We start from the raw sequence: 113603 nt of genomic DNA, 5'->3' as shown, positions 1-113603 counted from the left end.
CTGGTAAACACAGCCGGTGCCTATTTCAAGAAGTTTCTCGCCACGGTGCACATTCAATAACTGTGTTTGATAGGCAACGGTATAAGGCTGGGAAATAGTTTGCTCCGCCGCTATGGGAAACGCCCTGTCTTCATAAGCAATCTTATCAAAAGCAGAATCTAAAAAGAAATGCCGTGGCACATTATACATAGCCTCCAGCACTATTTCTGATGTTATGCCTTTTGTGCGTAAAGTGTCAATCAGCTTTTTTCTTAATCCTTTATGCTGGTATGTATCTTCCAGTTTTCTCATTGCTGCAAACCTAAAAAGCTTGCGTTAACTTTCAATAGATGTTGAAGGATTTATTATGATGTCTGATTATCAACATCTGCGCATTATATATCATCTGCCTTAACTTTAAGGAAAATCTACACTTATGAAGAACGCATTAATTGCAGTGATAATCATTATATGTGCTGCCTGCCTGTATGGCTGCAAATCGTCATCTAAAGCAACTCAAAATAATAACATACCGGCAACCGGGGACAACAGTATGAATGCGCTGGACTGGGATGGAATTTACCGCGGCGTTTTACCATGTGCAGACTGCCCCGGCATAGAAACCATTATTTATTTAAACAGAGACCTTACTTATCATATTAAAACCAGGTATCTCAGCAAGCCTGATAATTTGCAGGAAGATTCAGGCAAATTTGTTTGGAACAATGCGGGCAATACTATTACGCTACAAGGTTTAAGCGGAAGGCCCTCCAATTATTTTGTGGGTGAAAATACCTTAACGCAGTTAGATATGGGTGGCAATAAAATAACCGGCGTGCTTGCTGATAAATATATTTTAAGCAAACAGCAATATGCCATTCTTGAAAAATACTGGAAGCTGGTGGAACTGAATGGCAAGCCTGTTATGGTTAACAACGCTATGAGCAAAGAACCTCATATCATATTTAAAATGGATAGCAGCCGCGTTATTGGCAATGGCGGATGCAATAATTTTTTTGGGACATATACACTCGAGGGTGCGAATAAAATAACTATCAAACAGGTTGGCAGTACATTAATGGCCTGCCCAAACAATATGCAAACAGAATCTGAATTTCTTAAAGCCCTGCAGGCTGCGGATAATTATTATATCAATGGCGATGAACTTATTTTAAATAAAACCCGCATGGCGCAACTGGCAAAGTTTAAAACAGTTTATATGCAATGGGATTGAAAGGATTGGGTTTAATATTGATGCTGTATAGTTTTTCCTTGCCATTTTTCTACAGTTACCATTATAGGTTCTTTCTCCATTTTTATGGTTTGTTGGTAATATTGTCTATAATAATCTTTGGTCATTAAGTTAACCTGGTAATTGTAATCTTTGTCTTTCTTTGCATTTGCATAAAGTTTACTTATGAATACATGATCAAAATCTTTGTTAACATAGTTGCTAAGTATACCGTTATCCACTTTTTTTTCATCTATCCAAACACCGTATTGTTTGGGATCTTTAAAAGCCTCAAACTGTTTTACGGTTGGGATAACTTTTGAAAAAGGTTTTGGCGAAGCAAGGAAACCAACAATCTGTTTCCGCTGCTGCTCATCATTCATTTGCTTAAAAATATTTATCAATCTTTGTTTATCTACGGCAGTAATATTGTCACCCAAATACCTTAACCAATTTTTATCCTCTGTTTTATATTTATTAATAATAGCATTATATTCATCCAGTAATTGATTTGATGTGCCTTCCTTGGTTGAACCAATTGTTTTGCCAAAAATATGAGGGCTGGAAGTATCCTGTTTTATTTGCTTACCATCTTGAATATCATCCAACTGCACATCCACAATTTTCATGTTAGCTGTGTCTTTATATTTGATATGAGTTACTGAATCTCTATATTGTAAATCCTCCAATAGAACATCTACAATTTGCATTTTATTTATTTTTTGCGCATAAACTTTTTGGCTGAAGAAAAATACAGCAACCCCAACTACCAGTATCACTGTAATTTGTCTGCATACAGCAGCAACTTTATTTGACGTTGATTTTGTAAGCATGATCAATCGTTTTTTAGTTAATGTATAATTGAAATGATTTGCAATTAAAAAGTTTGCTGTTCCTGTCGATCTGTTTAAAAGCAATAACTGGTATGCTTTTTTATTGTTGCAATATTTTACGGCAGTTTCGTCGGCAAGAAATTCATGGTTAAGCTGAATGGCTTTTTTATAGAAGTATAACACGGGATTAAACCACGCAAACACGAGTAACCATTCAATAAATAAAACATCATATGAATGTTTTTGTTTTACATGTGCAAACTCATGCTGCAGTATCTCATCTTCAACTTTACCGTTTTCAAAATCATTTTTATTAAGAAAGATGTATTTAAAAAAACTGGATGGCGCTGTTTCATTGCCCATCAGCACGAGTATTGCATGATCGCAGGATTGTTTAATGCTCAGTTTTATAATACGGATAATGTCAATAAGATTTTTAAGAAACCTGAATAAAAGAAAACAGGTTATAATTATATATAACAATAGCACCCAGTTATAAAATTGAAAACCTTCTTTTACCAATATTTCCTGATGTGATAATGCATTGCCGGCATTGCCGGAAGAAGATGTATTTGCCGGGTATACAACATTTATTACAGACGTATTATCAGTATAAATTTTAAAAGTAAGCGCCGGTATTATAAATGATAATACAATAGTAACCAGGAGATAAAACCGCTTAAATTGATGAAAGGTTTCTTTTTCCAGCAATACATAATAAATCGTCAGGAAAAGTGTGCCGCAAAGTGCAGTTTTCAAAATGTAGATGATCATTTTTTCTTTTTTTGAATTTGAGCATCAATGATTTTCTTTAACTCCTGTAATTCTTCGGCAGACATATTACCAGATGTTGTAAAGAAGGAAGCAAACTGAAGGGCTGAGTTGCCGAAATAGTTTTTGATAATTCCTTTAACATGCTTTGAGAAATAATCTGATTTTTTTATCAAAGGATAATATTGTCTTGAATTACCAAAAAGTACATAACCAATAATTGCTTTATCCTGCATACGCTTCAAAAGTGTGGCAATAGTTGTTGCAGCAGGCTTAGGTTCGGGATAAGCATCAACAATATCTTTAAAAAATACTTTTTCCTGTTGCCAGATTATTTCCATTAGTTCTTCCTCTTTCCTGGATAGCTTTACATTCTGCATCAATCGAATTATTTCTACAAATGTAGAACAAATGTTAAAAGAAAAAAATATTTTTTATTGCTTGCCAATCTTCACAGCGAGTGCTGAGGTGGGCAGCGCATTAATGGCCTGCCCAAACAATCTGCAAACAGAATCTGAATTTCTTAAAGCCCTGCAGGCTGCGGATAATTATTATATCAATGGCGATGAACTTATTTTAAACAAAGCCCGCATAGTGCCACTGACAAAGTTTAAAACGTTTACTTCGGATAAATAAATACTGAAAGTGCTACTGCCATCCGCCACCCAGCGAACGGTATAGTTGTACCAATGCTATTAACACGTCTTTACGGTTATCATTCAGTTCGAGTTCAGCCTGCAATACACTTTTCTGCGCAGTAATAACTTCAAGATAAGAAGCGTAGCCTGCAACGTATAATTCGTTTGCAGAAGTTACGCCATTACTCAGCTCGTTTACTTCCAGTTGTTTAAGCTTTTGAATATGCCTTTTGTTTTTTATATCGTTCAATCCTATATACACTTCATTAAAACTGTTCAGCAGTGATTGCTGGTATTTATAAAAAGCTTCCTTTTGGGCTGCCCCTGCTAATTGATAATTGCCTTCTATTGCTTTTTTATTGAACAAAGGCGATGTTAGTCCTCCAAGCAAACCATATGTAACGGAGGCAGTATTAAACAGCAGGTTTCCCTTAAAAGAATTTAAACCGAAATAAGGCGTTATGTTTAAAGCAGGCATAAACGCCGCACTGGCCGATGCCACATCGAATTTGGTTGCCTGCAGTTCTAAAGCAGCCTCCTGCACATCGGGCCTTCTTGTTATCATTGCTGATGGGATGCCGGCATATATAATTTGAGGCAACTGCTTTTTTAAGGTGCTGCTGTCCCTTTCAACAGGCTGCGGATAGCGGCCAAGCAGGTAATTTATATGCGCTTCAATTGCTGTTATCTGTTGCTTTGCTTCATATTCATAACCCTGTGTATTGTATAGCTGCGCCTGGAATTGCTGCACGGCAAGAGAGGTGCTTTTGCCTGTTTCCTGCATAATTTTTACAACATCCAAAGCATCCTGCTGGTATTTAATATTTCGCTGAATAATCTTTAATTGGTTATCCAGCGCCAGCAGGTCGTAATAACTTGAAGCAATATCTGCCACCAGCGATGTTACAATAAACTGCCTGCCTTTTTCTGAAGCCAAAACCCTTGCCGCTGAAGCTTTACGGGCATTTTTCAATCTTCCCCAAATATCAATTTCCCAGTTGCTGCGCAGGCCAATAAAATAATCCTGAACAATTGGTTGCGTTACACGTTGCTTGTCGTTTATATTGCCGGAAAGGTTGGTGTCGTAATTGCCTACGCCACTCATGGTATATTTACCATATTTATCAATAGCTGTTGAAACGGCTGCATTTACCGTGGGTTGCAGTGCCCCTTTATTCTTTAATAATTGAGCTTTGGCAGATTCTATTCTTTGCCAGGCAATCTGAATGTCCTGGTTATTAGCCAAAGCCGTATCAATCAGCTTAACCAATAAGCTGTCTTTAAAAAATGCATGCCATTGTATATTGCCAATACCGGTACTGTCTTTGCCCGGTTCTATAAAATTATCAGGAACCTTCTTTAATTCAGGCGTTACAACAGGTTTATAAGTTTTACAACCTGTGGCAATTAAAAGCAATACAATAAGGATATGATAAATGCTGTTATATTTTGTTTTCATCATTGTCTTTATTCAAACGTTTTTTATGATGGTGATAATGTGTGTGCTCATGATGATCGAACTCTTCAGAAAAGGGGATTTCATGCTGGTAAGATGACTCCTTATTTTCTCCTTTTCTTTTCTTTCCAATACTTGCAAACAGAACGTATAAACCGGGTATAATTAAAACCCCGAATATGGTTCCCGCCAGCATACCGCCTGCCGCCGCCGTACCAATTGAACGGTTGCCCATAGCACCGGCGCCGCTGGCCACACAAAGCGGAATAAGCCCTGCAATAAAAGCAAATGAGGTCATCAGTATTGGCCGCAATCTTGATTTGGCTCCCATTACCACAGCTTCTAAAATGGGTATGCCTTTCTGCCGCTGCATTTCGGCAACCTCTACAACCAATATGGCATTTTTGCCCAACAGGCCGATCAGCATTATCAATGCCACCTGTGCATAAATATTATTTTCAAGCCCTAATACCTGCAGGAAGAAAAAGGCGCCGAATATACCTGCCGGTAAGGAAAGCAATACAGATAAAGGCAATGCAAAGCTTTCATATTGTGCAGCCAGCAACAGGTAAACAAATACAAGGCAAATAATAAAAATGTATGCTGCCTGGTTACCGCTTTCAATTTGTTCTCTCGTCATACCGCTCCATTCAATGGTGTAACCTCTTGGCAGTTTTTCTTTGGCAATGGTTTCAATAGCTTTAATAGCATCACCGCTGCTGTAACCTTTAGCTGCATCGCCAGTAATCATAGCCGATGTGTACATGTTATAACGCGTAATTTGTTCAGGGCCCAATACTTTTTCCAGCGTAATAAAAGATGAATACGGCACCATTTCCCCTTTATCATTCTTTACATACAAATTCAAAACATCATTTTCTGTGTTGCGGTACGATGGGGAAGCCTGCAGCATTACCTTGTACATTTGATTAAACCGTATAAAATTGGTGGCATAATAACTGCCCAGCAGGGTTTGCAAAGTGCTCATGGCATTATCAATGCTTACACCTTTTTGCGCCGCCATATCCTGGTCAACATGAATTATATATTGGGGAAAGTTGGGATTGAAGCTGGTATAAGCGCCTGCAATAGCCGGGTCATCATTCAATTGCTCTATAAAATCTTTTGTTACATTGGCCGTAGCAGCAAGCCCGGTGGCTTTATTTTTATTCAATAACCTTAATTCAAAACCGCTTGCATTACCGAATCCAGGAACTGTTGGCGGCGAAAAATATTCAATGGAAGCATCAGCAATATATTTTGTTTTTTTATTCAGCATTTCTATTACTTCATCAATGCTTTCTTTACGATCTTCCCATGTTTTAAGGTTGATCATTGCCATGCCATAAGAAGCGCCTGATATTTCGCTCATTAAACTATAACCGGCTAGTGTGCTGATGTTATCTACCTGCGGCATATCTTTCGCTGCCAGTTCAATTTCATCCAGTATTTTTTCCGTTCTGTCAACTGTTGATCCTGGTGGTGTGGTAACGTTTACATAAATCATACTCTGGTCTTCAGAAGGAATAAAACCTGTGGGCAAAATGGTGGCTATTCCCCCTGTAGCCAAACAGAAAAACACGAAAAGAGCAAGTGTTACAAGCTTACGGCCGGCAAGCTTTCCCACAAGACCGGCATATTTATTTTCCACTTTATTATAACCATTATTAAAACCACCAAACAGGCGTTGCAATAAGCTTTTCTTAGGTTTTGTGCTATGCTTTAACATTAAAGCGCACAATGCCGGAGTAAACGTTAAGGCATTAATACCAGATATAACAATGGAGATAGCCAGCGTTAACGAGAATTGTCTGTAAAACACGCCCACCGGGCCCGACAGGAACGCAACTGGTATAAACACGGCCGACATAACAAGCGTTATGGCAATGATAGCCCCGCTTATTTCTTCCATTGCTTCTACTGTGGCTTCCAATGGCGGCAGGTGCTTTTCCGTCATTTTCACATGCACTGCCTCTACCACTACAATTGCATTATCTACTACTATACCTATGGCCAGCACCAATGCAAACAGTGTTAGCATATTTAAGGAGAAGCCAAGCATTTGCATAAATGCCAGCGAGCCTACCAATGCTACAGGAACAGCGAGCGCCGGAATAATGGTTGAACGAAAATCCTGCAGGAAAATAAATACAACAACGAACACAAGCAGGAAAGCTTCTATCAATGTGCGCACTACCTCATGAATGCTGGCATCTAAAAACCTTGATACATCATAAGCATAATTGTACGTCATGGCGGGCGGGAAAGAAGTTTCTTTTAACTCTTCCATCTTGGCCTTGATATTATTGATAACATCTCTTGCATTGCTGCCCGGCCTTTGCTTAATCATGATGGAAGCAGAAGGGCGGCCATTTGTTTTGGACGACATATCATAACTCTCTGTGCCAAATTCAACAGTTGCAATATCTTTCAGCTTTAAAATGGTGCCATCGGGCTGCGCCCGCAATACAACCGCTTCATAAGCTTCGGGTGTATTAAACTTACCGGTATATTTTAATACAAACTGTGCTACCTGGTTGCCTTTGCCTGAGTTTTCCCCAATTACGCCCGGGGCTGCTTCTATATTCTGCCTACGCAACGCTTCTATCACTTCTTCGGTAGAAATATTATAAGCCAGCATGCGGTCTGGCTTTAGCCAGACCCGCATGGCATAATCACGCACGCCCATTATATCAACAAGGCCAACGCCTTCAATGCGCTTTAATTCCTGCAATACATTTATATCGGTGAAGTTGTAAATAAATTCTTCATTTACCGTGCTGTCCTCACTAAATATGTTTAAAAAGAGCAGCATGCTGTTTACTTCTTTTTCAGTTGTAACACCGGCACGAATTACCTCTTCCGGCAATTCGTCTAATATGGTGGTTACCCTGTTTTGTACATTCACCGCTGCCTGGTCGGGATCAGTTCCCACTTTAAACATTACCTGTATCTGCGTAACACCATTGTTACTGCTAACGGAATTCATGTAAGTCATGCCAGGCACACCATTAATAGCACGCTCCAGTGGTATGGCAACTGCATTGGCGCATACTTCGGCATTGGCGCCGTTATAGGTGGCTGTAACCACGACAGATGGCGGAACGATATCGGGGAATTGTGTAACCGGCAATGAAAACAGCGCCAGTACACCAAGCAATACTATAATAAGCGATATAACAAGCGAAAGCACGGGCCTTCGTATAAATATTTCAACCATTTAAATAACTTTAATCGTGCTGTATCAATAATTATTTGAACAAAATGCAACCGGCAGCTGATGCAGAAAAGCATCGGCTATATGCCGTAGGGATATTTATGATTAACGCGCAGCGAGGAGGCTATCGGCTGCCAGCATGCGTGGTTCTATACGCATACCATCACGTATATTTTGTACCCCTTCATACACAATTTTATCGCCAGCCTTAAGACCTGACTGCACTACAAAATAGCGGTCTATCCTGGTGCGTGGCACAAAGGTTTTCATCTTAACGGTACTGTCTGTATTCAGTACAAAAACATAGTTTTTATCCTGTACATCAAACACAGCTTTTTGTGGCACCATTAAAGCATTATGCACGTGGGTAGTGATGCTGATTTTACCTGTAGATCCGTGTTTTAAAATTTTGTCGGGATTGGGAAACCTTGCCCGGAAAGCGATAGAGCCTGTGCCCTGGTCAAACTCCCCTTCCATGGTTTCTATTTTACCGCTGCTGCCATATACTGAACCATCGGAGAGAATGAGTTTTACATTATTATCAGGAAGATTCCTGTTTGCTTGCAGGTTACGCACATGTTCGAGGTATTCATTTTCAGAGACCCTGAAATAAGCTAATACTTCAGAAAGGTCTGAAACAGTGGTAAGCAGGTCGCCTTCATTTATAAGGCTGCCCAGCTTAAGCGGTATACGGTCTATTACACCATTAAAAGGCGCCCTTACTAAAGTGTACGATAAATGCAGGTTTGCTTCATCTTCCATTGCCTGCTGTTCATTCAGCCGGGCTTGCGCACCTTTTAGTTTTGACTGGGCTAATTCAAGCTCTGTTCTTGATATAACTTTTTTATCAACCAGCAACTGTATTCTTTTTATCTCCAGTTCAGATGCATGTACTGCTGCTTTTGCATCGGCTACGCCCGCCCTTGCTTTGGCAAGGTCGAGCTGAAACTGCTGATCATTTAATTTAAATAAGGGCTGGCCTTTTGTTACAGACTTGCCTTCATCCACATAAATTTTCTCAAGATAGCCCTGCAGTTTGGAACGTATCTCCACATTTTGAACAGCCTGTACATCGGCTACATAACCATTTTGAAGGCTTGTATCTTCCGGATTTAATTGTATAACAGGCAATACCGGAATTTCTTTTTGCTTTTTGCTTTCAGTATTAGAACTACAGCCTGCAATAGCAATAACAATAGCGCAATAAATAATAGGTTTTATATTCATCGTTACAAATTTTTGGTTTAATCGTGCTCATATGGCTATAAGCAATACCACAGGTATTCAATATGTAACAATGAAATCAGAAAGGTGTTAAGCGAAAGAGAAAATGATGATGTGCCGGAACACTGAATGTTCTGTTGCAAGCCGTAAGGCATTGCAATGTTGTTGCGGTAATTATTTTATAATTGTATTCAAAACTATTTTTTCTAGAATTTTCTTTCAAGCGAAACTGTTGGGTGCGGGACGTTTGCTTATCAATTTTAAAACTAAACAGTTCATGACCATCGCCATTTAAATCCATATTTAACAGACCGCCTAAAATTTGAAGCAACGACACATCATCCTGCGAAGTTGCTTTTATGGCATCAGAAATTGAATCTATTGTATTATTGGCAAATGGTTGCACAGCATAAGATACATTTCTTAAGCCGAAACAAAAGAGCACCAAAAAACAAAGCCATTTTAATATATAGGTTTTGTATTTTTTATGCAGCAACAATAATTAAAAAGATTTTTAAGTGAAATAAATGCTATCGCCGTAAAGATAAATTAAAGGAATGAAAACAGGGCCTGTCGCATTTTTAAGTTTTCTTAAAATAACACGCGTATGTAACACTTGACTTTGTTTACAATGGATGCACTTTCAAATTCCCCCAATTGTTAAAAATTTGTATCTTGCAGCCAGCAAATAATAATGAAATTTCTCTCTTCCAATTTAGATCTGCTCAATCACTAACACGCCGTTTTATACGACGAAGCCGTTTTATACTCTGTTATCATTTCATTATTCACTACTCATCATTCATTACTTTTTATGCTTACTCATACTATATCCAAAAAAGCCCGGCATTATTTACAGTTAGAAGAAGAATTTGGCGCACATAATTATCATCCTTTGCCCGTGGTTTTGGAAAAAGGCCAGGGCGTTTTTTTGTGGGATGTTGAAGGAAAAAGATATTATGATTTTCTAAGCGGTTATTCTGCTGTTAACCAGGGACATTGTCATCCGCGCATTGTGAAGGCGTTGATTGAACAGGCACAAAAACTTACACTCACATCCCGTGCTTTTTATAATAATCTTTTAGGAGAATATGAAAAATTCATGACCGCATTATTTGGTTATGATAAACTGCTGCCAATGAATACAGGCGTTGAAGCAGTGGAAACAGCCATTAAACTTTGCCGCCGCTGGGGATATGAAAAAAAGGGTATTAAAGATGGTGAAGCAAAGATTATTGTTTGCGCAGATAACTTTCATGGAAGAACCACAACGGTTATTTCATTTAGCACCGACCCTTTATCCAATTCAAAATTTGGCCCGTTTACACCCGGGTTTGTTGTTATTCCATATAATGATATAAATGCTTTACAAAAAGCTTTGGAAGATAAAACCGTTGCTGGTTTTTTGATTGAACCTATACAAGGTGAGGCCGGTGTGGTGGTGCCGGATGAAGGCTATCTTTCCAAAGCCAAGCAATTATGCGAAGCATATAATGTTTTGTTCATTGCGGATGAAATACAAACAGGACTTGGCCGCACAGGAAAAATGCTTGCATGCGATCATGAGCATATAAAGCCGGATATTTTAATTCTTGGCAAAGCATTGAGCGCCGGCACAACCCCTGTGTCTGCAGTATTGGCCAACAATGAAATCATGCTGAACATAAAGCCCGGTGAGCATGGCTCTACGTATGGCGGTAATCCGTTGGCATGCGCTGTTGCAATAGAATCAATAAAAGTGTTGCAGGAAGAAAGCATGATTGAAAATGCTGCAACAATGGGAACCCTGCTGCGCAATGAATTGCAGCAATTAAGCTCGCCTTTTATATCCACGATTCGCGGCAAAGGTTTGCTGAACGCCATCGTAATTGAACATGCGAATAAAGAAGCAGCGTGGGAGCTTTGTCTTCAGCTTAAAGAAAATGGTTTACTGGCAAAACCAACGCATGGCGATAAAATACGTTTTGCGCCACCGCTTGTTATTTCAAAACAACAAATACTGGAATGCGTTGATATTATTAACCGCTCACTAAAAGATGGTTTAGGTTAATTATAAAATTAATCCCGGTCTTTAGTTTTAGTTTGCCACAAATGCAGGAATAGAAACCTTGCATTTGTGGCACTAATACTTACTGCATTATAATCCTACAAAATTTTTTAAGGAACAAAAGCTTTGTAAGCAATAAGCTTTCCTGACGTAGAAACAGTATAGGTTTCACCAGCTAAAACAGCAACTGCTTCTCCCCTTTTCGCTGCAATATTATTACTGCCTTTTGCATTAAGTGTGCCTTCTATTATAACGATAATATCAAGCGAAGTTGCTTCTGCTTCATAAACTTCCCCCTCACTTAATTCTATTTTACTAATGCCGAAATCAGGAACGGGACAGGGATAATTTTTTTCACCGCTCGTAAGGTCTATCCCTTTCATCACATTCGGTTCAATGCCTTCAAATATGATATGCTTTATTAATTCTGGCACATCAATATGTTTTGGTGTAAGGCCACCGCGTAATACATTATCGCTGTTTGCCATCAGCTCTACATTTTGCCCTTCAAGATATGCATGCGGCAAACCGGCGCCCTGAAACACAGCTTCACCGGGATTTGTTTTTACAATATTAAAAAAGTAAATAGAAAATATACCGCGGTCGAGGTTGGAAAAATTTTCCTGCTGTTCGTACAATTTTGCAACCCACCAGCCTGCGTCAGCTTTTGTAAGTTCATTATTTTTTTTGCGGTTAATTTCTCTTTCAACAAGTGGCGTAAGCAAGGCATCAACTTCCACCTGCGGCATCAGCATCACATGTTCATATAAACCTTTATAGCCTTTGTTCATAACAAGGCTTTCAAAATATTTAAATTCAGGCACAGTTTGCAAAACTTTCAGCAATTTATCTTCACTTAAAAAACCATGCAGCAGCCAGAATTCGCTTAAGGCAACCATTACTTCGGGCTTATGATTTTTATCCTTATAATTGCGGTGCGGTGCATTAATAGAAACACCGTTTGCTTCTTCCTCATTAAACCCTTTTTCCGCAGATTCTTTTGAAGGATGTACCTGTATGCTGAGCATATCTTTTACATCAAGGATTTTAAAAAGATACGGTAGCTCGCCAAAAGCTGTAGCCGTTTTTTCACCAATAATTGAATTGGCATCTTGTTGAATTAAGTTGTATAAATTTTCTTCTTTTCCGTCAACAATCAATGCAGATGAGGCTGACGGATGAGCGCCCATCCAATACTCTGCAAACGGTTTGTTTTCTTTGTTTTCAATTGCCAGCCAGTGCGGAATATATGCAGTGCCGCCCCAGGCATAATGTTGAACTTTTCCTTTCAGTTTGAAAATTTTATCTTGTAGCATAATCAACCCTTTATTTTATGTCGGGATGGAACAAAACTACCGGAAACAAAGGAGAAGACCTTGCCGCAATTTATCTTTCCGGGAAAGGTTATGAGATCATTGAACGCAACTGGCGTTTTCGTTATGCTGAGGTGGATATAATTGCTGCGATGGATGACCGTCTTCACTTCTTTGAAATAAAAACAAGAACCACTTCTAAATATGGCAAGCCTGAAGAAAGCATGAGCCATAAGAAAATGAAGATGCTGAAAATAGCGGCCGAAGAATATCAATACCGGAACCCGCAATGGAAATACCTGCAGTTTGATGTGCTGGCCATCACCATAGAATATGGCATACCAACAGAATATTTTTTAATTGAAGATGTTTACTTTTAAAACTCTCCTGCAAGTTTAGTCTCTATAAACAATGTCAGGAATGATTATTCTTTTTTTCTTCTTCAATTATATCAGCTTCAAGTTTTTCTTTTTTAAGCGTAACCCTTATACGCGCATAAATGCTGATATAAATATTGGCAACCCAAACTATTGAAAAGAAGGCTATAAGATAGCCTTTCCAGTCAGTATATAATAACTGAAACTTTGTTATAACCAGCATCAACGCTGTTATGTAATGACTGAAACAATATTCGCAGGTAAATAAATAAAAGAACTTCTTTTTCCAAAGATTTCTGCTTTCATTTTTGCACTTCAAGCAGTAGTTTTTTATTTCGGCAAAAATTTCTTCGTGCGTAACCGTCCATGCAATGCAGGCAACAGGTATTGCAATTATGAATAAAGCCGCTACAGCTTTTCCTGTTATTATAAAATCCTGCATAAATAATTATTTACCTGCTTTTATGGGATGTGTTGTTACATTTTCAAAAGAGCCTTTTTTCTCCATTTCCACGGTTTCAGTCCACACTGCATAATCATTCGGATAAATGCGCCGGCCTTTAAAATGCGCATAATTTTTTGTGAAGGCTGCGCCTCCGTATAAAATAATAGATGAATAGTACACCCACAACAAAATAAGAATGATAGAGCCGGCAGCGCCGTAAGTATTGCCAATATTTCTCGTGCCGAGATAAAAACCAATGGCGAATTTACCAAGCATAAAAAGTAAAGCTGTTGTTATGGCGCCGGTAAGCACATCGCGCCATTTTATTTTGGCATCGGGCAGCACTTTAAAAATGATGGAGAACAATAATGTTATAATTAAAAAAGTAATAAAAAGATTAATGCCATACGCCATTTTTGCTTCCAGCCCTATATTGGGAAATAAACTTATGAGATTAGGCATAAGAGCGCCTAAAAAAATATCCAATATGGTATTTATCAGTAATGATACCAGCAAAATAAAACTTACGCTCGCAATAATCGAAAAACTTAAAAGCCGGTTTAATAAAATCTTTATCCATCCTCTTTTTGGTTTGGCTTTTAGGCCCCATATTAAATTAATGGAATCCTGTATTTCGCCAAACACGCTTGTGGCGCCTATTACCAAAGCTATAATGCTTGCAAAAGAAGCGAACCAGTTACCCTGTTTTATAGTTGCTTTTTTAATAAGCTCCTGTATTTGCAAAGCCGCATCACTGCCCACAAATGATTTTATTTCATGATAGATGGAACCTTCAATTGCACCTCTTCCAAAAAAAATTGCAGAAAGACTAATTATTAAAATGAGCACAGGAGCAATGGAGAAAATAGTATAATAAGCCAGTGCGGCACTCATACGCGTAATGCGGCAATCAGTAAAATCACTGCCCGTATCTTTTAATATTTTCCATAAACCTCTAAAAGTAAGCTTAACTTTTTCAGGTTTTTCTACAGTAATGTTTTGATTAGAATTATCCATCATGCAGCCTGCATATTTAAATATGAAATATAACAACAAACACATAACAAAAAGCCGGCTAAAAATGAAGCCGGCCTTTTTTATTCATCACATTATCACTCACCTTCTTTTATCGTTATTATCATTTCGCTGTGGTTTTCTTTTAGCCACGTCGTTATTTTTTTGTTTTTGCTGTGATTTTACAGCTTTGGCGGGTCTTGCTTTTTGCTGATTTTTTTTCACCACCTGGTTTTTAAGCTGACTATTTACAGGCTTTCTGTTTACTGATTGCGGTTTCTTTACTGCTTCTTTTTTATTGGCCTTATTTACCGCCTGTTTGTTAACCGTTGTTTTCCCGTTGTTTTTATTAATGGATGTTTTAGTGTTTGCTTTTACCGAAGTTTGTTTTTTGTTAACCGTTACTTTATCGGTTCTTCTATTTACTGTAACAGCATTTTTATTCTTATTCACCGTTGTTTTATTATTACTGTTTTTATTCACTACAACGGTTTTGCTATTATTAATTGCCGGCCTGTAAACATTTACTGTATTATTATTAACAACAGTTCTGCCAGGTCTTGAAGAATTGGAAACTGTATACGTTTTAACCTTCATTCGATTAACCCTTTCAACATCCTGCCTTCTCGGGCCTGCCACATAATGCACGTTATTTCTTACAGTAACATTATTTACAACCGTAGTATTTCTAATAATAGTTACGTTACGCCCGCGCGGCACATAATAACGGCTTATGGCCGGGCTTGTTATATACCTGTGCGGGGCAAATACCCACCAGTTTGCAGGTATGGTATTGAAATTAACGTTTACATTTAACCCCGGCGATAATGGCGCCCATCCGTAATAGTCACCGCCGCCTCTCCATGCAACCCATGCAGGTGCCCATTCATAACCAGGCACCCAATACCAGCCATAATTAGTATTATAATTCCATCTGCCGTAATGAAAAGGCGCCCACCCCCAGTCATAATCTGAAACCCAGGTCCAGCCATAATTTGTATAAGCCCAATGACCACCGGTTGAATAAGGAACGAAATTCCTGTCATTGCTTATCCATACTTGTCCATAAGTGGAATTATTCATCCAGCGGCCATAAGGTTTAAGTGAGTTATAAAACACAGAAAAACTTACATTGACCGCCTGCGATTGCGCTTCATTAACATGCACCGATCCTGCGCCAACCAAAACTGCAAGCAGGTATATTTTAAATAATTTTTTCATATACGTCAATTTATTTATGAAATCATTTTATACTAATAAGAAACAAAACCGCGCCAAAAGATTACAGGTTATTTGTTAAAAGAAAAACAGTGCAGGAACCTCGATTAACCTCATGGGGATTAACAACTTCATTATTATACATTTGCAGCTATGGCATTCAATTTCAGCCTGAAAAATACTGATACAAATTCCAAAGCAAGGGCAGGAAAAATTACTACGGCGCATGGCGAAATTTTAACGCCCATTTTTATGCCTGTTGGCACTGTTGGCAGCGTAAAAGCCGTTACACAGCAGCAACTTTACCAGGAAGTAAAAGCACAGATAATATTAGGTAATACTTATCATTTATATCTCAGGCCGGGAACAGAAATACTCAATAAAGCAGGCGGGCTACATAAGTTTATGCATTGGAATAAACCTATTCTTACCGATAGCGGCGGCTACCAGGTTTTTTCGCTGGCTCAAAACAGGAAAATAAAAGAAGAAGGCGTTTTATTTCAAAGCCATATAGATGGCAGCCGTCATTTATTTTCACCTGAAAAAGTAATGGATATACAGCGCCATATCGGTGCTGATATTATCATGGCATTTGATGAATGCCCGCCCGGTGAAAGCGAATATAATTATGCTAAAAACAGTTTAATGCTCACGCAGCGGTGGCTTGACAGGTGCATCAGCCATCTTAATTCAACGGAGCCATTATATGGTTATGAACAAAACCTGTTTCCTATTGTGCAGGGCAACCAGTTTCATGACCTGCGGAAAATTTCCTGTGAATACGTTGCATCAAAACAGGCGCCCGGCAATGCTATCGGCGGTCTTAGTGTGGGCGAACCTGAAGCAGTAATGTATGAAATAACTGCGCTTTGCTGTGAGCATTTGCCTGCTGATAAACCACGTTATTTAATGGGCGTTGGCACACCCTGGAACATACTGGAATGCATAAGCCTTGGCGTGGATATGTTTGATTGTGTTATGCCCACGCGCAATGGCCGCAATGGCATGCTGTTTACAACCAACGGTGTTATTAATATAAAAAATAAAAAATGGGCTGATGATTTTACACCTATTGATGAAGGTTTGCCAAATGAAATAAGTCATTATTACACCAAGGCTTATTTACGGCATTTATTTGTGGCTGATGAATTATTGGGCTTAACTATTGCCAGCCTGCAAAATCTCTGTTTATATTTATGGCTGGTGAACGAAGCAAGAAACGAAATAATAAAAGGTACATTTACTTCATGGAAAAGTTCCATGACCGAACGACTTAAACAAAGATTATAATGCCGGGCCACCACTTTCCCGGCTTTCTTACTTACCAACTAATTAACGAATTATCATCCCAACTATAATTTATTTTTGCCTGCTTTAATACAAATGAAAAAACTCGACTGGTACATACTCAAAAAATTCCTGGTAACTTTTTTCTTTTGTATTCTCTTGTTTACGGTTATTGCCGTAGTGGTTGATATAAGCGAAAAAACGGATGATTACGTAAAAGCCGGCCTTTCTGCAACACAGGTTTTCACACAATATTATCTTGGGTTTATTCCCTTTATTGATTCGCTGCTGTTTCCTTTATTTGTATTGATAGCGGTAATATTCTTTACATCCAAAATGGCGGGCCGCAGCGAAATTATAGCCATTCTTGCCAGTGGCACCACTTACAACCGCATGTTATTGCCCTATTGGATCGGCGGCAGTTTTCTTGCCCTTCTGCTCATGTTTGCACTGGCATTTGTGATACCAACAGCCAACGTTAAAAAAACATCTTTTGAAGAAAAATATATCAATGTAAACTCCACCTATAATCCACTCGTGGAAAACCGCCAGCGCAGTATTTATTTCAGGATTGATTCTTTTACTTATGCGGGCATACGCAATTACGATACAACATCAAAATACGGCGGCCCTTTTTTCATGCACCGCATAAAAGGAAATGAACTTATTTATAACCTGAGGGCACAATCGATACAATGGGATACAGCAACCAAAAAATGGAAACTCTCCAATACGGTTGAACGCACATTTTCCGGCATTAGCGAAAAAATAAAAACGCAAAACTCCATGATGCTGAACCCATCTTTTAAACCGCTCGACCTCAGCCGCGATGAATATGCAAAAGACAAACTGAATTCGCCACAGCTTCGTCAATATATAAAAGACCAGGAACTTCGCGGAACAGAAGGCTTAAATACATTGCAGGTGGAAGAATACCGCCGCCTGGCAACACCGGTAGCGGTGTTAATCCTCACACTTATCGGCGCTGTAATTGCCAGCCGCAAAGTAAGAGGCGGCAGCGGCGCACATATTGCCATTGGCTTTGTTGCAGGTGCACTGTTTATTTTAATGGACAGGTTCTCTACCATATTTTCCACCAAGGGAAACCTGCCGCCGGTAATAGCAGCATGGCTGCCCAATATTATTTTTACCTTTGTTGCCATCTATTTTTATCGCAAAGCGCCGAAATAAAATCGCGTTATTTTTATCGCAAATACTCAATTTAAACGCTAAGTACTATCTTTAGCCGCCTGCATTTACCGCGGAAACATTTACCCTATAGCAGTGTGAATGAAGATTTTTTTAGTAGTATGAAAAAGCATTATCCGCTGCTTGCCAGGCCAACAGTTTGCAAACAATTATCAGCTAAAAATAAATATTAATTCATGGACGCATTAAGAGCGAAGTTTAAAGAAAAGGCCGATATAGCTGCCGCGGAAATCAAGGAAATTCTTGCTAAAAATGGCAACAAAGTAATTGGAGAAGTAAAACTGTCTCAAATATACCAGGGCATGCGTGGCATGACAGGCCTGGTAACCGAAACAAGCCTGCTTGATGCACAGGAGGGTATCCGTTTTCGCGGCTATACCATACCTGAATTAAGGGAAAAATTGCCGAAAGCGCCCGGCGGTACAGAACCTTTGCCCGAAGGCCTTTTTTATTTATTACTGCTTGGTGAAATACCTACTGTGGCTGACACTGATGCCATAACAGCTATCTGGCAGCGCAGAAGCCATATACCCAATCATGTTTTTGGTGCAATTGATGCACTGCCTCTTTCTGCGCATCCAATGACAATGTACGTTACCGGTATTATGGCCCTGCAAACGGAAAGCAAGTTTGCAAAACAATATGCAGCCGGTATGAATAAAAAAGATTACTGGGCTGCAGTTTTTGATGATACTATGGATTTGCTTGCCCGCATACCACACATTGCAGCTTACGTGTACAGGCGGAAGTATAAAAACAACGAACATATTAACCCAAATGGTTTACTGGACTGGGCCGGAAACCTGGCGCACATGCTCGGTTATACAAGGGATAGCTTTAAAGCATTGATGCGTTTATATATGACCATACATTCCGACCATGAAGGGGGCAATGTTTCTGCACACACAACGCATCTTGTGGGTTCTGCATTAAGCGATCCATATTTATCTTATGCTGCAGGCATGAATGGCCTCGCAGGTCCCCTTCACGGTTTGGCTAACCAGGAAGTTATAAAGTGGATATTTGAAATGCAGGAAGAGCTCAATACAAAATCGCCCACCAAAGAACAGATCGAAAAATATGTAAGGAAAACATTGAAAGAAGGCAAGGTGGTTCCCGGTTATGGACATGCCGTGTTGCGCAAAACCGATCCCCGCTTTATAGCGCAAATGGAATTTGGTAAAAGACACATGCCCGATGACCCGCTTGTACAAACTGTTTGGAATATTTATGAAACGGTGCCGCCCATTCTCCAAAGCCTTGGAAAAGTAAAAAACCCCTGGCCAAATGTGGATGCGCACAGCGGCGCATTGCTTGTGCATTATGGCCTTGTTGAATACGAGTTTTATACCGTATTATTTGCAGTGAGCCGCGCTTTGGGCGTATTGGCAAGTTTATGCTGGGACAGGGCTTTAGGCTTCCCGCTGGAAAGGCCAAAATCTGTCACAACTGAATCCGTTAAGCTCTGGCTCGAAGGCAAAGATGAAATTTGGGATGCTTAAGTTATAAGCATTCTTTCAATAAAAAACCGCAAAAAAATATGCGGTTTTTTTATGCTTTATCGCGCTAATACTTTGGCAAAACGGCTTACATCGGCCAAAGGATCCAGCGGTTCATCATATAACATATTTTGTACAAGCTGTTTTGCAAACCACGGTGCAAGTGAACATCCTTTTGAACCCATGCCGTTTAAAATACCAATATTTTTATATTGAGGATGAAACCCCACGAATGGCCTGCGCTCAACTGTTGCAGGCCTTAATGCAGACCAATGATCTATTATGCTAAAATCTTTTTTTAATATTGATTTTAAAGATGCAATGGTTCTTGTTTTAAAATCATCCGTTGGTGCTGTTGTTGCAAATTCAAGCTCGTTGCTGCTGCCAACCCACCATCTGTTTTCTTCCAAAGCAATTAATGTAAGATGGCCGAATTTATAAATATAAGATGTATCCAAACCTTCAATATGCATCATTAATGCCTGGCCTTTATTCTGCACAAAAGGCAGGTTTTTCCAATACCTGCTTTGCGAGGCATGCATGCCATCAGCATAAATAATTTTGCCTGCTTTTATGCCCTTGTATTCAATGCAATCTTTGTTTATGATCAATTCATCTTCATTAAAAACCGCTTCTTTTAAAATATTTTTTCCTGTAAGGTATGCACGAAAAGATTGCAGCAAGGGCTGCATTTTTATTACATAACAGGGATTTATTTCAAATACATCAAAGGGAAAATTAAATGTGGCATGCAAAGTGTCTCTTGCAACAGATGGTGATTGTATAAAACTATTCTGCTGCTTTATTCTTTCCAAAAAAGCCTGTTGTAAATCCGTTGCAGATGGGAACACCAGGATATTTTTTTGATGAATACCTTGTATGTTTAAAGTTTCTCCCAAAGCATTGTATTCCTTCCAAACAAATGGTAATAATGTTTCCGCCATCCAGGTGGTAACCACTCTCCTGCCTGTAACGGGGTTGATTAATCCGCCTGCAGCATTACTTGCACTTTGCAAATGATTGTTATCAAAAACAATAAGGCTTTTGTTTTCTTTCAATAAATAATAACCAAGCCATGTGCCGCAGATGCCTTGTCCGATAATGATGTAATCAACCGTCATGCTGCAATGTTAGCAAAACTATGTTGATGCATAACAGCAATAAAAAAACCGTCTTAGGTAAAGACGGTTTTCAAAAAATAAACCCGTTTTAATAATTCTGAATTTTTCCTATTCCCAGTGCCTGTGCACCTGTTCCGTTTGCTTTTCCTTTAGCCATTATTGTATAAATGTGCCCGCCCGCCAGTGTATCTTTCTTGCTGGCTAATACAGCACTATCGCTTCCTACAATTTGGAAAGTAAGTATTGCTGCCCGCATTTTCGTAAAATCAGCATAAGAAGCTGTTGTTTTCTGATCGTTGAAAGTTCTTGATTTCGAAAAATAATTATGCGTAGCAGAATCGCGGAAATTAACTACGCCTGAGTTAGGAGAAAAATTCAGAAACCTAACATATACGGAATCTGAAGAAGGAGCTACAAGCTTATCCTCAACAAAAGCATATTTAAGGCTTGCCAGTGTATCAATTATAAAATAACTATAATACTTATTTGGTTCAAGTTTTATTGAATCTGAGATAGTAGTTGAACCCGATGCAACGCCTACATCATAAGTGCCAGCATTCTGAAGATAATAAGGTGTGTAAACCCCGTAACCAAGATTGCTAACATAACCTTTTGAATTTAAAGTAACATTAACTCCTGTTGCATCCGGAGTTAGGTTAGCAACCATTAACGCGCCCTGTGTGGGATTTGTTGTACCATCATTATCTTTTAAACATGAAGCAAAAGTTAAAATGCCAAAAGCTACCGCTACATTTACAAAGATTCTTTTCATAATTTTTTGTCTTTAATTTAAAACGTTTGTTAATCAGATATTGTATGCGAGCTTGACTGTAAAAAAGTTAAAAAGGTTGTAAGGGGTTTGAAAAAAATTTTATTTGATATAAATAAAACGCTGCTGTTTAATTTGCATATATGCCACATGAATCTATTTCAGTTTTTGACATGTTTAAAATTGGCGTGGGCCCTTCAAGCTCACACACACTGGGGCCGTGGCGTGCTGCATTAAGGTTTATAAAAACACTTGCAGAAAAAAATATATTATTTCAAACAAAATCTGTTACTGTATTATTATATGGCTCGCTTGCCAAAACGGGCAGAGGCCATGGAACTGATATTGCGGTGTTGATGGGCTTATGTGGCGAAGACCCTGTGACGATTGATGTAAATTCCATTGCATCAAAATTTGAACGTATTACTGCTGAAAAAAAGCTTGTTTTAAATGGTGAAAAAGAAGTGCAGGCAAATGTTGTTTTCTTACTAAATGAAACGCTGCCTTTTCATCCCAATGGTTTAACTTTTTTAGCAGACTGCGATAATGATATACAAATAAGCGAGACATTTTATTCGATAGGCGGCGGTTTTGTTGTTAAAGAAAATGAGAATACTAAAAGCGCACTAAAAATTGATCTTCCTTTCCCCATAAATACCGCCGCAGACCTTTTGCACTGGTGCATGAAAACAGGTTTATCTATTAACGAAGTAGTAATGGAAAATGAAAACGCATGGCGCAGTGAAGCAGAAACAAAACAAGGCGTATTACATATATGGCAAACCATGAAGGAATGCATGTATCGCGGCTGCCATACCAATGGAGAATTACCGGGCGGCCTGCATGTACGCCGCAGGGCGTTTGATCTTAATAAAAAACTCATCAAACAAAATGATTATAACGATCACGCTTCCTGGACGAGTGTTATAAGGAATGGCGGTAATGCATTCAGTTATATTTTAGACTGGGTAGGTTGTTTTGCACTCGCTGTGAACGAAGAGAATGCATCGTTTGGCAGGGTTGTTACAGCGCCGACGAATGGCGCAGCCGGTGTAATTCCTGCCGTGCTGCAATACTTCATTACGTTTTGCAATGGCGATGATGAGGATAAGATCATACGTTTTCTTTTAACAGCTTCTGAAGTAGGCAGCATATTTAAAAAAGAAGCCACTATATCGGCTGCTATGGGCGGATGCCAGGCGGAGATAGGCGTATCATCTTCCATGGCGGCAGCAGCGCTAACAGAAAGCCTGGGCGGCACACAGCGGCAGGCTTTAATGGCTGCTGAAATTGCTATGGAACATCATCTTGGCTTAACCTGCGATCCCATTGGCGGGTTGGTGCAGGTGCCTTGTATAGAACGCAATACAATGGGTGCTATCAAAGCCATTACAGCATCACAACTCGCATTGCAGAGTTCACCAGATTATGCGACGGTTAGTTTAGATAAAGTAATAAAAACTATGTGGGACACCGCCATTGACATGAATTCAAAATATAAAGAAACAGCGGAAGGCGGGCTTGCCTTAAATATTCCTTTGGGTTTAAAGGAATGTTGAATATTTCTTATAGTTATCAGTAAATATATTGTTCAGCAATTCCGGCATGGACAAAAAGGTTGCATGAAGATTATATTTGTTCAAATTAAAAATTATGGATAATGCATTGCAGCCCGAAATAGTATTGGATCATATTTGCAAATTAGGCGAAGGGCCCGTTTGGGATGCTGCATCCAACAGCATATTGTGGCTTGATATTTTAAAAGGAGAAATTCACCAGTTTAATACAAATACCAAACAACATTCAATATTTACAGCAGGTGAAATGATTGGCTGCATTGCACCGCGTGAACAGGGCGGTTTTATTGCGGGCCTTGAAAACGGCATTGGTTTTATTGATATTGAAAAGAAAGAAGTGAAGCATATCATCAACCCTGAAGAAGGTTTGAATAACCGTTTCAACGATGGCAAAGCTGATGCGGCAGGCAGGTTTTGGGCAGGCAGCATGTCTAAAACCGAAGAAGAAAACATGGGTAATCTTTACATGTTTGATACTGATTTTTCCATACACAAAAAATTAGAGCATGTATCCATTTCAAATGGTCTTGCGTGGAATGATGATAATACTATTCTCTATTATATTAACACACCTACCAATTATATATTTGCGTTTGATTTTGATTTGGAAACCGGCAGCATCAATAACCAAAGGGTAGTTGTTGATCTTACACACGAAAAAGGTTTTGCTGATGGAATGACCATTGATGAAGAAGGTATGTTGTGGGTTGCATTTTATGATGGCTGGCGCGTAGCAAGGTATAATCCCGGCACAGGCGATTTGATTCAACAGATAGACTTACCTGTTGCCAATGTAACCTGCTGTACATTTGGCGGCACAGATCTTACGGATCTTTACATTACCACAGCCAGTAAAGACATGAGCAAGGAAGCTTTACAGCAACAGCCACATGCGGGTAAATTATTCGTTGTAAAAAATACCGGTATAAAAGGAACGCTATCCAAAAAATTTAAAGCTTAGACAGGCAGTAAACCGATCATACAAACAAAAAATAAAATCATACATAATGAAATTAATACGCTTTGGCAGCAAGGGAAATGAAAAACCAGGTATTATTGATGATAAGAACATCCGCCGCGATACTTCGCATCTATTTAAAGATTGGAATAATGAATTCTTTGAACAGGGCGGTCTTGAAAAATTAAAAGCCATTGAAGATATTTCTTTATTACCTGTTGTTAATGAGCATGAACGCTGGGCTGCGCCTGTTGCAAGACCGGGAAAAGCGATTTGTATCGGCCTCAATTATTCAGACCACGCTGAAGAAACGGGTGCTGCCATACCTAAAGAACCGATTGTATTTATGAAAGCCGCCAATACGGTTGTAGGCCCTTATGATAATATTCTCATACCAAGAAATAGTAAAAAAACGGATTGGGAAGTAGAGTTAGCGGTAATTATAAAAAAAGAAGCCCGCTACCTTGAAAGTGCTGATGCTGCCAAAGATTACATCGCCGGTTATGCGGTTGTAAACGATGTATCAGAAAGAGAGTTCCAGATAGAACGCGGCGGGCAATGGACTAAAGGAAAATCCTGTGATAACTTCAGTCCATTGGGGCCTTATTTATTAACAGCCGATGAAATAAAAGACCCGCAAAACTTATGGATGAAACTAAGTGTAAATGGCGTGCAGATGCAAAATGGCAATTCATCTAAAATGATATTCAATGTTTACTATGTGGTGCATTATCTTTCGCAATTCATGACGCTTGAAGCCGGCGATATTATTTTAACTGGAACACCTCCCGGCGTAGCGCTCGGCATGAAAGAACCACAATACTTAAAAGAGGGCGATGTGGTGGAACTTTCCATAGAACAGCTTGGCACACAAAAACAAACCTGTGTAAATGCATAATTTTTTAAATCAGTTGGGTGATATATCCCAAACCCTTACTTTTGCAGCCCTTTCGGAAGAATAATTCATCCGGAATGGATTCGGGAGGTAGTTCAGCCCGGTAGAATACCTGGTTTGGGACCAGGGGGTCGCAGGTTCGAATCCTGTCCTCCCGACGAAATAGCATTTCAAATTGCATCAATCCTTGTAAGATCAATTGAATTACAAGGATTTTTTATTTTCTTCCTGTCAAATCATTTCAGAAAAAGGCAATATTCAGGTGAGTGAACTCAGGCACATGCCTGGTTACTCACCAAAAAACCCACAATTCATTGTTATCCATACAATTACGTCATCTTTTTGACGCTTTGGAGTGGATTCGAAAAGGATTCGAATGTTCGGACTACGGAAAAAGTGAAGAAGGAATTCAAATCATTTCAAAACCATTTAAAACAATTTTGTATGGAAACACAAACCTTCGGTGTTAGCTTCCTTGTCAGGAAATGCAAGAACGATAGCAAAAGAGCAGATACCTATGCACGCATCACTGTTGACGGGGAAGAAAAAGAATTTTCTACCAAAGAACAGATCGAGGCCAGCCACTGGAACCGGGATAAGGGAATGGTAAAAGGAACCGGCATCGCAGTTAAATCTATCAACAACCACCTGGAAAATATCCGCTTTGGTATTAAAGACCAATACAGGAAACTGCTCGATGCAAATGAACTGATAACAGCAGCGTCTCTGAAAAATGCCTATCTCGGTTTGCAAACGCAGCTAAAAGGTTATAAGGTGAAGGAACTGCTTGTCAAGACTTAGCAGAACGCGTAGGCGGTCATGTATAAATTCGGTATTCACGGGAAAAATCAATAATAAATATCGGCAAAACCCACCGCACTATCTCAGCAACCGTATAGGCATATTCTATGCGATAAGCATTTGGCATTACTCATTTTTCTGCAGTTAGATCGCAGCGCACCTTCCTTTATTATTTTCAGTTACTTAACCGCCATAGGGGTAAAGCAGCGACCAGGATAATAATACCTACAATAAGTGCTGTGCCACCCTGTTCTGCGAATGCACCGAGCACGGCAATTCCACTACCGACAATAGCTACGGCTGTGGCTATCACTTTTATACCAAAACGGTTCTGTGCCTTAGCATCAGTTTCCTGTGCTGCTGTATGCTGCTGCACTTGTGCAAAAACATTGGCAAGGGCTGATACTTTATTAGTAATGGCATAATATATTTCCCATAATAACAACACGAGAATTGGTATTCCAACGCCCAGTGTGGTTTCCCAAAAACGATCAACTTTAAATCCTAACAATTCAACACTGAAAAGCTTTAATACCAAACTGATAATTAAACCTGCCAGTGATGCTGTAACAACTGATATGGCTGTTTGCCGTTTAGAATATAAGGTCCAGATGATGGGGGCAAACAAAGCACCGCCCGCAATGGATGCGGTACTTAAAACCATTTCAACAATGCCGCCAATAAGCGGCACCAGCATAGCTATTACAACTGTAATTACGCCAAAGGCGACGGTAAAAGCCCTGGCTGCAAATATTAATTCTTTTTCAGTGGCAGCTGGGCGTATCATCTTTTTATAAACATCATGCGCAAATACAATCGCCATCATATTAATGGTTGTGTTGGCTTTGCTGGCACTGGCAGATATCATTCCAGATAAAACAAGGCCTATTAAACCCGCCGGTAAAACCTGCTGGCATATCATCATATAAGCACCTTCGGGCTGGAGGCCTGTTAAGTTTGGATTGATGACGCGATATAACATAGGCGGCAACATCCATATAAACGGGCTTATAAAATAAAGCAACGTAAAAAGCCACGCTACTTTCTTTGAATTTCTTTCATTCGATACACTTGTATAACGCTGCACGTAGGCCCAGTTGCCACCTATATATACGGTTTGATAAGCGAGAAAGGCAAGAAAGAATCCAAATGAATATTCTGAATTGAAGAATTTAAAAAAATCAGCCGGTGCTTTATCAACAAACGTTGAGGCACCGCCCACTTCTTTAAATGCCATGGGTATTACAATCATTACAGCGGCTGTAAGAATTACAAACTGCACCACATCGGTAACCAATACAGCCCATAACCCGCCTGCTGAAGTATAAAGAATAATGATAACACTGATAATAAGAATGCTTGCATTTAAAGACAAGCCTGTAGCCACATTCACCATTTTACCAACAGGATATAAAACTGACGCTGTTGTAAATAAACCATGCAACATGATAAGCACGGTAAAAAATTGCAAGGTTTTTTTTCCAAGCCTTTTACCAATATATTCGGCAGCCGTTACCGCTCCAGTTCTTTTCCATTTGGCGGCAACAAACAAGGCTACGAGCATGCCGCCAAATACCATGGTTAACTGAATACCGTTGGCTACAAAACCGCTCTTATACGCTATAGAACCCCATACCACAAATGTGCCGGCAGAAAAATAACTGATGAATAAAGAAATACTGTTGATCCACCAGGGCGTGGAGCCGCCGGCTTCAAAAAAAGCAGCAGAATTTTTACTGCCCACTTTCGTAAACATCATTCCAATGCCCAGTATCAACAAGGCAAAAACTGCCATTACTATAAAATCAAGCTGATTCATGTATGCTCCTGTTGTTTATTGAAATTGATACACCTGCAACCCATATGGTTTAAGGTGCACCTGCTGGTTGTTGCTGAAATTTTGTTTTGAATTTGATATAAGATCCGATACGCTTTTATCAGTAAAAGAAATTTCCTTTTGCAGCATGTCTGCATTTACACGGATGCCTGCCGTGATTGGTTCATTCGTATCATTCATTATAATTACAAAAAGACTTTTATTATCGGTGCTTTTGGCAAGGATATATTCAACATCAGGATTACTGCAGGTTATAAGCCCGGTACGGTTTATAAGCATAGCGGAATGGCCATAAATTTTTCCCGGTGCAAAACCATAGGATTCATGCGGCCCCACTTTTGGCGTTACAAACCCTCTTGGAAAAACAATGTTATCAGCTGAACGCATTTGCGCTTCCGATAAAAGATAATCGGTTATCCATCCTATCTGCCACCAGGCATGATGCGGGTAAGGCCCGGCGCCTTTGTTCATTGCCGTCCAGTAATACGATGCCACGCTGGTAGCACTATCAACAAATGCATCTCTACCTATGGCTGCAGCCCTTGCCATTTCAATAAACAAACTGTCCTTCGTTAATTCAAACATGCGCACAAACATGCCGGCATGGCTGCATAACATTATGGGGCCTGCACCGTTGGCTGAACCCAAAATACCACCATGTTCAAAGCTTAATCCTGATTGGGATATTTGCCAGTCTTTTCTTGAAGTGCCATTCACTATCTTATCTTTTTCATTGGCTACCGGGTGCGTATAAATTGAATTGAGATAAATCTTCGCTGCTTTAATTGCCACATTTTTATATTGCTCTTTTTTGGTGATATCAAACAAATCCATGTAGGCCTGCGCTGTTTGACCGGTAGCAAAATCAGGAGCATAACGGGCATCGCCGCATACACCGATAAAACAACCTTTATCAACACCATTGCCGGCATACCAGTCGGCGCCTTTTACAGCCGCATCCAAATATTTTTTATCTTTCAAAATACGATAGGCAACTAACAAACCATAGAACGTGGGGCGAAGATCTTTCAAATCAGTAAACAAAGGTTGATGCGTGAATTTATCATAAGCTACTTCCCAACTGCCATCAGGCTTTTGCCACTTCAATAACAGGTCTGCGCCCAACCTGAGTTTTTCTTTTAATGCTGTATTGCCGGGTTCAAACAAAAGAATATTGCCCATGTCAAGCATAATATAATAGGTAAGGCTGATGGGTTCAACAAACTCGCCCCATTCTTCTGTAAAATGCTTGCTGTTGGCAAGATAATACTGCCCGATAGCAGCGCCTTTAAAAAACCCGGTATCGGCCTGTTGCGCCAGTTTAAAGTTTAAAGCATAAGGCAACACACTATCCAATAAAAATTTATCATTGGTTGTATGTGCCAGCATCCACATGGCTCCGTAATCAGAGTTTTTAATCGCATCTTTGTTTGAACCAACAACGCCGCCAAGATAAGACTGGCCGCCAATTTTCATCCCTTTATATGCTTCAATATTCCACAAAGAAGTTTTCCTGTCTTTTACATATTCATGCATGTGTTCTACCCTGCTTACCAGAGATTGTTTGTTATGTCTTAAAGCAAGTGTTTTATTAAAATCATACACATCATTTACAATATGCGCAAGCAGATCATACCATTCTTTATTGCTGAAGCTATACCGGAATGTATAACCAATTGTATCGTTGGCAGCAAGCTGGGAATGTTGCTCTCCCAACACAGGATAATATAGCGTTGGAGCCAGCATGGCTTTCCTGTTCATGTGCGACAACCCAACAAACCAGTTGGAATGCGTGCTTTTATCATATTCCCAGGGATCTCTTGCAAGGCCGGGCTGGGGTGCAACACAAAAAGAAATATGTTGTTTTGTACTGATAATGGGCGCTAAAGTACTTGCACAACGTTCGCGGTAAATAACCGGCAACGTTGGAATACCCTGCCCGTAACCATAACTTAACACACCATTTGTTTCAAATGCTTTACCCTGGAAATATCCGGGAACGGTGGCCCATTTAACATCAAATGAATCAACGGTTATTATGGAAGGACTGGCCAGTGAGTAATAGCCATTTTGTTTGCTTTTTAGTTTTTGCTGAACAATAATATCACCACTATACTTTTCATCTATGCGCCATGTTGTAATAACTGTGGCCACAGGTGTTTCACTAGTAAATATTATACTGTTGTTTGTTTGTGTGGCAGATGAAGGATAAAAATAATAAGCTTTGCCTGCGGTATTTAAATCAACAGGAGAAGTGGCTTGCTTCCAGCGGGTAATCTGGTAATGGTATAATGTATCAGGCCAGGCTTTTCCATTGATGTCGTTAAAAACCGTATCAGGTTGTTCCGGTGGTTTTTGTTCATCAAACAGCAACGTGTATTCTCCTGAAGGATGTTTGAGTTCAAGCCATGAACCGTTCTTCAAAAAACTTACTTTGCTTATCCGCCATCCGTTGGCTGACTTATTCCATTCAACACGGATTTGTTTACCTGAAAGCGTAAGTTGATTTTGTGCAAATGATTTTATGCTTAAAAATAACAGTGTAATCAAAACAGTTTTCTTCATACTATTTTCCTTTTATTCGTAACATCTTATTTCAAATATTGCGGCAGGTGTATTGGCCGAAGGATGGTCACATTCTATCACAAGTTTTGAAGTGATAACAGCTTCATCAAATATTATTTCATTACGGCTTTGATGGTTATCTTTTTTACGGTACACAAGGTTCATCTTATCATCATACAACCGGTAATTTCTTACACAAAAAGGCATTACATTTTCCGGGTGCGTCATTAGCACAGATTCTGCCGGGTGATCAAAATCTGTATCAAATACCAACATAACGCTTTTTATTTTTTTGGCTGATGGCCATTGCAATGTTAATGTTGGTTGTGCATCGTTAAAATCTGCCACCCATGCATTGGGTGCATTTACGGGCCTGCCAATCCCATTGCGTATATTTTCAACATCAAATGCTAACAAAGGCCTGCTTAATTTAAACGAAAGGTTATGCCCCTGCGGCCTTCTTTGAGGACACCAGAATTCAAAGCTATCCATGCCTATAAAATCGGGCGGCTCCTGTTTTCCATAATTGGAAACGTCGGGATTAATGGTATTAAATACAGTTAAGATACCGGTAATGCGTTTATAGGAACGGGATAGTTTTACAGCAGGATTTTTATGCAGCATTACAAATAGATACTGCGCTTCTGTTATTTGATAATCACTTTGCAGTTGTACACAATTCCTTCCTGGTTTTAATGGTATTTCAAATGAAGCGATGGAAAGGTCAGGTGTAAAACTTCCTGTTCTTGAACATAATCTTAATTCAGCTTTTAATGTGGTCGCTTCATTAGCATAAACATGAAAATTAATAACAGGAATATTGCCTTTTTCAACAGGCAACATTTGTGCAACGCTTAAATCAAGCGTTTGCAATAAATGTGTTTCTTCAATTTCCTGAAGCTGCAACTCACTGCTGGCGCTTATTTCAGCCTGCATTACAAGATCATTATCATCATGCAACTTAATGCCCGGTATATGCTGGCCAGCTTTCAATAAACGTTGCTGCAGTTCATGTATATACCCATTATTAAAAATGTCAACAGGTAGGCAATTATATTCTTTGCACAACACAGCGGCCATCGACGAAGCCTGTGAAATGTATGCACTTGTAGCCATAACCCTTGATGAACCAAAGGCCACATGCGAGGCACTGATAATCCTGCCTGCGAGAAATAAATTCTTTATATTCCTGGAATACAAACAGCGATACGGTATCTGATAAATGCCTTTGCTGTGCCACTGGTTGCAACCCGGTTCACTTGAATAGATGCCATCGGCAGGATGCAGGTCGATACTCCAGCCACCAAAAGCAATGGCATCGGTATGCGAACGTTGTTCAACAATGTCCTGCTGCTTTAAAATATAATCACCTTCAAAACGGCGACTTTCCCGTTTGCCGGGAATCATACCTACCCATTCAAGCGTTAACGTATCCGCTTCAGGAAATTGGCCGGAGTTCTTTATATGATTCCAAACGCCATACACTATCTTCCATAATTCCCATTTTATTTTTTCAGTATCGTGCACCGTATCCATCCGGCCGCCATATTCAATCCACCAAAGCTTGCAACCGTATTCATGCGAATTAAAACTCCTGAATTTTGGAATTTTGGTTATATCATCCAAGGCAAATGAAGGTGGTACAAATTTTACCGGCTTGCCGGTATCTTTTGAATAGAAATACAAAGAATGGCCCAGCAGTTCTCCATAATCTTCTGACGGCGCAAAACGTTCGCCGAATTCATCCTGGCTTTCTGCACCCATACGAAATGCGGCACCTGAAAGAAAACCCACCACACCATCGCCGGAAGCATCCATAAACAAAGGCGCTTTTAATAAATATTCTTTCTGGTCCTGGCTGCAGTAAGCACAGAGACTTTCTATAACATCAGGTTGCTTTTTATTCAGGCTATACACCGTGGTATTCAGCAGCAAGGTTATGTTCGGCTCGCTTGCAACTTTATCCAACAAAATCGTATCGAGTATCAACGGGTTGCCTTCGGGATTGCGGTACATATTTTCAACCAGTATTTCATCCACCACACCACCTTCTCTTGCCCAGCGGTTATTATTGCCCATGTGTGATGTGGCACCTAATATCCATAAACGTATTTCGCTGCTGGCATTACCGCCAAGCACACTCCGGTCCTGCACCAGCACAACTTTCAACCCTTGCCGTGCGGCAGTAATCGCAGCACATATACCCGATAATCCGCCGCCCGTAATAACAAGGTCTGCTTGTATCTCAACTAACGGAAACGTCCTGCCTTCCAAACTTTCAGACTTTATCATTCAATTAGAATTATGTCGTATTTAAGTTAGCAGCCAGCTGTGAGTTACTGCAGTAACTACTCATCACTCACTACTGACAACTCATGCTTAATTTAATTTTTATTGTAATATTTTTTGCAGAATAACGAAACCTCCGGGTTTTATTAACTGCACGTTTGCCTGCTGCGATGGAATACTAACATCAATCATTTCTTCTTCACCCGGTTTTAATGTTTTGATGTTATATGTTTTTCCATTGCATTGCAGTTGATAATTTCTTAAAGTATAAGCAGGAAAATCGTGTCGTGCCGTAACCTTTATGGCATTGCCCGAACCCGTTTTAATTAACTCTACTGTGGCAGGTGCAAACTCTTCCTGCCAGGCAGGATAAATACCCCTTGGTTGCCGGTCAGGTTCAACCAAACCCCAGGGCCTGTAGCCATTGGCATTGGTGCCGGGAAAGCGGCTGAAATAATCATTGAACGTCCATACAGATGCGCCAATCAAATAATCACATTTTCTGAAATCCTGCATTGCTTTTTTAAGCAATGCAACACGTTCGGCTTCGCTCTTTACACCATCGGTCCGCCATCCGAATTCACTTATATAAACCGGTTTATCAGGATATAATTTATGAATGCGCTCCAGTGCATTGAAGTGATCACCATAAATATTGGCGCTTACAAAATCGCAATACTGCGAAGCTTCTTCTTCCGGGCTGCTTATGGTTGGTCTTGCAACATACATGCTGGCAAATGTTATCAAACGGCTACTGTCAAGTGATCGCACAAACTGCTTCATATCCCTTACCCAGGCCCGGCCTGCTTCAGTTTGCGATCTGAATTCATTGCCTACACTGTAGGCGATTAAGCAGGGATGGTTCCAATCGCGTTCAATCATCTCTTTCATCTGTGATTGAAACTTTCGGCGCATCATCGTATCGCTCATTTGCTTTGGTGTCATCTGCCAGTTGCCGGCTTCTTCTATTATCAGCAAGCCGTGTTCATCCGCCCAATCCAACTGGTATTCCGTAACGGGATAATGATTGATGCGCGACAGTTCCATGCCACCGCTTTTAATAAGCGTAAGATCTTTATCCAGGACTTCTTTAGGATCCATCGATCCATAACCCGGATAATCCAGTGGCCTGTTGCAACCACCCATTTTTATCGGCTCACCATTCAGTAATAATTGCGTGCCTTTTACTTCAATCTTTCTTATACCAAATCTTTTATCCAATGTATCTGAATTGGTTGAAACCTGTGCTGTGTAAAGATTGGGCGCATCCTGGTTCCAGAGTTTTACATCTTTTGCAGCAAGTGTGCCTGTTATATCTGTTATTGCCGTTTCGCCTGCGCCTATAGAAATATCGACTGGTTTAAATACAATATCCGGAGTTTTATCATCATGCTTTATTAGAAGTTTTATAGGTACTTTTTGCGCTGATGACGAAGTATTTTTAATAAAAGCTTTGATACTGATTACTGCATTACCTTTTGCCAGATCCGGTTCTGTAACAACTTTTATATTTTGAACATATACTTCAGGCCGTGTTATAAGATGCACCGGCCTTGTAATGCCGCCATAATTGATCCACGGAAACCATTGTGCTGCATTGGGTTTTTCATAATTATCACTCGCTTTGGCGCCAGGAATCGTTGTTGTATCCCACGTATTATCCACTTCAATGGTTAATACATTGCTGTCTTTTTGTGCCGCGGTTATATCAAATTCAAATGGCGTATAGCCACCTTCATGCTCACCAACCATAGTGCCATTCAACCATACTTTGCATTTATAAAAAACCGCATCAAATTTTAAGTAGGTTCTTTTTTGAGATGATGCAACAGAAGTGAATTTTTTGAAATACCATGCTTTGCCTGTATAAAACATGTATCGCGGATCAACAGAAAAACAATGCGGCACTGTAACATTATCAAAAGAAGATGAATTAAAATCAGCATTATACCAACCGCTTTGTTCACCCACTTTAACCGGGTCTGTTGCAAATTTCCATTCGCCGTCCAGGCTATAATCGTCCTGCTGGGCATTAGTTGATATGGATAAAAAGAGAATAAAAATTATTGTGATATACCTCATAGTAATTATTTTTTTCCGGCTGATACAATTCTTTCTGCAACGGTTTTGCCAATCATATTTAAAGCCTGCTGGTTGTAATGTATCTGGTCTTTCATTAATCCTTTTTCTATAAATGAACCCGTTTCATCATACACAAGCATTACGTTTTTCATTTCATTTGAAACTTCCCGCTGGCACCTGCGCACTTCATCAAAACCCCGTTTGTCATGGTCTTTATAATATCCCGTTTGTATAATATAAAAAGGAATATTATCACCCAATTCTCTCCTGAATCTCAGGATAAGATTTTCCAAAGTGGATTGATATACTGCTGCTGTTAAATGCCCTGTATTTATAGCATTGGCATCTCTTTCTCCCTGGCTCCATATAATACCTTTTAAAGCAATTCCTGTTTGGCGGATGGCGGCGTTGGTTTTAATAATGGCGCTATCAAATAAAGGCAGACGGCCCGTTGTATCCCAGGTGCCATAATCATCCAGCTCTGCTTTGTAACTGCATGAACTGCCACCCCTTGCCGCCTGAACAATGACTACTTTATTGCCTGTTTGTTTTGCGTAAGCGTTTGCAAATGCAGGCCAGGCGCTGCCTGTATTGGCTTTTTGAAAATGCAGCTCGTTGCAACCCACCGGATCTTTTAATGGCTTTAATGAATTATTAGTGTAACAATATTCGTATGCAGTGGTGGCAACAGAGGCATTGCTATCAGCCATACCTACCGCATTGCTTTGGCCTGCTACCAGAAACAAAGCTTGTTGTGCCTGTAAAGCATATACAACGCTCATGAAAAATAATATCATTATATATTTCATTATTGCCATTCAGGGTTTTGTTCGAGTAATTTGTTTGCATTTATTTCATCCTGCGGAATAGGAAAATAGCGATTGCGCTGCTGCGGTGTGCGTGTTGGGAAAACATCATTTACTGCTTTTGGTATTACCTGCATAAAAGTATTTGTTCTGGTAAGGTCGTACCAGCGGTCGCCTTCCCCAAAGAGCTCCCAGCTTCTTTCACGCAAAACAGAATCTTTAAATTGTTCTTTGGATAACCCTTTTGTAAGACCGGGTAAACCGGCACGGTGCCGTACAACGTCTATATAACTATATGCCTCATCCGTAACACCATTGGCTTCTGCTGATGCTTCCGCCGCTATCAGGTACACGTCGGCTAATCTTAAAATAGGAATATTGATGCCATGGCTTGGCGAAACAGGGTCCATATATTTTTTGACTTCTACACCATGCGGTGTAATAGGTGTTACATCTTTCTGATGCACCACCTCGCCAAGTTTGTTTATATAAAATGTATCAAGCAATTGCCTTCTTTTATCGGCAGGATCGAATGAATCAAAGAATGACTGGTAAGCAAATGCAGACCCAAAAGATGTAACCGCATACGCAGGCCCATCGCTGTTTTTAGGGCCGTACAAACTTATGATCTGCGTTGAATTGCCGGGCGATGTATTATCGCATTCGTATGCCCACATATTTTCCTGCCGGGCGGCATCTTCTTTTGAAACATCATAAACATCCAGCACGTTTGGCATTAATGTATAAGCACCGCTGCCGATAACTCCCTTTGCTTTTTCAAGTGAGGCCGCCCAGTTTTCATCGTACAAAGCTGCCTTTGCATATAAAGCCATCGCCACTTCTTTCGACGGCCTGCCCTTGGTTACACCGGCAGCATAGGGTTTCAAATTATTAATCGCCTGGTCGAGATCGGCATAAATTTGTTTATATACATCTTTCTGTTCTGTTTTGCCAACAATGGCAGAATCGATGCTGGTGCTTGGCCTGGTTTTCACTACAATATCCCTGAAGTTTTTTGTAAGCATCCACATGTAAAAAGCACGCAGGTAATAGGCTTCGCCTAATATTTCAGTACGTCTTGTAGCATCCATATCCGTATTTGGCACTTTAAACAAGACCCAGTTTGCTTTTTCAATACCGGAATAACAGGATTGCCATATTTGCTGCGGCGATTCAAACTGGCGGCTAAAGCTTTTTTGAGTTGTATAATTGGGATCGTAACTGAATAATGTATAGGTATCTCTTCCTACTACCGGTCTTGGGTAAATCTGGTCGGCGCTAAAATCTGAAGCAAAAGTTCCCGCTGTATTATACAGGTCAACCAATGGCCCATACACCGCTGTAATAGCGGCTTCGGCATCGGAGGCTGTTTTATAAAAGTTGTTTGTAAATATAGATGAATAGGGTGTTTCTTCAAGTTTATTGCATGACGTGATAACCACGAATGCAAATAGTGAAGCAGCGATTGTTCTTATATTTTTATGAAAGCACATGATTTTAATGATTTAAATTGAGCGATAGAATTATGATCAAAAAGTAACCTGCAGGCCAAACACAAATGTTCTTGCAGCCGGGTATACCAGGTTATCAACGCCAATAACCGTATTGGAGCCGCCGAAAGTGTTTACTTCAGGATCATAACCGGAATATTTTGTTATAAGGAACAGGTTATTGGCACTTGCGTAAATTCTTGCAGTATTAATAAACTTTACCTGGGGCAGCCTGTATCCTAATGTTATATTCTTCATGCGTATGTAAGAGCCATCTTCCACAAACCTGTTTGATACCGGTAGTCTTCCCCCCTGGAAACCGCTGGCATATTCATTACCAGGATTGGTTTCCGACCACCTGTTCACCAATCCCTTTACTACATTTCTTCCACCCAAACCATTTTCGAAAGTGTATCTGCTCAGGTTAAAGATCTTATTGCCCTGTACTCCTGACAGAAATATGGAAAGATCAAAATTTTTATAACTGAGATTAGTGGAGAAACCGAAAATGAATGAAGGGTTGGCGTTACCTGTTATCTTTTGATCATCGGCAGTTATCTGTCCGTCGCTATTTAAATCAGCTACCCGCACACCGCCAACTCTTGAACCGCTGCCAGGCAATACAGAATCCCCTGTTTGATAAATACCATCAAACACATACGTTTTAAATATTCCCAGTGGTTCATCTACTTTTAAAACGCTGTATGGGTTCAGCACGTATTCATCTACACCGCCTTCAAGGCCTAATAACTTATTCCTGTTGATCGTAAGATTGGCGTTTGCATTCCATTTAAATGCGCCGTCCAAGATGTTTGCATCCACCGAAAACTCAAATCCTTTATTGCGAATGCTGGCGAAATTGCCGGTAACAGAAGCATAGCCTGAAGACAAGGGAAGGTTCTTTACAAATAACAGATCTTTTGTGGTTTTATCATAATAATCCATGGCAATGTTTATCCTGTTAAACAAACCAATGTCAAGACCGATATCTGTTTGCGCTGATTTTTCCCAGCGGAGATCAGCATTGGGAATGCCTGTCGGGCTTATGCCTGTTGTATAAACATGATCAAATTCATAATTGCTGCCGGAACCTTCCAGCGCTAATGATTGATATGGAGAGATAGCGCCTGCATTACCGGTTACACCATAAGTGGCCCTTAATTTAAGATCGCTGAAGACTTTACTGTCTTTCATAAAACCCTCTTCAATAATGCGCCATGCGCCGGCCACAGCCGGAAAGAAACCCCATTTATGATTGGCCCCGAATTTTGAAGCGCCGTCATAACGTGCGGTTATATCAAGCAGGTATTTGTTTTTGAATCCATAGTTGATACGGCCCATGAAAGAATTAAGCGCCTCCTTCGACCTGTAAGCAGATACCGTTCTGTTGATAGCAAGCTGTAAGGCTTCATTTAAAGTGGCATCATTGGGAAAACCGGAAGCACTGATGGAATTGGTATTATAAAGATCATTCTGTATAGCATATAATCCGGTAAACTTAAAGGCATGGTCGCCAAAATTTTTATTATAGGTAAGCACACTTTCATGCAGCCATGATAATGTGTTGGCGTTGGCCTTGCTGCCTGAACCGGAATTGGGGTTCACTTCCACTTTCGCCAATATGTATAAAGGAGAATAATAATCCGTTAAGGTAGAACCTATATCTGCATTAAACGAAGCATTATACGTTAACCCATTAATGATTTTTGCATTAAAATATACATTGGCCAATGTTCTGCGAATAGCATTCCTGTTGAGTATTTCTGCCAGTCCCAACGGATTTGATATTTCCCTGTAACGGCCGTTAAACTGGTCGGCAAAAGGGTATATTTTGCCATCTTCCGTATATGGAACCAATGTTGGCGGCGCTCCCAGTGTGGCGCCTACTATGCCTTGTGTAACAAGCGAGCCGTCCATTGAACTCAAACCTGTGGGGATCTTGTTATTGATACTGTAACTTGTAAGCATACTGGCTCCCACTTTAAAACGGTTACTGATAGTATGATCCAGTGTGGCTCTCAATGAATAACGTTTAAAATTGGAATTGATGACGATGCCGTCCTGGTCAAAATAGTTCGCAGATAAAGAGAAGTTCGTTTTTTCAGAACCCCCGCTTACAGAAGCCTGATAATTCTGCATACCCGCCTGCCGGTATATGATATCCTGCCAGTCGGTGCCATTGCCCAATGATTTGGGGTCAGGATAAATCTCACTCTTATATATGTCATTTTCAAGATCAGCAAATTCTGCCGCATTCATCATAGCAAGCGTTTTGGTAATATTTTGTATGCCCTGGTATGTTTCAAGCTGAACACGGCTTACCCCTCTTTTGCCTCTTTTTGTAGTAATCAGCACCACGCCATTAGCGGCCCTTGCACCGTAAATAGCCGTTGAAGATGCGTCTTTCAAAATTTCAACAGATTCAATATCGCTTGGATTAATAGTGGATAAAGGGCTTACATCATTAACGCCACCGGAGTTCGTGATCTGTATACCATCAATTATATACAAGGGTTCGGAGGAACCATTAATAGAGTTGGTACCTCTTATTCTTACACTGATGTTACCACCAGGCGCGGCGCTGTTTTGAGTGATCTGCACGCCGGAAGCCCTTGCAGCAAGGCCCTGCGCAATATTGGCAACTGGTGTTTGGGTTATTTCATCCGCCTTAACAGAAGCGATAGAACCTGTGGTGGCAGACTTTCGCTGCGTTCCGTAACCAACCACTACCACATCTGATAGATTTTTAACAGTGGTAACAAGTGTAACAGCTACAGTGGTTTTGCCATCAAGCCTTACCTCCTGTTGTTCATAACCCTGGTAAGAAAAGCTCAACACAGCATTGTCACTTACATTGGTTAACGTAAATGAGCCGGAAGCGTCGGTAGCTGTGGCTCTGGCTATGTTTTTAACTGTAACCGTAACGCCTTCCAAAGCAACACCGCTGTCGCTTAAAACCTTACCGGAAACTTTCGCTAAAATATGCTGCGCAGCAACCGGGCTTACAGACAGGCTGCAAAGAAATAGTACTACGAATGTTAAAGATAACAGCGCTTTAAATGACAGTAAAGTTTTCATATATGCAATCGTCTTTTTTGTTAAATAAGCAGTATTGAATAACGCGGGCAAAAATAGAAGCAGCGGGATTTGAACAACAGTTTTGTACCCGTTTTAGTCAACAGGATATACCGGTAACGATACCGCAAACGAAACCGGTAGCTACGATTATTAGAAAAAATTTAAACCAAAGAAAAATGTACCGGCAAAATATCGTTGCAGGCCTGTCGGGCAAATCATTATTTTTATCCCGTTTAGCAGCTATGATTGATCGGTCTAACGAATTTTAATGCTGATGATACGATGTGTTAAGTGCAATATGGTGCATGCCATTTCAAAATCCGGAAAGCTCAGGGGTAAGCAGCGGTATTACTGTAAAGAGTGTAATATTTATTTCACCATACATGATACAGATAAGAAAGATTTATTGGATAACAACCATAAGAGGCATATAGCAACCATAGCGGATATCGCTAAGGCATTGAATGTTTCCAAGTCAACGGTGTCAAGGGCATTACATGAACATAGCGATATTAATGAGCAAACCCGTCGGGCAGTACTGCAAATGGCAAAAGAATTAGACTACCAGCCTAACCTGCTTGCTAAAAGCCTTGTACAAAACAAAACCAATACCATAGGTATTATCGTACCTGAATTTCTTACTTATTTCTTTCCAACGGTTATTATCGGCGCGCAGCAGATTGCATCAGCGGCCGGCTATAATGTTATTATTTGTCAATCGCAGGAGTCATATGAAACAGAGGTTTCCAATGCCAATGTTTTAATAGCCAACAGGGTGGATGGCGTGCTGATATCCATGACACGCGAAACAAAAAACTTTGATCATTACAAACGGTTTGAAAGACACGGCATTCCTGTTGTTTTCTTTAACAGGGTTTGCGATGAAATGAATGTGCCCAAGGTTTTGGTGAATGACTATAATGGAGCTTTTAAAGCAACGGAACATCTTATAAAAAGCGGGTACAGGCGCATTGCACATATAGGTGGCCCTGCCAATCTGCGGTTAAGCCATAACCGTTTAAACGGTTATAAAGACGCTTTAAAGAAACACAAACTTCCAATATTAGATGAATTGATTACAAGCTGCGATCTTTCAAAACAGGCCGCTATAAAAAGTGCGAAGCAATTATTGGAACTAACAACACCGCCGGACGCTGTTTTTTGTGTAAATGATCCTGCCGCTATCCAGTTAATGCTTGTGGCTAAAAATAAAGGCATTGATATCCCGGAAGATTTGGGTGTAGTTGGTTTTAGTAACGATCCCATTGCAGCTATTATTGAACCTGCCTTGACAACCGTAGAACAGCCAGTGGCTGAAATGGGCAGAAAAGCAATGCAGTTATTAATTGATAAATTAAACGGACACATCGGTAAATCAACCCCGGCCTATTTATCACTTAATACAAAATTGGTTGTGAGAAAATCATCTGTTATGAATGATATATCGTAATTAACCAATAAAAATCTCCACCATCCATCTTGGTAAGCCATATTCAAGAATCAATAATGAAACAGTCAATATTTAAAAATGTCCCTGAATGGATTAACGAAAAGCGTTAAGATGCCAATTAATATTATAGAAGATTATTAGTGCCAATCATCGCAATATTTCGATACAGTATAAAATTTAAATAACAGGGAAACTTACAGAAGCCATTTAAGCACCGACGGTTAAAGTAATGAATTGTGATGCAATAACCGTACAAGAAAGTTCCGGATGAAATCAAAGACTATTCAAAAACTTAATCAGCTTAGCCCTTTCTGCAGCTGATAAATTCATGAACTGTTCTTTTAATGCAAATAGATGAGAACGGCGAGACTTACCGTGCATTTATGGCGGAGGTATATTCAGCTCTGCACTTTATCATTCGTTTTTATAACCATTCTTAACGATTGATCTTTTGTAAAGTACCCAATAATCCAGTTGTATAAAGTCTTTAATCTATTATCAAATGCAATTAGAGAAGCGATATGTATAAACAGCCATATTAATAATGCGGGAAAACCGCCTACATGCATTTTTGGTTTTTCAAGGTCAACTACCGCACGGTTCTTGCCTATGATTGCCATCACACCTTTGTCGTGATAAGCAAAAGGCTGTGGCGCTTTTCCCTTTGCTATCGCTTTAAAATTTTTTGCAAGATGCGTGCCCTGCTGAATAGCAGGCTGCGCTAACTGTGCATGCCCTTCCGGGAATTTTGTATCTCCCGTCAGCAAACAATTATCACCAACAGCATACACATCATCCAGTTGTGCTACGCGATTATATTCATCCACCATTATTCTTTTACCACGACCATAAGCAGATACCGGAATGCCTTCAATTATATTACCCGTTACACCCGCAGCCCAGATAAGATTTTTTGTTTGAATGATGTTGCCGCTTGATAGTTTCACTTCATCGTTTTCATAGCTGTTGATGAATGTGTTTGTAATAATTTTTATACCTAATTTTTCCAGTGTTTTTGTTGCATCAAGTTGTGCCTGTTTACTCATCTGGCTGAGCAAGGCTTTCGCTCCGTCAACAACATAAATATCCACCGTTGCATTTTTTAGCTCAGGATAATCTTTTTGAATGATATTCTTTCTCATTTCGCCCAGCATGCCCGATACTTCAACACCTGTGGGCCCGCCACCTGCCACAACAATCGTTAATAATTTTCTCCGCAGCGTTTCATCTGTTGTATTGCAGGCTTCTTCGAGCGATTGCAATAAAGTATTCCGCATGCCCAGCGCATCCGTTAAAGTTTTCATGGGGATTGTATTGCGCTTTAAAATATCATTACCAAAAAAGTTGGATATAGAACCGAATGCAAGTACGAGATAGTCATATTCAAGTGTGGCATTGTTCAAATAAATCTTATGTTCTGTTGCACTAATTTTTTTCAGTTCGCCTAAATGAAAGCGGATATTCTTTCTCTTCCTTAAAAATTTCCTGAACGGGTAACTGATATTGGAAGGTTCAAGAAACCCTGTTGCCACCTGGTAAACCAATGGTGTAAATTGATTATAATTATTTTTATCAACCAGCGTGATTGTATAGTGTTTATTATTGGCAAGTGTTTTAATAAAATTCAAACCTGAAAAGCCGCCGCCAATCACTACTATATGTTTAATACCCGGAGAATCCATTGAAAAAATTTTTTGTTTAAGAGAAATAAGGCTAGCAATATTTTATAACGAAAAGCCAGTCAAATATTCCGCCATCAAAAAGGAATAGCCGGTATAAATTTATTCATCTTTAATGTCTTGAAGATTTTTCAGCCTTTGTAAGATTGTAAACCTCACATATTTCACTTCCAGAATTTTTTGATTTTTGATAATAATATACTGGCATTAGCATGTCCAGTTTCTAATAAAATGCCCTTTGCGGTAAAAGCAAAACATTCAATAGCGTATAAAACCGTTTCGCCTAAATTCACCATATCATCCTCAAAGCTGTACACTTCCACTATGTCAAACTCGTCGCTGTTAATGAAACATTTTGTTTGTGGGCAAAACAACTTGTTGCCAAGCAGGTTAAAGTCCATTGTAAACCCGCGGTTCTGAAGATCAGTAATGGTATCTATAATCATAGTATAATAATTTTTATCAGTAGAAATGGATTTGTTATTTGCAACCGCTGATGCCAACCTGGATGTTTCTTCAACATCCGTTATAAAAAGACAGTGGCCGGTATTGATGAATATGGATTGGTGATTGTCCGTGCTGCTGCTAACGCCTGTGCCTGTTAAAAAACAATGTGGTGTATAAATTTTTGGATGATTGATAATAAAACAATGTGTATGCTTTGTTTCAATAATATAAAGTCTTGATGATTGCATAACTATTGTAATGCCCTTGTCCGGATCAAAGACATTCCAATAGTGTGGTGCGCAATAAAGCAGTGTATCATCTGTATTTTATGCAAATGCATTACAGCGTTTCTGCTGCACCCATAATGAATTCAGCCACTTTACCGGGCTGCGATAACATAGGAACATGACTTGATTCCAATTCAAGCACCGTTGCATTGATCATTTTTGCTTCAGCCCGGGTTAATGCCGGCGGCACTGTTTCGTCATTTAAACCAATAATGCACCATGACGGTTTATTTTTCCATGCTGCTTTTGAAATTTTGGTAACTGTGCCTTTCGCCGCCCATGGTGTTTGCGTAGCAAATAATATTTTCCTTTCCTGTTCAGAAAGGTCCTGTGCAAAAAAGGAATCAATCCCTTTAAATGATAAGCTTAAAAATCCCGCAGCATCCTGCTTAAATTCTGCATTGCCCGGGGAAGGCGGATATGGCTGTATTACATCCACTACCGATTGGTTATCATTTGGGATTAATGCATCAACATACACCAGCCCAACTACTTTAGGATCATTACCGGCTTCTGTAATTACCATGCCGCCATAGGAATGTGCCACAAGCAAAATAGGCGCATCCATAAGGTCGATGGCCCTTTTTGCAGCCGCCACATCATCTTCCAGTGAAGTGAGCGAGTTTTGCACCGCAATTACATTATATCCTTTTGCCTGCAGTAAAGGAATAACCTTTGCCCAACTGGAGCCATCGGCAAATGCGCCATGAACCAGCACAATATTTTTTACGCCTTTTACTTTCAGTTTGGGTTTTACATCCTGTGGCAGCGTGGCGGCAGTACCCGCCTCCGTTGTGGCTGACGGATTTAATTGTTTAACAGTAAGCATAACATTAATTTTTGTTGTTAAGAAATTAGATTAAAAACAATTCCAAAGAGCTTATGCGTGCTCCCTGTACATTGTTTCGCCAAGTGGCTGTTCATTCATTCGTATAAGGTCATCCAGAAACTCACCTCCATCTGTTATGTTTATTTCATGCAGGAAAGGATAGATGCTTTTCTGGATATCCTCGGATGAATTCTGTTCAAAATCAGGGCTGCTTTTATGCGATGAAAAAACGGTGTTCATTATATGATCTTTTATTTGTGTGATATAAAAATCAGCCTGTCGTATCGTTGTGTAGTTGACCGGTTTTTCGCGGAGACGCCGCGCCGGCGTGAGTTTGTCCCGTGCACGAACGGGTGGAAAGTGCATGCCTCTTACAACCGCCTCAACGAACTGGCACCCGTCATCTTTGTTACGAAAGGCAGGAATAACTAAGCCTTCATCAATTGTTTGCTTAACCAGTCTTCATATTTAATTTTTCCAAGACGTGCATGATCTCCTGTTACAAGCGAAGTATCATTTAGTTCAACGCCGAAATAAAGTGCATGCATATCAGCAACCAGTTGGCGCGGATCTTCAGTTATATCCAGATAATAGCGAATGAATTCAGACATTGGCATGCGTTCAGGCCCGCCTACTTCAACAATGCCGTTTAATGGCTGGCTGACAACAATATCCGCCAGCGCAGCCACTGTTTCATCTGAAGCAATGGGCTGTATGCCACCCGTTGAAATATGTACTTCATTACCGTTTGTGCCCTCCTCGGCTATGCGGCCTGCAAATTCAAAAAACTGGGTAGAACGTAAAATGGTGTAGGGAATGCCGCCATGTTTAATTAAGTCTTCCTGCCTGTTTTTTGCACGCAGGTAACCGCTGCCGGGCAGCCTGTCTGTGCCAACAATGGATAAAGCCACATAATGCTTCACGTTTGCATAGGTGGCCGCAGACAGCAAATTCAATGTGGAGGTTTGAAAGAAATCCATTACGGCTTCATCTTCAAATGAAGGCGAATTGGAAACGTCCACAACCACATCCGCATCTTTCAGTGCTTCATTAAGCCCCTCACCTGTTATAGTATTTACGCCTGAATTAGGTGATGCTGCTAAAACCGTGTGCCCAAGCTGGCGAAGCTGGTTTACGAGTTTTGAACCAATAAGCCCGGTGCCGCCGATTACTGTAATTTTCATGTTTGATTTTTTATGTTTTACAAGATTTATATTGAGAAAAACTTTTGTGGTAAATGCTATTAACTGCTGTTGATAAGCCTGTAACGCCTTAACTGCTCAGGGTTGCCTTTATAACTGATGCAGCCTGCAATAAGGCTGTTTTAACAGCAGGAACTGATGAAAGCGGGTTTAACAAACCGTAATCATGAATTAAACCCCCGTAACGGGTGAATGTTACTTCAACACCGGCTTCATTCAGTTTACGGGCATAAGCTTCGCCTTCATCGCGCAGCACATCATTTTCTGCCGTTTGAATAAGGGCCGGCGGAAGGCCTTTCAACTGTTCAATGCTTGCCTGCAAGGGCGAAGCATATATTTCTTTGCGTTTGTCTTTATCAGGTAAATAATTATCCCAGAACCATATCATCATATTTTTTGTAAGGAACCTGCCTTCTCCCAACTTATTGTAAGAGCCGGTTTCAAAATTGGCATCGGTAACAGGCCACAATAATACCTGCAGCTTAATAGCAGGGCCCTTCTTTTCTTTTGCCATCAGCACCACTGAAGCTGTCATATTACCGCCCACGCTGTTGCCCACCACCGCAAGATTTTTTGCATTTACACCAATTTCTTTACCATGCTCAGATGTCCATTTTACCGTGGCATAGATCTGATTAATAGCAGTTGGATAACGGGCTTCAGGCGAAGGCGTATAATCCGGGAATACGGCAACGGCGCCACTGGCTATCACCAGGTCTCTCACCAGCCTCCTGTGGGTGGGATAATCTCCCAACACCCATCCGCCGCCATGAATGAAAATAAACACCGGTGCGTCTGGCCCAATTCCCGCGGGTTTTGTAATGTGTATATCTACATGTATCCCGTCCTGTGTAATGGTGCTTTCGGATTCTTCAATACCTGAATAATCCGGGGTAACGGAATTTTGCGCATCAGTTAATACCTGCCGTGCCGCCGCAGGGCTAAGTTGTTCAATGGGCTTGCCTGTGCCTGAATTAAGCGCTTTAAGAAATGCTCTTACCTCTTTAAAAATGCGGGGATCGTCTTCCGCTTTTACAGATTTGTTAAGTTGTGTCATGACTAATTTATTTGGATTTATAAAATGAAAATGATGATGCTTTATACATTTATTTCGCGGGCAACAGGCGGGTTGCTAAGCCCTGCCGCTGCCAGGCGGTTTTGAAGTCTCTTGGTTATATCGCAACTGTTATCCGGTATCGTTGTTTCAGGCCCGTCTATAATAATGCCTTTTACACCCGTGGGAGAAGTGAGTGCATAGACCACAGTGTTATCGCCGGCCTTTGGGCTTCCCTTAAAATGATACACTTCATCCACATTAAATTCTTCTTCATATAACCGAAGGTCGAGGCTGCTGCAATACAAGCAATCCAACTGCAAATCAAAGTCGGCTTCATAACCTCTTTGCCGCAGGTCCTGCATTGCATCGGCGGGTGTTTCAAAGTTTTTCATGTTTTATGGTTTCGTTGTTTAATAATCTGTTGCCCTTATAACCCTAAGCCGGTTTTTAATTTTTTCAGCATATCCGGGCTGATGTTATCCATATACGCATTACAGGCATCTATTAAAAAACCTTTTGGCCCGTGCAATACAGAGATGGCATACAGCATACGGTCTGCATCAGGCATTGCTGTTTCACCGAAGTAATACCACGCATCAACCTTAAAATCTGCAGGCAAGATCCATTGTTGCAGCGCATCGCAATAAATACAGGAAGCCTCTCTCCTAAACTCCAGTTTGTATTCCTTTCTTTTGAGCTCATTCAGCACATCAACTGATACCAAACCATTGCTGGCAGCATATATTGACATATAATTGTTTTTGTTTTAATTGTATCGTTTCTTATGTGCCCCTGCATCTTTTAAAGCAGTTCCTGTTCAAAGTGTACAGTGTTTGCTTTTATGTTTTTCCGTTCCGGGGCTTATTAAAAATTCTTTTGTGGCGATCGAAGAATATGCCAATATTTTATACGATTGGTTTGCAGCATTTTAATTTTTATCGCCGCAATAAATTATTGTTATATCAATAATTATTGAAAATAATCGTGTGATAGAGTGTTGGAACAGAATGTTTTATGATTGCGAGATATAACTGTTGTAATTTTGTTGCTAAGAATAAGAACTTATTGCATACACTAAAACAGTCTTGATTTGAAAGCTAAGATCCTGATAGTAGAAGACCAGTTTATTGAAGCAAAGAGCCTTAATGTTATACTCACGAATGCAGGTTACTCCACTTGCACTATTGCAAGATCAGTAACTGCTGCCTTGTCAATAATTGAAAAAGAAAAACCCGATCTTGTACTGGTTGATATTTTTTTGCAGGGAGAAGGCACGGGGATCGATCTTGGTGTAATACTGAACCAAAAGAATATGGCGTTTGTTTATTTGTCCGCCAATTCCAACAGGCAGATACTGGAACAGGCAAAGCCCACAAAACCTTATGGTTTTATGGTAAAACCTTTTCGTGCAAGAGACGTGTTGATTATGCTTGATGTGGCTCTATACCTGCATAAAAACCGGCAGGCCGAAAAAATTAATATCCCTTCATCGCGAACAGCGGCGCCCGTTATACTTCCTACTGAATTCAGCAACCTTATTGGTAAAAGCCGTAAATTCATCGAAACGCTGGAACGTGCTACAATGGTTGCCGGCACAGATACTTCCGTGCTTATACTGGGCGAAAGCGGTACCGGTAAAGAACTGATTGCACATTCCATTCACAAGGCTTCGGCCCGGCGGTATAAACCATTTGTTATTGTTAATTGCGGAACATTGCCTGCCAATTTAATTGAATCTGATTTATTCGGTCATGAAAAGGGTTCATTCACTGGCGCCATTACAAAAAGGGAAGGTAAGTTTGAACTGGCAGACGGGGGAACAATTTTCCTGGATGAAATTGGCGAGCTGCCGCTTGAATTGCAGGTGAAGTTTTTGCGAGTATTGCAGGAAAAAGAAATTGAACCAATTGGCGGTAAGCCAAAAAAGATCAACGTGCGGGTGCTTGCCGCCACCAATAAAGACCTGGAAGAAGAAGTAGCCGCCGGGCGTTTCCGTATAGATCTTTATTACCGGCTGAATGTTTTTCCCCTGCTCATGCCGGCGTTGTATGAAAGAAAAGAAGATATACCACTTTTGGCCAATTATTTTTTAAAGAAATACAGCGCAGCCGCAGGCAAACCCGCTGCTGTGTTGTCGGCGGAAGCCATCAACAAACTTATGCAATACGACTGGCCGGGTAATATAAGGGAATTGGAAAATGCCATCCAGCGAAATATAGTGCTTGCAAAAGGAAATGTTATTGATTTGCCCGACATGCCGCTTTCCAAGCGATCCAGCTCTGTCGCGGGTAATAAAAACGGGTTTAAAACCATGATGGAGAATGAACGCGACCATATTCTTGCTGTACTTGAAAGCTGCAACTGGAAGATTTCCGGGAAAGGCGGCGCTGCTGAAATACTGGATATTAATGTTAATACATTAAACTCCCGGATGAAAAAGCTGGGTATTGAGAGGAGATGATTGGTAAGACATTAGCAGAAGGTAAAGCGAATTTCTGAAGCGCTGCCCGGCCAAGTAATTTAAAACGGTAAATGCAACCAGCATATTCTATACAACATTGCCCGGTTATTCGCATGCTGCTTATTATGCCTGCAATCATCCTGCTTCAAGCCGCACAGGCGCAACCAGCCGGGCCGGGCGAGGCCGCTACCATTATTAAGCAGCTCCGCTCTGGTATGGCAGATACCCAGAGAGTGCAAATGCTGTTGCGGTTAAGCACCCTATATTTTAATAGAACATTGAACCCGGATCATGATTTGGATAGTGCACTCTTGCTTGTTAGCCAGGCACTACACCTTTCTCAACAAACCGGGTTTACCAAGGGGCAGGAAGATGCCATTTTTTTAAAGGGCAGGATTTATATTAAACAGCAAAACAGCACGGGGGTACGGCAATTGCCGGCAAATGCCGCCGGGGCGCTTAGAATAAAGCTGCTGATGGAACTGGGGAAAAGCATGCTTCGTACCCCTTACCTGCAAAAAGGTAACCGGGATAGCGCCATTATATTTTTTCAAGAGGCAGGACAAGAAAGTGATAACATTGGTAACAGGCAATTAAAGGAGGAAAGCCTGTGCCTGCTTGGGATAGTTTACCTGCTAAATGATAATTGGGAAAAAGGAAAAACCTGCTTTAAGCAGGTTATTGAACCCCGCCAACAGGCCGGGGACAAAGCCGGGGCGCTTAATGCATGCCTGAGAATGGCAGCGGCTACATTTTGTGATAACTGCACAGAAAATATAACCGTTTTAAAAGAGGCGCTGGAACTTTCACAGCAAATCGGCGACCTGGCGCTGGAAGCCATTATCCGCCTGGAAATGGGGTATAAATACCTGAATAACGGTCATGCCGTGCAGGCGGAAGAAGAAGCGGAAGCTGCCTTGGCAATTCAAAAAAAAATAGGCTATCCTGCCATTTCCCGCGCCTGTAAGCGTTTTGCTGAACAAAGCATTTATGATGCCCCCGCTGATTATGGATACCTGTCCAATGCCTATTACCTGCTCTCCGATATAAACCAGGATAAGGGGAACCTGAATCAAAAACTGTTTTACATACTCAAAGTGGTAGATGATGTTGAAAACAGCAATATGACCGGGGAACTCGACTACACTTATTTCCGTCTTGGCAATGCCTATTGGGAATTGGGGCAGTTTGATAAAAGCATAGCATATCATAAACAATCTATAGCTATCAGCCATCAGAAAGGCGAGCTTCTTCAGGTGGGCATGGCCAGGCGAATGACCGTTGCCTTAATCAAACAGAAAAAAGCAGGGGATGCCCTGGCCTTATTGTATGAAATAATAGACCGGCGCCTGTTATGCAACACAGAAGATAAAATGTATATAGCGCAAAGCCTGGGCTCCTGCTATAATGCACTCGGCCAATATGCGAGAGCGGAGAAGTATTATCTTGAAAGCGTGGCCTGGAGCAGGCAATCATCCTTGCGGTTTCAATATGTGGCCTGCCAGGGCATCAGCCGGTTTTATGTTGAAAACGCTCATTACTCCAAGGCAGAGCCTTACCTGGAGCAGCTGCTGAAAGCTACCCCTCAGCAAATACTCCCAAATTATTTAGCAGGCGTTCACTTAATGTGGTTTAAGGTAGATTCGGCGCGGCAAAATTATTCCGGGGCGATCCACCATTACCAGCAGTATAAAGCACTTCAGGATTCCATCTTCAATGCAACAAAAAGTAAACAGATTGCACAGCTGAGCATTCAGTACGAAACAGCTAAAAAAGAGCAGGACATCAAGATCAAAGAAAAGAATATTGCACTGCTGAAAGAACAAAACAGGGCGCAGCAAAACCAGCGCAATGCATTTATTGTGGGCACGGGTTTACTGGCGGCTATACTTGTACTCGGTTTTAACCGTTACAACCTGAAACAACGTGTAAACCGGCAACTGCGCTACCAGCAGCAGGTGCTGCATGCGCAACAGGAGCAGATTAAACAAAAAAATGAGCATTTATCTGAATTGCTTACAGACAAGGATCTTTTACTACTGCAAAAAGATGCACTCATTGGAGAAAAAGACCAATTACTGACTGAAAAGGAATGGCTGGTGAAGGAGATTCATCATCGTGTTAAAAACAACTTCCACATTGTGGCAAGCTTGCTCGAGATTCAATCGAGCTATCTTAAAAATAAAGAAGCTTTATCTGCCATAAAAGACAGCCAGAACAGGATTCATTCCATGTCGATCATCCACCAGAAGCTTTACCAGTCTGAAACGCTGTCCACCATACACATGCCCGAATATATTTACGAGCTGGTGGAATACCTTCGTGAAAGCTATTCTATCCGGGAAAATATTGGCTTTTCTCTGCAAATAGAAAATGTTGAGCTGAACCATGCATCCGCCATTACATTGGGGCTTATTTTAAATGAAGCCATTACCAATGCCATTAAATACGCTTTTACCAAAACGAAAGACAAACAAATTTCTATTTTGCTCAGCCGCATTTCAGCCACACAACTGATGCTGCGCATTGCCGATAACGGACGGGGCCTTCCCGGTGATTTTAACACCAGGATTGGCGCTTCTATGGGAATGGAATTGTTACAAGGACTCGCCGGTGACCTCGGCGGTAATTTCAGCATTGAAACAAATAGCGGAACACATATTAAAGTGATCTTTGATTATAAATCCCAAACTGTATAATCATCTGAAATCCGCACGATGGAAATTTCTTCTATATTATTTTTTTGTTACCTGCATTTTCAGATTCACCACTTCCCTATATATATCACGATATTGTTTAATCAGGACTTCGGGAGAAAAATATTTTTCTACTATGCCAGGCGCTGCCTGGGTAATGGCGCATCGCTTCGCCTTATCCTGCATTGCAGCTTCCAGCGCATCCTGTATAGAAGTGGGCTCTGTCTTGCATACCCATCCCAGGCCATGCTCTTTTACAAATGCGCTTAACGCCACGCCTTCCGTTACAAGTACCGGTGTACCGGCGTGGAGCGCTTCGATTACCACGTTGCCAAAATTTTCGTTGTAACTGGGAAGTACAAAAACATCTGCCTGCATTAATACGTCAAATTTCTCTTTACGCTCCTTCCACCCTATCCATTGCAGTTTGCCTGTTATGCCAAGATCAGCCGCCTTTTGTTTCAGGCTGCTTATATAGGTTTCATCGCCGCTGCCTGCTATCTGCAGATGAACCGGCACATTGATACGGGCTATGGCTTGAAATAATAGTTCAAGCCCTTTTTTAGGATGGATACGTGAGAGAAAAAGAAGCGTAAAAACCGGGTTTTGTTTCTTGATAATATTAATTTGAGGCAGGTTATTGATATTTGATATCATCATACCTTTCCAGCCCGGAATCACCCGCCGGCATTCCTCCATTTCTGATGCAGCCGTTGCATGGAAATAACTATATGACAATAATGATTTGCCAAACAACTGATGGGCAAACTGCTTTACCCGGCTGTTGGAATGACGAATGATATAATCACTCAGCATGCCCCTTGGAGATAATACAACTTTTATCCTCTTTTTTTTGCAGATGAAAAGCCCCGCAAAACCAGGCATGTTCCACCAGGAATGAATATGTACCACATCAAACGTTTTGCCATTTTTATACAGGCATTTGAGCAGGCCAATGGAAAAATGTAGTGGGTCTTTTGTTTGTCTTTTAAAATAAATAACCTTTACCCCTTCAACAAGATATATTTTTCCAGGATCAACTTCTAATTCTGTATTGCCGTTGGCCGTGGTGGTATATACAGTTATATCTTCCCCGGCCACTGTTAATGTTTCGCAGAGATGGGCGATGGATTCAACAGGGCCGCCATATATGTATGCGGGTTTATAGGAAGGAACAAGGTGAAGGATTTTCATGAACAGTCGCAGGGCGTTTTATATCATACTGCAAACAATTATGAGGCAGGAAGTATCCTTCTGAGTATAAATAAACCTATGGCTTCAATTCTTTTTTTTAAGGAAGCATAGTCACTGTTGGAATGCGCTCCAATACCAATTGTACTAATTAAAAAAGGAAATCCTAACTGAATACGATTTGATTGCCGGAGCGGTCTTAATATTTTAAAGTATAAAGTCTCCATATGCGATGCTGTATTTTCAGTGAGCGCCCTTTTAATATCATAAAGATGTTGCTTATAAAATGCTGGCTTTATAATGAGCAAGGTTGTAACTATGTAATGCTTCTCAAACTTCCGAAAGCTGAAATCCCTGACATCTGAAAAGAAGTCATATTGATTTTTATCCTGCAAATCAAGCAGCTTGTTTAGTTTGGGAAAATATAATCTGCCTGTTGTTTTAATAATGATTGAATTGGAAATTATCAACTTGCTATTATAAATGGCATGATCAATAATTTCCATATCTGAATAGCCGTAATGAACACCTGGCAGACGTTCGGTTTCTTCAAATTGAAGAAATTCAATATTACGTTTATATATATTTTCTCTATCAGCTATTTTCTTCAATTCAGTTAGTTCATACCCTGAATTTTCCGCGAATACAATTGCTTTGATCCTTTTATCGGGATAATTAAGCCAGTACTCAAATGCTTTTTTATAATCTTCTAAACGGACATGGGGAGTAGCCCTGAAGGAAGGCCGGTTAAGGTTTTTTGGCTCGATGCAAGCCGTCATGAGCAACACATATTCATTATTTGTGTGTGTGCTCAGGGTATTCATTTTTATTAATCTTTTCTTCCGTTAATCGTAATGAAATCAGCATCTCCACAATAGTTCTTTGCAAAGTATAATGCCAGCCACGCTGCCCGTTAAGTATCATGCGTTTTCTGAACAGGCAAAAGAAAAACATCATCAGTGGCGTGTATATCCTTTTTTTCCTGAGCTTTTCAAGAAAAGACATTTCTGCATCAGGTTTAATCATCAGCATAGTTGCTTCTTTCACAGAGTAGGCAGACTGGTTGAGCAACCACCGGCTTAATGGTTTGCGGTCATCATGTAATATTTTATTTTTCAGGTCAGCCATTTTGCCATTTATCCTGAGCCGCTGCGTGTGGCCGTCGTCGTAATAAATACAATTGCAGCGTTTGAACAACACGGGTCTCGGCGTAGTATTATTGCTGGCCAATGGCTTTTCAAATAATACAAATTCAAACCCTGCATTAAAAGCGCAGATATGATCCTGTGTGAGTTTTTGTTTTATCTCTTCAATAAAAGCATAACTGAGAATATAATCTGCATCCAGGCTTAATATCCATTCGCAATCACACAGGCTTAAGCCATAATTCCATTGCTGTGCATGGGTATCAAATTTTCGCACATGCACTTCTGTATTGGGAAAGCTGTTAATAAGTTCCACCGTTTTATCGTTACTCCCGCTGTCAACAACAATAATCTTTTCCAGCCAGGTAAGATGATGGAGTGTTCTGGCTATATTTTCTTCTTCGTTCCAGGTTAGGATTACTGCAGTGAGTGTTTGAGCCGGAATTAATGTACCGGCACTAAAAACCGGCTGCAATTTTGGTGTAGAGTGAATGGTAAGCATCAGCTATGTTTTTTTCATTGAAACGTAATTTATTTTGCTGCCCGTTTATGATGAGTTGAGCGCGGTAAATGTCATCATGGATAATTTTCAGCAGGCCGTTGCGAATTGATTGTACATCAAAAGGATCAACCAAACAGGCAGCATTTTCCGCTATTTCCGGCATGGACGAGATGTTGGAGGTAAGCACCGGCCGTTCAACAACATTGGCTTCTATGATGGGTATGCCAAAGCCTTCGAATGTTGAAACAAATGAAACCACATCACAATTTATATATTCAGCGTATAATTCTTCATTTGACAAACCCTGTTTAATAGTATAAACTATCCTGTTTTCTTTAAGGATTTTTAAATCCTGCACTGAAACATTCCCCACTATCACCAGTTTGCAATTCAAAGATTTCAGGGCTTCAGCCAGCCTTGCAATATTCTTGTTTTCTGCCGCACCTACCTGTAATATTACCGGGCAATCTTTATTAAAGATTTTAGCGGCAGGCCGAAAGATTTCGTTTACAGCAACCGGTATCACCTGTATCTTCTCCGGTTGACAACCCGTGTATTGTATAACCGCCTGTTTTGTAGCCTCTGACACCGTTGTTATGTAAGCAGCTTTTTTAACCGGGGCTTTTAAATATAACCAGCCTATCATTTTTTTTTGGAAACCGGTTTTACGTTCCATAAAGCGGCAATCGTGTATGGTAAGGAGTACATTTTTTTTACGCATGAACAAGTTCAGGAAATATACTTCGCCCGTAATATGTGCAACTGTGCCTTTTTGCTGCTTTAGAGCAGCACGAATAATATTAATCAATTTAGACAAGTAACCATCATTAAACCGGCTGCAAACTTCAACCTTAAAATCAATCCTGCTTTTTAATTGATAACGCAGGTTTTCAAATATGTTTTCTATGCTGAAATTAAACCCAGGCCTGGGTTTGCGCTGGAAATGGATGACGTTTATTTTTTCTAAATCTTTCAATCTACTGCTTTAAAAAAAGCAATCCCGGTTCAAAAAATTTACACCTCATCCGGTTTCATTACTTCTTCGGCTAATATATTCTCCTCTTCCTCTTCTTCATCTTCCGGTTTATTAAATGCAGCAAGTACCAGTCCACCAGAAATAATGGAAAAGCCCAGGTTAGTAGGTTGCCCCCACTGTCCCTGCAATATTTGTATAAATCCAAAGCTTAAAAGCATCCAGGGCAAGGCGTTCTTTAATTTTAATTCCCTGATACCTTTTGATAAAGTTGAAACGCCAAAAACAATCCGGACGATGATGATAATGAACCCCATCAGTAAACCCATTTCCCCTATTATCCTCCCCCATTCCTGCTCTGCAATAAGAAATGAAACCTGCCCTGTTAACATTTGTGCACCGGCATTTGTGCCCATACCCAGCCCGTATCCAAAAAAGGGCATATTAGGCGCATTTTCAACAGCATAAATCATCCCGCCCAGAAACCTGTCCATAAATACACTGTTTAAGCCCCCTTCGCTTTCATTGGCAGAAGTAAATCTTGCAGTGAACACTTCCGTACCTGTTGAAAAGAAACCCTGGTTTTCTATCAGGTAAAAAGCCGCCAGAAAAATTATAATGCCAATAGCAATACGCTTAAGATAGTTAGGCCGATACCATACCGAAACAATCATAAAGGCTGTAGATAGAAATACTTCAAACAATAGTGTACGGCTGATGGAGAAAGGAACAGCCAAAAGCAAACAAACAGTAGCTGTAATCAGCAGGAACCTGTTTATTAAAAAACTATTGAACCAAAAATAAAAAACATAAGCTGCTACTAATCCATAAAAAAGAGAAGTGCCGGTTGTAAATGAAAAAGTACCCGGAGGCCTGTAATAACCTAATGCACCGCTGAATCCCGCTCCACTCATATCGCCTCCCACACCGCGGTTCACAAATGCGGCTTGAGGGCTAAAGAACTGGGCAATAATCAGCGCTGTCATTGGCAATGATATCCACAATAATACTTTGCCATACCTGATTACATCCTGAATAGTAAATATTTCAGCTATAGCAAACATTAATGGAAAATGAATAATGAATATCCTTGCACCATACACTGCTACCATAAGATTACCGTGGCCCTGTAACAAGGCTGTTATAATGCCAAAGCAGCCTATCAGGATCATCCAGAAATTGTAAGGATTAAATCTAAGAATGCCCTTCATTCTTGACACCAAAAGAATATAAATAGCAACAGGGTCTCTTACAATCAACAAAGGGTTTGATAAACTTGGTACAACCCATTTTCGCAACGCTCCTTCAAAAATTAAAAGAATGATGTACAACCATACAGCAGTTCTTAAACGTTTCAATGTTATACTGTTACCCATAGCCATCCTGCAGGATAAATTAATCTTTAAACGCCTCTAAAATTGTCTGGCCATATTTATCCCAGGTATAGTCAGAGGCATGTATAAACGCTGCCTCCCTCATGCCGTCTAATAATGAACGGTTTTCCAAAAACCAGTTGATTTTTTCGGCAATTGCTTCCGGGGATCTAATAGGAACCAGGAAGCCGGTTTCACCCTCCCTGATAAGATCTTCTCCGCCCGTATTGGGTGTAACTATAATGGGCAGCCCCCTGCTCATAGCTTCCTGCATTACCAGCGCCCTGCCCTCAACAATAGACGGCAGGCAAAGCACATCGCAGGTTTCCATCAATTCAAGCACTTCTGCATGAACCCTTGGTTGTTCATATTGAAATGAAGGACAAGCCTTTTTATAAAACTGAAGCGGGGCAAGCAAACTGCCCAACACAATAAGCTGTATATGATTTGTATTTAATAACCAAATGGCTTCAAATAAATCTGCAAGCCCTTTACGTTGGCTCATACTGCCCGCAAATAAAATACGTAACGGCTTTTTACTGGATCTGTAATGAATATTTTTATCATAGTTTAAGAAGCCAGGCGTACCAAAAGGCGAAATAATTATCCTTTTTTGCATGGCCCAGCCTGGCAAGGATGCTGCTACAAACCTGCTTGGTGTAATCACTGTATCTGACAACTCCAACTCCATAGTTTTGCGTTGAAGCTTTTCTTTGGAATCAGCAATTCCACCCTTTAAAGTAGGTTTCCAGCCAGGCCACCGTTCGGCTTCCTCAGCCAATAATGTGCGTGCTGTTTCCCAATAAGCAATAGGAAGCTCATACACACAGTGCAATCCCCTTTCCTTAGCAGACCTGAACGTATAATAGCTGCCATCTTCATATCCATAAACAGCTTTAATTGAAGGGAAAGCATCGAGTTTACGGGCGAGATACCTGTCTAAACTTTTATATACAGTATTAATACCGAAAGCACTTGATTCTTTATTAGTGAAATAAGACAACCCAAGTTTATTAAAAACGTGCCGGCCTGCTTCCCTCCAGGGATATGGTTCTGTAAACGGACGCAATTTTTCATCAAACTCTCTCCGGTTAAGGTCTTTAATAAGAAATCTTCTGAGTTTTTCTGAGTTTTCAAAACAGGCAATAGTGGTAAAAAACTTTTCAAGCATGCCCGCTCTGTATAAAGACATGACAATAGCCCTTACATTGGCGTTTCCTGTTGGATGTGAGATAACTAATTTCAAAAATATTCTTGTATAAAGATGCTAAGAGGCAAAGACGGATTTCCATTTATCAATCAAAACTTCCCTGGAAAAATGCTGCTTGTAAAATGCCTGTTGTTTATCGCCTGGTATGCGGCCATTTTTAATGTCGGAGGCAAGCTGCAAAACGGTTTGTTTTATCACTGCATAATCCTTTATATCGATAATTTTCGTAGAAACAGGGTCACAGGCAATATCAGCAATCCCTCCTTTATTTGCAGATATCCATGGTATCCCGGCGCTCATTATTTCCATCAAAGAAATGGGCAATCCTTCTGCATGCGTAGTAAATAAGAGGAAGGCATCCAGTAAACTGACAATCTTGTTAAGTTCTTCCCCGTTACTGAAAGCACCATGAAAATACAGGTTAGGATATTTATTAAAAAATGATGCAGGGTATTCGTTACCTGTTCCCCATAAATGAAAAGAAATATTCCTGCAGTCCGGGTCTTCACTAAGCCTGCATATCAAATCAATTCCTTTGGCAGGTATTAAACGGCCATAATAACCGAAATTCAGGATGTTGCTGCTGTTTATGTTTTTGCGCAACTTTTTATTATTACTTACATCACGCGAAAAACAATATACAGCATCAACGGGCCTTTTCAATTCCCTGTTAAGATTAGTGGCGTTAATATTTGAACAGGCGATGACACGGTGGGCCAACAACATACTTTTTTTATATTTTGGATTTAATGCCTGGAAAAAATCCCGGCGGGCTTCCATGTGATGATGAAGCACCCATTTTTTATATCGCAGCATTTTTGCGGCCAGGAAAACGCTCGCCCCATTTCCGTTTGTGTATAAAACATCATATCGCTTAACTGATAGATTCAGCAACGTCTTCATTAAAATAATACGCCTTTTTAAGGGATTGACCGGCTTTATAAAAAACACCCGGCTGCAATTTTTTTTTAAAGTTTCTTCGTGCAGTTCCATTTTAAAATTTGCAACGAGCAAATCAATTTCAAAATGCGGGAACATGTTTTTACAAAACTCTATAATATGGTTTTCAATACCTCCCGAAGGCATCAATTGTGTACAATAAATTAATATCCTTTTCCTCATTCCGTTAACCACTGACAGTTACAAAAACCTGACAAAAATTTTAAAAGATGATTCACTGATTCAATAAGGAAAGAAATTTATGGCTTACATGCTCCACATCCCATTTTTCAGCCGGGCGCTGTGAGAGGTATTTATTATAAGCATTTATTTCATCCTCATACTTATTGGTTGGTGAAGAAGATAGCGTTACAACGGGAACATTGTGTAATCGTAAAGCAGCATAGGCGCCACTTTTACCAATAAACTCATAAGGCGTACATAAAACAGCTTCATCTAAAACATTCATCACACTTGATACATTTTCTTCAGTCAGTTCGCCAAGTTCAACAAAACTCACTTTGTTCTTCAGGCTTCTTTTTAATTTCAACAATTCATCAGGCCGGCTATTTTTCCCAAAAATGATAATAGCCACCCGTTTATCATGCTCCTTATTTTCCAGAAACTTTGGGATAACTTCAGATAGATTAGACTCCGGATAAAGCGTTCCAAAAACTCCCAGTTTATAAAAAGAATTTCCTTTCATCTCAACCGAATATTCTTTTTCAATAAACGAAATATATTCCTTATTTGGCTGGTGACGGCCTATATTGCTGAAAAGCGGCAGCCGCACAGCGTCAATATTTTTTTCATTTAATATAAGCTGATATAAAACATTAGTTGTTGTTACTCTTACCGGGTTAAGCAATTTTATTAATGAAGCCGCAATTCTTCTTTGGAAATAGCCATATACTTTATGCGGGAAAGGGGCAGCAGCGCTTATGCCTATCCATGTTTCATGAAACATAATGTGCCATTTGTAATTTGCCGTTAATCCCGATAATATGCCAGGTAAATAAAACGGCAAGCCTTTTTTATCGAAGCTATAAGACACATATTGAAGGCTTAGCCAATCAGGTTTGAAAGAAGATATGAGGGCTTCAATCCGCCTTATCTTTTTATTCCATTGCATACCGGAAGAATAACGGTAAGCGGTTATCTCTTTTAACCCATCGTGCTGCACTTCTTTTACCCATGCTGATGGCAGAAATTTGTCGTTCAGGGAGATGATCATCGCTTCGTTTCCGGAAGCCATTAAACCGGCTGCCAGTTTCCTGGAATAATCACCTACCCCATCCCTGCCGGGTTGCAGGGAGCCGCATAGGAAAACAATTTTCAATCTTCGGGATATTTAAGATTAAGGTATTATAGATAAGGTAGCCTGGAGATTTTCAGGCGATTTTCAGGAGTAATTTTTTGCAGGATTAAGGCAAAGCATTTTTTCCAGTAAATATGGGTTTTGTTAATGAAATAGCCTATCCCTAAGCTCACCATTAAAACCACAGCTATTGCGGCAAGCATAGCAGCTAAATTACCCGCATCTGTTCCGAATATACTTCTGTAAAGAATAAACAGTGGTGCATGCAGCAGGTACAAAGGAAAAGTAAGGTTTGCAAGCATGCGCACTGCAGCATTAAGCCTGTGTTGCACCAGCTTTTCGGTCTCCATATTCGGCAATAACCAGATACCTGCAGCAAGCGTGAAGCCAATTACATAATCTGTAAAAAACTGGTTGGCAAAATACAGCGGTCTTCTCCCCAGCGTAAATGGCATGGCAGGCAGTATTTCCATTAAAAAAAGCGGCATAAGCATACATAAAATACCAATACCCCACCGGAGCCGGCAGCCAATACCTGGTTCCGGCATCCTATAAGCAAAATAACCCATTATCCATACGGGCAACATCAGCAATATTTTAGGGCCTGCCAGGAGGCAGATGCCTGCCAATAACAAATAAAAGAATTTCGTGCTTCTTGCATACAGGCATACCCCGCATAAACAGTAGTACCAAAATTCAAAACTCAACGACCAAAGCGGCCCGTTAATTGGCGGGGCGGCAGAAAAAAACCATATTTCGTTTAAGTATAAAGCGGAAAGAATATAGCGGATAAAAGAATCCCCCCTACTGTAGCCCTCAAACAAGCCGGGGGAATTATAATATACATATAACTGAACAAGGCTTGTAATGATTAAACATGGAATAAGCACAGCATATAATTTTGACAACCTTGCCTGGGCATATTGTTTCCAGCTTCTCTTGTTTTTAAAAGTAGTGTATGCAATTACATAACCAGACAATACAAAAAAAACAATTACCGCAGTGTGCCCCCAATCTTTATCCAGATAGCGCGCAAACCCCCATTGAATAATGGCATGATGAATAAAAACAGTCATTGCAGCAGCTATTCTAAATATATCAAGCGCTATACTTTTTGCGCCGGAGATTTCTTTGGAATTTGGCAAATGATTATTACCCTTATTTGTCATTCATTATGCTTATAACAAACATTTCGTTAGATATGTTTGTCCTATTTTTCAATGTTGTAGTTACAAACCTCAATTGAATTGTAATATTCAAGTATATGGGCATGGCCGCCAACATCACTTTCCACGCTTCAGGCAACTATAATATAAAAAGAGTTTTCAAAAGTGAGGTTTATTCAAACAGCTAATAATGAAATCGGCAAGCTCATCTGAAACAATTTTCCAACTCCTGTTTTCACAAGTTGTCCTGGCCTCGTTTCCTATCATAGATGCCATTGCAGGATTTGAAAAGCATTTATAAATTAATGCTGCAAGTGCCGAAACATTACCAGCTTCAAACAACAAACCATTTTTACCATTATTTATTATATCCTTTTGTCCACAACAGTTAGTTGTAATGCAGCATTTGCCTGCATTCATAGCCTGTAATAAACTTAAAGGCTGTCCTTCAAAATAGCTTGGTAAAACCAATATAGAACTTTGTACCAGGAATTCTTGTTCTTCGGCTTTAGTAAATGTTGGAATTATTGTAACCTGAGGTCTTAAATAAGCAGGCCAATCCTGTAAAATGGTTTCTTCATTTTTTCCGGTGCCAATCAATAAATACTTTAGGTGTAGTTTATTTTTATTAAATAAAACTTTTGCAGCCTCCACCAATGTTTTTATCCCTTTTCTGTCAATCCAACTACCGTTGAATAATATTGTAAATAATTCCGGTTGTATAGATTGCTTAAAGACATTCATGTTAACACCATTTCTAAAAACATACATATCCTGCTCTTTTCTTTTATATATATGTTTTACATATTCTTTATCCTCGCTATTAATCAACAGCAGTTTATCGGCCTTTTTTAAACCCTTGTCTCCCATCTTTAAACGCCATAATGGAAAAAATAACCTTGTTTTTAAAGAGGGCTTGTTATAACCATACACAGATCCCTTTTTAAATTGTAATTCCCAATGTTTTCTTTCAACGCCGTGGCTTTCTACAAACACAGGTATATCTTTATTAACAAAATAGCCAGAGGCTGGTTCATGCACAATAAAAGCTTCAGGTTTAATATTTAATGCTTTAAAATACAACCGCGCCTTCCAACCAAACATGGCTTTATGAACCAGTTTTCCAACTTCGGCCGGGCCTATATGTATAAAATTATATCCCCTGTCTTCAAAGGCTTTTTTCCAGTAATATTCCACCCTGCCCATACCTGATTCCTCAATAATGGCAGATTCAGATACATGTACTATACTTTGTTTCACCTTATGATTTAAAACCATTATCTAACAGGTTAGAATGGCTACTTTTTGTATTATGACAGTTGAATCAACTTCTTCAATTATTTTCCAGCTTTTATCTCCACGTATTTTCTTTTCAATTAGTTGTACCGGCCCCCAATCGGGTTTTGTCCATCCGTTGGGAAATATGCGGGCATCATGAAAAACAATAATTCCATTTTCTGATAGCTTTTCATTGTACAGCTCGAAATCCTTAGTTACTCCTTCATAAGAGTGATCACCATCAATAAAAATAAAATCCAATGCTTCATTTATAAGTCTATCCACATGCCAACTATATCCATGCATAATTTTTATTTTGTGATTTATATCTTTCTTTTTCCAATGGTTTATAGCAATTATTTTTCCATAACTAATTTTTAAAGAACCCTTTAAAAAAGGATCTATTGCATAAACCAATGCATCAGATGGAGAGTGTAAAGCAAATTGAGAAGTATTAAATCCTTCATAAACACCAATCTCTGCTATTCGCCTGGCGGTCTTTAAATATTTATACATTGCCTCCTGCTCATTCGTTGTGGTTTGAGTTTTAGGCTGATCAATATTAATAATGCATTTTAAACAATGCATTAAGCTTTTTCCCTTCATTGTGTATGAGATAATTTTTTAATGAAAAAGGCGATTATAGGAAGTATTATAAGTATAACCACTTTTACACCCCCTCTCTCCGATCTTCTTTGCCGGCACCCCGGCAACAACTTCAAAAGGGGCTATATTCTTAGAAACCAATGAGCCGGCTGCAACTACACAGCCATACCCCAATTTAACGCCGGGTAATATCATTGCTCTTGTGCCCACCCAAACATAATCCTCAATAATTACCGGACGCGCTCTGCTTTCAAAGTTTGCAGCATGTATATTATGATCTGCAGTTATTATTATCACATCGCTTGATATGGCAACGTTGTTACCTATTGTTACGGTTCCTCGTGTATCTATCCTGCACCTTGCATTAAATACAGAATTAATTCCCATTGATAAATGCTCTGCCGCATTAAATGAACAATTTGTATGAATACCGCTTCCCTTTGCTAAAGAAAATCCCATAATCTTTTTATAATACCAAAGCCTTATGGTATGTGATGGAATTTTGCAGATTACATGGTTACAGATGTAAAGCCGTAATTCAGATAAAAAAGAGCGCATATTAAGTTTGCCAGAACCGGCTTTGAATTTTTTCCATTGAGAATTCTTTAGTTGCCAAATTTTTGCTGTTTCTTGAAAACTGGCAGCCTTTGTGCATGATCGTTTTCATCGCATTGAGCATATCATCTTCCTTTAGCGATGTACAACAAACCGCTGCATTATGCCTGTTTAATAGCTTGCATGCAGCGCCTTCTGCTGGCCCATGATATAAAATGGTACCGCTTGTACCAAGATATCCGATCATTTTTGTTGATAAACTGTATTTATAAAATTCCGGGCTTGTAAATTTTATTGGCAGATACAGGATATCTGCATCATCCAGTTCTTTTTTTATCTGCGCATCACTAACAAAATTATTCCTGTATTCAACCTCAAAGTCAGCGTTTGCCAAAAAGTCTAAAGGAGGGGTACCTCTTAATATAAGTTTAATGTTTGTGCGCACGGCCAGTTTATTTAGCGTATGTGCCAGCAGTTTAAAAAGCTCCAGATAATGATAGTGAAGTAATCCGCCAAAATAAATGGTTATTGCATTGCCTTCAATATTACGCGGAACAGAAAACTCATTACGCTTAATTCCATCAGTTATTATTTCAAAAGGTTTTTTTGAAAACAGGCGCGCATATTCTTCCCCCAATTCTTTTGATATAACCAGCCTTCTGCCTGCAGTTTCCCATAGCATTTCACAATCTGAAAAACTGCTGCATAAGCTATAATGATCATGAAAAGAAACCCATAATTGTTTGCCTTTTATCAATCCTGGCGTACACAAACTTGCAGAATAAGCACCATGGTTTACTGCATGAATAACGTCGCAACTATAATTCTGTACAATATTTCGTATGTGTTGCCTGTTTAAACTAGCCATAAGCTTACTTTGCAAATAACCATTGATATTTCGTAGCTTCCATCGCATCCATTTTTGCTGTTGTGGAAATAAAGCCAATTGTTCTTCCTTTATTTTTCCTGTATTAACCTTGTTATGAGCGACATTTACTGATATGGAAAACACATCTTCCTCTTTTCCTGCGTAGAGCCTTCGAAGCACCCTGCCGCAACCTCCATTTTGATACAAGGAACAAGGCTGAAAAGAAAGCAGTTTCATAATTAAACCTGAATATATTTTTGCCAAAAGTCTAAGCTTTTAGTCCAGGCATGGCAACCAAGTGGCAGTTCACCGGCATTTATTTGAAATAATACCGAAGGGTTTTTTTCAAAGCTAAATTTGATTGCATTGTTTACGTCAGCCACTTTAAAGCTGAACAATTGCGGGACAACACCACTCCAGAAAATATCCTCATTGATAGGGCGGTTTGAAAAAAATCTGTTGATGAAATAATTGGTTACTGAAAACTTCCAATTCCTGTTTATTAGCTTAAAAACCACAGAAAGATTAAGTATTCTCAGATCACCTAATTTTTTTAAAAACCTGTATTGTTTGTAAAATTTTTCTTTCATCAGTAATACATGCCTGCATTTAGCGATGTTGCGCATAGAAAAACCTGAATTCCCTACCGACAGGGGCCATTTCTTCTCCCAATCTTTAAACCAGGGCGCTCCTATATAATCAAAATCAAACGTGTTGGCTTTTTCCCATGCATCTGAAAAAATATAAGCATCGGGCTCATAAGTAAGGAGATAATCATAATCCATAAAAAGATTATAAAAATCCAAGCTGCACTTCATTTCATTGTAAGCGTTTAAAGAGTTCATCCATGTTGCAGGTACAGCGAGTGGTTTTAAGCAACTAAATTTTTGCAAGCAATCCCATACATCTAAAGCATCCGGGTAAAGAAGGAATATATCATATTTTACAAGTAGGTTGCAACATTGCCTTAATGATATAACCTCATTATCGGATAATACGTTTTTATGCAGCGGAATAACTACTGCTACTTTCATTTTCCAGTTAACAAAACCTGTGTTGAACGTTTTAACCGCCAGGCAAGATTATTAAATTTAGTATGTTTTTTACTTTTATGCAAATACAAACCCGGATAATAATAAATGGGCAAACTGCTAATTTTTTCCACATCATTTGCCTGCAGCAAATGACGATACATTTTAAATATTTCAATTAAATCTGTCCGTTGCTCAAGATTATAACGTGTTAAGTGTGTACTGATACTCTGAGGCCGGTTAAATTTATAACCGCTGAAATGAAAAAACCGTAGGGGGAATTTGTAATTAACAATATAATCATTTTCGTTATTAACGGTAAGGTTCCTTTCATGAAGGTTCCAGGCGGCTATATTATATCCAGGATGTTTAAGAATAAAATAATTATCATAAAGGCAGGGTATAAAATTCATCCATAATTGATCATAAAACATGCTTCGTGAGAAATCGCCAAAGCCGTAATTTAAAACACGGTCACTCCACCATCTTAAAAAATCCCCAATAAGGTTAAAATTACTTAAAGCCAGAAAACCGAGGTTAAACACGCCTCCCCTTAAGGTTTCATAATCACTTGGAGAAAAACCGTCATCGACAGGCCTTGTAATGTGAGGCGTAAGAACAATATTATAGCTTAAAAGAAGGCTCTCCACTTCTTCAAATCTGCTATACACCAAAGTATCAGGATCAATATAAATGACCTTTTCTGCATGAAGCTTTTCAAAGAAATAAAGAAAATAAGATGGTTTAATAGCAGTATTAAATTCTATAATGTTATATTTTGTATAGAGGCAATCGAGGTTACAAATATTCAATTTTTCAACTTCAAGTATAGTAGCCTTTCCAACATAATCGATTTCAAGTTCGTCAGGGTACTTGTCTGCCAGCCCAATATAGAAAATGTAGTCGGGATGGTATTTCAAAAAAGATTCTGATAGTATTTTAGCAGAAGCGAGGTAATTATTCGAACAAATTGTGAAGGCTATTTTCATTTCATTCATGATAAGCATCGTTGAACAATTGACCAAAGATGCGCCGAACCTTTTTCGGTACTGAAATTTTGTGCATTAGCCTGCGCATTAGCAGCATAAGCTTCCCTTTTTTGTTTATTACAATATAATTCCCAAATTTCTTTAGCCATTTGATATATATTCCCGTACTCAACCACTTTGCCTGCATTTCCATGTTCGATAAATTCAGGCATACCACCTGCATCTTTGAAACAAATTAACGGCGTGGAAAAACGGGCGGCCTCAAGGCAAACCAAAGGAAAAGGGTCTTCTCTTGAAGTTAATACCATCACATCAAATCGTTCGTAAAAAGCAGAAGTATTGCGGGATAGTCCTGTAAACAATACAGTATCATGCAAGCTATACGCCGATAATTCATGCCGAAGCCTTCCTGCAACTCCTGGCTCAACGCTTGTATCCCCCACCCAAACAAATTTTATATCTGCCGGTGGATAACAAGTTTTAATAACCGAAGCAAGCTGAACAAAAAGATCAACGCCTTTTCGCCATATAGCTTGTCCGACTGCTCCAACAATAAAACTTTTTTTAAAAAAATTTTCGAATCCCGTTTCTGTATTATTAAGCTGGGTCGAAGTGTTTACAAATTCATATGCTACGGACACGGCATCTTGCCCAACACCAAATTCTGTTTGCACGGCTTCTGCCGTATGTTTTGAAGGAGCAATAAAGTGATCAATTACAGTTCTTGTTGAAATAGTATTAAATCCGTGGTAAACTTCCTTCATCATATACTGTCCTTCATGAATGTGCGCTATTACAAGGCATTTAAAAATGCTTTTTAAAAAAGGCCCAAGATCAATAGAAGCTATTGTATTAAGATATATCAGGTCAAATTGTGCCTTCCTTAATTTTCCTGGAAAAGGTTTGACAAACGTTTTGCCAGTCAGTTTTCTTTTTATTCTTGATGCTGTAAACATAACCGTTCCCTGAGCATATCCACCATTCCAAACATAAGTATCAGCAAGCTTTTCAAACTCAGGCAAAAGCTCACCAGGTTCTTTTATCAAGATGGAGAATCGTATATCTGTATGGATTTTTAACCACTGCAAAAATGTTAGCAAAAGAATTGGAGCTCCCGAAACTGAAGCATCATGAGATACAAAAAGTATGTTCACTTTATTGATTGGCATTACTATTTTAAGTGCGGAATAATGCTACTTAAAGAACTTTTTATTTTAGCTTTCAATTTTTTTATAGGCTTTTTCAAGGGTGCGGCTTTTAAGGAGCCAATATAACTTTCATTAAAATGCTTTTGCAATATGTCATTTCGTTCTTCTATTATTGTCTGCCAACTTTCCGGTCTGCAACTGAGACCTTGTCTATTACAAATTGATATCTTTTCTCTTACAAATTTTTGGGATACCTTGAATTTTGCAATAGCAAGTAAAAAAAACTCCCAGTCAGATGTAATACGATAATGCTGATTATATGGGCCAACCCTATCATGCAACTCTTTTTTAATAAAGCTGGCTTGGTGACAGATTGAATTCTGCTTTAAATAGCTATAAGTTAATATGCGCGGGTAATTACTTTTATATGTATTAGCATCTTCTACCCAAATGTTATTGCCATAAATAATATCTTCATGATGATTTTTTAATTTCAAGCCCCTTAATGTGGTCTTGTTTGTAAGCCAGTCTCCCGAGTTAAGCATTAAAAGATATCTTCCTTTTGCTTTTTGAATACCCTTATTCATGGCATGATAAATACCAGCGTCTCTTTCACTAACCCAATAATTAATTAAATTCTCATTATTTTTTATGATGTCAATACTTCCATCTGTCGAGCCTCCATCTATGATCAGAAATTCAAAATCTTTAAAATTTTGACATTTAATGCTTTCTATAGTTTTCTTCAGGCCAGCAGCATTATTTAAGTTTACTGTTATTATCGAAAGTATAATCATATGCTGAGGATTGTTAATTAGCGACCATCCTTTTTACTTCTGCTATGTGTTTTAAAGAATAATTTTTGTATGCATTATATTTAATGTGCTTCATAATAGATATTTCACTTGTTTTTACTCCTGCTATATAAATAAGCTTCCTGATTAACCGTGGAAGGAATTCTGAAAAAAAATTCCTATCAGCAAAAAGCTGTTTAAAGAGCAGCTCATTTTCAGGTTTGTATAACCGGTAAACCTCAATAAGTTCTTCATCTCTTTTTATGCCTCCGGTACCCGTTTTGTGGGCAGCATGTAAACGATACAAGGATATGCATTCACTTAAAGGTCTAAACAAAATACCCTTTTTCTTGGCCCGAAGGAACCATTCCCAATCAAAAGCATAATGCATGTCTTCCCTTAGCCTGCCGGCCAGTTCCCAAGCTTTTCGTGTCCAGAAAGAAGAGGGTTGTATAATATAATCAATATTTTCAAGATCAAATTCTGCGTGAGCACTTACAACATCGCTGCCATACGAAAACAGGTTCAAATCGTTTTTGAAATGAATACAATTACCAAAGTATATGGCCGCATAATCCGTTTCTGTTTTTGAAATAATCGTTTCTAAACTATTTGGCATTAGTATATCATCACTATTCAGCCATAACAATATATTACCGGTTGCCTTATCAAAACCCTTATTAATTGCATGGCTTTGCCCCTGATCTTTTTCACTAATCCAATAAGTTAACCTGCTGCTATATTTTTTAATAATATCAACCGAACCATCTGTACTGCCGCCATCCATTATTATGTATTCCAGGTTTGAATAATTTTGCCCCAAAACAGATAATATTGTGGCTTCGAGAAATTTTGCCTGGTTAAAGGATGGGGTAATAACAGATATCTTAGGAAACATTAAATTTTATTCTAAAGGCAATTCATCGCTTCAAACCACGCATTATGTTATAATAATAAAGCTTGGCTACATCAAAAACAGCTTTCAGCCAATTGTTATGAGCAAAATAAAAATAATTGAATATGCCGGCTGTATTTAACAAAGGCAATCCTTTATAGTGATTTGCTGTAACATAATACAGGTTGCCCTTACAGGCATGTATTATTTCATTATATTTTACGGGCATGCCTTTAGTCTTTAAAAAGGAAAAATAGCTTACAACCCATTTTAAAAACTGCAGGTGGCCCTTTATCATACGCTTTCTGTTTTTAGAGGCATGCCCTGATATATTTGCAACTCCAAACCGCCAGTTAATTTTAGCTTCTTTCATGTTGCAAATGCCTTTCTCAGCGCTAAACAATATAAGAGTGGCCCAATCTGCAGCCTGTGCATAATCCGTATAAATAAATCCCTTATACTTTTCATATACCTGTCTCGAAAATATTTGACCGGGCATACAAACGCCTGGATTGTTTTTTAATATTTCCAAAGCCATGTTTATTGATGAATCTGTAAAAGGTAAAACAGGCATTTCTTCAATAACCTCATCTTCATCATTTATAACCCTTGTATTAAATCTGTACACATCAAACCTGTTATTATCTTCTGAAGTAATTCTATAAAAAGTTTCTACACAATTTGCGTCAGCAATATCATCATCAGAAAAAAGCCACAGCCAGGGTTCGCCTTTTGTTAATTGTATGCAGCGATTCCACTGGTGCACTAAGTATTTCGCGCCGATGTTATTTTTAAACCTGGTATAATGTATGTCAAGCTGGCTTTTGTATTTCTCCGTAATATCTTCCAAGTCTTCAGGGCTGCAATCATCGCCAACGTAAACAGTAAAATTTTTATTAGTTTGCATGGCCAATGAACCCAATGCCTTATCAAAAAAGGCTGACTTATACGCAGGGATTATAATTGCCAGGTTACACATTTACTAAAATGCCTTTTTTAAAACATGACGCACGAAAAATGAAAAGTATTGCTCTTTGAATCTTTTTATACCTATTTCATGAATAAGCCTGGTACATAAAATAAGCTTTTCCATTTTTTCTTTCCTGTTTTTCGCTTCTATGTTAAGGAGATAGCTGAACCACGAATTGTTCAGCCGATCATGTTCCGCCGGAGGCAATGTGCCCGGCACATATACTGGAAGAAATTTTCTCCATTTTTTGTACACAAGAAAAATACTTTTAAACCATTGCATATCATTTACGCCTTCACTTTTATGCAGCAGCAATACATCATAAATAACATAATTATTTTTTTTTCTGCTGATGTTAATTGAAAAGTCGAGATCGTAACCGTGAAAGCCTTTCAGTAATTTTTCATCAAAAGGATATGCCTGCCAGGTGTCCTTTTTTGTAACCATGAAAACCCCATCCAAAGTTATAACATGATTTTTCCTTTCATTAAAAGGGTTTATATAATCATGTCTTTCTCTTTTATCACTTCTTTTGTATTGCTGCAAAATATTAAGGCGGCTATATTCAATACTTCCTTCAACAGGTTGCGGCCAGGCGGAGGCCATACGGCATTTGCAAACGCTTCCTCCTATACCCAGTACGCCGGTATCAGGATCGTCTTCAAAATGTTGTAAAATGTTTTGCCCCCAATTTGACGTGATAAATTCAACATCATCATGCACAAAACAAAGAATATCAAAGCTGGCTTTGGCTGCGCCTTGGTTATAAGCAGCGCTAATACTCATAGACCCCGGGTTATGTATTTTTAAAATTTCGTAAGCTGTCCCAATTGTCCGTTCAATTGAAGCAGATAGCTTCCCAAAGTTTATTTTGTCGAATGAAGAGGTAATAACCGATATCATAAACTTTTCACACGGGCATTAGTCTTTCTGAATAATCTCAATGGCCATGTTGCCAGTCTGCCAACACGAAAACTCCAAGAGTTATGATAAAGTGCATGTACCCGGGCAATATTGAATGCAAAGGATTTATTCATTTCAGTATATATAAGTTCCTGTATAAGCCTCGAGTCAAAAAAACTAGCGTAGTTTAATTGTATGCTTTCGTTAGAAGCTAAACAGAGGTTATACAAGCCTGCAAACGCGTCGTTGTTTATATTTTCAAAGTCGCCTTTATAAAATTTTAGTTGACAAGCATATCCTTTTTCAGGTAGTATTAAAGACCCTGTTATATTGTTTTGAAAAAAATAACTGGAATAATTAAAATAATTGGAGATTAAACTTTTAAACTCATCAAAGTACAACTCTTTAACATGGAATTTATTTTTATGATTTGTAGCATCAGAATATAGTCTTTTCTCGGGTGTAGAAATGAGCAATTTCCCATTGGGTTTTAATACTCTTTTAATTTCTGCCATCATTAAATCGTGCTCATCATGATGTTCAATTGTTTCAAAACTGATTACAAAATCGCAGGAATTATTCTCAGCAGGAATGTTCGAAGTGCTGCCATGTCTAAATTCTAAATTGCTACGTTTATACTTTTTTCTTGCCCGCTCAATTGCATCGTTTGAGATATCAACTCCAATAACTTTATTGGCATATTGTGCAACCAGGTTACTACCATAGCCTTCGCCGGAAGCAATATCAAGCACTATTTTATTCTTTGCAAGCTCCATGGCCATTGCGTAACGATGCAAATGCTCAATAGAAACCTCATTAAAAACTATTGTTTCCAATCTTTCGCCAGTCACAATTTCACTCATAAATATTTTTTTTGACAGGTTCCCATTCCAATACTGGCCTTACTATACCGGGGAGTTCTCCGGTATAGTAAGGCCTCGTTTCATTGTCAGTTCTACAATCAGAAATATTAAAAGCAAACTTATTTATATCATGGAAATGCACGACAAAAGGAGAATAAGACATAGCAGCTATCCCACAATAATGCAGCCCTTCAGATAAAAAGGATTTTGGTAACCACACAACTGTTTCATAGATACCGGGTTTGTATTCATACCCCACATTACTGCTGTTATGTGAAGTGAGAATATGGACATTATATTGATTAAATAAGTTAAAGCCACAAGCTAAATCATTGGTACACCACAAAACCTCAAAAATTATTCTAATGCCAATTTTTTCATTGGTATAAAAATTTGCTTTGGGATTAAATATTTCATCGATGGCTTCAACTTTTAAAAGCCTTACTAAATCATCTCCCGGAGGAACACCGCAATTTGTATAATCAATAAATGAAGAAAGATTTGCCTCAGCTTTTAAATATGCGATGATAGTTTCTTCTGCATGGCCAATTTTTATTAATTGGCCATCTTTCAGATAAATGCTTTTTAAGCAAATTCTTAGTACGGAATCCATATTATGACTCACAAATAATACGGTTCTCCCCTCTCCTTTACTCACTTCTCCCATCTTTCCCAAACACTTCTTCTGAAATTCTGCATCGCCCACTGCCAACACCTCATCTACAATCAATATCTCACTTTCCAAATGTGCAGCAACTGCAAAAGCAAGCCGCACATACATACCGCTGCTGTAGCGCTTTACCGGCGTATCAATATATCTTTCCACACCGGCAAAATCAACAATCTCATCAAACTTGCGGGTAATTTCTTTTTTGCGCATGCCCAGGATAGCACCATTCAAATAAATGTTTTCCCGGCCGGTAAGCTCCGGGTGAAAACCTGTGCCCACTTCTAAAAGGCTGGCCACACGGCCATTACCGGTAATCTTTCCCGTAGTAGGCGCTGTAACACGGCTGAGTATTTTTAACAGGGTGCTTTTGCCGGCACCATTGCGCCCAATAATTCCAACTGCATCGCCCTGCTCAATTTCAAAATTTATGTCTTTCAGGCTCCATACTACATTACTTTCCCCTTTAACAGCCCGGTCATTGGTTTCCCCAATCTTTAAAAATGGGTCTTGCCTGCCACGGGCTTTGGCATGCCATCGCTTAAAATCGCTTTGCAAAGTACCGGTACCAATCTGGCCTATTTGGTAGGCTTTGGAAAGATTCTCTACTTTAATGGCAACAGACATTAATCAGACGCTTAATAAAGTTTGAACAGCATAAATAATAGCGATAAAGTATTTTCAGTAAGCACAGCCTATACGGTATCAATAAAATTCTTCTCTACCCGGTTAAATACAATGATGCCCGCAGCTAATACAATAATTGCAAAAAGTGCTGAATAACCCACCATTCCCCAGCTAAAACTTCCACTGCCAAAAAACCCATAACGGAAAGTTTCAATAATGCCTGTCATAGGATTGGCTACAACAATCCACTTATATTTTTCCGGCGCCGCAGAAAGCGGGTAAATAACAGTAGTGCCATACATGAGCAATTGCATGCCAAATGCAACCAGGAATGCAAGGTCACGGTATTTGGTGGTAAGGGAAGAGATGATCATACCGCAGCCAAGTCCCAGGCCCGCCATTATCAATACCAGCAAAGGAAAAAGCAGCATATAAATATTGGGCTGTATGCTTGCACCGTAAAAAGAATAGTACGCCATAAAAACAAGGAAAAGCAATAGCTGGATCCCAAAACGCACGAGGTTACTGATGATAATACTCAAAGGCATAATTAACCTGGGAAAATATACCTTACCGAAAATGCCCGCATTGTCGCGGAACACCGTAGAAGTTTTGTTTAGACAGTCGGCAAAATAGTTCCACATGGTAATGCCGGCCATATAAAAAAGCGGACCCGGCAGGCCTTCGGTTGAAATACCTGCGATGCCGCCAAATACAAGTGTATAAATAACGGTTGTAAATACGGGCTGTATCAGGTACCACAATGGCCCAAGTATGGTTTGTTTATAAGTAGCAACAAAATCGCGCCGCACCAGCAGCCAGAGCAGGTCGCGGTAGGCCCAGGTATCCTTCAGCTTTAGGTCAAGCAACTTGTGCTCTGCTGTTATTTCCCAGTTATAATGTTGATAGTTTGTCATTTTAAAAACTGCGAGCTTTGAACCGTAGCTATGAGCTGTGTACAGAGTTATTTGCAGTTAAAATAGCTGTGAATATTCCTGTGTTGCAAGCCCTGATTCAACGTTGTTATCAAGGCCGTTTGCAAAAACGATTTTGATCCTTCATTCCAAATTCCTAATGCCCGCTGCCCTACACCTTATACCTTCCACCTCACACCTTTTTTAAACAGTTTTCTCCACCACGCCTTTTTTGCACCCTCATCATAGCCATAACCCATGCTGTAATCGTAGCCATAACTTCCGCCGTAAGTATAGCCGTAGCCATAGTAACTGCGAATGCCTTTCACTTTTACATCGTTCACCACCATTGCAAGGTTTGGCAATTTTTTTTCCTTATACATCGTTTCCAGCATTTTCAACTGTTTGCGCTGGGTGAACCGCTGACGTACAATATAGAGGCTGAGGTCAGCATATTCACTCAGTACCTTGGCATCGCTTACTATGCCGAGTGGTGGACTGTCAATTACGATATAATCAAAATTGGTTTTCAGGTAATCAAACAAGATTTTGAGGCGGTCAGACAACAAAAGTTCTGCGGGGTTAGGTGGTACAAAAGAAGTGGTGATAGCATACAGGCTTTCATAGCCATTTACCTGCCGGATGATTTTTTCAGGAGGGATATTACCAGCCAGGAAACCAGGGAGATCACCCGCAGCTTCAGAAGCTTCCAGACTTACGCCTATTTTAGGCCTGCGCATATCAAACCCCAGCAGTATGGTTTTTCTGCCCGATACCGATAGCACCGCTGCCAGGTTAAGTGAAACAAAGGTCTTGCCTTCGCCGGGCATAGTAGAGGTAACCAATATAGTGGAATCCTTCTTGTCTTTGGGCAAAAAATAACGCAGGTTGGTACGCACGATCCTGAACTGTTCAGGCAATATGCCCCTGGTTCTTCCTGCTATGATGGCTCTTTCTTTATCAGCAAAATGGCTGATCTCGCCAATAATGGGCGTTTCGGTGAATTTTAATATTTCATCACGGGTGGTAACGCGGTCATTCAGCAGATCCATTAAATATACAATTAACAGGGGTAAACCCAGGCCTGCAAATAGGGCCATCAGGTAAATGTTTGAATTTTTTAAATTGATGGGCCCGCCGCTCGAAGCCCTGTCCACAGCTTCGCTGTTCCCTACTGCAGCCGCACGGGAAACCGCTGATTCTTCCCGTTTTTCCAGCAGGTAGAGATAAAGTTTTTCTTTAATGCCCTGCTGGCGCTCTATTTCGAGCAGTTGCTTTTCCTTGGCCGGTATAGAGCGTATTTTATTTAAAGAAGTTTCATATTGCCGGTGCGCTGCATTGTAAGCATCAGTATATACTTTTTTTACATTAGTCACACTTTCCATGATCCTGCTGCGTAAATCGTCTAATGCTGTTTCCAGTGCTTTCACCTGCAGGTTTTTTTCACCCATCGTTTTTAATAACTCTTCTCTTTTTATCACATCCGCATTATAGTTGCTTACAAGGGCCCCTAAAGTAACATCGCCGATGCCCAGGTTAGAAGGCACCAGTTCATACCGCCGTTTCGGGTTATTGATGTAGCCGCTTACCATATCAGCTATATTCATTTGCAGTTCCTGCTCATTTAATTTTGTTTCAAGGTCTTTGGCTATGCCGGTTTCCACACTGCCTTCTGTACTTATATTGAGCGAGTTGTTTACCCTAAAATTTTTCAAGTTATTTTCCACTTCATTCAGTTCGCCGCTGATGAAGATGAGACGGTCATCGATAAACCGGATGGTGTTCTCTGCAATTTTATTGCTCTGTTCAATATTATAACTATTATATTCTGCTGCCAGCGTATTTAAAATAACTTCCGCTTTGCGGGGCACCTGCGAGGAAGTGGATACCACCAGCACGGAAGAGTATTTGCTTAAAGGACTTACAGATACAGAACCGGCAAGGCCGCCTGCCACCGCATCTGTGGGCCGCCATACGGCCTGGTACTGGTAATCCGGTTTATAATCTTCGGGATTGATAATATTAAGCAGGTAATCGAAATCAGGTGTATGGATGATGGTTTGGTTAGTTGCTTTCACGGCATTTTCACCATGTAAAATATAAATGCCATCTTTTTTTACCTGCAGGTTAATGTTATAGCTCCGGCCGGAATCTTTTATATTGGAAAATACCAGGAATCTTTTAGCGGGGTCCGGCTCATATACCTCAATGGTATTCACCTTGCCGATGGAATAATAAGCGGTATTGAGTTGCTGTGCTTTTACTACCCTTGCCATTAGTTGATGCGACTGCAACACTTCCATTTCGTTGTAAATATTAGGCTTTGAAGTGTTAAGCAATTCTGACAAAACCTGGTCTTCATTGCTTTCTTTACCAGCATTTTTAATGAGCACTTTTATACTGGTGGAATATACAGGCGTCTGGAAATGTATGTATATATAGGCTATGATAAGGGCCACTGCAAGAAAGAGCGTGAACATTGGCAGGTAGTTCAGCGATTTCATCAGTAATTCCCTGAACGAAAATTCGTTTTCTTCTTCCTTTATAACTGTTTTTTTGATTGAAGCCGCAGCCATTAAATTCTTATACTTTAATACCTTTTTTAAAAGTTAATTGCCCCTTAATCACATTTTACCTGTTGATGACATTTACTATAAGCAACGCAGCAGAAAGCGCCGTCATGGCCAAGCCCAGGTAACGCACATTGCGGTTAAGAAAAGCATCATTATTAATAAACTTTGCTTTGTCTGGTTCCACATAGATCACATCATTCTGCTGTAAATTATAATAAGGAGAAGTAAATATTTTATTGGAAGAAATATCCACCCGGCCAAATTCGCGTTTGCCATTCTGTTCACGTATCACCAGAATATTATCCCGTTTGGCATAAAGGGTAAGATCGCCGCTCTGTGTAATGGCTTGCAGTATATTAATTTTACCATCCGGTACCTGCAGCGTGCCGGGGCTTCCCACCTCTCCCATTACCATCACTTTAAAATTGGCAATATTCACTGTAACTACCGACCCCTTTATATAATCATCTAACTGCTTTTGTAACTGCTGCTGTAATTGAGCCGGCGCCAAACCCGCAACAGGCATAGTGCCCAGTTGCAGCATTTGTATGTTACCAGCAGCATCCACCAGGTAGCCTTGTACGCCCTGCGTGGCAGCACCCTGGGTAATATTAAAAGCATCGGCCGCTTCTTTATTTATAGCGGTAATATTAATGTTCAGCCTGTCGCCCGGCATTATTACCACGGGCTTTTGCAGCACCATGCGTTCCGAATCGGTAACGCTGTCTTTAAGATATACGGCGTTTTGAAAATTTTTCGGCACACCGCATGAAGAAAAGACAGCCATAAAAATGATGCAGGCAAGCAGCGGGATAAGATTCTTAAAATAAGAAAGCATTAATCAGGTATAAAGATGAATGTCTGGCCTGGCATTTACCAGACAATGTACTTTGGTGCCGGGCCAAAAAGCACTGAAAATATTTATTGTTTGAAAAGGAAATTACAAAACAGTATTCACGGCTTCGCCGCCCTCACTCCCAACTGCTTATTAAGAACGATGCATCGGGAAAGAGAAAAAACTAAGGCAGCATTACCTGCTCAGTAATTTGTTACATGTTTTAATGGAAAGTATTGAACGGTACGGACGTCCTCACCGGACGTGGAACTTGGCAAACAGTTTATTTTGGATTATTAATTTTTATTTTATCGGATTCGGACTGATCATCACAAATTGCAATTCAGCAATCATTATCTCTATTGCAAATATGCTGATAAAACAATTTCAAACAAAATTTAAAGAAGCCGAGTTAGTGAATGATGGATTGTACATTGTGAATGATGGATTATAAATGGTGAATGATATAATAAGAGGTATAAAGAAAGGATGAATGTATCAGGCAATTTTCTTTTTCCGGTATTAATACAATCATACCATTAATATCCTCCAGGCATCAGGGAACCTACGCGCAGGTGTGCAGGAACCTGCAAGTAAACATGAAGGAAGCATTCTGTTGAATAACAAAGTCACAACCTCTTCCAAACATCTAAAAAATACGCATTTGCATTGCAAAGTTGCAAGCCGGATAAAACAACAGCAATCCGTGCCTGAATAATAAATGTTTTTTTGACAAATAAAAAACTTATCCTATTTTCATATTTGCAAAGCCTGTGGCATAGCAGGTTTTATGCTATCAATCAAGCTTTGGCGCTATATGAAAATTGATTGCAGTATTAACTGCCCATATACTTTTTTTAATACGTTTTTTATTTTTTGTCTAATAAGAATCCGGGAACTGGTTTCTACCGGTTCCCTTGTTTTGTTCATATATCATAAACTCAATTTAACCACGCAAAAAGGTATTTATTTAAGAAATGAAAATTAACCGTGTAATTGCAATCGCTGCAATATTATTGTATGCCCATACAACAGAAGGCCAGCCATTGGTTGTAAAAGCAGATAAACCAACTGCAGCCATTCAGCCAACCATGTGGGGAATATTTTTTGAAGACATCAACTTTGCAGCCGATGGCGGTTTATATGCAGAATTGGTGAAGAACCGTTCGTTTGAATTCTTTACCCCCTTAACGGGCTGGTCTATCCGGCAGGCATCACCAACCACAGGCAGTGTACTGGTAACCAACAGGCTGGAAACAGACAGCGCAAACCAGCGCTACATAAGGGTTACACGCAATACCGCCACGGGGGAATTCGGATTAACCAATGAAGGTTTCCGCGGTATGGGTATTAAACAAAATGAGCAATATATTTTTACTGTTTCGGCCCGCAGCGAAGCCGGCAATCTTGCATTGCATGTGCAACTGGTTGACAGTACAGGCAAAAATTTGGGCGAATCCCAAACCATCAACATTTCCGGTAATAACTGGCAACAATACAAAACCAGTCTTACGGCAAATGCAACTGAATTAAAAGCCAGGTTGAATGTTTGGTTTGAAGGAGAGGGTGTTGCTGATTTTGATATGCTTTCTCTATTCCCGCAGCATACGTGGAAAGAAAGGCCAAATGGTTTAAGGGCCGATTTAGTGCAGTTGCTGGCTGATATGAAACCCGGCTTCCTGCGCTTTCCCGGTGGCTGTATTGTTGAAGGCAGGGAACTGGCAACACGCTATCAATGGAAAAAAACGGTGGGACCGGTTGAAGAGAGGCAGGTTATTGTGAACCGCTGGAATACAGAATTTGCGCACCGCCCCACGCCTGATTATTTCCAAAGTTTCGGACTTGGTTTTTTTGAATATTTCCAATTGGCCGAAGATATAGGCGCAACGCCATTGCCCATTCTTAATTGCGGCATGGCCTGCCAGTTTAATTCTGCAGAAGTGGTGGATACAACACAGCTCGATCCGTACATACAGGATGCATTGGATTTAATTGAATTTGCCAACGGCGATGTTTCAACTAAATGGGGACGTTTGCGTGAGGTAATGGGTCACGCCGCTCCTTTTAACCTTAAACTGCTGGGCATTGGCAATGAACAATGGGGGCCGCAATATGTGGAACGCTATAAAATATTTACAAAGGCTATCAAATCTAAATATCCTGAAATACAACTGGTAAACAGTGTTGGCCCTTCTCCGGATGATGAAAGGTTTCATTTCCTGAACGATACGCTACGCAAACTGAATGCAGATATATTGGATGAACATTATTATAGTTCACCCTCATGGTTTCAAAACAATGCCAGCCGTTATGATGATTACGACAGGAACGGGCCAAAAATCTTTGCCGGTGAATATGCAGCACAAAGTGTGGCAACCGTTAGCCCTCTAAATAAAAACAACTGGTTATGTGCGCTGTCGGAAGCTGCTTTCATGACCGGCCTTGAACGCAATGCCGACATTGTACAGATGGCTTCTTATGCGCCTTTATTCGCACATGTGGAAGGCTGGCAATGGACGCCCGATTTGATATGGTTTGATAACCTGAAGTCTTTTGGCACAACCAATTATTATGTACAAAAGCTATTTGCCAATAATAAAGGAGATAATATTGTTGCCATTACATCGGCTAACGAAGCTCTTAAGGGAAAGGATAGTTTATACGCTTCTGCCGTAACAAGCGCCGCCAATGAAGTGATCTTGAAAATAGTGAACACATCTTCCAGGTCAATATCAAAACAAATAAATATTGACACCAAAAAGAAGCTTGCATCAAAAGCAACCGTAACAATGCTTCAAAGCAACGATCTTACTATGGTCAATTCAATTGAATCGCCAAAAAATATCAGTCCGCAGGTGAGTGAAGCTGAGGTAACAGGCAGGCAATTGAACCTGGCATTACGTCCTTATTCGTTTACGGTAATTCACATAAAAATGCAATGATAATAACAGAACGGCCTGGTTGCAGCAAGCATACCTTTATTAAGTTCTCAAAATAATTGAGATGTTTGCATTAAAGATTGAAACAGATTGTTGAAGCATATTGCAATGCATACATTTAATTAGCGGCGCAATAGGAAGCACCTAAAAGATGATGACGCCGGTTGTTGGTTATTGGTTTGAAACCGAGAATCGGAGAGGCTCCAAGGGCAAAACAAATAAAAAGATAGAGGCTTTTCAGGAAATATAAAAACCCGTTGTAAATAAATAATGTCGCTGTTCAGGAAGGCCTGCTTGTCGTTTTGTGAACAGAAACGGGGTAAGACATCTTTATTCATCATTTCAAAAAAATAAACATGGCAAAATGGTTTAATGCAGGTTTAATAATAGCAACGGTTGCATTTGCATCCTGCAGTGAAGCACAACATGAAACTTCAGCAACTATGGGCACAACAAAAAAAGACTGGGGTGAAGTGGACGGTAAACAAGTTTACCTGTACACACTTACCAACAAAGCAGGAGATGTGGTTACAATCAGCAATTATGGCGGCACCATTACTTCCTGGATTTCGCCGGATAAGAACGGCAATAAAAGCAGTATTATTATTGGCTTCGACAGCCTGAGCACTTACCGGCAGAACCCGCCTTATTTCGGCGCATTGGTTGGCCGTTATGGCAACCGCATTGGCAAGGCACAGTTTACCTTAAATGGAACAACGTATAAACTTGCTGCCAACAATGGCCCTAACAGCCTGCATGGTGGTATAAAGGGTTTTGATAAGGTGGTTTGGGATGCAACGGTTCCCGATTCCACGCAACCTTCTATTACCTTAAAATATTTGAGCAAAGATGGTGAAGAAGGTTATCCGGGCAACCTTGATGTTACGGTTGTTTATACCTTAAGCGATGATGATGGTTTAAAAATTGAATACACGGCAACAACAGATAAAGCCACTCCGGTTAACTTAACCAATCACAGCTATTTTAATTTAACAGGCAGTGTAAAAAACAAAATTCTTGATCATTACCTGCAGATTGATGCCGACCGTTATACGCCGGTTGATCCTACATTAATCCCAACCGGTGAACTAAAAGCGGTGAAAGGAACACCGTTTGATTTTACAACAGCTAAAAAAATCGGGCAGGACTTTAGCGCAGTACCGGGTGGCTACGACCATAATTTTGTACTGAACAGGAAAGATTCTTCTTTACAGAAGGTGGCAACCTTAAGCGATTCTGTAAGCGGCCGTACGCTTGAAGTTTATACCACAGAACCCGGTTTACAGTTTTATACCGGCAACTTTTTAGATGGAAAATTTACAAATCATGATGGAAATCCGCTATTGGTGAATACTGCACTTTGCATGGAAACACAACATTTTCCTGATTCACCCAACAAGCCTGATTTTCCTTCTACCATTTTAGAGCCTGGCCAAACCTATCACAGCATTACGGAATATAAACTGAGCGTAAAATAATGAGTGCCTGGTTGTGAATATTTTTTTAGTGAATCGTGAAACGTGAATGCAGGAGCGTAATAATTTCAGGAGAAACCCTGCATCCACGTTTTATAACATAAGCGTTAAAGAAATAATCTGGCAGGAACATCATTCATTCCAAGCTTTTATGTTTTCACGATTCCCCATTTCCGCACTTTAATTGTAATTTCGACAATTAAAAATCATTTCCTATCTTGCCTTCCTAACGCAGTTCTTGCGATATGACTAAGAATACCAATTATGTTATCGGCGTTGATTATGGAACAGATTCGGTTCGCTCCATAATTGTTGATGCTGCAACCGGGGAAGAAGTTGCTGCTGCCGTTTTTTATTATCCCCGCTGGAAAAAACAGTTGTTTTGCGATGCTTCCATCAATCAATTCCGGCAACACCCGCTTGATTATGTTGAAGGCCTTGAAGCAACCATTAAAGCCTGCCTGCAGCAGGCCGGCCCGGAGATTTCGCCCAAGATTAAAGCCATATCAGTTGATACAACAGGCTCCTCTCCTGTTTTGGTAAATAAGGAAGGAACGCCGCTGGCATTAACGCCGGGGTTTGAGAATAACCCCAATGCCATGTACATTTTATGGAAAGATCATACGGCTGTAAAAGAAGCGGCTGAGATAAATGAACATGCTGCGAAATTTGATGTGAATTACCTGCAATACGTAGGCGGCATCTACTCTTCTGAATGGTTCTGGGCAAAACTTTTACATGTTTTGCGGAAAGACGAAACGGTAAGAAAAGCCGCTTATTCGCTGGCTGAACATTGCGACTGGATACCATTTCTTTTAACTGGCGGCAGCAATGTGGCTTCAATGAAGAGAAGCATTTGTGCCGCAGGCCATAAAGCTTTATTTGCCAAAGAATTTGGAGGTTTCCCGCCAAATGAATTTTTCAAATCATTAGATCCATTACTGGACGGTTTTACAGCCAGGCTTTTTGATAAAGCTTACACGGCATCGGAAAGTGCGGGCACACTTTCCAAAGAATGGGCTGAACGCCTTGGTTTATCAAGCAATGTCATTGTGGGCATTGGCGCTTTTGATGCGCACATGGGTGCGGTGGGCGGGCAGATAGAACCTTATTTTTTGAGCAAAGTGATGGGCACATCCACCTGCGATATTCTCGTTGCACCGGAGAAAGAGGTACAGCATATTTTAGTAAAAGGAATATGCGGGCAGGTACCCGGCTCTGTTATTCCGGGCATGATGGGTATGGAAGCAGGCCAGTCGGCATTCGGTGATGCCTATGCCTGGTTCAGGAATTTACTAATGTGGCCTTTGAAACAAACCCTTAACCAGCCTGGCATTATCGACGCTGATACAACCAGCAAATTTATTGAAGAAAGCGAAAGCAAACTTATTGCATCATTATCCAAACACGCCGCACTGCTTGAAGTAAACGAAGATGATGAATTAGCGGTTGACTGGTTTAACGGCAGAAGAACACCTGATGCCAACCAGATGCTCGAAGGCGCTTTTTATGGCCTTAGCCTTGGCAGCGATGCCCCTCGAATGTTCAGGGCAGTGGCGGAGGCCACCTGCTTTGGCGCCAGGGCTATTGTTGAAAGATTTATAGAAGAAAAAATTCCGGTAAAAGGTTTGATAGGTATGGGCGGTGTTGCTAAAAAATCATCATTCATCATGCAGATGATGGCCGATATTATGCAGATGCCTATCCGCATCCATAAAAGTGAACAAACCTGCGCCGCAGGCGCAGCCATGTTTGCCGCAACAGCTTCGGGTTTATACGATAAAGTGGAAGATGCTATGGCTGCAATGGGCCGCGGTTTTGAAGCGGAATATGTGCCGGACAAATCAAAGGCGGCGCTATATAATAAACGCTATACGAAGTATAAACAATTCGGTGCAGCAATTGAACATCTCACAATGAGTAAATAATAATAAAATAACCTTGCTTTATGATGAAGAAACTTACCACAACGCTTCTTATTATTTGTATTTCGGTTGCTGTTTTTGCACAGGAAACCGTAAGCATGCAGGTGAATGCAAAAGCTGATAAAGACAAGATCAGCCGCTTTATTTATGGCCATTTTGCAGAGCACCTTGGCCGCTGCATTTATGATGGTTTTTATCTTGAAGATTCAACATTGAATGTACCAAAACAGGGCCGCATAAGAATGGATGTGGTGAACGCATTAAAAGCCATCAATATTCCTTTATTGCGCTGGCCCGGCGGCTGTTTTGCAGACAGGTACCATTGGAGCGATGGTATTGGGCCGAAAGATAAAAGGCCATTGCGCATCAACTCCACCTGGGGCATGGTTCCGGAGGATAATAGTTTTGGCACCGATGAATTTTTGCAACTATGCAACCTGCTGAACTGCGAACCGTATATTGCCGGTAATGTTGGAACAGGCACACCGCAGCAAATGTCTGACTGGATTGAATACCTCAATTTCGGCGGCAAGAGCACACTCGCCGATATGCGCCGTGCCAACGGCCATGCAGCGCCTTATAAAGTTGCTTTCTGGGGCGTGGGCAATGAAAGCTGGGGTTGCGGCGGCGATATGACGCCGGAATATTATGCCGACCTGTATAAACGCTATGCTGCTTTTTGTATAAACTATCCCGGTGCACCTTTAAAGAAAATTATGAGCGGCGCCAATGCAGATGACTATAACTGGACAGAGGTAAGCATGAAAAACGTGAGGCCCAATCAAATGTGGGGTTATTCCATGCACTATTATACCATCGTAAATAACTGGCAGCACAAAGGTTCAGCAACCAACTTTAATGAAGAAGAATATTTTAAAGGATTGAAAAGCTGCCTGAATATTGAAACACTCATCAACAAACACAGTGCTATCATGGATAAATATGATCCTGAGAAAAAAGTAAGCCTGTGCGTGGATGAATGGGGCATTTGGACAGATCCTGAACCCAATACAAACCCTGCATTTTTATACCAGCAAAACAGCCTGCGCGATGCATTGATTGCCGCATCATCATTAAACATATTTAATAAACATTGCGACCGCATAAGAATGGCCAACCTTGCACAAACCGTAAATGTTTTGCAGGCGCTGGTACTTACGCAAAAAGAAAAGATGGTGCTTACACCAACTTATTATGTTTTTGATTTGTATAAATATCACCAGGATGCAACTTTATTGCCGGTAAACTTCTTCAGCCCTGATTATAAATATGGCGAAGAAAGCATTCCCGCTGTGAATGCATCTGCATCAAAAGACAGCAACGGCGTTATTCATATTACACTGGTAAATATTGATCCGAACAATAAAATAACGGTGAATGCAAGCCTGAACGGGGCCGCATTTAAAACAACAGAAGGCCAGGTTTTAACTTCAGCCAGCTTCAGTGATGTCAATACATTTGATAATCCCAATAAAGTAAAGCTTGCTGCTTTTTCAGATTTTAAAAAGATTGGTAACGATTTAAGCATAAACCTTCCGCCTATGAGTGTAGTGCTGGTTACATTAAAATAATTGACGTGAATCGGCAAGCATGAAGGTGAAGGTTTAAGTGAAAGCCGGGTTTGAATTTATAACTAAATAGTTTTTTGAATTTTGTTTGATAACCTGCAGGTGAATTTCTATTGAGCTTCGTTGTGTCACTCCCTTGTACTGCATATTTTATGGCACAATGGTTTGCTGCTCATTTGTTCTTTTAATGGTTATCCAAATAGTTTTATAAAAAATTAATCAACAAATACACGTTTTATAACAATAATCAATCTGGAAGGTTTCTCGTTTGTCGATCCACAAAAAATATTCATCCCACATGAGCAAATACGAACACTTACAGCAGGAAGCTTTTGAAGCCAATATGCAGTTGCCAAAACTTGATCTTGTTTTGTTCACCTTTGGTAACGTTAGCGCCGCAGACAGAAGTCTCGGCGTTTTTGCCATTAAGCCAAGCGGTGTTCCGTATGAAGAGCTCTCACCCGAAAAAATGGTGATTGTTGACTTTGACGGCAAAACAGTTGAAGGCAATTTGCGCCCTTCATCAGACACGCTTACACATGCTGTTTTATATAAGCACTGGGAAAAAATAAACGGCATTGTGCATACACATTCAACCTATGCAACAGCCTGGGCGCAAAGCCTGCGTGATATACCCATTTATGGAACCACGCATGCTGATCATCTTACTGCCGATGTGCCCTGCGCTGCCCCAATGGATGATGAAATGATAAAAGGTGATTATGAATATGAAACCGGCTTCCAGATCATTAATGCATTAAAGGAAAAAAATCTCAGCTATACGGATATTGAAATGATCTTGGTGGGCAACCATGCGCCGTTTACCTGGGCTAAAACAGCCACCAAAGCCGTGTATAACAGTGCTGTGCTGGAGCAATTGGCAAAAATGGCTTTCATAACAGAATCAGTAAATGCAAATGTATTGCGCATGAAAGATGCGTTAATCAACAAGCATTTTGAAAGAAAGCACGGGCCTAACAGTTACTACGGGCAGGAATGATTGACGTGAAGCCTTGATTGTGAGACGTGAATGTAAGAACGTGAAAATTTTAAGTTCGAATTGAGTTCGGCTTTATTTATAAAAAATTAAAAGGGATGATTTAATAATAAGTAATCGGGTCCGGGGTTTTCACGTTTGACGATTCATGCCTGACCATTTAGCATCAACATCAAACAATCAAACTATAATAAATACACAACCATGATAGATTTAAAAGACCTGGAGATATGGTTCATTACCGGCAGCCAGCATTTATATGGAGAAGAAACCTTAAAACAGGTTGCTGAACACTCACAGGAAATTGTAAACGGAATAAACGCATCAAAACAAATTCCTTTCCCTGTTATTTTCAAGCCCACTGTAAAAACACCTGAGGAAATTACAGCGACCATTAAAGAAGTAAACGCTTCGCAAAGCTGTATCGGCATCATCACCTGGATGCATACCTTCTCTCCTGCCAAAATGTGGATCAACGGCCTGAAAATTTTACAAAAGCCTTTGCTGCACCTGCATACACAATTCAATCGTGATATTCCATGGAATTCGATTGACATGGATTTTATGAACCTGAACCAAAGCGCACACGGCGACCGTGAATTTGGTTTTATGGTTAGCCGTTTACGCATGGAAAGAAAAGTGGTGGTAGGTTATTGGAAAGATGAAGACACTTTAAAAAGCATTGAAACATGGAGCCGGGCTGCAGCAGGCTGGCACGACTGGCAGGGCGCCAAATTCCTGCGTCTCGGTGATAACATGCGCTATGTTGCCGTTACCGATGGTGATAAAGTGGAAGCAGAATATAAGTTTGGTTTTTCTGTAAATACCTATGGCATTGGCGATCTCGTTGCAGTAATCAACAGCATAAGCGATGCTGATGTAAACAGGCTTATGGAGGAATATGAAGACAGTTATGTTTTGGCTGATGCTTTAAAAAAGAAGGGCAAACAACGCCAGTCATTAAAAGATGCAGCGAGAATTGAACTGGGCCTGAAAACTTTTATGGAGGCTAACAACTTCAAAGGTTTTACCGACACGTTTGAAGATCTGCATGGCATGTTGCAATTGCCTGGTATTGCCGCACAACGCTTAATGCAGTCAGGTTATGGATTTGCCGGCGAAGGCGACTGGAAAACGGTGGCATTGGTTCGCGCCATGAAAGTAATGGCGCATGGTTTAAAAGGCGGCAACAGTTTCATGGAAGACTATACCTATCATTTTGAAAAAGGTAATGAGATGGTGTTGGGTTCGCACATGCTGGAGATTTGCCCATCCATCGCCAACAAAAAGCCTTCCTGTGAAATTCATCCGCTCGGTATTGGCGGCAAGGCAGATCCTGTACGCCTGGTATTTGATGTGAACGGCGGCGCTGCATTAAATGCATCAATCATTGATATGGGTAACCGTTTCAGGATGCTGGTAAATACAGTAGAAGCCGTTAAGCCCAAACATAAGCTGCCAAAGCTGCCTGTGGCAAGGGTTTTATGGAAACCATTGCCCGATATGAAAACCGGGTGCGCAGCCTGGATATATGCCGGCGGCGCACATCATACATGTTATAGCCAGAACTTAACGAACGAACACCTGGAAGACTTTGCGGCCATGGCAAATATTGAATTTGTTTTAATAGACAAGAATACTAATCTTTATAGCCTTAAAAATGAGTTGCGCTGGAGTGAAGCATATTATAAATAACACTGTATATCTTTTACCTGTTATAACGCAAGAACCATTGGCTACTTTTAATTATTTATATCCTGCTACATTAATTTCAAACAAAAAAATAAACTAACGGTACATGAACAAGCTTGTAACGCAAGACTATCTGGTATTTATCCTGTATTTTATAATCGTAGCATCGTATGGATATTGGATTTATCGCCGGCGCAAAAGCAAAGAACATGATTCAAAAGCGTTCTTCCTTGCTGAAGGTTCTTTAACGTGGTGGGCAATAGGCGCTTCTTTAATTGCCTCCAATATTTCTGCCGAACAATTTGTGGGTATGAGCGGTGATGGTTTTTTTGCCGGTGTAGCGGTGGCTTGTTATGAATGGGTTGCTGCCATTGCACTTATTATTATCGCCGTGTGGTTTATGCCTATCTATCTTAAGAATAAGATATATACCATGCCGCAATTTCTGAAGATGCGGTATAACAATACGGTTTCATTAATCATGACAGTATTTTGGTTGTTCCTTTACATACTTGTAAACCTTACTTCAATACTATACCTCGGCGCTGTAGCCATCAGCGGCCTTGTAGGCCCGGAATATTTGCACCCGATTATGATAGGCCTGGCTTTTTTTGCCCTTATCATTACACTGGGAGGCATGAAGGTGATTGGCTTTACTGATGTAATACAGGTAGCTGTATTAATTATAGGAGGTTTTGCAACCATTTATTTTGCACTACAGCAGGTAAGCCATCATGTTGGTGATGGCACGGGGGTAGCCAATGGGTTTTCTACCTTAATGAAAGATGCACCCGATCATTTTCACATGATATTTGATAAACCTACTGCAGAAAGTTCTCAATATGATATTCAGCGTTACGTAATCCTGCCGGGTATTTCCATGTATTTCCTCGGCCAATGGATCGTAAACCTGAATTACTGGGGATGCAACCAATACATTACGCAGCGTGCATTGGGTGCTGACCTTAATACGGCCCGTACAGGTATTTTATTTGCGGGCATGCTGAAAATAATGATGCCGATCATCGTTATGCTTCCCGGTATTGCCGCATACGTTCTATACAAAAACGGCGTGTCTATGACTGGCCTTACCCCCAATGTGGCTCCTGAAGACCTTTACCAAATTAAAGACAAAGCTTATTCATCTGTGCTCGCCTTTTTACCTACAGGGTTAAGAGGCTTATCGGTAGCCGCACTTACCGCGGCCATTGTGGCTTCGCTGGCCGGCAAGGCAAACAGTATTTCCACCATTTTTACGCTGGATATCTATAAAAAATATATGGGGAAAGATGCCAGTGAAAAACAACTGGTAGTTATAGGCAGGCTGGCCATTGTGGCCGCTATGCTGCTTGGCCTTATGCTCACCTGGAATGACACGTTGGGTATTGGTGGCGAAGGTGGTTTTACATTTATTCAGAAATATACCGGCTTTATAAGCCCCGGTATTTTGGCAATGTTCCTGCTGGGTATGTTCTGGAAACGAACCACCGGTGCAGCCGCGGTTGCAGGTATATTGGTAGGTTTTATTACTTCAGTGATCTTTAATAATTATGCGGCCGAATGGTTTGGCCACGAAACATTATTATATACAGCCTTCCCCATTATTAAAGAAGGCGTTACCACATGGGAAATACCATTCCTCGTATGTATGGGATGGTCTGGTGTATTTACGGTGCTCGTGATGGTTGCCGTGAGCCTTGCCGGACCTAAAGTAAATCCGCAGGCCATTAATATTGAATCAGGCATGTTTAAGGTAACACCCCGTATTTTAACAATGATTGTTATTACGCTTATATTACTTACTGCCATTTATGTAAGGTTCTGGTAAAACAGGTTCCAAGCATAAAAAAACGCTCCCAAAAAGGAGCGTTTTTTTTATGCTTACAACATCATAAATTCAAAATCTTTTCACAAGTTCTTCAATCAATGGCACCTGGTAAGCAAGAATTTTTTCTTTTGCCGTGGCCGCGTCAAACCATTCAGCCCTGTCAACTTCCGGCACTTCTATGCGTTTGCCGGAACGCGGCGGCCAGTCAACCCAAATTAAATTACTGGTAATATTTGCTGTATCAAAATCCTGTTCCGCAGCAAAAGCATAAACGATTTTGCCGCTTTTATTTTTCACCGGTGATAATTCAACAAAATCTTTCGCTGAAATCTTTTTACCGGTTTCTTCTTCAAATTCCCTTTTGGCCGCCTGCAACGCATTTTCCCCTTCATCAAATTCTCCTTTTGGAATTGACCAGGCGCCTGCATCTTTTTTTGCCCAAAAAGGGCCGCCGGGATGCACCAGCATTATCTCCAGGAAATTATTTTTTCTTCTGAATAAAATTATTCCTGCACTTTTTTTACCCATATTATCTGCCTTAACATTTTTATGTTTTGCAAGCTAACCACCACGCATTACATTTGCGCAATTTACCTGTAATGAATCAAAAGCTTACTCACAACGAATCAGTCCCATCCAAAAACAAAAAAATTATTGTTCTCGGCAGCGGCCCCAACAGAATTGGTCAAGGCATTGAATTTGATTATTGCTGCGTGCACGGCCTGCTTGCTATTAAAGAATGCGGTTATGAAGCCATTATGGTGAACTGCAACCCTGAAACGGTTTCCACCGATTTTGATATGGCCGATAAACTTTATTTCGAGCCTGTTTACTGGGAACATTTATGGGAAATAATTGAGCTGGAAAAGCCCGATGGCGTAATTGTTCAGCTCGGCGGCCAAACAGCTTTGAAACTGGCAAAAAGGCTGCATGAAAAAGGCATTAAAATTATCGGCACTTCTTTCGACAATATGGATATTGCTGAAGACCGCGGCCGTTTCAGCGATCTGCTGAAAGAACTTGATATCCCTTACCCGCAATATGGCACTGCTTATACTGCAGATGAAGCTATTGAGGTAGCCAATCAAGTGGGATATCCTGTTTTGGTACGCCCCAGCTATGTTTTGGGCGGCCAGCGAATGCGTATTGTAATAAATGATGATGAACTGGAAAAGGCCGTTGTAAGTTTATTAAAGCACATTCCCAATAATAAAATATTAATCGACCATTTTCTCGACCGTTGCCAGGAAGCAGAGATTGATGGCATCTTTGATGGCGAAACTTTTCACGTAATGGGTGTAATGGAGCACATTGAACCTGCAGGCATTCACAGCGGCGACAGCAACGCTGTATTACCGGCGTTCAATCTTACGCCCCTGGTTGTGACTACAATGGAATATTATGCAGAGAAAATTGCACGTGCACTTGACATTCGCGGCCTTATTAATATACAGTTTGCAATTAAAGACAACAAGGTTTTTGTAATTGAAGCCAACCCCAGGGCCAGCCGCACAACGCCGTTTATTGCAAAGGCTTACCAAATCCCTTATCTCAATGTTGCCACAAAGGTTATGCTGGGTGAAGTAAAACTAAAAGATTTCACTTTTGAAAAGAAGCTGGAAGGTTTTGCTATTAAGGAGCCTGTTTTCAGCTTTAATAAATTTCCGAAAGTTAATAAAGAACTCGGCCCGGAAATGAAGAGTACGGGTGAAGCAATCCGCTTTATTAAAGATTTACGCGATCCTTATTTCAGGCAGCTGTTTAAAGAAAAGAGCATGTACCTGAGTAAATAATCAGGCAAATCCATTCTTCCATTTTTGCGCAATGGCAATAGCTGTTTCCAGCATGTGCGGTTGCCAGTTTTCTATATTCCAGGCTGTGTTGGAAAAACCTGCATTATGCAATAATTGCAAAGCATGCACATTGGATGTGGCCTTTTCAAAAATATTGGAGAGTGCAGTTTGTTGTTGAAACAATACTTCATCTTCTACAGGCATCAACTCTAATGTAATTTCCGGCGCAATAAAATTATTTGTATTAACCGGCCCGTTTTCCTTTTTTGATTCAACTATTGAACTTAGTTGCAGAAAGTCATCCTGAAAAAATTTTCTTTTTTCTTCTGTATCAAGGCCGCAGCTTAGTTGTTCCAAAACCACATATTTTAAATTAGGGCATCTGGGAATTACTACGTGCAATAATTCAAAAACCTCAGCCGGAACAGTTTCGTCATGCGTGTCCCTTCTTATTTTCCTGCCGGGTTTAGTAACAGAATTCTCCCAGCTTCCGCCCGAAATATGAATTTCTCTCACAAGATCAAGCGGGTAATGTGCAACGATGTTTTCAAATTCAATATCAAAATTGTGCAACTGGCAATAAATATTATGCAGGTCTAAAATAATAAAGCCATTTACCGGCTCAAGCAGTTTTGCAAGAAAATCGCCGTGTTGTTTTACATCTTCAATGGTATAAGCAAACGCAAGGTTCTCAAGACCCACCGGGCAATTAGAGGCATTAGAAATTCTTTTCAGCCTGTCCCGGCCGATCATAAGCGTGGTTGCAGTAAAAGGAATACCCAGAGGAGCGCCGGTATGAAAATTTTCGCCGGTCATAAAACCAAAATGTTCCGTTATATGATCAAATTGAACCCGGCTGCTTACATTTTTTAAATTGTCAAGCCAATCCTGCTGTTCCTTTAACCATTTACCGGAGAATAATGAAAAATAAACGCCATGCCCGATTAGTTTTTTAGCATCGGAAAAGGTTTGCAACAATTCATAAAACCATCCGGGAATGTCATTTGCTTTAAAGAGCGCATCGAACGACCATTCAATTGCCTCTATTTTTTCTGCTTCAAACAAAGGCAGGGTTGCAAGCAATATATTGGTATCGAGGTTGCAGGAAACAGCCGCATTTATCTTCGGCATCAGTTAATCAATTTAATTTTTTTACCGGTTTAACCCATACCACAGGCAGGGCAGTTTCCGGGAATTACATAAGTGCTGTCTGTTTTGGCGGCTTTTTCTTTTTGTGGTTTTGAATCAACAGATTTTGAGCAGGATGCAACTGTGCTGGCAGTAACTGCAACCAAAATGGCCTGAAGCAAGGTTTTTGATACTTTCATTTTAAGCAATTTTAAGATTTGGCTGATGCAGGTTTGACAGTAAGCTTTTGTAAAACGTTGCCACTATGTGGTTTTTATTTAATAATTTTTTACAGAATCCAATCTTTTTAGAACAAATCATTGGCATAATAAAGCCGTATTTATGGGTTAATAAGAGCGTTTAATTGTCTTATTAACAATTTCTGCTTGAAATATTCACATTTAGGAAATAAATACCGGCTAAAAGTTGTAACTTTGCAGCCCGCATTTTATTTTTAGTAACTTTAACTAACAATAAGCATCCTTTTTGCATATAACTTGTATTAATAACAAAGGACAACATATATGAGGCAGCTAAAAATCGCTACCCAAATCACCAATCGTGATTCCCAGGCCGTTGAAAAGTATCTGCAGGAAATTTCTAAAATTCCGATGATCACTCCCGAAGAGGAAACTACACTGGCGCAAAGAATCAAGATGGGTGACCAGAGAGCACTGGACAAACTCGTGCAGGCCAACTTACGTTTCGTGGTATCTGTTGCTAAGCAGTACCAGCACCAGGGCCTTTCTCTTAGCGACCTGATCAACGAGGGTAACCTCGGTTTGATAAAAGCAGCCCAGCGTTTCGATGAAACCAAGGGTTTTAAATTCATTTCATACGCCGTATGGTGGATTCGCCAGTCCATTTTACAGGCGTTGGCAGAGCAGGGTAGATTAGTCCGCCTGCCTCAAAACAAAATTGGCACCTATAACAAAGCAAATAAAGCCTATATGGCTTTTGAGCAGGAACATGAGCGCGAACCTTCAACCGAAGAGTTAAGCGAGATTCTCGAAATGAGCGAAACCGAGATCAACAACATTTTCCAGAGCAACACCCGCCACACATCATTGGATGCACCCGTGCACGAGGCAGAAGATGTGGCCATGGGCGATTTACTGGAAGGCAGCGATGATACGGATGAAGATGTGATGAAAGATTCTTTGCGTGAAGAAATCAAGCGTGTATTGAAATCACTTAGCCCGCGTGAAGCAGAAATTGTAAACGCTTATTTCGGCCTTGAAGGCGAAAATGGTGTAACCATTGAGCAGATAGGCATGAAGTATGACCTTACAAAAGAACGCATTCGCCAGATTAAGGAAAGGGCTATCAAACGTTTGCAAAAAGCACGTTACAGCAGCTCGCTTAAATCGTACTTAGGTTAAAAGCTGTCGCTTTAAAATAAAAAGCCGCTTCAAATGAAGCGGCTTTTTATTTATGATAGCCCATCGTTATTTACACTCAATCCTTCCACAAAAAAGGAAACAATATTATTGAAAGCAGTACAATTAAAACATCAAGGCTGATAAGCAGTAAAACCATTTGCCACCAGCCGCCTTGCAAAGCATCACTAAAAACCTTTGACGAAATCTTACCTAACAATAATAACTGCGGAATTACGATAGGAAAACCCATAATAGCCATCAACGCAGATTGCTGCTGCGCTTTGGCCGCAATAGCCGCCAAAAATGTAAAAACAAGCCCTAAACCTACGCCACCTATAAAACTTATGATCACAAACTGAAAAAAATGAATAACCGGGTTGCCTAACAACAGCGTAAAAATTAATAAAGTAAGCAGGCTCATAACGAGCATGATCATTGCATTAAAAATTATTTTACCAATGATAAAATTAACAGGGCCGGAAATAGTATAATAATATAGCATGCGGCCTTTACTATCCTGTAAAAAACTTTTAGCCACCGCATTCACCGAAACAAATAACTGCACAATCCAGAATAAAGCATTCCATGTTTGATCCCCAGGCTGCCCATTTGTAAGGTATACAACAAATACGGTAGAAGCCACATACAACAGCACGCCATAAAACGTGTATTGCTGGCGGGTTTCAAGCAAAATATCTTTTTTTACCAGCGCCAGTATTTGCTGTGTGGAAAGTTTTTTCATGCGCTGCAAATATACATGCATGTTCAGGCGCAAATGTTTTAAGTAAACGGTAATGGTAAAATTATGTTTCAGTTGCAAAACACTATGGCTTATTTACCGTTTGCGCTTATATTTGCGGCCTAAATTTTAGCTGCGTGCCTGTAAAATTTACTAAAGAGACTTATTTATATTGGTATGAGTTAATGCAACTCATACGCCAGTTTGAGCTTAAGGCTGAAGAAATGTATAAGATGGCCGGTAAAATCCGTGGCTTCTTTCATGCTTATGTTGGGCAGGAGGCCATTGCCGCCGGTTGCATGACAGCCACACGGCAGGAAGATATTTTTATTACTGCTTACCGCGATCATGGACTGGCTTTGGCCAAAGGCGCCAGTGCCAATGCGTGTATGGCTGAATTGTATGGAAAAGCAACAGGCCTTGCGAAAGGTAAGGGCGGCAGTATGCATTTTTTTAGCAAGGAACATTTCTTTTATGGCGGTCATGGCATAGTGGGCGGACAGATTGGTGTTGGCGCCGGTATTGCTTTTGCCGAAGCTTATAAAGGCACCGATAATGTGGTGCTTTGCTTTTTTGGCGATGGCGCTGCCAGGCAGGGTGTTTTGCATGAAACATTTAATCTTGCCATGTTGTGGAAAATACCCGTTGTATTTATTTGTGAAAACAACAATTATGCAATGGGCACATCTATTGAGCGTACTTCAAATGTTGTTGATATTTATAAACTGGCTGATGCTTATGAAATGCCCGGTGATAAAGTTGATGGCATGAGTACAGAAGCGGTGCATGAAGCCATTGCAAGGGCAGTAAAAAGAGCCAGGGAAAAAGGCGGCCCTACCCTGTTGGAAATGAAAACCTATCGCTACAAAGGCCACTCTATTTCCGATCCCGGTAAATACAGAACAAAAGAAGAGTTGGAAGATTACAAAGGCAAAGACCCTATTTTGCTTGTTTTAAAAACAATCAAAGACAATAAGTTTGCTTCTGACGAAGAAATAAAGGCTATTGATGAGCGTATAAATGGTATCGTGGAAGAATCAGTAAAATTTGCCGAAGAAAGCCCATGGCCTGAAGACAGCGAAGTATTAAGAGATGTTTATGCTGATAAAAATTATCCTTTTATAATTGACTAACGGTTTGCTTTTTTTATTTTAAATTTTAATACCTAATATTTTTATGGCTGAAGCGCATGTGCATGAGGCAAAAACGGGAGATACATCTTTTAACATGGAGCGGTTTTGGTTTCGCAATCAAAAACCTATAATTGCTGTTATTATTGCTATAGTGGTTATAGCAGGCGGATGGTTTGCTTATCAGAATTATGTTGTGGCGCCTAAAGAAGCAGAAGCGCAAAATGCTATGTGGAAAGCAGAGCAATATTTTCGCGAAGATTCTTTAAAGCTCGCATTAAACGGCGACCAGTATAACCGCGGGTTTATTTATGTAATGAATAATTACGGTTCAACTAAAACGGGCAAGCTGGCAAAATATTATGCAGGTTTATGCTATTTAAAAACCGGCGATTTTAATAAAGCTGTTGAGAATCTTAAGGATTTTAATACAAGTGCCAAACAGATACAAATGATGGCTTATGGCGCATTGGGCGATGCTTACAGCGAACTGAATAAAAACGATGAGGCAGTTGCTTCTTACAAAAAAGCTGCTGCTGAGTTTACAGACGATGCCACCATGAGCAGCGAATATTTGTTCCGCGCTGCATTAAAACTCGAAACAGTAGGCAAAACCACTGAGGCTTTGGATTTATATAAAGAACTCAAAGAAAAGTTCCCGAATACCAACCGTGGTTTTGCAGCCGATAAATATATTTATCGTTTAAGTATAGTTCCAAACGATTTTAGTACGAAATAATGGCATCAAAGGGAAATAAAACATTAAACAAAGGCATCCCCAAACTAAAGGATGCCTTTATCATTATTGTAAAAACCGAGTGGAACAGCGTGATTGTTGATCAGCTTGAAAAAGGCGCCATTCAATTATTACAGCAGCAAAATATTGCCTGCAAAACACTCGTGGTTCCCGGCGCTGTAGAAATACCTTTTGCTATAAAAGCTTATGCAGAAAGCCAACAGCAAAAAGCAGATGCGTTTATAGCATTGGGCACGGTGATACGCGGCGATACACCGCACTTTGATTATGTATGCAAATTTGTTACAGATGGCATTCTTTCTTTAAATATGGTATTGGATGTGCCCTCTATTTTCGGTGTGCTTACTGTAAACGATGAGCAGCAGGCCGCAGAGCGCATTGGCGGCACTCACGGTAACAAGGGTGAAGAAGCAGCCGTAACGGCCATTAAAATGATCGCCCTCAACCGAAAATTAAAAAAGTAATTTTGTTATCAGCGACATAACAAGCATTGAGCACGGTTGTGTCACTCCCTTGTACTGTTGAATCGCTATTCAGCAAACTTATTTTCGAAATGAATGTTCAGATTTTTATACCATGTTTTATCGACCAGTTATATCCTTCCGTTGGGTTTAATATGGTAAAAGTGCTAGAAAAAGCAGGTTGCACCGTTTCTTACAATACTAATCAAACCTGCTGCGGGCAGGCCGGTTTTAATGCAGGCTTTTGGGGCGAAGCAAAAGATGTTTGTAAAAAATTTTTGAAGGACTTTAGCGGCGCCGATTATATTGTTGGCCCAAGCGCAAGCTGCGTTGGTTTTGTAAAAAATTATTATGAAAAGCTTTTTGAAAACACCATACAAAAAGCAGAAGTGGAAGATATAAAAAAGCGCATTTATGAGCTCAGCGATTTCCTGGTAAACGTTTTACATTACACTGATTTTAATGCAAGCTTTAATGCCACGGCCACTTACCACGATAGTTGTGCCGCCCTGCGCGAATGCCACATAAAGCAGGAACCGCGCACACTTTTACAAAACGTAAAGGGTTTGCAATTGGTGGAGATGAACGACGTGGAAACCTGTTGCGGCTTCGGCGGCTCTTTTGCCGTTAAATTTGAACCTGTCAGTATTGCAATGGCTGATCAAAAAATTACAAACGCCGCAGAAACAAAAGCGGAATATATCATCAGTACAGATATGAGCTGCCTTATGCATATCGATGGCTGTATAAAAAATAAACACGCTGATCTTAAGGTACTGCACCTGGCAGATGTACTGGCTAATTTTTAATTAAGAAGATTTAAATTGTGAAATACCAGCCCGGAGACGATATAATTATTTTACACACGAACGAAGAAGGAAAAGTAGCAGAGATCATTAATGACAAAATGTTGCTCGTGGAGGTACGCGGCGTTCGCTTTCCTGTTTACACAGACCAGGTTGACTTTCCTTATTTTAAACGTTTTACCAATAAGAAAAATGTACCAGTAAAAAAACCTGCAAAAACATACATTGACGACATTCCGAAAGAGAAAAAAAAGGCGCAGCAAACAATAAGGGAAGAAGGCGTCTGGCTTTCTTTTATTCCAAAATTTACAATGGATGAATTTGGTGATGAAATGGTGGAATTGTTTAAGTTATATCTCGTCAATAAAAATACCATAGGTTATAAATTTCAGTATGTACAGGGCTTTTTTGGTAATGAAGAGTTTGAACTGAAAGGTGATATATTAATGCGTAATGATTTTTACCTGCATGATATTCCTTTCAGCGATTTTAATGATAATCCTTTCTTCAATTTTGAATTTAGTTTGATAACGCCTGAAAAAAATAAGGCTGAATATTATGAAACATCCATCAAACTAAAGCCAAAACAGCTCTTTCAGCGCATTGAAGAAATGAAAGAGAAAAATGAACCTTCCATTAATTTCACACTGTTTGATACGTATCCCGAAAAAGCTATTGAAGAAAAAGTAGAGCTCACACCAAATATTCTCAGGAAAAATAAAGTTTACCAGGCTGACAGAATCCGGGAACATTTAGAACCTGCCCGCAGTGTTGTTGACCTGCATATGGAGAAACTTACAGATGAGTGGCAGCGTTTAAGCAATTTTGAAATCCTCACAATTCAGCTAAGAGAATTTGAGAAGTGGTATGAACTGGCGCTGGCGCATCACTTACCATCCTTTACCGTTATTCATGGCGTTGGCAGCGGCAAACTGCGTGATGAAATCCATGATATTCTGAAAACAAAAAGAGAAGTAAAAACATTCATCAACCAATATCATCCGCGATATGGTTATGGAGCAACAGAAATTTATTTTCAGTATTAATTACTCGTCTTCTACAATCTCAAAATTTCGCACAACCGATTCTCCATTTTCATCCACCACAGTTAATACATGTTTTCCTGGTGCAGGGTTAACCGCCATCTGGTGAAAATTTTCTGTTTCGCCTATATACATATCATCTATGCTCCAGAATAATTTAGCCTGGTTATTACGTGCCGTTACGGTAAAAACTGTCCGGCCCTTTTCACCGGTTATTTCTTTCGGTACTGATATTCTTGCCCCTTCCTGCGGATAAACAATCTCAAATGCGGATTGTATTTCACTCAAACATCCGCTCATAAAAGGTGGTAATATTTTATAGCCCGCATGCCGTTGCTTATAATAAAACTCCATGGTTGGCGGCAGCACAAACCATTTTTGATGTACCATTTCGGATGGAGAAACACAATTGGCTGTTACACGATAACTTTCGGTGTTATCAAGATGAATAATATGATGATATGGGCAAACCGCCGCCTGCTGTGCATTTGCGGAAACAAGCATGGTATCAATATCTGTACAATATTCACCGGCTTTAAAACCGGATTGATGGCAAACAGGTAAATAAGCAAAATCGTACTGCGGCGGCTGAAACCATTTTGATTGCGGCAATGTTCTGAAAATATCGAACATGATCGGCGCCGCCGTGTTAATGCCCGTTAAGCCGGGACGGCCAACGCCGGTGGTGTTACCCACCCAAACCACTACGCAATATTTTGGTGTGAAGCCAACTGCCCAGCCATCACGAAAGCCAAAGCTCGTTCCTGTTTTCCATGCTATGCGCTGCGCCGATTGAAACATTCCCCATAAGCCTTCTACTCCCGGCCGCATCACTTCGTTCATAGCATTGAATGTATGCCACAATGAAGTGTAGTCAAACAGCTTAACGGTCTCTATTGACTGTGGACTGTTGTCTATTGACCGTTGATCATATCGCGGCATAAACCAATCCTCCGCATTCCATTTGCCTTTGTTTTGCTGTTGATGCAAATACATTCTTGCCATGCTTGCATACACCCCGCACAGTTCGTACGGTGAAATTTCACAGCCTCCCAATATCAGGCTCATTCCATAAAAACCAGGCGGATGATCAAGCGTTGTAAACCCACATTGCTTTAATACATTATAAAAACGCTGAAACCGATATTGCTGCAGCATTTTAACGGCAGGAATATTCAGGCTTCTTGCCAATGCACGGTTAGCAGGCACTGCGCCATCATAACCCAAATCAAAATTTTGGGGTGCATAACCATTTATCTGCGTGGGAATATCAGGCACCAATTGTTGCGGCAGCATTTTCCCTTCGCTTAACAGAGATGCATACAGCAAAGGTTTCAAAGTGCTGCCGGGACTACGTTTGCTCGCCAGCACATCAACATAACTTTCAGCAGATGAATCTGCTGGCGTATAAATATTGCCGATATAAGAGAGTATGCTGCCGCTTTCAACATCAACCACCATTGCTGCTGCATTGTTTATCTGGTTTGATTGCAATTGCCGGTGATGCCGGTTAAGAATATCATTTACCTGCATTTGCAGGTTAATATCTATTGTTGTTTGAATACCTGTTGAGATATTTTTATTGGAAGATAATTGCTGCGCAACAATATCTTTCCTGAATCTGTTCAGCAAATGCGGCGCAAATTGAGGAAGTGGTTTTGGTTCGCCGGGTAATGGCTCCGATTTTGAAAGCGCTGCGGTAGTTGAATCAATAATATTTGCAGCGGCCAGTTTATCCAATAAAAAATTTCTTTTCCTTAATAATTCCTGCTGGTTTTTTCCGGGCCGCACCAGCGACGGTGCATTGGGCAAAACGGCCAGTGCAGCCGTTTCTCCCCAGCTTAGTTGTTCAGGGCTTCGTTCAAAATAGCGCCAGGCCGCGGCATCCAGCCCAACTATATTGCTGCCGAATGGGGCATTGGACGCATATAAAGCGAGCACAGTTTTTTTGCGATGAGTGAATTCTAATCTTACAGCTAAAATGCTTTCAATAAGCTTATTAAATATATTCCTGTTTTGAGCGCCACGGCTTAAGCGTATAACCTGCATGGTTAGTGTGCTGGCGCCACTTACCGTTGATCGCGATCTTATGTTTTGAACAAATGCTCTTGCAAAAGCAACCGGGTCAACACCAGGATGATAATAGAACCTTTTATCTTCGAATGTCGTAATGCATTTGGCAAATTTATCGGGGACCTTTTCATTAAAAGGAAAACGCCACTGGCCGTCTTCGGCAATGGATGCATTTAAGAGGTTACCATCTTTATCTTCTATAATATAACTGGTTGGGGCGGGAAATAAGTTTGCAGGCAAACAAAGGCAAAACCATATAAAAAAAACCAAGGTAATGCCCAGAAAAACTTTTATTCGCAGGGGTAGTGCTGTTAATTTGTTTTGCAGGCGGTACACAGGTACGAATGTACATACAAAAAAAATCCCCCGGCAGAAACCGGGGGTAGTCAGGCACGGGGTTTTTCATGTAAAGCGTTTAACTATCATTTATACCTCGTACATTGATTCTGATTCCCCTTTAATTTCATTATATTTATCTTTTGCACGATTTACAAGATCATTAGCCCGGGTTTTTACTTTGCCATAAGTTTCAGAAACTTCGCCGGCAAATTCGTCATAACTATCTTTAATACCCTGCGCCCTTCTTGATATTTTTTTACGGGTTTCTTCCCCGCTTTCCGGTGCAAATAAAACACCAAGCAAAATACCAACGAGCACACCATTCATAAATGTTCTGAAATGCATAAATCAAATTTTAGTATTAATGAATACAACTCTAAAATCAAGCCATATTAATCCTGGTCTGGTAAAACCCTGCTTTTGCCCACAAACGCTGCAATTGAACAACTAATACCTAAACAAATAATGCCACTTAATACCATAACTAATAGTTTTATGTGGAACAGTATTGAAAATTTCATGCCCAGACCTTATATCCTGTAATTACGGCATGAATAAAAAAATCAAAGAGCTTTGTGGGAAAACTACTCCACACAAAATAACATCAATTTACTTTAACCAGCTTCTCTGTATTTTTTTGTACATAAGATTTAACAAGCGTCCTGATCATTTCATTTTCAGGATAAGTTGTGAGATAGGTTTTTAAATGAGCCGGGTCAAATGACTCGTTGTCATGCGGCAATAAACCCATTCCATAAAATTTTCCATTTTCCACCAGTACACAGCTTTTTTGATTGCCGGTGGCAGGCGATTCTATAATGGCAAATGAGCCCATGTTTTTCTGCAGAAAGTTTACAGCCTGAATAACTTTTTCATTATACAATTCGCAGGTAATGGTGGCAGGTATATGTAATTGTTTTTGCAGGAAACATAAAGCCGGGTGCAATTCAAACTGCTTTACCATTTTCCACAACGCACGATGTGCATCGCCCAGCAGCGTAAAGCTGGCCACAGGTTCGGTATGTTTTCTTTTTTTATCAATGGCAAGGCGAAGAAAACCTGCAGAATCTTCAAAGAGATAAATACCATAAAACTGTTCAGCCCGTTTCTGGCTGAAGTTATATTCCGGCCAGTATTTTTTTATTTCTACGCTTTCAAGAATGAAAGCTGTAAACTCAGTGGGGCATTCTGTAAATGTTACTTCATAAATATTCCGTAAAAATTCCTGCCGTTTTTTTCCGGGGTTCAATCCTGTAAAATGGCTAAGCACACGCTTCTTTAAATTCTTGGCCTTGCCCACATAAATTATTTTCCCTTTGGCATTGTGGAAATAATAAACACCCGGCACATAAGGCAGTTTCTGGATACTTTCCTTGGGAAGATTGGGCGGGAGAATTTGTTCATGATTATCTTTTTTCAGAAAATCTTTAATAATCTTTTCACCGCCTTCTTTTAATATTTTCTGAAACAAAATGGCTGTTGCATCTGCATCGCCACCGGCACGGTGGCGGTTTACAACCGGTATTTCCAATACCTGACAAAGATGCCCCAGGCCATATTTAGCCATACCGGGGAATGCTTTACGGCTGAGCTTAAGGGTGCATAGTTTTTTAGGCAGCCAGTGATAACCATTTTCCTGCAAATGATGCCGGATGAAAGTATAATCGAAGTTTACATTATGTGCTATAAAAATACGGTTGCTTAAAAGGTTATGAATATGCTGCGCCACTTCAGAGAAAGATGGTGCAGTTGCAACTGCGTCATTACTGATGCCGGTAAGGTAAGTAATGAAAGAAGGAATGGGATAGCCGGGATTAATAAGTGTTTCATACCGGCCTTCCACTTCGGTGCCATTATGCAAAACAATTGCTATTTCGGTAATACCGTTTTGCGCAGGATGGCTTCCCGTAGTTTCTATGTCAACAATAGCATACACGCTACAAAGTAAAAATTAAAAAAGAAAAAGCAAAAAAGTGTTTACATGCTTACATAAGCAAGGTTAAGAAAGCATATTATTTTGATTAAAACAATATGCTATCCAGCTGTTTCATTTATCTGACAATTAAAAGCAGTTAAGTATTTTTGCGCCCTTGTTGCTGCACAACATTATGCAGCACAAGGGAGTGACACAACCGGGCTGCCACCTGTACTTCAGCCGGTAACAAAAAAAATAAAAATCATTAAGAGCGAAGCGATTAATAATTAAACATGGAATTATCAAAAAATTTTAATCATACGGAAGCTGAGGCAAAATGGTATGCACACTGGATTGAAAAGAAATATTTCAGCAGCACGCCGGATGAAAGGGAGCCTTATACGATTGTAATACCGCCGCCAAACGTAACCGGCGTGCTGCACATGGGCCATGCCTTAAACAATACCATCCAGGACGTATTGATTCGCCACGCCCGCATGCACGGTAAAAATGCCTGCTGGGTGCCGGGCACAGACCATGCATCTATTGCCACAGAGGCCAAAGTGGTGCAAATGCTGCGTGAAAGAAATATTACAAAAGCTTCCTTAAGCCGCCAAGAGTTTTTAAAATATGCCTGGGAATGGAAAGATAAATATGGCGGCATTATTTTGCAGCAGCTTAGAAAACTTGGCTGCAGCGCCGATTGGGACCGCACCACTTTTACGATGGACGATCACTATTATAAAACAGTGATTAAAGTGTTTGTTGACCTCTATAACAAAGGCCTTATTTATCGCGGCGAACGCATGATAAACTGGGATGTGAAAGCCAAAACAGCGCTGAGCGATGAAGAGGTTATTTACAAAGAAACCAACAGTAAATTATATTATGTAAGGTATAATGTAATTGAAGAATCGGCTGTAGGGCTGCACGACCTGGCTTCCCCGGGCAGTATTGTAATTGCCACCGTTCGCCCGGAAACAATATTGGGCGATACGGCTATTTGTGTAAGCCCCAAAGATGAACGTTATAAACATTTGGTTGGCAAAACGGCATTGGTGCCTTTAATCAACCGGCGCATTCCCATTATCGCCGATGATTATGTGGAAATGGAATTTGGTACTGGGGCACTGAAAATTACGCCGGCACATGATATGAACGATTATAACATCGGTAAAAAATATGGCCTTGAGGTAATTGATATTTTGAATGATGACGGCACGTTGAGTGAAGCTGCGCAGTTATTTGTTGGCGAAGACAGGTTTGAAGCCCGCAAAAAAATGGTAGCAGCGCTGGAAGAAGCCAAACATATTGTAAAGATTGAAGATTATAAAAACCAGGTGGGTTACAGTGAGCGTAGCGATGCAGTGGTAGAGCCAAAACTAAGTTTACAATGGTGGCTCAGTATGAAAAAATTAAGTGAGCCTGCTTTAAAAGCCGTATTGGATGAAACGATAAAATTCTTTCCACCCAAATATGTAAACACATATAGGTATTGGATGGAGAATGTAAAAGACTGGTGTGTGAGCCGCCAGCTTTGGTGGGGCCAGCGCATTCCTGCCTGGTATGATGAAGAAGGAAATTTTTATGTGGCGGAGAGTGAGGAGGAAGCTTTACAACAGGCTATGAGTCGTGAGCCGCGAGCTGCGAGAAAAGAAGGCTCACAGCCCGAAGCTCGAAGCTCGAAGCTGATTCAGGATGAAGACGTATTGGATACCTGGTTCTCTTCATGGCTTTGGCCGATGGAAGTGTTTAGAGGTTTATCTGATCCAGGCAATAAAGACATTGAATATTATTATCCCACACAAACATTGGTTACCGCGCCGGAAATAATTTTCTTTTGGGTGGCAAGGATGATCATAAGCGGGTACGAATACAAGCACGAAAAGCCTTTCAGCAATGTTTATTTCACCGGTATTGTGCGGGATGAACTGGGCAGAAAGATGAGTAAAAGTTTAGGTAATTCGCCAGACCTGTTGGCGCTGATAGATAAATATGGTGCGGATGCCGTTCGCTTTGGCATACTCATCTCCTCTCCCGCCGGCAACGATTTATTGTTTGATGTAAAAGAAGAAAGCACATTAAAACAAGGCAGCTTCTTCATCAATAAAATATGGAACGCAATGAAGCTGGTGAAGATGTGGGAAAGCCGGTCAACAGCCAAGAGTCAACAGTCAACCGAAAACTTCGCCGTTACATGGTTTGAACAAAGATTGAATGAAGCCAAACTTGAAATAGAAAAGTTATATGAACAATTTAAATTAAGCGAAGCTTTAAAAACAATTTATTCTTTGATATGGGATGATTTCTGCAGCTGGTATCTCGAATGGATTAAACCAGGCTTTGAACAGTCCATTGATGCCGGTGTTTATAATAAAACCATTGAATTTTTTGAAGAGTTGATGCAACTCCTGCATCCATTCATGCCGTTTGTTACAGAAGAAATTTATCATTTACTGCAAAAGCACGACGATGATATTTGTGTGAAGCAGTCAATGGTGGATAATCAATGGTCAATGGAAGTTTTACGGCAGGGACACTTGTTGAAGAATGTAATTACTACTATCCGCGATGCCAGGAATAAGAATAACATCAAGCCAAAAGAAAGCATTGAGTTATTTATTCAATCGGCCAACAAAGAAACATATACCAGCTTTGAAGAAATTTTAAAGAAGCAGGTGAATGCGGCTTCTCTTTCATTCACCCAGGAAAACATTACAGGTTCAATTGTCACGACCAATGAGGAAGATAAATTCTACATCAAGAGTGAACAGCAGGCAGATACGGCCACATTAAAAGCGGAGCTTGAAAAAGACCTTGTTTACCAGAAAAATTTTTTACAATCGGTACAAAAAAAATTGAACAATGAACGTTTTGTACAAAATGCAAAACCGGAAATTGTTGAACTGGAGAGAAAGAAGCAGGCTGATGCCGAAGCAAGAATTAAAACACTGCAAGAAAGTTTGAAGAATCTTATCTAAACAGGATTAACAAATCATTGAAATTTTAAATGTTGAAACTTTTAAACATCAGAATTTTTAAAAGCATCTTAATTGCAGGATGCTTTTTTATTGGTTTAAAAACCAATGCGCAAAACTGGGATATTAATTTATTGAGGGATATTAATCCCCAACATCCCAATTCATTTGTATGGAAAGGTGTTTCGAGCTCTGCTTACCCTGTAAGCATTGCAGTGCCGGTTAGCTTGTTTGTTGAAAGTAAGATCACTCACAACAAGAAGGATGAGTATAAAGCTTATGAAATTGCGGGCAGCGTGGTTATTGCTGCCGGCGCTACAACCATTATGAAGCAGGTATTCGACCGGCAACGGCCTTTTCAAAAATACAACGATGTTTATCCGTACAAATATGAAGATGGAAAGTCATTTCCTTCGGGGCACGTAACCTTGGCTTTTGCAGCGGCAACAAGTGTTTCGTTGCAATATAAAAAATGGTACATCGTTGTGCCCGCTTATGCCTGGGCCGCCGGTGTTGGTTACTCAAGATTGTATTTAGGCGAACATTATCCTACTGATGTAATCGGAGGCGCAGTTATCGGTGCCGGCAGCGCATTCATATCACACTGGATCAGTAAAAAAATTTTTAAGTAAAATGGCTTCGGATATAATAATTCGCAAGGCGACAACAGCAGATATAGACACCATACATGCAATGGCGCATACAATCTGGCCGCCAACATTTGGAGATATACTTTCTGCTGAACAAATAAATTATATGCTGAACCTTATTTACAGCAAGCCATCATTACAAAGCCAGGCACAGCAGGGCCATTTCTTTTTACTGGCTGAAGCGCATGGTGATCCTGTTGCTTATGCTGATTACAGTTTGCTTAAAAACACCATTTATAAACTCAATAAGATTTACATTCTTCCATCACACCAGGGAAAAGGCATTGGCAGGTTGCTGATTGAATACATCATTCAATCGATACAAAAAGAAAATGCAACAGCATTGTTACTGAATGTAAACCGCCATAACAAAGCAAAGGGTATGTATGAACGGCTGGGTTTTAAAGTAATTGGTGAAGAAGATATTGATATTGGCTCAGGTTATTTTATGAATGATTATATCATGGAAAAGAAATTAAAGTAGCAGTTTACCTGTTATATGCAGTCCCGTCATGCAAAATATCCTATGCTGAAAATGAACATTAACTGTATCGAAACCGGACACCTTACTTATTTGTTTCTTTGCTAACTAATTGCTTTTCAATACTTGTGTTAATTGGTACATCTTTCTTATACTTGAGGTACATTAAATTAATCTGCATGATAGAATTACAACATCTTTCAAAATGGATAACAATAGGCGGCGCTAAAACTTATCTTCTGAAAGATATAAATCTTACGATTCAACAAGGCGAATTTGTTTCTGTAATGGGCCCTTCCGGTTCGGGGAAATCTACTTTATTAAATGTACTGGGCATGCTGGATGAATTTAATGAAGGCGATTATTTCTTTATGGGAGAGCATGTAAATAAACTGAAAGAAAAACATCGTTCCCAATTGTACAAACAATATATCGGTTTTGTTTTCCAGGCTTATCATCTTATTGATGAATTGACAGTATATGAAAATATTGAAACGCCTTTAATTTACCAGAACTCCAAAACATCTGAAAGAAAAGCCATCGTGGCAGATATACTCGACCGTTTTAATATCGTTGGTAAAAAAGATCTTTTTCCAACGCAGTTAAGCGGTGGCCAGCAACAGTTGGTGGGCATAGCAAGGGCGCTTGTTGCCAATCCAAAATTATTATTGGCTGATGAGCCCACCGGCAACCTTAATTCCAAACAAGGCGAGGAAATAATGGAATTATTTAAAACGCTGAATGAAGAAGATGGCGTAACCATTATACAGGTAACCCATTCTGAAAAGAATGCTGAATATGGCTCCCGCATTATTAATTTATTAGATGGAAGAATTGAACAGTAAAAAGTATATGAAGAACCGGATTATGATAAGAACTACATTAATAGCATTGCTTACAATTATAAGCACAGCAATATTTGCACAGGCTGATTCCACAATGGCCAAACTTACATTGCAGCAATGCATACAATTAGCTTTAGAAAATAATAACGATGTGCAGCGAAGCGAAGTAACATCAGGCATTTCAAAGGCTAACTGGCAAAATGCAAAAGGTTATATGATTCCCACATTAAATGGAGATATAAGCCATGGTGTACAAAACGGCCGCAGCATTGATCCTTACACAAACTCTTATTCAAACCAAACGATCAGGTACGGCAATTATGGTTTAAACACCAGCCTTACACTGTTTAACTTTTTCTCCATCCAGCGCGCCATTAAACAAAACAAGCTGGCCTTCCAGGCAAGCGAATTCGAGATTCAGCAGCAAAAAGATGCCGTGGCTTTAAATGTAATTCTTCAATACCTGCAAATATTAACCAATGAAGAATTGCTTTCTGCTGCCCGGCAACAACAGGATGTATCTTCAAAACAGGTGGAGCGGCTTGAAATATTAAATGAGGATGGCAGCATTGGGCCGGAAGAATTATCTGACCTTAAAGGCGTATATGCACAAAATGAATTGGCAGTAGTAAGTGCTGATAATAATTTGCAAACAGCCAAAATAACACTGGCACAACTGCTTAACATTCTTTACAATAAGAACATGGCAATTGAAGCAATAAATATTGCCGACATTACAGATAATACCATGTTAAACACAGATTCTATTTACAGGTTGGCTTTACAAAACCTTGCCATAGTTAAAGCTGCTGAATTAAGACAAAGCAGCGCCGTATATGGTGTAAAAAGTTACCGTTCGCAGCGTTATCCTTCCTTGTATTTCAATGGTGGTTTATCTACCAACTATTCAAGTGCGGCCGCCACGCAGCAGTTTACCGGTTCAAATGACATAGCCACAGATAATTATGTACTGAGTAATGGCGACAAACTTCCTGTGTATACGGTGCAGAATAATTATATATCTCAAAAAATACCTTATGGTAACCAGTTTTCCAATAACTTTTATAATTCATTCAGCGTTGGCATAAGCATACCGCTGCTGAATAATTTTAGAAACAGAACGCAAATAAAAACAGCGTTGTTGCAACAGAAAGATGCAGAGATCGTTTTAAAAACCACTAAAACGCAGTTGCAGCAAAATATAGAACAGGCGCATGCCAACGTAGTATCGGCCAGGGACCGGTTTGCAACGCTTACCAACCAGGTAAATGCCTATAAAGAATCTTTTCGCATTGCTGAAATAAAATTCAATGCCGGCGCTGTTACTTCTGTAGATTATGTTATTGCCAAGAACAATTACGACCAGGCAAACCTGAACCTCATTATTGCCAAATACAATTATGTTTTAAGTGCTATGGTGGTTGATTATTATAGCGGCAAACTGAAATTTTGATTAATCTTTATACGGATTTTCTGATGGCGGCAAACCCTATCCTGAAAATCAGGATAGGGTTTGTAACGTGTAAGATGGCATCCGGGTTTTTAGGGTATAAATTGATTGCCGCAACGGCAATACAAAAAACGAAAGCGGTGAGTATTGAAAATCAAATGGTAATTTTTTTTGGAACTGCGTGGAATATTCGTAAATCTTTGTGTTACATGCAACTTGTATAAACTTCGGCATCAACAATGCTATTCAGCTTTGGTAAATTGTATTAATCATCAGCTTTTGCATTTCAATTAAGCATCAGTAAAAAGTGGTTGTTTTTTTAAGTTGCAAACATTATTCGCAAAGCATTCATTTCAACCGGCAGACGAATCGCTATTGGGCAGGACTTTAAGCAGTAGTAATTCTACTCAGCAATTATTTGCAAAGTGGTTTTGGCGGACAGTGGACAACACGCAGTTGACTGTAATTGTGCTGCACTTTATGCAAAAAGTTTCGTTTGTACATAATTCAATGTTATTGTGTTTTATTCGCTCAAGTGTGCATGTAACAAGCGTATTTGTGTCAGCGGGGCTGACACGAAGTTTGCTCAACTAAAGTTTTTCAATTAAGCGTTCCGTCGTCATCGCGACGGAACGCTGGCGGCAACAGAATTTTCATCCGCTTTTGTTTATTAATTTAGCTTCGGTTATAAGCCGACGGGAACGCTGTTCCCGCCGAACACAAATACCTGAGCCGTTACCTGCAACCTGCCGCGACCCAAAACTCAAATCGAACTAACACAACAATGAGCATTAAATTCTTACTGACAATTCTGACAGTAGCCACTATTTTTCTCACATCATGCAAAGACACGTCACATAAATTCGATCCGGACACATGGTACAAGGAAACAAAGCAAGCTATACTCGAACAATCAAATAAGGCTGCCGACAGCACACATACAGAAAACTACGATGATGGCAAGCCTCATAAAGTAAAATATTTTAATCGAGGTATGCCGACGATTGAGAAGTGGTATAGAGAGACAGGTGAACAGGTAGTAGAAACCCACTATTCGTCTGACGGGAAGTTTGAACTTCGAAGAGAAATCTGTCCCAGCGGAAAAGTTGCTTTTGAAGGCATCTTCGTCAATAAAAACGCATATGGACTTTCGACGTGGTGGGGTTGTGGCGAACATAAGCAAGAAGAAGGGATACGCTTTAACAATGAAAAGGTGGGACAATGGAAAACGTGGGACAGCAACGGAAAAGAAAGCGTTTCTGACTATGGAGGTTCAGAGCTTATTGACTCGCTGCAAACAATCAAAATTTCGATTTAGACAATTACATTCATAATGACCACGGCTGCAGGTAACAGTGCATTTGCAATAGCATGGCTGGACGTTGGCAATCGGCGGCAAAACATTTTTCAGCTATGTTTTCGGCAGACATTACGCTGTTGGTCATTAGTTCTTAACTTCAACATTTTTCAATTAAGCATTTGTTCCAGGCTGACAGTTCGCTATTGCCATGCCATCACAAATGCTTCAACGTTGGCTGTAATTTTCAAAATGATATTATGAGTTTGAGCGACATTCTCGGTCTTGGTAAAATACTCCCAATTGATAAGCTAATCGATATTATTGGGAAAATGACGGGCAGACTGACCAAGCAATATTTTGACAAAAAAGATATTGACACAAAGGCTTACGAAATTAAGGCTCTTGCACAGGCAAGGGCTGAAGAAATGAAAATAATTGCAAGTGCTGTAAAAGACAATTTCACTGGCACAGGTGGAATTGAGTACAAGGAGGAGAAGTTGCAAATTTCTTCGCCGTCCCAACCAACCCCAGTTAACATTTCACAACTTCCCTCACCAGATTTAGAAAGTAGAACGCAAGAACGATTGTTATTTCAACAAGCAAAAAAACAACACAATATTGAAAGTATTACAAGCATTGCAGCGGAACAACTTAAAGATGAACCAGCAATTGATAATAAACCAATCGATGAGGATTGGATGAATAGGTTTTTCAATATTGCCGAAGACATTTCAAATGAGGAAATGCAATCGCTCTGGGGTAAAATATTAGCAGGTGAAATAAAACGACCCCAATCTTACTCTCTGAGAACGTTAGAGCTAATCAGAAATTTAAGTAAAGAAGAAGCCGACATAATAACTAAAATCGCAAACTTTGTGATTAAGATTAGGAACGATTATTTGTTGTACAAGGGCAATGACAGCGCACTGGAAAAGTATGGAATATCTTATTATGATGTTGCTTTACTGACAGAAATTGGAATTATCCAACCAGGCGATTTTATCACATACCATTTCAAGCCTAACACTTCACTTACAAGGACACCTATATTATATGGAAACCTTGTTTTGGTTGTCGAAAGGCAAGCTAATGCTTCTGAACAAAGACTACCAGTCGAGTTATTTACAAAGACAGGTGTTGAAGTATTGAAGCTACTAAACATTTCACCGTCTTTAGATTATTTAAAAGAAATTGCATCATTTCTAAAAAGAGCTGACACAACTACTAAATACGGAAACATATTGAGCTTTGAAGGTGATGCAATAAGGCACACGAACCTCATGGAAATATAAAACTACAGCCAATAACTAAGCATTCGTTGCGTCCGCAGGACGAACAATGAAAGCGCTGTTGAACGGAACCTACGGTTGCCGGTGTTACATTATGGGGTTGCCGGTCTGCGATGCAAGGGTATTTGAGCAAACTATCAGGTTTGTTTTTTA

General features: G+C 40.0%; 95 protein-coding genes and 1 tRNA gene. 36 read left to right on the top strand and 60 right to left on the bottom strand.

The features are described 5' to 3' along the window. On the bottom strand, positions 1-291 hold a 291-nt coding region (locus tag ACTHN6_RS16895; protein WP_440436955.1), incomplete at its 3' end, for a protein-L-isoaspartate O-methyltransferase family protein. A 124-nt stretch (positions 292-415) separates the two neighbouring features. On the opposite strand from ACTHN6_RS16895, the gene ACTHN6_RS16890 reads away from it, so the two are divergent. Beyond that, on the top strand, positions 416-1213 hold the full coding sequence (locus ACTHN6_RS16890; protein WP_440436954.1) for a copper resistance protein NlpE N-terminal domain-containing protein: 798 nt from the start codon (positions 416-418) through the stop codon (positions 1211-1213). Positions 1214-1224: 11 nt separating this feature from the next. Here the strand turns inward: ACTHN6_RS16890 and ACTHN6_RS16885 are convergent, their stop codons facing one another. Next, positions 1225-2817, bottom strand: a complete 1593-nt coding sequence (locus tag ACTHN6_RS16885; RefSeq protein ID WP_440436953.1) for a M56 family metallopeptidase — start codon at positions 2815-2817, stop codon at positions 1225-1227. After that, a complete protein-coding gene (locus ACTHN6_RS16880) occupies positions 2814-3194 on the bottom strand; it encodes a BlaI/MecI/CopY family transcriptional regulator (protein ID WP_440436952.1) in 381 nt (126 codons plus the stop codon). Before ACTHN6_RS16880 ends, ACTHN6_RS16885 begins: the two co-directional genes overlap by 4 nt. A 61-nt stretch (positions 3195-3255) precedes the next feature. On the opposite strand from ACTHN6_RS16880, the gene ACTHN6_RS16875 reads away from it, so the two are divergent. Beyond that, positions 3256-3450 carry an META domain-containing protein gene (locus tag ACTHN6_RS16875; RefSeq protein ID WP_440436951.1) on the top strand — a complete coding sequence of 65 codons (195 nt, stop codon included), beginning with the start codon at positions 3256-3258 and terminating at the stop codon, positions 3448-3450. A gap of 12 nt (positions 3451-3462) precedes the next feature. Here the strand turns inward: ACTHN6_RS16875 and ACTHN6_RS16870 are convergent, their stop codons facing one another. The 4 genes from ACTHN6_RS16870 to ACTHN6_RS16855 form a co-directional block, all read right to left on the bottom strand. Beyond that, positions 3463-4914 carry a TolC family protein gene (locus tag ACTHN6_RS16870; RefSeq protein ID WP_440436950.1) on the bottom strand — a complete coding sequence of 484 codons (1452 nt, stop codon included), beginning with the start codon at positions 4912-4914 and terminating at the stop codon, positions 3463-3465. Then, positions 4895-8128, bottom strand: a complete 3234-nt coding sequence (locus ACTHN6_RS16865) for an efflux RND transporter permease subunit (RefSeq protein WP_440436949.1) — start codon at positions 8126-8128, stop codon at positions 4895-4897. The genes ACTHN6_RS16870 and ACTHN6_RS16865 overlap by 20 nt, the downstream gene beginning before the upstream one ends. Before the next feature lie 102 nt (positions 8129-8230). Beyond that, complete coding sequence (locus tag ACTHN6_RS16860) at positions 8231-9352, bottom strand: efflux RND transporter periplasmic adaptor subunit (protein WP_440436948.1); 1122 nt, start codon at positions 9350-9352, stop codon at positions 8231-8233. 76 nt (positions 9353-9428) lie between these two features. Continuing rightward, positions 9429-9755: a hypothetical protein gene (locus ACTHN6_RS16855; protein ID WP_440436947.1), complete on the bottom strand. Its 327-nt coding sequence runs from the start codon at positions 9753-9755 to the stop codon at positions 9429-9431. Between the two features lie 408 nt (positions 9756-10163). Here ACTHN6_RS16855 and rocD point away from each other — a divergent pair, with 408 nt between their 5' ends. Continuing rightward, entirely contained in the window at positions 10164-11399 is a 1236-nt protein-coding gene (gene rocD / locus ACTHN6_RS16850) for an ornithine--oxo-acid transaminase (RefSeq protein ID WP_440436946.1), read from the top strand. A 107-nt stretch (positions 11400-11506) separates the two neighbouring features. Here rocD and manA read toward each other — a convergent pair whose 3' ends face one another. Further along, entirely contained in the window at positions 11507-12712 is a 1206-nt protein-coding gene (gene manA, locus ACTHN6_RS16845; protein ID WP_440436945.1) for a mannose-6-phosphate isomerase, class I, read from the bottom strand. A 17-nt stretch (positions 12713-12729) separates the two neighbouring features. Between manA and ACTHN6_RS16840 the strand changes: the two genes are divergently transcribed. Next, complete coding sequence (locus ACTHN6_RS16840; RefSeq protein WP_440436944.1) at positions 12730-13089, top strand: YraN family protein; 360 nt, start codon at positions 12730-12732, stop codon at positions 13087-13089. 34 nt (positions 13090-13123) lie between these two features. On the opposite strand, the gene ACTHN6_RS16835 is transcribed toward ACTHN6_RS16840, so the two are convergent. The 3 genes from ACTHN6_RS16835 to ACTHN6_RS16825 form a co-directional block, all read right to left on the bottom strand. Continuing rightward, positions 13124-13528 (bottom strand): hypothetical protein, encoded by a 405-nt coding sequence (locus tag ACTHN6_RS16835; protein WP_440436943.1) that lies wholly within the window; start codon positions 13526-13528, stop codon positions 13124-13126. Positions 13529-13534: 6 nt separating this feature from the next. Further along, positions 13535-14551, bottom strand: a complete 1017-nt coding sequence (locus ACTHN6_RS16830; RefSeq protein ID WP_440436942.1) for a YihY/virulence factor BrkB family protein — start codon at positions 14549-14551, stop codon at positions 13535-13537. Between the two features lie 96 nt (positions 14552-14647). Further along, on the bottom strand, positions 14648-15766 hold the full coding sequence (locus tag ACTHN6_RS16825) for a DUF6600 domain-containing protein (protein WP_440436941.1): 1119 nt from the start codon (positions 15764-15766) through the stop codon (positions 14648-14650). Positions 15767-15916: 150 nt separating this feature from the next. On the opposite strand from ACTHN6_RS16825, the gene tgt reads away from it, so the two are divergent. The 3 genes from tgt to ACTHN6_RS16810 all read left to right on the top strand — a co-directional run bounded on the left by tgt (position 15917) and on the right by ACTHN6_RS16810 (position 19761). Then, positions 15917-17053 (top strand): tRNA guanosine(34) transglycosylase Tgt, encoded by a 1137-nt coding sequence (gene tgt, locus ACTHN6_RS16820; RefSeq protein ID WP_440436940.1) that lies wholly within the window; start codon positions 15917-15919, stop codon positions 17051-17053. A 93-nt stretch (positions 17054-17146) separates the two neighbouring features. Next, positions 17147-18241, top strand: a complete 1095-nt coding sequence (locus ACTHN6_RS16815; RefSeq protein ID WP_440436939.1) for an LptF/LptG family permease — start codon at positions 17147-17149, stop codon at positions 18239-18241. A gap of 194 nt (positions 18242-18435) precedes the next feature. Then, positions 18436-19761 carry a citrate (Si)-synthase, eukaryotic gene (locus ACTHN6_RS16810; RefSeq protein WP_440436938.1) on the top strand — a complete coding sequence of 442 codons (1326 nt, stop codon included), beginning with the start codon at positions 18436-18438 and terminating at the stop codon, positions 19759-19761. A 56-nt stretch (positions 19762-19817) separates the two neighbouring features. On the opposite strand, the gene ACTHN6_RS16805 is transcribed toward ACTHN6_RS16810, so the two are convergent. Then, positions 19818-20879, bottom strand: a complete 1062-nt coding sequence (locus tag ACTHN6_RS16805) for an NAD(P)/FAD-dependent oxidoreductase (protein WP_440436937.1) — start codon at positions 20877-20879, stop codon at positions 19818-19820. A gap of 88 nt (positions 20880-20967) precedes the next feature. Next, complete coding sequence (locus ACTHN6_RS16800) at positions 20968-21651, bottom strand: DUF4397 domain-containing protein (protein ID WP_440436936.1); 684 nt, start codon at positions 21649-21651, stop codon at positions 20968-20970. A gap of 140 nt (positions 21652-21791) precedes the next feature. Between ACTHN6_RS16800 and ACTHN6_RS16795 the strand changes: the two genes are divergently transcribed. The 5 genes from ACTHN6_RS16795 (at position 21792) to ACTHN6_RS16775 (ending at position 25879) form a co-directional block, all read left to right on the top strand. Next, positions 21792-23207: an L-serine ammonia-lyase gene (locus ACTHN6_RS16795; protein ID WP_440436935.1), complete on the top strand. Its 1416-nt coding sequence runs from the start codon at positions 21792-21794 to the stop codon at positions 23205-23207. Positions 23208-23301: 94 nt separating this feature from the next. After that, a complete protein-coding gene (locus tag ACTHN6_RS16790; protein ID WP_440436934.1) occupies positions 23302-24186 on the top strand; it encodes an SMP-30/gluconolactonase/LRE family protein in 885 nt (294 codons plus the stop codon). Positions 24187-24232: 46 nt separating this feature from the next. Then, positions 24233-25081 carry a fumarylacetoacetate hydrolase family protein gene (locus ACTHN6_RS16785; RefSeq protein WP_440436933.1) on the top strand — a complete coding sequence of 283 codons (849 nt, stop codon included), beginning with the start codon at positions 24233-24235 and terminating at the stop codon, positions 25079-25081. A gap of 81 nt (positions 25082-25162) precedes the next feature. Continuing rightward, a tRNA-Pro gene (locus ACTHN6_RS16780) sits at positions 25163-25236 on the top strand. Between the two features lie 286 nt (positions 25237-25522). Beyond that, complete coding sequence (locus ACTHN6_RS16775) at positions 25523-25879, top strand: Arm DNA-binding domain-containing protein (RefSeq protein ID WP_440436932.1); 357 nt, start codon at positions 25523-25525, stop codon at positions 25877-25879. Between the two features lie 175 nt (positions 25880-26054). On the opposite strand, the gene ACTHN6_RS16770 is transcribed toward ACTHN6_RS16775, so the two are convergent. From ACTHN6_RS16770 to ACTHN6_RS16740, 7 genes are all read right to left on the bottom strand, one after another. Next, positions 26055-27698 carry a sodium:solute symporter family protein gene (locus ACTHN6_RS16770; protein ID WP_440436931.1) on the bottom strand — a complete coding sequence of 548 codons (1644 nt, stop codon included), beginning with the start codon at positions 27696-27698 and terminating at the stop codon, positions 26055-26057. A gap of 15 nt (positions 27699-27713) precedes the next feature. After that, the gene (locus ACTHN6_RS16765) at positions 27714-30281 is read right to left on the bottom strand and encodes a glycerophosphoryl diester phosphodiesterase (RefSeq protein ID WP_440436930.1); all 2568 of its coding nucleotides are present in this window, start codon (positions 30279-30281) and stop codon (positions 27714-27716) included. Positions 30282-30293: 12 nt separating this feature from the next. Continuing rightward, complete coding sequence (locus ACTHN6_RS16760) at positions 30294-32573, bottom strand: FAD-dependent oxidoreductase (RefSeq protein WP_440436929.1); 2280 nt, start codon at positions 32571-32573, stop codon at positions 30294-30296. Positions 32574-32672: 99 nt separating this feature from the next. Beyond that, complete coding sequence (locus ACTHN6_RS16755) at positions 32673-34652, bottom strand: glycoside hydrolase family 2 protein (protein ID WP_440436928.1); 1980 nt, start codon at positions 34650-34652, stop codon at positions 32673-32675. A gap of 5 nt (positions 34653-34657) precedes the next feature. Further along, positions 34658-35461, bottom strand: a complete 804-nt coding sequence (locus tag ACTHN6_RS16750) for a sialate O-acetylesterase (RefSeq protein WP_440436927.1) — start codon at positions 35459-35461, stop codon at positions 34658-34660. Further along, a complete protein-coding gene (locus ACTHN6_RS16745) occupies positions 35461-36951 on the bottom strand; it encodes a RagB/SusD family nutrient uptake outer membrane protein (RefSeq protein ID WP_440436926.1) in 1491 nt (496 codons plus the stop codon). The genes ACTHN6_RS16750 and ACTHN6_RS16745 overlap by 1 nt, the downstream gene beginning before the upstream one ends. Before the next feature lie 36 nt (positions 36952-36987). After that, entirely contained in the window at positions 36988-40026 is a 3039-nt protein-coding gene (locus ACTHN6_RS16740; protein WP_440436925.1) for a SusC/RagA family TonB-linked outer membrane protein, read from the bottom strand. A gap of 274 nt (positions 40027-40300) precedes the next feature. Here ACTHN6_RS16740 and ACTHN6_RS16735 point away from each other — a divergent pair, with 274 nt between their 5' ends. Next, the gene (locus ACTHN6_RS16735) at positions 40301-41476 is read left to right on the top strand and encodes a LacI family DNA-binding transcriptional regulator (protein ID WP_440436924.1); all 1176 of its coding nucleotides are present in this window, start codon (positions 40301-40303) and stop codon (positions 41474-41476) included. 398 nt (positions 41477-41874) lie between these two features. Here the strand turns inward: ACTHN6_RS16735 and ACTHN6_RS16730 are convergent, their stop codons facing one another. From ACTHN6_RS16730 to ACTHN6_RS16695, 8 genes are all read right to left on the bottom strand, one after another. Further along, positions 41875-43158: an NAD(P)/FAD-dependent oxidoreductase gene (locus ACTHN6_RS16730; protein WP_440436923.1), complete on the bottom strand. Its 1284-nt coding sequence runs from the start codon at positions 43156-43158 to the stop codon at positions 41875-41877. Between the two features lie 161 nt (positions 43159-43319). Further along, a complete protein-coding gene (locus ACTHN6_RS16725; RefSeq protein ID WP_440436922.1) occupies positions 43320-43850 on the bottom strand; it encodes a hypothetical protein in 531 nt (176 codons plus the stop codon). Between the two features lie 91 nt (positions 43851-43941). Beyond that, on the bottom strand, positions 43942-44718 hold the full coding sequence (locus ACTHN6_RS16720; RefSeq protein ID WP_440436921.1) for an alpha/beta fold hydrolase: 777 nt from the start codon (positions 44716-44718) through the stop codon (positions 43942-43944). A gap of 51 nt (positions 44719-44769) precedes the next feature. Beyond that, a complete protein-coding gene (locus ACTHN6_RS16715) occupies positions 44770-44958 on the bottom strand; it encodes a hypothetical protein (RefSeq protein WP_440436920.1) in 189 nt (62 codons plus the stop codon). 188 nt (positions 44959-45146) lie between these two features. Further along, positions 45147-45902 (bottom strand): SDR family oxidoreductase, encoded by a 756-nt coding sequence (locus tag ACTHN6_RS16710; protein ID WP_440436919.1) that lies wholly within the window; start codon positions 45900-45902, stop codon positions 45147-45149. 88 nt (positions 45903-45990) lie between these two features. Then, the gene (locus tag ACTHN6_RS16705; protein WP_440436918.1) at positions 45991-46977 is read right to left on the bottom strand and encodes an alpha/beta hydrolase; all 987 of its coding nucleotides are present in this window, start codon (positions 46975-46977) and stop codon (positions 45991-45993) included. A 41-nt stretch (positions 46978-47018) separates the two neighbouring features. Then, complete coding sequence (locus ACTHN6_RS16700; RefSeq protein WP_440436917.1) at positions 47019-47369, bottom strand: hypothetical protein; 351 nt, start codon at positions 47367-47369, stop codon at positions 47019-47021. Positions 47370-47404: 35 nt separating this feature from the next. Continuing rightward, entirely contained in the window at positions 47405-47728 is a 324-nt protein-coding gene (locus tag ACTHN6_RS16695; protein ID WP_440436916.1) for a hypothetical protein, read from the bottom strand. A 339-nt stretch (positions 47729-48067) separates the two neighbouring features. Here ACTHN6_RS16695 and ACTHN6_RS16690 point away from each other — a divergent pair, with 339 nt between their 5' ends. Together ACTHN6_RS16690 and ACTHN6_RS16685 are read left to right on the top strand one after the other, a co-directional pair. Continuing rightward, positions 48068-49438: a sigma-54-dependent transcriptional regulator gene (locus ACTHN6_RS16690; RefSeq protein ID WP_440436915.1), complete on the top strand. Its 1371-nt coding sequence runs from the start codon at positions 48068-48070 to the stop codon at positions 49436-49438. 71 nt (positions 49439-49509) lie between these two features. After that, a complete protein-coding gene (locus tag ACTHN6_RS16685) occupies positions 49510-52137 on the top strand; it encodes a histidine kinase dimerization/phosphoacceptor domain -containing protein (RefSeq protein ID WP_440436914.1) in 2628 nt (875 codons plus the stop codon). A gap of 36 nt (positions 52138-52173) precedes the next feature. On the opposite strand, the gene ACTHN6_RS16680 is transcribed toward ACTHN6_RS16685, so the two are convergent. From ACTHN6_RS16680 to ACTHN6_RS16560, 25 genes are all read right to left on the bottom strand, one after another. Beyond that, positions 52174-53328 (bottom strand): XrtY-associated glycosyltransferase XYAG1, encoded by a 1155-nt coding sequence (locus ACTHN6_RS16680; RefSeq protein WP_440436913.1) that lies wholly within the window; start codon positions 53326-53328, stop codon positions 52174-52176. A gap of 38 nt (positions 53329-53366) precedes the next feature. Continuing rightward, positions 53367-54149 carry a hypothetical protein gene (locus tag ACTHN6_RS16675; protein ID WP_440436912.1) on the bottom strand — a complete coding sequence of 261 codons (783 nt, stop codon included), beginning with the start codon at positions 54147-54149 and terminating at the stop codon, positions 53367-53369. Next, the gene (locus ACTHN6_RS16670; protein WP_440436911.1) at positions 54121-54972 is read right to left on the bottom strand and encodes a glycosyltransferase family 2 protein; all 852 of its coding nucleotides are present in this window, start codon (positions 54970-54972) and stop codon (positions 54121-54123) included. The genes ACTHN6_RS16675 and ACTHN6_RS16670 overlap by 29 nt, the downstream gene beginning before the upstream one ends. Further along, positions 54929-55948 carry a glycosyltransferase family 4 protein gene (locus tag ACTHN6_RS16665; protein WP_440436910.1) on the bottom strand — a complete coding sequence of 340 codons (1020 nt, stop codon included), beginning with the start codon at positions 55946-55948 and terminating at the stop codon, positions 54929-54931. The genes ACTHN6_RS16670 and ACTHN6_RS16665 overlap by 44 nt, the downstream gene beginning before the upstream one ends. Before the next feature lie 38 nt (positions 55949-55986). After that, positions 55987-57303: a hypothetical protein gene (locus ACTHN6_RS16660; protein WP_440436909.1), complete on the bottom strand. Its 1317-nt coding sequence runs from the start codon at positions 57301-57303 to the stop codon at positions 55987-55989. A 37-nt stretch (positions 57304-57340) separates the two neighbouring features. Next, positions 57341-58564 (bottom strand): glycosyltransferase family 4 protein, encoded by a 1224-nt coding sequence (locus tag ACTHN6_RS16655; protein ID WP_440436908.1) that lies wholly within the window; start codon positions 58562-58564, stop codon positions 57341-57343. Between the two features lie 21 nt (positions 58565-58585). Then, entirely contained in the window at positions 58586-59614 is a 1029-nt protein-coding gene (locus tag ACTHN6_RS16650; RefSeq protein WP_440436907.1) for a glycosyltransferase family 4 protein, read from the bottom strand. Positions 59615-59702: 88 nt separating this feature from the next. After that, entirely contained in the window at positions 59703-60806 is a 1104-nt protein-coding gene (locus ACTHN6_RS16645; RefSeq protein WP_440436906.1) for a hypothetical protein, read from the bottom strand. A gap of 26 nt (positions 60807-60832) precedes the next feature. Next, a complete protein-coding gene (locus tag ACTHN6_RS16640) occupies positions 60833-61954 on the bottom strand; it encodes an acyltransferase family protein (RefSeq protein ID WP_440436905.1) in 1122 nt (373 codons plus the stop codon). Between the two features lie 156 nt (positions 61955-62110). Continuing rightward, positions 62111-63034 carry a glycosyltransferase family 4 protein gene (locus ACTHN6_RS16635; protein ID WP_440436904.1) on the bottom strand — a complete coding sequence of 308 codons (924 nt, stop codon included), beginning with the start codon at positions 63032-63034 and terminating at the stop codon, positions 62111-62113. A 198-nt stretch (positions 63035-63232) separates the two neighbouring features. Next, complete coding sequence (locus ACTHN6_RS16630; protein ID WP_440436903.1) at positions 63233-63835, bottom strand: class I SAM-dependent methyltransferase; 603 nt, start codon at positions 63833-63835, stop codon at positions 63233-63235. 18 nt (positions 63836-63853) lie between these two features. Further along, on the bottom strand, positions 63854-64294 hold the full coding sequence (locus ACTHN6_RS16625) for an acyltransferase (RefSeq protein WP_440436902.1): 441 nt from the start codon (positions 64292-64294) through the stop codon (positions 63854-63856). A 100-nt stretch (positions 64295-64394) separates the two neighbouring features. Next, positions 64395-65495 (bottom strand): hypothetical protein, encoded by a 1101-nt coding sequence (locus ACTHN6_RS16620; RefSeq protein WP_440436901.1) that lies wholly within the window; start codon positions 65493-65495, stop codon positions 64395-64397. 2 nt (positions 65496-65497) lie between these two features. Beyond that, positions 65498-66292, bottom strand: a complete 795-nt coding sequence (locus tag ACTHN6_RS16615) for a DUF5672 family protein (RefSeq protein WP_440436900.1) — start codon at positions 66290-66292, stop codon at positions 65498-65500. Further along, positions 66289-67278, bottom strand: a complete 990-nt coding sequence (locus ACTHN6_RS16610; protein WP_440436899.1) for a hypothetical protein — start codon at positions 67276-67278, stop codon at positions 66289-66291. The genes ACTHN6_RS16615 and ACTHN6_RS16610 overlap by 4 nt, the downstream gene beginning before the upstream one ends. Before the next feature lie 5 nt (positions 67279-67283). Further along, on the bottom strand, positions 67284-68447 hold the full coding sequence (locus tag ACTHN6_RS16605; RefSeq protein WP_440436898.1) for a glycosyltransferase family 4 protein: 1164 nt from the start codon (positions 68445-68447) through the stop codon (positions 67284-67286). Positions 68448-68449: 2 nt separating this feature from the next. Next, positions 68450-69223 (bottom strand): glycosyltransferase family 2 protein, encoded by a 774-nt coding sequence (locus tag ACTHN6_RS16600; protein WP_440436897.1) that lies wholly within the window; start codon positions 69221-69223, stop codon positions 68450-68452. A gap of 13 nt (positions 69224-69236) precedes the next feature. Continuing rightward, positions 69237-70118 (bottom strand): glycosyltransferase family 2 protein, encoded by an 882-nt coding sequence (locus tag ACTHN6_RS16595; RefSeq protein WP_440436896.1) that lies wholly within the window; start codon positions 70116-70118, stop codon positions 69237-69239. Positions 70119-70140: 22 nt separating this feature from the next. Beyond that, the gene (locus tag ACTHN6_RS16590) at positions 70141-71094 is read right to left on the bottom strand and encodes a glycosyltransferase family 2 protein (RefSeq protein WP_440436895.1); all 954 of its coding nucleotides are present in this window, start codon (positions 71092-71094) and stop codon (positions 70141-70143) included. 3 nt (positions 71095-71097) lie between these two features. Then, positions 71098-71988, bottom strand: coding sequence for a glycosyltransferase (locus ACTHN6_RS16585; protein ID WP_440436894.1), 891 nt, complete (start codon positions 71986-71988; stop codon positions 71098-71100). Continuing rightward, positions 71985-72851 carry a class I SAM-dependent methyltransferase gene (locus ACTHN6_RS16580; RefSeq protein WP_440436893.1) on the bottom strand — a complete coding sequence of 289 codons (867 nt, stop codon included), beginning with the start codon at positions 72849-72851 and terminating at the stop codon, positions 71985-71987. Before ACTHN6_RS16580 ends, ACTHN6_RS16585 begins: the two co-directional genes overlap by 4 nt. Continuing rightward, positions 72844-74145: an ABC transporter ATP-binding protein gene (locus ACTHN6_RS16575; RefSeq protein WP_440436892.1), complete on the bottom strand. Its 1302-nt coding sequence runs from the start codon at positions 74143-74145 to the stop codon at positions 72844-72846. Before ACTHN6_RS16575 ends, ACTHN6_RS16580 begins: the two co-directional genes overlap by 8 nt. Positions 74146-74213: 68 nt before the next feature. Continuing rightward, positions 74214-75062: an ABC transporter permease gene (locus ACTHN6_RS16570; RefSeq protein ID WP_440436891.1), complete on the bottom strand. Its 849-nt coding sequence runs from the start codon at positions 75060-75062 to the stop codon at positions 74214-74216. Positions 75063-75238: 176 nt separating this feature from the next. Next, the gene (locus tag ACTHN6_RS16565) at positions 75239-77635 is read right to left on the bottom strand and encodes a GumC family protein (RefSeq protein ID WP_440436890.1); all 2397 of its coding nucleotides are present in this window, start codon (positions 77633-77635) and stop codon (positions 75239-75241) included. Between the two features lie 55 nt (positions 77636-77690). After that, a complete protein-coding gene (locus tag ACTHN6_RS16560; protein WP_440436889.1) occupies positions 77691-78470 on the bottom strand; it encodes a polysaccharide biosynthesis/export family protein in 780 nt (259 codons plus the stop codon). A gap of 974 nt (positions 78471-79444) precedes the next feature. Between ACTHN6_RS16560 and ACTHN6_RS16555 the strand changes: the two genes are divergently transcribed. The 7 genes from ACTHN6_RS16555 (at position 79445) to ACTHN6_RS16525 (ending at position 90891) form a co-directional block, all read left to right on the top strand. Continuing rightward, positions 79445-81409 (top strand): alpha-L-arabinofuranosidase C-terminal domain-containing protein, encoded by a 1965-nt coding sequence (locus tag ACTHN6_RS16555; RefSeq protein ID WP_440436888.1) that lies wholly within the window; start codon positions 79445-79447, stop codon positions 81407-81409. A gap of 353 nt (positions 81410-81762) precedes the next feature. After that, the gene (locus tag ACTHN6_RS16550; protein ID WP_440436887.1) at positions 81763-82884 is read left to right on the top strand and encodes an aldose epimerase family protein; all 1122 of its coding nucleotides are present in this window, start codon (positions 81763-81765) and stop codon (positions 82882-82884) included. Positions 82885-83126: 242 nt separating this feature from the next. Then, the gene (locus ACTHN6_RS16545) at positions 83127-84809 is read left to right on the top strand and encodes a ribulokinase (RefSeq protein ID WP_440436886.1); all 1683 of its coding nucleotides are present in this window, start codon (positions 83127-83129) and stop codon (positions 84807-84809) included. Positions 84810-84829: 20 nt separating this feature from the next. Next, positions 84830-86377, top strand: coding sequence for an alpha-N-arabinofuranosidase (locus ACTHN6_RS16540; protein ID WP_440436885.1), 1548 nt, complete (start codon positions 84830-84832; stop codon positions 86375-86377). A gap of 295 nt (positions 86378-86672) precedes the next feature. Continuing rightward, positions 86673-87374, top strand: coding sequence for an L-ribulose-5-phosphate 4-epimerase (locus ACTHN6_RS16535; protein WP_440436884.1), 702 nt, complete (start codon positions 86673-86675; stop codon positions 87372-87374). 201 nt (positions 87375-87575) lie between these two features. Continuing rightward, entirely contained in the window at positions 87576-89066 is a 1491-nt protein-coding gene (gene araA, locus ACTHN6_RS16530) for an L-arabinose isomerase (protein ID WP_440436883.1), read from the top strand. A 103-nt stretch (positions 89067-89169) separates the two neighbouring features. Continuing rightward, positions 89170-90891, top strand: a complete 1722-nt coding sequence (locus ACTHN6_RS16525) for a sodium:solute symporter family transporter (protein ID WP_440436882.1) — start codon at positions 89170-89172, stop codon at positions 90889-90891. Positions 90892-90960: 69 nt separating this feature from the next. Here ACTHN6_RS16525 and ACTHN6_RS16520 read toward each other — a convergent pair whose 3' ends face one another. Further along, entirely contained in the window at positions 90961-91419 is a 459-nt protein-coding gene (locus ACTHN6_RS16520; RefSeq protein WP_440436881.1) for an NUDIX domain-containing protein, read from the bottom strand. A gap of 71 nt (positions 91420-91490) precedes the next feature. Here ACTHN6_RS16520 and ACTHN6_RS16515 point away from each other — a divergent pair, with 71 nt between their 5' ends. After that, entirely contained in the window at positions 91491-92684 is a 1194-nt protein-coding gene (locus tag ACTHN6_RS16515; protein WP_440436880.1) for an ATP-binding protein, read from the top strand. On the opposite strand, the gene ACTHN6_RS16510 is transcribed toward ACTHN6_RS16515, so the two are convergent. After that, positions 92685-93815 carry a multinuclear nonheme iron-dependent oxidase gene (locus tag ACTHN6_RS16510; RefSeq protein WP_440436879.1) on the bottom strand — a complete coding sequence of 377 codons (1131 nt, stop codon included), beginning with the start codon at positions 93813-93815 and terminating at the stop codon, positions 92685-92687. Between the two features lie 29 nt (positions 93816-93844). Next, positions 93845-94012, bottom strand: a complete 168-nt coding sequence (locus ACTHN6_RS16505) for a chryseobasin-related MNIO class RiPP peptide (RefSeq protein WP_440436878.1) — start codon at positions 94010-94012, stop codon at positions 93845-93847. A gap of 324 nt (positions 94013-94336) precedes the next feature. Between ACTHN6_RS16505 and ACTHN6_RS16500 the strand changes: the two genes are divergently transcribed. Next, the gene (locus ACTHN6_RS16500; protein WP_090658553.1) at positions 94337-95194 is read left to right on the top strand and encodes a sigma-70 family RNA polymerase sigma factor; all 858 of its coding nucleotides are present in this window, start codon (positions 94337-94339) and stop codon (positions 95192-95194) included. Positions 95195-95270: 76 nt separating this feature from the next. On the opposite strand, the gene ACTHN6_RS16495 is transcribed toward ACTHN6_RS16500, so the two are convergent. Beyond that, complete coding sequence (locus tag ACTHN6_RS16495) at positions 95271-95936, bottom strand: heme exporter protein CcmB (protein WP_440436877.1); 666 nt, start codon at positions 95934-95936, stop codon at positions 95271-95273. A gap of 134 nt (positions 95937-96070) precedes the next feature. Between ACTHN6_RS16495 and pdhA the strand changes: the two genes are divergently transcribed. The 5 genes from pdhA to ACTHN6_RS16470 all read left to right on the top strand — a co-directional run bounded on the left by pdhA (position 96071) and on the right by ACTHN6_RS16470 (position 100133). Further along, the gene (pdhA, locus tag ACTHN6_RS16490) at positions 96071-97066 is read left to right on the top strand and encodes a pyruvate dehydrogenase (acetyl-transferring) E1 component subunit alpha (protein WP_440436876.1); all 996 of its coding nucleotides are present in this window, start codon (positions 96071-96073) and stop codon (positions 97064-97066) included. Between the two features lie 43 nt (positions 97067-97109). After that, complete coding sequence (locus tag ACTHN6_RS16485; protein ID WP_440436875.1) at positions 97110-97802, top strand: tetratricopeptide repeat protein; 693 nt, start codon at positions 97110-97112, stop codon at positions 97800-97802. Then, on the top strand, positions 97802-98284 hold the full coding sequence (ribH, locus tag ACTHN6_RS16480; RefSeq protein ID WP_440436874.1) for a 6,7-dimethyl-8-ribityllumazine synthase: 483 nt from the start codon (positions 97802-97804) through the stop codon (positions 98282-98284). Before ACTHN6_RS16485 ends, ribH begins: the two co-directional genes overlap by 1 nt. 89 nt (positions 98285-98373) lie before the next feature. Next, positions 98374-99090: a (Fe-S)-binding protein gene (locus tag ACTHN6_RS16475; RefSeq protein ID WP_440436873.1), complete on the top strand. Its 717-nt coding sequence runs from the start codon at positions 98374-98376 to the stop codon at positions 99088-99090. Positions 99091-99107: 17 nt separating this feature from the next. Continuing rightward, on the top strand, positions 99108-100133 hold the full coding sequence (locus tag ACTHN6_RS16470) for a Smr/MutS family protein (RefSeq protein ID WP_440436872.1): 1026 nt from the start codon (positions 99108-99110) through the stop codon (positions 100131-100133). On the opposite strand, the gene pbpC is transcribed toward ACTHN6_RS16470, so the two are convergent. The 3 genes from pbpC to ACTHN6_RS16455 all read right to left on the bottom strand — a co-directional run bounded on the left by pbpC (position 100134) and on the right by ACTHN6_RS16455 (position 104478). Continuing rightward, entirely contained in the window at positions 100134-102443 is a 2310-nt protein-coding gene (gene pbpC / locus ACTHN6_RS16465) for a penicillin-binding protein 1C (RefSeq protein WP_440436871.1), read from the bottom strand. 186 nt (positions 102444-102629) lie between these two features. Then, positions 102630-102887 carry a YtxH domain-containing protein gene (locus ACTHN6_RS16460; RefSeq protein WP_143075835.1) on the bottom strand — a complete coding sequence of 86 codons (258 nt, stop codon included), beginning with the start codon at positions 102885-102887 and terminating at the stop codon, positions 102630-102632. A gap of 259 nt (positions 102888-103146) precedes the next feature. Then, the gene (locus ACTHN6_RS16455; protein ID WP_440436870.1) at positions 103147-104478 is read right to left on the bottom strand and encodes an exonuclease domain-containing protein; all 1332 of its coding nucleotides are present in this window, start codon (positions 104476-104478) and stop codon (positions 103147-103149) included. 272 nt (positions 104479-104750) lie between these two features. On the opposite strand from ACTHN6_RS16455, the gene ACTHN6_RS16450 reads away from it, so the two are divergent. From ACTHN6_RS16450 to ACTHN6_RS16420, 7 genes are all read left to right on the top strand, one after another. Continuing rightward, positions 104751-107438 carry a valine--tRNA ligase gene (locus tag ACTHN6_RS16450; RefSeq protein WP_440436869.1) on the top strand — a complete coding sequence of 896 codons (2688 nt, stop codon included), beginning with the start codon at positions 104751-104753 and terminating at the stop codon, positions 107436-107438. Positions 107439-107467: 29 nt separating this feature from the next. Then, a complete protein-coding gene (locus ACTHN6_RS16445) occupies positions 107468-108067 on the top strand; it encodes a phosphatase PAP2 family protein (RefSeq protein ID WP_440436868.1) in 600 nt (199 codons plus the stop codon). Position 108068: 1 nt separating this feature from the next. Continuing rightward, positions 108069-108569, top strand: coding sequence for an N-acetyltransferase family protein (locus tag ACTHN6_RS16440; protein WP_440436867.1), 501 nt, complete (start codon positions 108069-108071; stop codon positions 108567-108569). A gap of 176 nt (positions 108570-108745) precedes the next feature. Then, positions 108746-109411 carry an ABC transporter ATP-binding protein gene (locus tag ACTHN6_RS16435; protein ID WP_440436866.1) on the top strand — a complete coding sequence of 222 codons (666 nt, stop codon included), beginning with the start codon at positions 108746-108748 and terminating at the stop codon, positions 109409-109411. 22 nt (positions 109412-109433) lie between these two features. After that, positions 109434-110864 carry a TolC family protein gene (locus tag ACTHN6_RS16430; protein ID WP_440436865.1) on the top strand — a complete coding sequence of 477 codons (1431 nt, stop codon included), beginning with the start codon at positions 109434-109436 and terminating at the stop codon, positions 110862-110864. A 781-nt stretch (positions 110865-111645) separates the two neighbouring features. Continuing rightward, on the top strand, positions 111646-112179 hold the full coding sequence (locus ACTHN6_RS16425; protein ID WP_440436864.1) for a hypothetical protein: 534 nt from the start codon (positions 111646-111648) through the stop codon (positions 112177-112179). 239 nt (positions 112180-112418) lie between these two features. Then, complete coding sequence (locus ACTHN6_RS16420; RefSeq protein ID WP_440436863.1) at positions 112419-113453, top strand: DUF2806 domain-containing protein; 1035 nt, start codon at positions 112419-112421, stop codon at positions 113451-113453. The last annotated feature ends 150 nt before the right edge of the window (positions 113454-113603 follow it).

The sequence above is a fragment of the Parafilimonas sp. genome (assembly GCF_051953455.1).
In the GTDB taxonomy this organism is placed as follows: domain Bacteria; phylum Bacteroidota; class Bacteroidia; order Chitinophagales; family Chitinophagaceae; genus Parafilimonas.
The sequence above is the reverse complement of the archived record's forward strand: the minus strand, read 5'-3'. Positions and strand labels throughout refer to the sequence as shown.

Coding starts and splice junctions, on each gene's coding strand:
- ACTHN6_RS16775 (WP_440436932.1), top strand. CDS start 25,523: ATGGAAACACAAACCTTCGGTGTTAGCTTCCTTGTCAGGAAATGCAAG.
- ACTHN6_RS16630 (WP_440436903.1), bottom strand. CDS start 63,835: ATGAAGGGAAAAAGCTTAATGCATTGTTTAAAATGCATTATTAATATT.
- ACTHN6_RS16640 (WP_440436905.1), bottom strand. CDS start 61,954: ATGACAAATAAGGGTAATAATCATTTGCCAAATTCCAAAGAAATCTCC.
- ACTHN6_RS16870 (WP_440436950.1), bottom strand. CDS start 4,914: ATGATGAAAACAAAATATAACAGCATTTATCATATCCTTATTGTATTG.
- tgt (WP_440436940.1), top strand. CDS start 15,917: ATGGCATTCAATTTCAGCCTGAAAAATACTGATACAAATTCCAAAGCA.
- ACTHN6_RS16825 (WP_440436941.1), bottom strand. CDS start 15,766: ATGAAAAAATTATTTAAAATATACCTGCTTGCAGTTTTGGTTGGCGCA.
- ACTHN6_RS16760 (WP_440436929.1), bottom strand. CDS start 32,573: ATGATAAAGTCTGAAAGTTTGGAAGGCAGGACGTTTCCGTTAGTTGAG.
- ACTHN6_RS16475 (WP_440436873.1), top strand. CDS start 98,374: ATGAATGTTCAGATTTTTATACCATGTTTTATCGACCAGTTATATCCT.
- ACTHN6_RS16545 (WP_440436886.1), top strand. CDS start 83,127: ATGACTAAGAATACCAATTATGTTATCGGCGTTGATTATGGAACAGAT.
- ACTHN6_RS16750 (WP_440436927.1), bottom strand. CDS start 35,461: ATGAAATATATAATGATATTATTTTTCATGAGCGTTGTATATGCTTTA.
- ACTHN6_RS16585 (WP_440436894.1), bottom strand. CDS start 71,988: ATGATATCGGTTATTACCTCTTCATTCGACAAAATAAACTTTGGGAAG.
- ACTHN6_RS16575 (WP_440436892.1), bottom strand. CDS start 74,145: ATGTCTGTTGCCATTAAAGTAGAGAATCTTTCCAAAGCCTACCAAATA.
- ACTHN6_RS16435 (WP_440436866.1), top strand. CDS start 108,746: ATGATAGAATTACAACATCTTTCAAAATGGATAACAATAGGCGGCGCT.
- ACTHN6_RS16450 (WP_440436869.1), top strand. CDS start 104,751: ATGGAATTATCAAAAAATTTTAATCATACGGAAGCTGAGGCAAAATGG.
- ACTHN6_RS16595 (WP_440436896.1), bottom strand. CDS start 70,118: ATGTTTCCTAAGATATCTGTTATTACCCCATCCTTTAACCAGGCAAAA.
- ACTHN6_RS16485 (WP_440436875.1), top strand. CDS start 97,110: ATGGCTGAAGCGCATGTGCATGAGGCAAAAACGGGAGATACATCTTTT.
- ACTHN6_RS16800 (WP_440436936.1), bottom strand. CDS start 21,651: ATGAAAAGAATCTTTGTAAATGTAGCGGTAGCTTTTGGCATTTTAACT.
- manA (WP_440436945.1), bottom strand. CDS start 12,712: ATGCTACAAGATAAAATTTTCAAACTGAAAGGAAAAGTTCAACATTAT.
- ACTHN6_RS16600 (WP_440436897.1), bottom strand. CDS start 69,223: ATGATTATACTTTCGATAATAACAGTAAACTTAAATAATGCTGCTGGC.
- ACTHN6_RS16555 (WP_440436888.1), top strand. CDS start 79,445: ATGAAAATTAACCGTGTAATTGCAATCGCTGCAATATTATTGTATGCC.
- ACTHN6_RS16510 (WP_440436879.1), bottom strand. CDS start 93,815: ATGCCGAAGATAAATGCGGCTGTTTCCTGCAACCTCGATACCAATATA.
- ACTHN6_RS16745 (WP_440436926.1), bottom strand. CDS start 36,951: ATGTGCTTTCATAAAAATATAAGAACAATCGCTGCTTCACTATTTGCA.
- ACTHN6_RS16565 (WP_440436890.1), bottom strand. CDS start 77,635: ATGGCTGCGGCTTCAATCAAAAAAACAGTTATAAAGGAAGAAGAAAAC.
- ACTHN6_RS16620 (WP_440436901.1), bottom strand. CDS start 65,495: ATGAAACTGCTTTCTTTTCAGCCTTGTTCCTTGTATCAAAATGGAGGT.
- ACTHN6_RS16520 (WP_440436881.1), bottom strand. CDS start 91,419: ATGGGTAAAAAAAGTGCAGGAATAATTTTATTCAGAAGAAAAAATAAT.
- ACTHN6_RS16550 (WP_440436887.1), top strand. CDS start 81,763: ATGGCAAAATGGTTTAATGCAGGTTTAATAATAGCAACGGTTGCATTT.
- ACTHN6_RS16765 (WP_440436930.1), bottom strand. CDS start 30,281: ATGAAGAAAACTGTTTTGATTACACTGTTATTTTTAAGCATAAAATCA.
- ACTHN6_RS16735 (WP_440436924.1), top strand. CDS start 40,301: ATGATACGATGTGTTAAGTGCAATATGGTGCATGCCATTTCAAAATCC.
- ACTHN6_RS16715 (WP_440436920.1), bottom strand. CDS start 44,958: ATGAACACCGTTTTTTCATCGCATAAAAGCAGCCCTGATTTTGAACAG.
- ACTHN6_RS16570 (WP_440436891.1), bottom strand. CDS start 75,062: ATGACAAACTATCAACATTATAACTGGGAAATAACAGCAGAGCACAAG.
- ACTHN6_RS16440 (WP_440436867.1), top strand. CDS start 108,069: ATGGCTTCGGATATAATAATTCGCAAGGCGACAACAGCAGATATAGAC.
- ACTHN6_RS16785 (WP_440436933.1), top strand. CDS start 24,233: ATGAAATTAATACGCTTTGGCAGCAAGGGAAATGAAAAACCAGGTATT.
- araA (WP_440436883.1), top strand. CDS start 87,576: ATGATAGATTTAAAAGACCTGGAGATATGGTTCATTACCGGCAGCCAG.
- ACTHN6_RS16590 (WP_440436895.1), bottom strand. CDS start 71,094: ATGTGTAACCTGGCAATTATAATCCCTGCGTATAAGTCAGCCTTTTTT.
- ribH (WP_440436874.1), top strand. CDS start 97,802: ATGGCATCAAAGGGAAATAAAACATTAAACAAAGGCATCCCCAAACTA.
- ACTHN6_RS16705 (WP_440436918.1), bottom strand. CDS start 46,977: ATGACACAACTTAACAAATCTGTAAAAGCGGAAGACGATCCCCGCATT.
- ACTHN6_RS16625 (WP_440436902.1), bottom strand. CDS start 64,294: ATGGGATTTTCTTTAGCAAAGGGAAGCGGTATTCATACAAATTGTTCA.
- ACTHN6_RS16865 (WP_440436949.1), bottom strand. CDS start 8,128: ATGGTTGAAATATTTATACGAAGGCCCGTGCTTTCGCTTGTTATATCG.
- ACTHN6_RS16675 (WP_440436912.1), bottom strand. CDS start 54,149: ATGAATACCCTGAGCACACACACAAATAATGAATATGTGTTGCTCATG.
- ACTHN6_RS16860 (WP_440436948.1), bottom strand. CDS start 9,352: ATGAATATAAAACCTATTATTTATTGCGCTATTGTTATTGCTATTGCA.
- ACTHN6_RS16720 (WP_440436921.1), bottom strand. CDS start 44,718: ATGCTTACTGTTAAACAATTAAATCCGTCAGCCACAACGGAGGCGGGT.
- ACTHN6_RS16755 (WP_440436928.1), bottom strand. CDS start 34,652: ATGAGGTATATCACAATAATTTTTATTCTCTTTTTATCCATATCAACT.
- ACTHN6_RS16615 (WP_440436900.1), bottom strand. CDS start 66,292: ATGAAAGTAGCAGTAGTTATTCCGCTGCATAAAAACGTATTATCCGAT.
- ACTHN6_RS16680 (WP_440436913.1), bottom strand. CDS start 53,328: ATGAAAATCCTTCACCTTGTTCCTTCCTATAAACCCGCATACATATAT.
- ACTHN6_RS16835 (WP_440436943.1), bottom strand. CDS start 13,528: ATGCAGGATTTTATAATAACAGGAAAAGCTGTAGCGGCTTTATTCATA.
- ACTHN6_RS16740 (WP_440436925.1), bottom strand. CDS start 40,026: ATGAAAACTTTACTGTCATTTAAAGCGCTGTTATCTTTAACATTCGTA.
- ACTHN6_RS16840 (WP_440436944.1), top strand. CDS start 12,730: ATGTCGGGATGGAACAAAACTACCGGAAACAAAGGAGAAGACCTTGCC.
- ACTHN6_RS16725 (WP_440436922.1), bottom strand. CDS start 43,850: ATGCAATCATCAAGACTTTATATTATTGAAACAAAGCATACACATTGT.
- ACTHN6_RS16525 (WP_440436882.1), top strand. CDS start 89,170: ATGAACAAGCTTGTAACGCAAGACTATCTGGTATTTATCCTGTATTTT.
- rocD (WP_440436946.1), top strand. CDS start 10,164: ATGCTTACTCATACTATATCCAAAAAAGCCCGGCATTATTTACAGTTA.
- ACTHN6_RS16560 (WP_440436889.1), bottom strand. CDS start 78,470: ATGCTTTCTTATTTTAAGAATCTTATCCCGCTGCTTGCCTGCATCATT.
- ACTHN6_RS16890 (WP_440436954.1), top strand. CDS start 416: ATGAAGAACGCATTAATTGCAGTGATAATCATTATATGTGCTGCCTGC.
- ACTHN6_RS16770 (WP_440436931.1), bottom strand. CDS start 27,698: ATGAATCAGCTTGATTTTATAGTAATGGCAGTTTTTGCCTTGTTGATA.
- ACTHN6_RS16885 (WP_440436953.1), bottom strand. CDS start 2,817: ATGATCATCTACATTTTGAAAACTGCACTTTGCGGCACACTTTTCCTG.
- ACTHN6_RS16880 (WP_440436952.1), bottom strand. CDS start 3,194: ATGCAGAATGTAAAGCTATCCAGGAAAGAGGAAGAACTAATGGAAATA.
- ACTHN6_RS16790 (WP_440436934.1), top strand. CDS start 23,302: ATGGATAATGCATTGCAGCCCGAAATAGTATTGGATCATATTTGCAAA.
- ACTHN6_RS16580 (WP_440436893.1), bottom strand. CDS start 72,851: ATGAGTGAAATTGTGACTGGCGAAAGATTGGAAACAATAGTTTTTAAT.
- ACTHN6_RS16700 (WP_440436917.1), bottom strand. CDS start 47,369: ATGAAAAACTTTGAAACACCCGCCGATGCAATGCAGGACCTGCGGCAA.
- ACTHN6_RS16610 (WP_440436899.1), bottom strand. CDS start 67,278: ATGAAAATAGCCTTCACAATTTGTTCGAATAATTACCTCGCTTCTGCT.
- ACTHN6_RS16535 (WP_440436884.1), top strand. CDS start 86,673: ATGAGCAAATACGAACACTTACAGCAGGAAGCTTTTGAAGCCAATATG.
- ACTHN6_RS16730 (WP_440436923.1), bottom strand. CDS start 43,158: ATGGATTCTCCGGGTATTAAACATATAGTAGTGATTGGCGGCGGCTTT.
- ACTHN6_RS16830 (WP_440436942.1), bottom strand. CDS start 14,551: ATGATGGATAATTCTAATCAAAACATTACTGTAGAAAAACCTGAAAAA.
- ACTHN6_RS16500 (WP_090658553.1), top strand. CDS start 94,337: ATGAGGCAGCTAAAAATCGCTACCCAAATCACCAATCGTGATTCCCAG.
- ACTHN6_RS16495 (WP_440436877.1), bottom strand. CDS start 95,936: ATGAAAAAACTTTCCACACAGCAAATACTGGCGCTGGTAAAAAAAGAT.
- ACTHN6_RS16505 (WP_440436878.1), bottom strand. CDS start 94,012: ATGAAAGTATCAAAAACCTTGCTTCAGGCCATTTTGGTTGCAGTTACT.
- ACTHN6_RS16430 (WP_440436865.1), top strand. CDS start 109,434: ATGATAAGAACTACATTAATAGCATTGCTTACAATTATAAGCACAGCA.
- ACTHN6_RS16460 (WP_143075835.1), bottom strand. CDS start 102,887: ATGCATTTCAGAACATTTATGAATGGTGTGCTCGTTGGTATTTTGCTT.
- ACTHN6_RS16670 (WP_440436911.1), bottom strand. CDS start 54,972: ATGCTTACCATTCACTCTACACCAAAATTGCAGCCGGTTTTTAGTGCC.
- ACTHN6_RS16810 (WP_440436938.1), top strand. CDS start 18,436: ATGGACGCATTAAGAGCGAAGTTTAAAGAAAAGGCCGATATAGCTGCC.
- ACTHN6_RS16540 (WP_440436885.1), top strand. CDS start 84,830: ATGATGAAGAAACTTACCACAACGCTTCTTATTATTTGTATTTCGGTT.
- ACTHN6_RS16685 (WP_440436914.1), top strand. CDS start 49,510: ATGCAACCAGCATATTCTATACAACATTGCCCGGTTATTCGCATGCTG.
- ACTHN6_RS16515 (WP_440436880.1), top strand. CDS start 91,491: ATGAATCAAAAGCTTACTCACAACGAATCAGTCCCATCCAAAAACAAA.
- ACTHN6_RS16710 (WP_440436919.1), bottom strand. CDS start 45,902: ATGAAAATTACAGTAATCGGCGGCACCGGGCTTATTGGTTCAAAACTC.
- ACTHN6_RS16420 (WP_440436863.1), top strand. CDS start 112,419: ATGAGTTTGAGCGACATTCTCGGTCTTGGTAAAATACTCCCAATTGAT.
- ACTHN6_RS16445 (WP_440436868.1), top strand. CDS start 107,468: ATGTTGAAACTTTTAAACATCAGAATTTTTAAAAGCATCTTAATTGCA.
- ACTHN6_RS16805 (WP_440436937.1), bottom strand. CDS start 20,879: ATGACGGTTGATTACATCATTATCGGACAAGGCATCTGCGGCACATGG.
- ACTHN6_RS16695 (WP_440436916.1), bottom strand. CDS start 47,728: ATGTCAATATATGCTGCCAGCAATGGTTTGGTATCAGTTGATGTGCTG.
- ACTHN6_RS16605 (WP_440436898.1), bottom strand. CDS start 68,447: ATGCCAATCAATAAAGTGAACATACTTTTTGTATCTCATGATGCTTCA.
- ACTHN6_RS16795 (WP_440436935.1), top strand. CDS start 21,792: ATGCCACATGAATCTATTTCAGTTTTTGACATGTTTAAAATTGGCGTG.
- ACTHN6_RS16425 (WP_440436864.1), top strand. CDS start 111,646: ATGAGCATTAAATTCTTACTGACAATTCTGACAGTAGCCACTATTTTT.
- ACTHN6_RS16815 (WP_440436939.1), top strand. CDS start 17,147: ATGAAAAAACTCGACTGGTACATACTCAAAAAATTCCTGGTAACTTTT.
- ACTHN6_RS16650 (WP_440436907.1), bottom strand. CDS start 59,614: ATGCCTTCGGGAGGTATTGAAAACCATATTATAGAGTTTTGTAAAAAC.